Origin of the sequence: Legionella israelensis (assembly GCF_004571175.1) — a bacterium.
Lineage (GTDB): Bacteria > Pseudomonadota > Gammaproteobacteria > Legionellales > Legionellaceae > Legionella_D > Legionella_D israelensis.
The window spans coordinates 865,071-980,413 of sequence record NZ_CP038273.1 but is presented as its reverse complement, the minus strand read 5'-3'; the positions used below and the strand labels follow the sequence as shown (position 1 = coordinate 980,413).

The following is a 115,343-nucleotide window of genomic DNA, read 5'->3' as shown; positions in this document are numbered from 1 at the left end:
GGGTGATGAACCATATCGCCCATGGAACCGGCAAAAGCCAGTGAAGCAATTAACCATCCAATAAGAGCGGTAATATAATGTTTTATTTTGAACTTATTCCTCATAAAAAGATTCCCTTCTTTTAAACACATTTATTATTCCATAAGATTTAAATTTGAGAGATTACATTAAACTATAAATTTAAAAAGGATATAAATATCACGGTTTAAAAATGAAGTGAAGAAAAACCAGAGGATTTGATAATGGAAAAATCAGCCTCATGAGTGGTTCTCAGAGGCTGTCTGTGATTGGAGGGCATTTAAAAACGTTAATGAAAAAATCAATATTTTGTGACTTCTATTTTTTTTGGAAAAGCCCCATAGGTTAATCCAAGCACAAAACCATAAATAATATGGAGAACGAGAGTAGCTATAATCACCTGAAGCCCTAAATTCATTCCAAAAAAACCATGGGCCATGACCGGCATATAGCCTATCATCATTAGAAACCAGGCGATAATTCCAAAATATATTCCACGTAACCAGTAACTTCCTTTTAAGGCAGGTACTAAGATGACAAAAATTCCTCCCCAAATGAAAGTGCCCACACCAAAGTGCAGTATCCAACCCACAAGTACGTTTTCTGTGCCAAAGAACTGGTTAAAATCCTGTATAACATTAAATTGTGGCATAAGCCCCATTTGTTCCTTAAGCATCATTAATACAGATAAAACCACTGTGGCAACAAAGCCTGCAATAAAACCTGCTAAATATTTATTCATTTATGCTTCCTTTCTGTTTAATGGACGTCCTTTTATATATGCCAATTTAGGGCCTGTCGACAATCAGTATTTTCGGCTGTAAATGGATCTGATTTGCTCAAATTTTAGCTTGAATTCGTTAAATAGAACTGGCTATTCGCCTCATTCAAGCTAAAATTTGAGCTAAATCATATCCATTTTCGCTTCGAAAATCTAATTGTCGACAGGCCCTAGTTTAGTTGAGATAAATAATAAAAATCAACAGCCTGGTTTATAAACGTTGCATAATTATTTTCATCTTTCTATTTTTGAATTAATTACTCATGTTACTCAGCTTCGTCTTTTTTGCCTCCAAGTCTTCTAAAAAATATTGTGCCGCGTAACATGAGTTTTTTTCAAAAAAATTCATTGGGAGAATATGATATGGAAATACAAAAAGGTGCATGCAGGATTGAACTTGTTAAAGATGACATTACAAAGCAATCGGATATGGATGCCATTGTCAATGCGGCTAATGCTGAGTTGACAATGGGGGGCGGTGTGGCCGGTGCGATTCACCGGAGCGCTGGTTCCGAACTCGAAAAGGAATGTCAGAATTTAGCGCCCATTAAGCCTGGCGAAGCGGTGATAACCCAAGCTTATAATTTACCTAACCAATATGTCATCCATTGTTTGGGGCCTGTTTATGGAGTAGATAAACCTGAGAAAGAACTTCTTGCGCATTGTTATTTGAATGCTATTGAGCTGGCAGAAAGCAAGAAGATAAAATCCCTTGCTTTTCCCTCCATTTCCACGGGTGCTTTTGGTTATCCTGTTGAAGAAGCCGCGAAGGTGGCCTTAAACGTCTTATCAAAAAAAGTAAATGAACTCAAGCATGTAAAATCGATACGATTTGTTCTATTTAGTGAAAACGACTTGCAGGTGTATAGGAAGGCATTAAAAGAAGTTTTTAACGAGTAATTTTTCTTACAGGCTTCGACTTTAGCCATTTCTAGAGATCGAATCCCCGCTACTTGATAGCGGGGTCCATGCGGAGCTTCGCTTAGATGCCGCGGTAATTCGTGTCATTCTATTTTATCAAGTCATCGATTTAAAGCGACTTTGATAAATATAACAATGCGCTTCTATGGTCTTTAATCTATTGCATTTCTTTACTTGAAAAATGGCTAAACTCCAGATAGGCAATACCTGCAATTTTATTTTTCTGGAGGGCATGAATTTTCATTTGACAATGATACTTTATCAAAGTTACAATGCGCTAATGTTACAATACGTTAATACATTATTATGAAATCATCTTTATCAAAAAAACAAGATGCCCTTCATCAGCTCATGCATGCTGTTAGTCTCTTAAACAATGAGAAAGAAGTTGAATCTTTTTTTATGGATCTATGCACTCCTGCAGAGCTTGAAGCAATGGCTGATCGTTGGCAGGTGGTTCCTCTCTTGCGAAAAAACATGTCTTATCGAGCCATTCATGAGGCAACCGGGGTCAGTGTGACCACCATTACCAGAGTTGCACGCTGTTTGAGCATGGGTAGCGGAGGGTATCAATTAATGATCGAACGTCTGGATGAATCATGAAAAACCGTTTGCGTTTAGCCTTACAAAAAAAAGGTCGACTGGCCGAAGAATCACTTAATTTGCTTGAGCGTTGCGGTTTGAAATTCCGCATGAAAGAGAATGCCTTGCTTGCGCATGTGGACAATTTCCCTATCGACTTATTGTTTGTGCGGGATGATGATATTCCTACCATGGTTTTTGATCATCTCTGTGACGGAGGTATTGTCGGTGAGAATGTTCTCTTTGAAGCAGCTCTGGCCTTACCTGGTAAATCCTACCGATCGCTTTTAGGTTTAAACAGTTGCCGTTGTCGATTGTCTCTCGCAGTTCCAGAAGGTTTTACCTATCAAGGAGCAGGAAGTCTCGATGGTAAACGAATAGCAACCAGTTACCCGCATCTGCTTGCCGCTTATTTACAGAAACAGAGAATTTGTGCTGAATCCATTGTTCTGGCCGGCTCTGTGGAGGTCGCCCCTCGCATGGGTATGGCAGATGCCATCTGTGATTTGGTATCGAGTGGTCAGACCTTGGAAGAGAATAAGCTTGTTGAAGTGGAAACGCTCCTTGAGAGTCAGGCGGTTCTCATCCAGGCAGACAACGAAAGATCCGCTTCCTTTTCAGCATTATTTGATATGCTGAAAAGACGAATAGAGGCTGTGCAACAGGCAGCTGAACGAAAATACATTCTTTTTCACGCACCAAAGCAAGAACTTGCCCGAATTTGCGAAAATCTTCCCGGAGCTGAATCCCCCACCATCATGTCTTTACCTGCTCATCCGGATAAAGTGGCTGTTCATGTGGTATCGAGTGAAGCAGTGTTCTGGAGTACCTTAGAAACCATAAGAGCTTTAGGCGCCAGTTCGATTTTGGTGTTGCCCATTGAAAAAATGTTGGAGTAAGTTTGATGTTAACCATAAAAAATTGGCTGTTTCTGTCAGCTGAAGAACGTAAAAGCGCTTTAGCGAGACCTGAGCAAAGCCGGGCATTCACCTCTCAGGTCAGCGTCATTATAAATGAAGTGAAAAACAGAGGCGATGAAGCTTTATTTGATTTTACCCGTGAATTTGATGGCGTCGAGCTGCTGAAGCTACGAGTATCTGAAAAAGAGATTCAGCAGGCTGAGATTGAGCCTGTAGCTATGCAATCCTTAATGACAGCTATAAGAACCATTACAAACTACCATGAAGCAGCGCGTCCTTTAAATCAAAGAATAAGCACAAGCAATGGCGTTGAAATTGAGCGGGTTTATAAACCTGTCTCCAACATCGGCATGTATGTGCCAGGGGGGAATTTCACACCTTTAGTTTCTTCCTTGTTGATGCAGGCTATTCCTGCCAAAGTAGCCGGTTGTCCTCAGCGTATTGTCTGTACGCCGCCCGACAGAAATGGCGCAGTGAATCCAGCTTTGCTTGTTGCTGCCAGACTTTGCGGCATTGACACCGTTTTCAAGGTGGGGGGAGCCCAGGCCATTGCGGCAATGGCTTATGGAACTGAATCCATCGCTAAAATGGATAAACTCTTTGGGCCTGGCAATGCATTTGTGACGGAGGCCAAAACGCAGGTAGCAGCCGACCCTGCCGGGGCCGCCATTGATATGCCGGCAGGGCCTTCTGAAGTCATGGTCATTGCAGAAGATGAGGCAAATCCCATCTTTGTAGCGGCCGATCTACTGGCACAGGCCGAACATGGTGAGGATTCACAGGCCATTTTGCTCTGTGAAAGTGCTCAGTTTGCAGCCCAGGTTAAGGAAGCTGTTACGGAACAAATAAAGACTTTAAGCAGGAAGACGATCATTCAGCAAGCTCTACAACACAGTCTGATTTTGGTCTGTCCCTTTGATGAGCAGGTCCGCATTATCAATACTTATGCGCCTGAACATCTGATCCTTCATCGCTCCGATGCCAGTGATTGGATACCATTCATCCATGCTGCGGGTACGATTTTTATCGGTGAATGGGCAGCGGAAACCCTGGGCGATTACGTCACTGGAAGCAATCATGTGCTTCCAACGAATGGTTACGCCCGTCAGCATGGAGGGCTTAGCACCATTGATTTCATGAAAGCAGTGAGCGTGCAATCCATTACTTCCGAAGGCATCCGAAGCATTGGCCAGGCCGCTATTACTCTGGCCTTAATGGAAGGTCTGGATGCTCATGCGAGCGCTGTGCGCTTGAGGTTAACTAGCTTGGGAGCATAAGCATGTCGATTATAGATTTAATACGTTCCGATTTGAAAGCAATTAAACCTTATGTGCCAGAGGAGGTTAAGAATTGTCGCTTGCATGCGAATGAGTTGCCATGGACGCCTGTGCCTTTTAATCAAATCTGTTTAAATCGTTATCCCGAGACAGGAGAGCAAAAAGGACTTCAGGCAAACCTTGCCGATATGTTTCAGGTGAATCCTGAGCAAATGCTTTTAACGCGCGGAAGTGATGACGCCATTGACCTTATCTTTCGTCTCTTTTTACAGGCAGGCGTCGATAGTGTTATGCAATGCCCGCCAACTTTTTCCATGTATGCCTTCTATGCTCGATTGCAGCGGGTAAAGCTTATTAATTGCCCATTGTATGAAAAAGAAGATTTTCGCTTATCCATTGACCGCTTGTTATCGGCCTGGCAACCAGATTGTAAGCTTATCATGTTATGCCGGCCCAATAATCCGACAGGAAGTATGGTGGAATTAACAAGCATCGTTGCTTTATGCAAGCAAATGAGCGGGCAGGCTATCGTTGTCGTTGATGAGGCTTATATTGATTTTGCTGAGGCTCCTTCAGCAAGCGGCTTGCTTTCATCCTGCGAAAACCTGATTGTCTTGCGTACGCTTTCTAAAGCTTATGGCCTGGCGGGACTTCGTCTTGGCGCCATCATCGCTCAGGCTGAGGTTATTGAAGTCCTGAAGTCCATCATGCCGCCATATACCCTATCAACTGTAGTTGTTGATCTCGCAAAGCGCGCATTGGCTGATAAAGGCTGGTTTCAAAAAAAGATTCGATTGATTATAGAGGAACGTGCCAGATTGATGAGACAGTTTGCACAGTGTGTATGGATCAGTAAGGTCTATTCAAGTCATGCTAATTTCATTCTTGTGGCCAGTGAACACGCCGCTTCATTAAAGGAATGGTTTGCCAAACAAGGCATTGCTGTGCGTCATTTCTCGGAAGATGCGTTGCATAATATGCTTCGCATCACCGTTGGGGATGAACGCGAGAATCAGCATTTGCTGAGCTGTTTACGTTCTTTCAGGGGGTAGTATGGAAAAGATTTTATTTATTGACAGAGATGGTACTCTTGTTGAGGAGCCGTCTGATTTTCAGGTGGATGCTCTAGATAAAATTCGCTTGTGCGCGCACGTGATCCCATCCCTATTATCCTTGAAAAAAGCCGGATATCGCCTGATCATGGTCAGTAATCAGGACGGTTTAGGAACACATCTTTTCCCCCAGCTTGCCTTTCAACAAGCACATGATTTTATTTTAAATTTGTTTTCCTCCCAGGGAATTAAATTTAGTGAAGTTTTTATTTGCCCTCACCAGCAGGAGGATAATTGCCATTGCCGTAAACCAGAAACTGGATTGCTGGATGCCTTTTTGCGAAGCACGCAGATTGATTATGACAATTCCTGGGTTATCGGTGATCGAGAAACCGATAAAAGGCTGGCAGAGAACCTTGGTGTTGCCTTTCTTCCTGTTAGACATGATCATGGTTGGCTGAAAGTGGCAGAAACCATTTTAAATCGTAAACGAAGGGCATGCCATAGGCGCAAAACTCAGGAAACCGATATTCAACTTTCATTGACTCTGGATAGTCAATGCCGCAATGAGATCAAAACTCCTATTGGCTTTTTTAGTCATATGCTGGAGCAGATTGCAAAACACGCTGGGTTTTGTTTATGCATTGAAGCCAGTGGCGATCTCGATGTAGATGAACATCATCTTATTGAAGATACTGCCATCGTGCTGGGAGAAGCCTTGAAGCAGGCACTAGGTGATAAGCTTGGCATCACTCGTTATGGTTTTACCCTACCTATGGACGAATCATTAGCCTCGGTTGCCATCGATTTAAGCGGACGTAGTCACTGTATCTTTGAAGGTCAGTTTACTCGTGAATCTGTTGGAGGTATGGCCGTTGAAATGGTACCGCATTTCTTTAACTCTTTAGCTCACAGTTTAGGAGCCAGCCTGCACATTACGGTTCGCGGGGAAAATCATCACCATATGATTGAGGCCTGCTTTAAAGCCTTAGGTCGCGCTTTGCGCCAAGCCATTCAGCAAGTCGAAGAAGCTGTTATCCCATCGACGAAGGGGGTTTTATGATTGCTGTTATTGATGTTTGTGGCAACAATCTGACTTCTTTAACCAATGCTATTCATCGTTTAGGTTTTAATTGCCTGTTAACGCATGATATTGAAGAAATCCGCAACGCAAGTCATGTGATTTTACCGGGTGTGGGAGCGGCTGAAACGGCAATGACAGCACTTTATTCTCATCATTTGGTTCCCTTACTGCAAACCTTGTCTCAACCGATGCTGGGAATCTGTCTCGGAATGCAGCTCTTGTTTGACAAGAGTGAAGAAGGCAATGTTGAAGGTTTAAAACGGATATCCGGTACGGTTCGCAAGCTTTATGCAACAGAAAATTATCCTGTACCGCACATGGGATGGAATCAATTGATTTGGACAAAAGATTCCCCGCTTTCTCATGACTTAGATAAAGAAGAACATGTGTATTTTGTACATGGTTATGCTTTGCTCGACAGTCCTTATACGGTTGCCCAATGTCATTACGGCCAAAACTTTAGCGCCATTGTGCAAAACCGAAATGTATATGGGATGCAATTTCATCCTGAAAAATCGGCGCAAACCGGACTGAAATTACTGAATAATTTTTTACAACTGGAGAAGGCATGTTAATCATTCCTGCTATTGATATTTATCAAGGACAATGCGTCAGACTCAGGCAAGGCCGGTTTAACGAAATGACCATTTACCCGGAAAGACCTGAAACATTGGCTGCCCGATACACAAAGCAAGGAATAAAGCGTTTACATCTGGTGGACCTTGAAGGTGCGAAGGCAGGAGAGATGAAGCAATTACCTTTGATGAGTACTATTGCCGCCTCAACCATCAAGGTTCAGGCAGGTGGGGGCATCCGTAGCCTTGCTACGGCAGAGGCTTGTCTTAAAACAGGCGTTGAGCAGCTTGTCATTGGCAGTATCGCTGTCACCGACAGGGATTTGACGTCCAAAATTATTCAAAAAATACAGCCGGAAAGGGTGATTTTAGCCTTGGATGTGAGAATAGAGGACAAGTTGCCGCAACTTTCTGTCCATGGATGGCAAACGTCTACCAAGCATCATTTATGGGATGTGGTCAGTGAATATCAACAATTGGGGATTACCCATATTTTATGTACGGACATTGCCTGTGACGGCATGATGAAAGGTCCTAATTTTAACTTATATGAAGAGGCAATTGAGCGATTTCCTGCTGTTCGCTGGCAGGCTTCTGGAGGTGTTCGTCACTGGCAAGATATCCAGGCGCTTGAAAAGCTGGGAGTAAATGCAGTCATTTTAGGACGACTGCTTTATGAGTCTGATTTTGATTTATCTGGAGCTATTGATGTTAGCGAAGCGAATTATTCCCTGTCTTGATGTTTATCGTGATAAAGTGGTAAAAGGCATACAATTTCGTCATCATCGGGTGGTGGGTGATATTTTATCCCTTGCCTCGACTTACTCAGAGCAAGGCGCTGACGAGCTGGTATTTTATGATATTACTGCAAGCAGTGATGAGCGCAGTGTTTGCTGTCAATGGATTGAAAAGGTGGCGGCAGCGATCCATATTCCTTTTACCGTTGCAGGCGGCATACGCTCGATTGAAACGGCAAAGCAAATCCTGAATGCTGGTGCGGATAAATTGTCTTTAAATAGTCCTGCGCTTGAAAATCCATCGCTTATTGATGAGTTAAGTCGTATATTTGGTAGCCAATGTGTCGTCATTGGCATTGACAGCCAATGGATAGAGGATGATTACTACGTCTATCAGTACACCGGTGATGAAAGAAAAAGCAAAAACACGAAACGCAGGACTGTGGATTGGGTGAAAGAAGTTCAGCAGAGAGGCGCTGGTGAAATCGTGCTCAATTGCATGCAGTCGGATGGTGTACGGAAGGGATATGACATTGAACAATTATCAAGGATACGTGAATTAACTTCTGTTCCTTTGGTGGCCTCAGGTGGTGCAGGCAAAATCGAAGATTTTATCCAGGTCTTTTCAAAAACAAGGGTGGATGCAGCTTTGGCTGCCAGTGTTTTTCATGAACAAATATTCACCATTCAAAAACTTAAACAGCAACTTGCAGTACATCAAATCGAGGTCAGGTCATGTATGAATTAATGAATAAGCTGGATTGGCAGAAAATGAATGGACTTATTCCGGCAGTCATTCAGGATGAGCATACAGGACGAGTGTTAATGCTGGGTTATATGAATCGCGAAGCTTTAGAGCTTACGCTAAAAACCGGTCAACTGACCTTTTACAGTCGCAGTAAACAGCGCTTGTGGCGTAAAGGTGAAACCTCAGGAAATACCGTTGAAGTTAAAAGCATTTCAACCGATTGTGACGCTGATAGCCTTCTCATTATGGCCAAGCCGGCTGGTCCATGTTGCCATCTGGGTGAAGAAAGTTGTTTTCAAGGCAGCAATACCCAGCCGCCACTGATTTTTTTACAGCAATTAATTCAACTCATTAAAAGTCGTTCAGAGCAAACGGTTGAAAATAGCTACACCAATCAATTGTTCTATGCTGGCGTTAAGCGTTGTGCGCAAAAAGTGGGTGAAGAAGCCGTGGAAACGGCCATTGCAGCCGTCAGTGAACCACCTGAGTTCTTTTTAAACGAGGCGGCTGATTTAATGTTTCATTTCCTGGTATTACTGCAAGCATGTGAAACAGATTTTTATGAGCTGATGGCGGTGTTACAGGCGAGACATCATTGATGAGGCCTGCAATTATTTTATCGGAAGGGGCCTGGGTTCTGTGCACTTATCTTTTAGTGAATGAGGATGGCAAAAAATTATAGGACAAAAAACAAGAGTTCCTGACAGTTGGTTCATTAGCTTTTATACTGGAGCTATCCTCAATAGCTTTTAAAAAAAATGAATACACATCAAGTTAAGCTCTACGCATACAATCCTGAATGGGTCATTAAATTTGAACGCTTAAAATCCTGGTTGAATCATGCGGCTTTAGAGTTTTTTGCAGATGTCCAGCATATCGGCTCAACATCTGTTCCAAACATGCCAGCTAAAGATATCGTTGATGTTCAATGCGCTATAAAATCTTTTTCCTTCATCCCTCAAATTCAAGAAAAACTAAAACCGCTTGGTTTCACAATGATGGAGGGCATTAAACAGGATCATGTTCCTTTCCATGAGATGGATTATTTTAGCCCTGAGTGGGAAAAAAGATTGTTTAAGGGTGTTCTTGAAGGGCAAAGCTATCATATACATCTAAGACTTATAAACAGCGCAAACTGGCAATTTGCATTGGCGTTTAAAAAACATATAAGCCATCATGAAAAAGCAAAATATGCTTATATTCAATTAAAAGAAAGGCTCGTCGATGCTCAGGTTGACGCCTATCATTATTGTTTGCTGAAAGACAGTTTTATCGATTTAATGTCATTGCAATTTGATACATAGAAGGGTGTTTTGATGTCTTCTGAAAAAAATTTTAATCCTTATCAACCTGAATATGTGTCTTTATTTGAGGCACTTTATGGTCAACATCTGATGTCATTGGGCGGTATCAATGCCATAGAAAATATGTTCTCCGATATCCACTTAGCTTGTTTAACAGCTCTTGATGTCGGTTTCGGCATTGGAGGTGTAGCTTTTTATTTGGCCAAAAAATACAAGATGCAGGTGTTTGGTGTGGAAATGTATTCGTGGATGGCCCAGTATGCCGAAGAGCATGCACCAGAGGAGCTTGCTGGCCAATTGCATTTTAAAAGGTATGAAGAAGAGGAGAAAATACCTTTTTCTGCAAAGAAGTTTGATCTTGTATACAGTAAAGGGGTTTTAAATCATGTTTCCAACAAAATACCATTATTTCAGCAAATACATTCCTGTCTTAAGGGTAAAGGTCATCTGGTGATAGCGGATTGGATATATCCAAAAGCGTATCATTGCATGAAAGGACCTTTGGTAAAGGAAACGGAGGACTCTTACCGCTTTGCCTTAAATGCCAGCGGGTTTGATTCCATAGAATTTCGTGATGACAGTGAGCAGTTTGAGGCATATGTTCTGTCTTTTTTAGACAATCTTGACCTTCAGCGGGTCTTTATCAGTGAACATTTTGGTGAAAAGGTATTTTTGAGCATCAGAAGCGATCATTTAAAATTGCTGGAGAATATTCGACATAAAGACAAGATAGCTGTGCGTATTCTCACCAAAAAATAAAATTGCTTTTATTTTCGGGTAAGTTAGACACAAATCTTCTAAAAAATACTATGCTGCGTAACATGAGCTCCTAAGTGCCCACATAGGTCGCTATGCTACGTTTTTTAGCAAATTTGATATGGAATCTGTTCGTTTATGTGGCCGTCAACATAGTAAATCGAGCTATGAAAGTGTCAGTTTTTCGTAGGACTTGGTTTTTTTTGCATGGCTTTTTTCTCATGCCGTCGTTCCTGCCATTGTTGTAATAACACATAAAAGGCGGGTACAAAGACAACGGCAAGGCAAGTGGAGGCTACCATTCCGCTACTCACAGCAATGCCGATAGAGCGTCTGGCATTAGCGCCAGCGCCTGTGGCAAAGACTAAGGGCATGACCCCCATGATAAAGGCAAAAGAAGTCATAAGAATAGGTCGGAAACGGGTTTTTGCACCTAAAACAGCAGCTTCAAGGATGGATTTTTTATGAATTTCGCGCTGTTCTCTGGCAACTTCCACAATTAAAATCGCGTTTTTGGCTGCCAAGGCAATTAAAAGCAAAATACCTATCTGTGTGTACATATTATTGGCGATACCGAGCAAGGATAAAACCAGTACGGTACCAATCAAAGCCAAAGGCACGCTGAAAAGAATAGAGACAGGCGTAACCCAGTTTTCATATTGCCCGGCCAAGATTAAATACACTAAAAACAGAGATAAAATAAAAATGTAATAACTCATGTTTCCAGCCAGTTTTTCCTGATAAGCAGTACTGGTCCACTCATAAGACATGCCTTTGGGTAGATAGGTTTTGGCTATTTTCTCCATGACTTGAATGGCCTGGCCTGAACTGTATCCTTTTCCAGATATGCCAGTGAGGTTGCTGGAAGGATAGAGATTGTAAAGAGATATAATAGATGGTCCCACGGTGGGTGTGATATCCGTCAATGTTCCGAGAGGCACCATTTCTCCGGATTGGTTTTTAACGTAGTAATTACGTACTTCCGCAATGTTCATACGAGAAGGCGCTTCAGCTTGCACATACACCTGAAACACTTTACCAAATTTGGTAAAAAGGTTTACATAGGATGAGCCAAGATAGGTCTGTAGTGCATCAAACGCATCACCAATATGAACACCAAGTGATTCAGCTTTAGTACGGTTAATAGGCGCTAAAACCTGAGGTACTGAAGCACGAAAGGAAGTCATCAGTCGTTGTAATTGCGGTAATGGACTTGCATAATGGATCAATTTATCAGTGACATCCTGTAATTTTTGATAATCGAAAGTCCCATCCTGCAACTCAATCTGCATTTGAAAGCCCCCGGATAACCCCAGACCCTGAATGGGAGGCGGAACCACCACCAAAACTTTGGCGTTTAAGGTTTCACCAGCCAGTTTATTGAGTTTTGTATAAAGAGAGAGCAAATCTTCCGATTTTCCCCTTTCGCTCCAGTCTTTAAACATAACATATAAAATACCGGCATTGGCCAGGCTGGCGTTGTTATCCAGCAAGGAAATGCCGCCAATGGAGATGACGTTTTCAATACCATCGACACGACTGACTTTTTTGCTGAGTTCATCGAGAACCGATTGTGTGCGATCCAGAGAAGCGCCATCGGGCAACATCACGTTCATGATGAGATATCCTTGATCCTCAAGAGGAATAAATCCTGTCGGTATACGGCTTAAGCCAAAAATCGCAAGCGCTACTAATAAAGCTCCAATGATGCAGGCAAAACCGCTACGATGCACAAGACGATCAATAAAACGGGTATAAGCCTCTTCCAGAGGATTGTATATTCTATCAAAGGCACGGAAAAAAATATTTTTCGGCTTATCAGGATCGATAGGTTTGAGCCATAAAGCGCATTGTGTAGGTTTTAGAGTCATGGCATTAATGGCACTGATGAGGGCCGTTGCAGCAATCACCAAGGCAAACTGCGCATACATTGCTCCGGTTAATCCCGGCATAAATCCTGCAGGAATAAAGACAGCCATAAGAACCAGAGTAATTCCGAGAATAGGACCAAACAGTTCCCGCATGGTTTCAATCGCCGATTGCTTGGGTGGAACACCTCTCTCAATATGTTGGGTTACCCCCTCGACAATCACTATCGCATCATCCACTACAATACCAATTGCTAACACGAGGGCAAATAAAGTTAATAAATTGATGGAAAAACCCATCATATACATGGCGATAAAAGCACCGATAATGGTCACAGGAACAGTGGTGGCCGGCACCAATGTTGCCCGGAAGTTCTGCAGGAAAACGACAATGACCAGCAATACTAAAATTCCTGCTTCAAAAAGCGTTTTATAGACTTCATCGACGGACGCTTTCACGAAAATGGTGGTATCAAATGGAATGGAATATTTCATGCCAGGAGGAAATTGTTTAGCCATTTTCTCAACGGTTTTTCGAACTTCCTGAGCTACTTCAAGTGCATTGGCGCCTGGAAGCTGGAAGATTCCAATGGCTGCAGTGGGCTTATTGTTAAGATTGGCAAATTGGCTGTAGCTGGTAGAACCAAGCTCAACACGACCTACGTCGCGAATACGAACGATCTTGGCGCTGCTGCCGACGTCTGCTTTTTGGTTTGGCTGTGTGGCTTCAGTTTTAATGATAACGTTGCCGAATTCGTCCGGATCAGCCAGTTGACCTGGAACATTCACAGATAATTGATAGGCTTGTGAGCCTTCCGTTGGAGGTGCGGCAATTTGGCCGGCAGAAACTTCCCTGTTTTGATTACGGATAGCATTCAGCACATCGCTGGGAGTCAGAGAGAAAGCCAACATTTTTTCAGGATCAAGCCATACCCGCATGGCGTAATTGCCTGAGCCAAAGATAACGACATTGCCCACACCTGGCAAACGAGACAGCTCATCCTGCATGTTTATGGTGGCATAGTTGTTAAGGAATAATCCATCATATTTGTTATTTTCAGAAGTTAGTGTAATGAATTGCAAAATGGCTGTGGATTTTTGTTGTACTACCACTCCTTGCTGCTGAACTGCAGTAGGTAATTGAGCCATCGCTGCCTGAACACGATTTTGTACCAAAACCTGGGCAAAATTGAGATCCGTTCCAATAGCGAAGGTCACGATGAGATTGTAATTACCAGTGCTGGTGCTGGTCGATTGCATATAAAGCATGTTTTCTACCCCATTGACTTGCTGCTCAATAGGAAGAGCGACCGAGTTAATCAGTGTTTTGGCATCAGCTCCTGGGTAGTTGGTAGTGACCTGAATGGTAGGAGGGACGATTTCCGGATATTGGGAAACGGGCAATACGGCTATGAAGATCAATCCTAGAAAAACGAGCAACAAAGCAATGACATTGGCTAATACCGGTCGTTCAATGAAAAATTTGGAGATCATTACTTATTCTCCTCTTTGGGGGGGTGAGGAGTGACTGGACTTCCTGGGGTTGCAAATTGCAATCCATTGATAATAACTTCATCTTTAGCCGTTAATCCCTTAAGAATGGCTTGTCTGCCATTTTCGATCTCGCCTGTTTGAACTCGTTTTTGCACCACAAGATTATTTTTATCAACCAGTAACAAATAGGGACCAATTTGATCATACTGTACGGCTGTATCAGGTACCGTTAATTGGAGAGAAGGTTTGCTTATTGCTATTCTGACTTTTACAAAAAGACCAGGAACCAGAATTAAATCTTTATTAGGTAGAAGGGCACGAAACTGCATGGTTCCAGTTGAGGCATTAAGACCGGTACTGATAAAATCAAGATGGCCTTTATGGGGAAAGCCCGTTTCATTTTGCAGAGCAACATAGACAGGAATTTTATTAATATCTTCGGGTTTAAAGCCATAAGCTCTCGCAGCCGCACGTAATTTAATCAGATCCAGTTCATTCAGATTGAAATACACATATATGGGATTAATTTGTTCGATGGTGGCCAGGGTTGTAGCAGCCCCATTACCCACTAAATTTCCCACATCCACAAGATGTCGACCGATCCGGCCATAAAACGGAGCCTTGACCTGGGTATAACTGTAATTAATGGTGGCTGTATCAAGATTGGCTTTGGCTTTTTCCACTTCTGCCTGTGCCTGATCACGTCTAGCCTGCCAAACTTCCACATTGTTCAAAGAAGTTGCATTTTCCTTATACATTCTTTGTTGGCGTGCATATTCTGCTTTAGCGTAGGCAAGACCAGCTTGTTGAGCTTCCAAGGAAGCCTGAGCCTCTTTGAGCTTGTCCTGATAAGGTTCAGGCTCAATCAAAAACAACGTTTTTCCCTTATCCACAAAGGTTCCATCGGTAAATTGTATGTCTTGCAGATACCCCTCCACACGTGCGACCAAATCGACTGAATTGTAGGCAACGGTATTGCCGGTCTGACTCACGTATTCTCTCATGTTAACGAGTTTGGGCTTTTCGATAATCACCACAGGAGGAGATACGACCGCTACGGTTTTTGGAGATCTGAATAAAAGATAATAGATGAGAAGAAGTGCCAATATAACAATAACAGCAATTTTCATGGATCTTACGGTTCTGTTTTGATTCATAAGTATCACCAGTTGGGCAGATAAAGTTGTTTAAGGCATTGTTGGGCTGTTACTGGCGGCAGATGATTTTGCGCTTGCAGTAAATTACCCCAGTTAGTACGCCCAGCCATTTCATGTTTGATTTTTTCGGGAACAATATCTTTTCCTATTCGAAGTTGCCATCCGCCTCCAAGGGCGCGATACAGTCCTACGATAGCTTGTGAAATATCGCCTTTGGCATTGGTTAATGAGGTTTGTACCTGCAATTGCTGGCGCTCAGCATCAAGCACTGTGGTATAAATGGATTCACCTTCCTTATAGCGGATTAATGCCAATTTTACGGATTGAACAGCGGAACGGTTTGCCGTGGTCAAAGAACGTACGGCTTTTTTTGCTTCGATGTATTGGGTAATGCTGTCTTGCACTTCTTGTTGTGCTTGTAGTACCAGATTGCGATACTTTAATAAGGACTGCTGGAAAGCAGCGTCCTGCATGCGCACAGCATTGGTAATTTGTCCATAATTGAGTATGGGCCATGTGAAGGAAGGGCCGGCAGTTATCGTGCGATTTGACCAGTCAAAAATATCACTGATGGAATTCTTACCAATGTTATTTGAGGTGAAGACAAAAGAGCCTGATAAGGAAAAAGTGGGAAAAAGATTGGCCTTTGCTCCTCCGATGGCAGCAGATTGTGCAATTGCTTCCTGTCTGGCTTGATGAATATCCGGTCGTTGTGCAATCGTTTCTCTGGGAATTCCAATTTCTATCTGAGATGGCGCTTTAGGAATGCCGCGGCTTTTTTTGATGAATGCATCCACCTCATTGGGAACAAGACCAAGCAATACAGCCAGTTTATCCTTCTGTTGTTGCAGACTGCTTATTTGTGAAGGCAATTGTGCCTCAGTCTGGGCAAGTTCAGTTTGTGCCTGTTGCACGTCTAACTGACTTGTTTGTCCTGCATTGTAGCGAGATTTGGCGATTTTAAGACTCATTCTCTGTAATTCGATATTTTTTTTAGTAACCGCTATCAGTTCCTGAAAGGTGCGAATGGATATATAAGCACTGGCAATGTCAGCCGTGAGAGTGACCAGAGCATTATCATAGGCAGCTACGGAAGCCAGAAAACCGGCATTATTTGATTGAATGGCTCGTCGATATTTTCCCCAGAAATCGATTTCCCAGCTTGAAGAAAATCCTAACGACGCTGTGCTGAAGCTTGATGGTAAAATATTTTGTAAAGAGCCCCCACCAATACGGTGATAAGTGTAATCACCGCCTAAGGCCTGTTGTTGAGGATAAAGCTGTCCTACGGATTGCGCCAGTTGTGCTCTGGTTTGTAACACCCTTACGGCTGCCGCATACAGGGTTAAATTATTTTCATAGCCGGCATATATCAAGTAGCTGAGTGTTGGGTCATAAAAGATGTTCCACCAATTGACCGTTTGGGGGCAAGCCTCCCGGACGGTGGCATTTTTATGCTTAGATGTTTGCATCCAGTGTTTAGCGATTTTCAGGTGGGGTTCTTTATAATTTGGCCCAACCATACAGCTGCTAAGCAGGAAACAGGATAGGAATATCAAATATTTTAACATGGATGTTTATAATCCCTTATGAAGTCTATCCAAAAAATGGAGTGCTTTAATCCTATTCTTTTGCTTTAATATACTGAAATAATAATAAAAAAAGAAGACCAGGTTGCCCATTGCCTGTATTAGGTTTTGTTCACTTATCTTTTGCCGGCTGTAAATTCGGCTGATTTGTGCAAATTATTTGGTATAAATCAGGGAAGGCTACAGCCATTGTTCATTCATTGAGGTGAGAGTATGAAATATCAATATCATCATGTGGGAATACCGGTAACTGAGCCTCGTCCTAAAGAGCGTTATAGTTCGGTTATGGATATGTATACTTCAGGCGGTGAGTTACCTGGACGTATTCAATATCATCGCTTCGGCCCAAATTGTCCTTTGCATAAACTTATTCAGACTCAACCGCATGTGGCTTATAAGGTAGACAATTTGGATGAGGCCATTCGCGGCAAAAATGTTCTTCTTAAGCCTTATTTTCCGCTTAAGAATTTTAAAGTGGCCATGATTGAGGAACATGGAGCGGTGATTGAATTCATTGAAACGACATTAACAGAGGAAGAGATCTGGGATGAGAATCGGCATCAGGGTTCCACACTATATCCTGACAAATAACAGGATTTTTTATATCTTGGTGATTTAGCAAAAATTCCCCTTAAACAGCTTTCACTCTGTTTTAATTCACTAGAGCACTAAATGATTTAAATACTCGACTTTAGCCATTTTTCAGGTAAAGGAAAGCAATAGATTAAAAACCATAGAAGCGCACCGTTATATTTTATCAAAGTCGCTGTAAATCGATGACTTGAGAAAAATTGAACGGCACGAATTGCCGCGGCATCGACCGCGGTATTGCGAAGCTCCGTATGGATACCGCTATCAAGTAGCGGGGATTCGATTCCTAAAAAATGGCTAAAGTCGAGTTAAAAATATACAAGTTAAATTTGATGATTGATGAATCGAATATATTAACTTCGTCCCCGTTCTGTGGCTTATAAAAAATTAATTTTTTTAACCTTCTATAATTTAGGTATAACCTAAAAAAAGGGGGCCGCCATGAAGAAGGAATTACTTGATAAATTAAAAAAAATTAATCCCTTAAACGAGGAGGGTGTTCCAAAAAATCAGGGTAATTGTCAGTGGTGCGCTATAGAAGCTGCGCGTGTATTGCTTGAAGGTGTCGAACCTCGTGAGATCCCAAATTTTGAAGAAGGTCTTGAGCCAATAGAAGAACGTATACATCCCAAGTATGGCAGTGAATCCATTCATGAGGAAGATCCTGAGAATTTTTTTAAAGAATTACGAAAATTAAATGAAGGTGAGCTGATGTTGGTTAGCCTGGAATCAGATGATTTAGATCATGCCTATATTATTTATAGAGATGAAAATAAAGACTTTTACCTTATTGATCCTGATAGGCAGGTTTTTGTTGAGTTAGATGAACGTGATGATTTTCTACAAGCTGTGAAAGGATGGGATGGTGTTGAGGAGGTTAACTATTTGAATGGTGATATCGATTCTGATTTTAGGGATGAAGTCAGCGTTGATGTATGTGTGTTAAATTCAAATGCCCTTGAGGAGGATCCTTTACCTGAATATGGAAGTGAGCCACCCGAAAGGGCATTTGGTCTTTAAGGGGGCATCGAAAGAAGTGCCAAAAGACGAAAAAAAATCCTGGACTATTTCGATTAGCATTTCATTACTGTTACTTATGATCCTGATAATGATATGGTACATGATTAATAATCGCTATACCGCTTCTTTAAACCAGGTCAGTAATTATAAGGAGTTAAATGAAAAAATAGCTGCTTATAGAAAAGAATATCTGAAAAACACCTCATTGGAAATGATTATCATCCCGACTGGAATCTTTGTACAATCCTTTGAGTTTATGACTTCAAATACCGTTCAAATCAGTGGCTATGTTTGGCAGAAAATAGCAAAAAAAGATTTAGCTCAAGGTGTTTTGCCTGGCGTTATTTTTCCAGAAGCAAAGTCCGTGGCTTTGATGGAGCAAGCCTATGAAGTGGATTTTGATAAATATAAGCTTATGGCCTGGCGTTTTTCCGGCGCTACTTTATTGCAAAATTTCAATTATTCAAAGTATCCGTTTGATGTTCAGGATATTTGGATTCGAATGTGGCCAAAAGATTTTACTAAAGATGTTTTACTGGTGCCTGATTTTTCCTCGTATAAAAGAACAAAATCAGACTCTATTTTTGGTTTGGAGAAAGATATTGTAAAATGAATTAGTTTCGACTTAATCTGACATAACCACTTGAAAAGGTGAGAGTTTCCGGTTTTGATAGAAGTGCAAACTTTAACAAAACCAAAAGGAAAACTCTCATGATAGATAATAACGTTAAAATTATTAAACACAAAGTTGGCTTACTAAATTTAGCTGAAGAATTAGGCAATGTATCGAAAGCCTGTAAGGTAATGGGTTTATCACGAGACACCTTCTATCGTTATAAATCAGCGGTAGAATCTGGTGGGGTAGATGCCTTATTTGATAAGTCACGAAGGCAACCTAATCACAAGAACCGTGTTGACGATTCTATAGAGCAAGCGGTAAAAGAGTACGCCATAGAATATCCAGCTCATGGTCAACTACGCACCAGTAATGAGTTGCGTAAGAAAGGGATTTTTGTATCCCCTAGTGGCGTTCGCAGCGTCTGGCTTAGGCATAATTTAGCTAACTTTAAAGACCGTTTGAAGGCACTTGAAGCCAAAGTAGCATCAGAGGGCATTATTCTCACAGAAGCACAAATTGCAGCTTTGGAGAAGAAGAAGTTTGATGATGAGGCTTGCGGCGAAATTGAAACAGCACATCCTGGCTATCTTGGTTCCCAAGATACATTCTATGTGGGAACTATCAAAGGAGTTGGCCGCATTTATCAGCAGACTTTTGTTGATACTTATAGCAAAGTGGCATTTGCCAAGCTCTATACAACAAAAACGCCTATTACATCAGCAGATCTCCTTAACGACAAGGTCTTGCCGTTCTTTGAGCAGCAGCAGTTACCTATGCTGCGTGTTTTAACTGACCGGGGTACAGAGTATTGTGGGAAAGTAGAACAGCATGACTATCAGCTTTATTTAGCTATTAACAACATTGATCACACGAAAACTAAAGCACAATCACCGCAAACAAACGGTATTTGTGAGCGTTTCCACAAAACGATTTTGCAGGAGTTTTATCAAATCACATTCCGTAAGAAAGTTTACGATGACATGGATGAACTGCAAAAAGATCTGGACGTATGGCTTCATTATTATAATAATGAGCGCACCCATCAAGGCAAAATGTGCTGTGGACGTACTCCAATGCAAACATTGATTGATGGCAAACAAATCTGGAAGGAAAAATTGATAGGCTGAATTTGACCTGACAGACACTTCTGAAAAACCGGTAACTGTCAGATCAAGTTTGAACTACTACACTTTAACCCATTGCATTGCCTTAAGACTACCTGACCATGCAGATAATATGGGCGTGTCAATGCATTTCAGCGCTACATAATTCTGATAGTTATTTGTAACGGTGCGCAATCAAAAACCACTTGAATTGAACACAGTTATGATCTGTATTTGGTATGTTGCTTTTGCTTCATTCCTGTAATTAAACCCAACTTTCAAAAGGATTAGGATTTAAGCTTTCAATAGAGCCCAACAAACATACGCATTGATATCTGATCGAGTAAGCTGAATTAATATTTCACCATGGTCAAAACTAAACCCAGTTTAGAGCCCTATTTTTTTGAAATGTTCATGGATTTTATGTTTTGCAGCGTACTTTCAGTAAGATGCTCATAGAATTTAGAATGCGTAACAGGCCCAAATCCCCGTCCTCGGTGCTCATCCATAATTTTAAGAAAGGTTTTGTAATCTTCTCCTGAATATGTTTCCCTGGATTCTTCTGGTTTTTTGCTTTCCTCTGTAACATTTTTATCTAATTGATCTTTTATTTGCCCTATGATTGTTGACCATGTTTTAGTGTTTCCATATTGGTTAAAACGCCATAACGCTTGCTCCTCTCTTAGGTAAGCGAAGTCCCTGTGTTTACCTTCAATAAGCTCAACCAGTTTTAATAAAGTTTTATTGGAATTAATTTTTGGTAGAATGAAATTTATACAATTTTTTGCCTCTGCTTTTTTTTGTGCCAGATTTAAATCTTTTGCTTGGCCAATGGCTTTTAACTGACTTAAGATGATATCTGCTCCATATTTATCCCAGTCAATGATTGTATCCTCAGAAAATATGGCCCGCCCCCATTGAACAAATTCTAAATCGGCTCCTTTAAAATTTGTACCAGATAAATCAGCCTCAGAAAAATTGGCATTGAACAATTTGCAATTAGTTAGGCTGGCGTTTGCTAGATTGGCTTTTATAAACGTGCTGCTGCGCAGGTGGAAGCCATCTATTGAGAGGTATTGCAGATTATAACCATTGAAATTTTGTTGGGGTTTAACACGAGAATAATTTTCAATTTTTTCATGGCTGTATAAATCCATCAACGTTGGATCTGTTAAGAAAGAGTTATTATTAAGTAGAGAAACCAATTCTTCTAAAGCAGGTCGTTTTAAAGGATCGATAGGATCAATTTTAGCCTCCGTTTTTAGTAGCTCAATAATCTTTTGCCTCATACCCTTGTGTTTTAATAAGAACTCAGGTATTTCAACTTTGGTCGTTTCTTCATATTTTTCTGGAAACTGGGCAATATAAGCAGTTAATATTTTTTGTACATTATTTTTTAATATTTCATCATCGTTATAAATTTCATCTAACTCCTTTTGATATTTTTTATTGAAAACTTTATTGAGCTTGTCCGTATTTTCGACATTTTCTTCTTCAAGGTGCTTTTTATGTTCCTCCCAGGCTTTAGCAGCGGGTTGGAATTTTGGTAATTCACGAGCAAGAAAAAAAAGCATTGGTAAATTTTTGAGTTCAGAAAAAAAAGTCACGAATGTTTGTTTTTTATCGGTGATTTTTTTTTCATGATCTTTAATAATACTTATTCTTCTCTCTTCATTAATGTCAGGATTATTTAATTTTTTTTCAAGTGAAATGAGTTCTTTATAAAGATTGCTTAACTTATCTTGAAAGGGTGGAGTGTTAAGGTTTGAAAACTCAGGCAGAAAATTATCAAAAACCTCTTTATATCCTGAGTTTTCATGTCTATCGATAAACTGATGCAGTTCTGATTGTTGTATAGGATATTGTATAAAAAGTTCTTTATATTCAGATAGATACTCAACAACTGATGTTGACAATTGTTTTTTAAAATCTTCAACTTCTTGATTGATTTTTATTAGTGATTGAGAAAGTTCCGCAAGAATTTCATTTTTTTTCTCAATAATGGCCTGCGGATTACTTGCATTATCCTCTTTAAATTGCTTTGTAAGCTGTAATTCATCAAGTTCAATAGCAGATCCGGATACATTTATGACTGCTGTTGCTATCTGTTTATTATTTTCTTCATCATACACAGCAATGCTAAATTCTTTGTCTCTGCTTTTTAAAGCACCCAGAATGACATCCTGGAGCGATTCAAAACTCAAGGATATCATTTGATCATCGACTTTGTATTTCATGTATTTTACCTTTTAAATATAATTTGTGCTCTATGTATTATTTTAGGAAAAAATAATTAAGAAAGTATTATTTAGCGGGTTTTGTTCTGCACAGAGTGGGTAAATATAGTTATCTTTTGGATAATATGGGCGTGTCAAAAGAATATCTGAGGTTCGGAAGACATGTTGCCGCGCAGTGCTTTCTATTTCTCAGGAAAAAATATCAACTGCATTTGTCCCAGAACACACTCGTTTCCCATGTAATAGCTCAAACCCTCTTTTTCGTGGGTTCCTTCAAAAATCTTGAGTGTCACGCCATTAGATATTTTTTCAAGCAGCAGCTTTTTTTCGGCTGCCTCATACAGGCTGTCATAATAATTGCCAGCCAGTCCGGAATTTTCTGTTTCTCGACGATTTCCGATATTTCTGCCTCGGTGAATTGGTCGCTTTCGTCTGCGAGGTCGTTGAACGCGCGTAACGAATGATCCGGTGGCACGAAGCGGTCTTTGATCCCTGTGGCAAGATACACCTGTACACCTTTACCCCGGGCGTTTTCCAGATAGGTACTCGGACTTCTTTTCGCACATTCTTTAGCGGCCGGGGTTCCGGGTAACGGCGCGCCACCACAGCAGCGTTCAATATCATGTTAATAATCATGAGTGGCATGCCGCGTAGTCGCATACCAGGCTACGAGGTGGTAGACTGGTACCCAGGCCACGGCAGCCGTCCACAACTCTGGGTACCGCCCCACCATATTCAGTGTCATCATCCCGCCGCCGGAAAAGCCTACCAGATACACACGGCTCTCATCTATCCGGGCATTTTTTTAGCATATTCGAGCGCATCCAGCACATCTTGTATTGCCAACTCAGATGCTCCAGCTTCGGGGTTGTCGAAATCGCCTCTGAAATTTGGATGGATAAACACCCAGTCATTCTCAACCGCCCAGACGCCGTAGGGAATGCTGAAATGTTGCATATAATTTGCGCTCCAACTGTGCAACACCAGCAATAGCGGTTTTTTTCGGAGCGAGCCGGAATCATAGAACAGAGCCGGTTGCAAACTACCGTCTGCAGAGGATTTGATCGAGATAGACTGAACCTTCGGCGCTGCTTTTTTCCAAGCCTTAGCTTTCGGCATATCTGCCAGTGGGGATTTGGCCAGCTTCATAAATGTCGTGTAGTCCTTGACCAGTTTCACCGGCAGCTCATCACTCTGAGCCGGATTGAAGGCGGAAAACATACCAAAAGCAACTATGAAAAACGTTGTTCGCCATAAAAAACAATTGATCAAAATAGTCTCCTCTGCATGCTCAAAAAACGATCTGCCTGATAAGCGGAATTCTTCTCAGTACCCAAACCACAACAAAAGAGAAGAAAAAAATCAGCGCGGCAAAAAGAAGAATACCCAGTGCTGCATGCGTCTGCATCGGCTCAAACTGCCAGCCGAGCATGCCATCTCTTAGGATTTCCAGCACCATAGCATGGACCAAATAAATGCCCAACACGTCGGCACTCGTTTCCTGCAAAATACGCTCCTTTCTGGTTTCTCCCGTATAAGTGCCAGTTGCAAGGCTTTTGACCAGCAAAAACACCCCTGCCGACATCAGCAGGACGTTGAAAATGGAATATTCGTAGAAAACACTTTGAAATTCGCCTTGATGCCGAAGTGTCAGTGTGTACGTACCCCAGGCGGTCACACTAAAACCTATGAGAAACAGCACAAATGCCAGAATCATATATTTTGGGGGCAACCGTACGTTTTTCCAAAGAAAGCCCAGCACGAAATACCCCGACAATGCGACTACAGACTTTACGATTCCCGTCCAATTGCTCAGATCGACCTGCCAAAGATTGGCCTGCCTGAAATAGGCCATCGCTGGCGGCTTGCTTATCCTTCATTTTCCTGGTGTTGTATAGAAAATTTCAGGTAATTTTTAATGGCGTTAAAGTCAATATGCTCGGTAATTAATCCTATGTAGTTGTCTGGTCGGATGAATAGTTGCATGCTGTGTTCTGCATCGAATTTATTTTTAAAATGTTTATTTTTATCGAAAATAAACTCAATGTGCTCATATGCATCAATACTTATTTCATTATGCGAAATGACATATGCATCCATCGTAATATCTTGAATTGTAATCAATTGTTTATTGAGTTCTTCTAAAATATTTTTATCATCAAAATCCAAATAAACAATCAACTTGAATTTATAACCTCTAAGAATATCAAACAATCTGATTGGGAAATTTAACCCTTTTCTACTGAGATTAAGTACATCTGGAGTCCTGTCTCCTGCTTGTATCTTTCTTTTATTTTTCGAGAGGCTATTAAACGATAATGTACTATTACGATAATTTATTAATGTTTGTGAGTCATATAACAATGCTTCTTCAGGTGTTTCTTTTACGTTTTTATCAATACGAGACTTTGTATGATTTACAACGTTCAGACCGACGGGATAACGCTCTTCATGATATGTCTCTAACAGTTTATCAGGGGCTTTATTTTGAATAACTAAAGCGATTTTCCAAGCCAGGTTGTATGCATCCTGCATTCCTGTATTCATTCCTTGCCCTCCAACGGGTGGATGGATATGTGCGGCATCGCCTGCTAAAAAAACACGTTTAATGGAATATCGTTCTGCAATCCTGTGACTTATTTTATAAATTGATGACCAGCGCATATCAGAAAAAGTCACGCCTTCTGGTAAGCCTTTTTGTGTTACAGCATAGAATTCTTCGAGACCTGGCGGGTTTTTCATTTCAACAGAATCTTCCGGAATTACTGTAGATACTCTGAATCGATTCTTGCCCCTGTAGGGTATAAAAATTAAATACCGTCTCTCCCCATCGAATTCATAAAAAAATTTATAACTGCAGTTATGAGGCAAGTCCCAATTGACTTTTACATCTGCAAGCATAAATGTTTCTTTAAGCTGATCACCGCTGAACTCGATTCCTAATTGCTTTCGAATGACACTATGAGCACCTTCACAAGCGATTAGATATTTTGCATCTACCTGAAGCGTCTTATTCTGTTTTAAATCTGTAATATCAACACGAATGCCATTTGAAAGCGTTGAAAAAGATTCTAATTGAAATGCTCTATAAACCTTCCCTCCTAAGTGATTAAATTCTGAATTTAAATGCTTTTCAGTTAAATATTGTGGGATAGACATAAATCCAAAAGGAAGGGATCTTAATTCCGTTTTAATTTTTTGTTGCAGCACGCCGTTTTTATAAATTCGTTGTTCGTCAAACCAAAGTCCTTGCTTAATGTAATTATTGGCTATGTTTAAACTTTCATAGAGCTCGAGGGTTCTAGGCTGTATCCCAAGTGCTTTACAATAGGTTTGAGGCTTAGCCAGTTTATCAATGATTAAACAATCAATGTTCTGGCGTTTTAATAAATAAGCACACATTAATCCAACAGGACCTGCTCCCGAAATAATAACGTCGTATTTCTTTTTCATGGTTATTCCTTAATAACAAACATAATCAATTAAAATATTTAAATCGGATTGTTATCTTCTACCTTGTTCTAATATAAACCATTTCTCAAATTGCGAAACCATATTGGTCAAACTATAATCAATATAGTTCTTTATTATCCTCTGCGAATAGATTATGCCCCCTGAAGAGCCAAATGAAATTTTATTTGAAATAAATGACGAAGAATATAATGAGCTATTTAATGAAGATGACATTAGTTTTAAACGATTACCTTCTCAAATCCTAAGGCAAGATATTTCTCAAATAAATTTTTCAAGCATTAAACAAGGATCGATAGGCGACTGTTATTTTCTTGCTGCATTAGGGACGATCTTACAGCGTGATCCTCAATTAATTGATGACATAATCACCATCAGGAATGATGGTCGTGTTGATGTCCGATTTCATCATGCCGATAATCCGGAACAAGTTTTCACATATAGAATAACTCCAAGTAAAGTCAGGTTTGATCAAAATACCCAAAATAGCTTATTCGGCTTTTTTAGTAAATCGGATTATGGCAGCCGCCACACTAACAGCATTATTTATATTTTGGAAAAAGCATATGCGCTGCACCGTAAAATAAGATATCGACCAACTCTTTCTGAAGATGAAAATACACTTTTAAGCTTACATGAGCGTTATAATGGCGATGAGGAATTGGCATGTGTTAAATTCATGACCATCAAGAAACAACAGAATGAGAATGTTACTTACGAAAAAGCGCTTGAAATGCTGGAAGGTGCAATAAAAAAAATTGAAGAATATTCAACCTATAAAGGCGCTTTAAATGGTGGATTTCCAGATGATGTGTACACTGATTTATTAGGCTGCTCAGCTACAAGGCTAAATGTAGTTTTTCTTGACTATGAGTATTTGCTAACGGAATTTCCAGCAGAGGCATTGATGTATATGGGAAGTGGAACGTTATCAGAAGAGCTGTCCTTCGTGCTTGAAGGAATGTTTGAAAGCATTGATACAGATGAATGCCAGGAATTTTTAGAAAAATTGCAGGAAAATCCTTCTTTTTTCATACAGTCTCTTCAACTTTTTAATGATTTAAAACATCGGCCCTCGCCACGAGAATCCGTGCATGAAGAATTAAAAACTTTTTTTGCTAATGCTTTTGAGGGTGTTTCTCCAAGCACACTTGATAAAATTTTTGATTTTATAGATGAAGAAATACCTTATAAACGCGGATCATCAAGGTATACAAGTAAAGAAATTGATTTATTTAATTTAGTTGAGCATAAAATTCAGGAAGGTGAACTGGTAAGTTTAAGTACTCATAAAATGGTAGGCAGAGGCGAAGACACACAAGAGCGAATATACGCTGGTGAGCCCAAATTTCGTGGTATGGCAGGCAGACATGCATATCAGGTATTAGACTGTTATGAAAGAGACGGTAGAAAGCTTTTTTTAGTGCGAAATCCATGGTCAGAATATGTTCGAAATTATACTTTACGGGAAGATGGTCAAACCCTTTCTACTTCCAAAGATACCCATCATTCAAGAGCAATATGGGAGAGCGAGCCTCTGATATCACAGACACAAACAGGCATTGAGGAAGATTCTGTAAAAAAATACAAAAAGAGTGGTGGTGTCTTTGAGTTAGAATTAAACGACGTATATAAACGATGTAATAGCGTTTATTTTACAGAAAATTTTAATGATCTTATAGAAGAAAGCACACTTACTAAAAAAAGCAGTTAGAAATTGAAGCTCGCTCTAAACCGATTTTAGGATCGAGTTCGAAAAGCAATTAATTGATTTTCCAGCATAGGATATCATATCAAAGTGTATTCAACTTTGGAGCGAATCTTGTTTAGTACCTCGTGTAAACGACTAATGACTATATTTATTAGTCTAACCATTACTGCAAATGTGTTTGCAAACAAAAAAAATGCTGGCAATGATTTCGAGGACATATTCGATGCATGGACAAAAGCATTCAATCAGAAAAAATAGGTTATGTCCGTAAACTGCTGTAAATTCAGGTTGACTTTTTAGGAGTGGAGTCATCGCTAAAATTCGGTACTATTGAGTTGTGAAAAACAATAACTATCGAAGGAGATTAGCGATGACGGATTACAATATTACAGTTGGAAAGGAATTGCTTCCAGAACTTTTATCAAGCCAGGATGGGCTCGCAAAGCTTGTTGAAGGTGTATTGAATCAGGTATTGGAGGCACAGGTGTCAGAAAGTCTGGGAGCAGACAAGCATGAACGTTCAGGTGAACGTATAGGCTATCGTAACGGTTACCGTCCAAGACAACTATACACTCGTGTGGGACCAGTCACTCTTCAAGTGCCGCAGACACGTGATGGCTCTTTTTCTACCGATATTTTTAAGCGCTATCAACGCAGTGAGCAGGCTTTTGTATTGGCTCTGATGGAAATGGTTGTTAATGGCGTATCAACCAGAAAAGTTAATAACATTACTGAAGAACTTTGCGGTGCTAGTTTTTCAAAGTCAACCGTCAGTCAACTGTGTTCTGGTCTTGATGCAAGAGTCAGAGCCTTCAACGAGCGTCGGTTTGATGGTGACAACTACCCATTTATCATGGTTGATGCGATGTTTATCAAGTGTCGTGATGGTGACAGAGTCGTGTCTCGAGCAGCCTTGACCATCTCGGGTATCAGAAGTGATGGCTACCGTGAAATACTGGGCCTTCGCATTGGTGACACTGAGAGCTATGCTACATGGGATGAAGCGTTTAAATGGCTAAAATCTCGTGGGCTAAAAGGCGTGATGTATGTTGTGTCAGACCAGCATGCAGGGCTTGTGGAAGCGGCTAGAAAGCACTTTCAAGGTGCAACCTGGCAACGATGCCAAGTTCACTTGATGCGCAACATCCTCGGGCACTGCTCTGTCAGACACCGCAAAGATGTTGCTGAAAAGGCAAAGCTTGTTTTTCAGGCACCTGATATGGAAGAAGCCAGGCGTAGACGCGATGATTTTATTGATGCCTTTGAGAAAAAAGCACCAAAATCAGTTACCTGCCTTGAGGAGGCTTTTGACGATGCCATGGTAGTTATGGCGTTGCCGGAGAAATACAGGAAGCGACTTCGCACCACCAACATGCAAGAGCGAATTAACGAGGAAATCAGGCGCCGAGAACGAGTGATAAGGATATTTCCTAATGATGATTCTGCATGGCGGCTGATTGGCGCTTTATTAGCTGAACAAAACGAGCAGTGGCAATCAAGGCGTTATCTTAATATGGACGAATTTAATGACTGGCTGGCTGAGAATGAAGCCGGAAAGTCTAATGTTGTAGGGATGAATGCTTTGACTAAATAACGTACTAACTTGATAGGCTGAATTAATGGGAATTTACAGCACTTTTTGGACTTGACCAAAAAATATCCAGAGGTATGTGAACTATTTTCCAAGAAAATCAAAGCAGATTATCAAGGTGTACCGAGAAAAAATTATTCAACGATTTGTAAGGGTTTTCAGAAAATCTTTCAAGAAACGGATATGACATATCAGAATCAGTTTAAAATACATGAAGTATATCAATCCAATAATCTGGCTGCAGTTAGAATCACCTGGTATTTGAGTGTATATAAAAAAGGGGTACATCAATATTCGATACAAGAAGAGGGACTAGATATCTTTCAGAAAGACGATAATAACAAGTGGAAGATAGTCAATTACATTGCCTACCCTGTCCTTAATTAATTGTACTGACAATTATTAAAATAAATTGTAAACCTCCCTTTTTTTGTAGTAGTTCAAACTTGATCTGACAGTTACCGGTTTTTCAGAAGTGTCTGTCAGGTCAAATTCAGCCTATCAATTTTTCCTTCCAGATTTGTTTGCCATCAATCAATGTTTGCATTGGAGTACGTCCACAGCACATTTTGCCTTGATGGGTGCGCTCATTATTATAATAATGAAGCCATACGTCCAGATCTTTTTGCAGTTCATCCATGTCATCGTAAACTTTCTTACGGAATGTGATTTGATAAAACTCCTGCAAAATCGTTTTGTGGAAACGCTCACAAATACCGTTTGTTTGCGGTGATTGTGCTTTAGTTTTCGTGTGATCAATGTTGTTAATAGCTAAATAAAGCTGATAGTCATGCTGTTCTACTTTCCCACAATACTCTGTACCCCGGTCAGTTAAAACACGCAGCATAGGTAACTGCTGCTGCTCAAAGAACGGCAAGACCTTGTCGTTAAGGAGATCTGCTGATGTAATAGGCGTTTTTGTTGTATAGAGCTTGGCAAATGCCACTTTGCTATAAGTATCAACAAAAGTCTGCTGATAAATGCGGCCAACTCCTTTGATAGTTCCCACATAGAATGTATCTTGGGAACCAAGATAGCCAGGATGTGCTGTTTCAATTTCGCCGCAAGCCTCATCATCAAACTTCTTCTTCTCCAAAGCTGCAATTTGTGCTTCTGTGAGAATAATGCCCTCTGATGCTACTTTGGCTTCAAGTGCCTTCAAACGGTCTTTAAAGTTAGCTAAATTATGCCTAAGCCAGACGCTGCGAACGCCACTAGGGGATACAAAAATCCCTTTCTTACGCAACTCATTACTGGTGCGTAGTTGACCATGAGCTGGATATTCTATGGCGTACTCTTTTACCGCTTGCTCTATAGAATCGTCAACACGGTTCTTGTGATTAGGTTGCCTTCGTGACTTATCAAATAAGGCATCTACCCCACCAGATTCTACCGCTGATTTATAACGATAGAAGGTGTCTCGTGATAAACCCATTACCTTACAGGCTTTCGATACATTGCCTAATTCTTCAGCTAAATTTAGTAAGCCAACTTTGTGTTTAATAATTTTAACGTTATTATCTATCATGAGAGTTTTCCTTTTGGTTTTGTTAAAGTTTGCACTTCTATCAAAACCGGAAACTCTCACCTTTTCAAGTGGTTATGTCAGATTAAGTCGAAACTAATTCACTTTTTTAGTGCCAGTTATAATTAGAGTTTTCCGACCTGTTTTTAATCAATCTGTAATCCAAAGGTGACATATCACCGAGTGATTCATGTGGTCTTTCTTCGTTATATTCTTTCATCCAATTTCTGGTAATATCACGTACCTCATTGAGACTTCTAAATAGATAAAAATCCAATATTTCATTCCGATAAGTTCTATTGAACCGCTCCACAAATGAATTTTGAGTTGGCTTTCCCGGCTGAATAAACTCAAGAATAACACCATGCTTTTCTGCCCAATCCGCTAACGCAAGGGAAATAAACTCAGGTCCATTATCAAGTCGCAACCTTGCAGGATATCCTCGATTGGCGGCAATATGGTCAAGTACCCGAATAACCCTTAGAGCAGGCAAGCTCAAATCAATTTCAATTGCCAAAGCTTCCCGATTAAAATCATCTACCACATTAAAAGTCCTGAATCTTCTGCCGCAATTGAGGGCATCACTCATAAAATCAGCTGACCATGTATGGTTAAGGGAATCAGGCACAGCAAGAGGTTCCGGGTGACGGGAAGCTAATCTGCGTTTTCCTTTTCGCCTTATATTTAACTTCAACTCACAATAAACACGGTATACTCTTTTATGATTCCAGGAGAAACCTGCCTGCCGCAATTTGATAAACAACTTCCTGAAACCATAACGCGGATAGTGTTCGGTTATGGTCACCAATTCTTTTATCACCGCTTCATCCTTATCCATCGCCGGCTGATAGTAGTAAGCTGTACGACTTAAGCGTAATACCGAGCAGCTTCGCCTGAGACTCAGACCATGTTCCTGCACCAGATAATCAGCCATTTCCCTCTTTTCAGCCGGCTTCAAAGCTTTTTTTCTATAACATCCTTCAGTGCACGGTTTTCCAGAGACAAATCAGCAAACATCCGTTTCAGCTTTGCATTTTCTTCCTCAAGTTGCTTCATGCGTTTAATATCTGAGGCTTCCATCCCACCGTATTTTGCTTTCCAGTTGTAATAGGTGGCATCGGATATCCCATGTTCCCGGCATACATCCTTTACCAATCGTCCTACTTCAACTGATTTTAATATGTTTAAAATTTGATTTTCTGTAAAGCGACTGCGTTTCATCGTTCCTCCTCTTTTTTGCTTATTATGCCGGAGAAACTCTAATTGAAAATGGTGCTATTTTAAGGGAGGGTTACACAACCTGTTAATTCGGTTCATTAAACACCCACACAGCCACTTCTTATTTTAAAAACAAGGTAAAATGCAGAGAACTTATATTAGCCATTTTTAATGGTAGAGTCACTAGCTTACTTAGACTTAGGGAAGAATAATTTGAATTCTTAATTCAATATTATTGCCTCACTATAATCCATTTGCTATTATTTACCTCTTAACAAGGACGACCCTGTTATTTTTTACTCATCGAGGACGACCTCATTTTTTTAAGAGGTGTCCTATGTCTTGGTTTATTCTCATTCTTGCCGGTTTACTTGAAATCTGTTGGGCTATTTTACTCAAATACACAAATGGCTTTAATAGTCTATTGTTATCCACCTGTACTTTAATGATTCTACTTTTCAGTATTATCCTTTTGGCCATTGCAATGAAAGAACTTCCCGTAGGGACAGCCTATACCGTGTGGACGGGAATTGGAGTTATTGGCACAGTCATAATAGGCATTTTATTCTTCGGCGAGTCTGCTTCTTTAAGTAAATTGTGCTGTTTTGGACTGATTATTTCGGGAATTTTGGGAATTAAAATGATTTCCTGAATAGAGGATGACACAAGAATAAAAACAAGAGTTTAAAGAGAAGTTAATATGATAATCTCAAGAATAATAATTATTGTTTTATTCAATTGCTAACGCAGTGGGTCATTTATTATAATAATTCTTCTCTGACAGCGATAAATCAAGATGCTGTGAGCGTTCTGTTAAATAGAGAAGTGACCTGCCCACAATCGATGCAAAATTTTAAGCGTTTAATTCAGAACAATAATTTACAGATTAAAACAAGCATGGTTGCCAACCGTGGAAAAAACAATCCTTATTTGGGGCGTTTTAGTTTTTTTGAATCTATTACGGGAACATTGCCAGACGGTTTCAAATTAATCCTGGAGAATTTTATCTTGGCTATTTTACGAAACTCGATCAAGATGAAATCAAATTAGATCAACTACCTGATAAAAATTTCAAAGCAGCGATGTGAGCTTTTGAAACTAATTCCAGCTAGACCTGATTATGATTGGCTTAACACGTTTATTAGTCGACTCCATCAAGCACAGGGAAGCCAGTCAAAAGCCATATTATTAGTACCTATTTAACAAACAGCGAAAAATATAATCCGAATCATTTCCAACAGATCCTGACGGAGTATAAAAACAATATCAAAATTAAGATAAAATCGAATCAGGGGCTTCAAGAGACTTTTAACCAACTATTAGAAGCGAGACGCGGTGTTTTAGTGAATGAATTATCGAAAAACCCTTTGGGACAAATTCTGGAGCCTGGATTTGGAGTGATTTTTCCTATTCCCCGCTCACTGACTAATGCCCATGATATGGACTGATACGTTCACAAAACCCATTTGCAAAGTATTTCCTGTCTTCTCAAAAATCCTGCCAGTAAGGTGGGGGATATATCAGGGAGATAAAAATCCTGTGCGCGGATTTCGCCAACAAAATTAATCAAATCTATATTTTTGATTTGTGTGTTTAAAAGTTCCTCCACTTTTGCGATATCATTTCGAAAAATGGCAGCAAAAAGCTTTTTTAGCGTGGTATTTTTAATGGAGCGAAAGATGTCTCTCCGATGTTCTGAATAAGCTTTTTCCAGAATTGCTTTTCTTGTTCTTCGTTCGAATCTTTGGAGGGAAGGGCATGAATTCGAATACCTGGGAAGAGGTTATAACAGTAATGCTTCCAAAAGGTGCTGTCCAGTACGTCTGAATATCTTGTTTCTAAAAGAGTGATCTGATGGATGGGCTTTTTAAGAAGGCAGCCTCAAGAAAAATTTTACGTTGCAGTTCTCGCGGCAGTTGAGAAAAACGCTCGAACTGTTCAACAGACATCATAACCTCTCGTATCTTTTTTAATCTGGTGCAATGCTAGCAAACAAGCCTTAAGATAAAGTTAAAACATCTGAATTTTTGAACAAATATAGTACATCAAGGTTTCCTTTAATACGCATATATTGTCGGAAAACCGCCACAGCAATAAATTAACACTAACAATAATTGTTTATAATTTAATCCAAATGAATTATTATTATGCATTTTGCGAATAGATAATTACATTTAAATCAATTAATTAAAAAAGCCAACATCCAAACGTTGGCTAAAGAGCTTTGGAGAAAACGCTGTGCCTGAATTAAAAAGTAATGCTTATAGAGATTTGAAAGAGCAGTTCGATTATTTTTTTGCTTCCATTAAACAGCATAAGAAGAAAGACAGAAAAACCATGGTTCTGGAAGCACAGGAATTTTTTAACGATTTTAGTGAGTCTCTTTTGGATTATTCACGCCAGTTATTCGTAAATCTTCCTAAAGAAGAAATCATTAATGCTAATGATGAAAATTTTAGTCGAATAAGTGATTATTACAATAACTTATCAATTTTTACGGTTATATCCACTGCACAACAGGAAGATCCTGCAAAAAGAGTTTTCTATTTTGATATGTGGATTCAACTGATGAATTACTGTTATCGCAAAGGAGATCTGACAAGCGCTTATGCGATTTATACGGGATTAAATTCCAATAATCTTGCTGATTGTATTGACATGAAGAAAATTAGCACACAAAGCCGTTTAATTTTTAAAGAGTTTCAGTCGGAATATCTCGGGATAATGAATGGCTTGGAAACTATTAAAGTACAAAACGATTGGAAAGCAAGATTTAAAGGCACTTATATCCCTCTCATCATTCCTTTAAACCAACTTCGAGAAAATCGTAAAGTCGTTTATCAATACTATAAAGATGAATTTGAATCGATGCAAAGAAAACTGAATCGTTTGGATCAAAAAATTGCGCGAATGAATAATCGCATTAAAAGAGGGCATTGGAAACAGAAATATAAGGAAAAAAATTTTTTAGCAGAGACGATATTTGAATATACAAGCCTTCTTGCAACATATGATCAAATGCTGGAAGGACGAGAAAAGAAAGCGATTGCAAAAGCATTTCAAGATGACTATTGTGTAATGCACTTGTCTGAGTATTTAGAAGCCGCTTTAGCTGAAAATAAAGCAGCTCTTAAAGAAGAACCTGATTTCGATCACATCATAGAAATGTTAGAGGAAGTTGCTAATTTACGGAAACCATATCTAGTTGATGACCCAGATGGTTGGGTGTTTGATAATTTGATGTTTGATTTTGTTAAAGACGCTTTTTCTAGCAGTAAGACCAAAAAACACATCGGGAAAGCTGCCTCAAAGGTTTTTGAAAATATCGCCTATCCTTCTCCGGTAAATATCGCAGAAGAAGACTTTACGTTTAGTACGACGTCCGAAGAAACACAAACCAAAGAATACTATGAATTAACTCATAGGGGTCTGGAGTTAGTGGGAAAACTTGGTGAGATGATAGAAAGCTATGACTCAAATGAGATGGATGAGGACAGTCATCATTCAAGACATCTACGGAAACATGGATTTTTTAAAGGAAATGATCACAAGAGAAGTAATGATAATCACAATAAATTAAGCGATGATAATCCTCATTCATGTTGTATGACAGTTAATTAGCGGGGATTTTAATTAAACATCTTTTAGTGCTGCGGAATCATGGAAGACTGAAATCCGTGGCTACTGTTCGTGATTTTGCAGTCAGCCATCTCTCCAGGTTAAATTTACTTAGATAACTTGCAATAAATGAGAAAAAAGACTAACGTTGTCGATGCTTCTACTATCTTGTCAGTCACCCTCGATTTTTTGTGCTTCACTAACTCATACAATTGAGTATGCTGGGCTGTGAGGCTCGTAATTCAAGGCTTTTTGACTCAAGTTAGTGAAAAACATCAAGGATCGAAATCACTTACATGAAAATAATTTGGGGGACATATGCTAAGACAAGGGTGTGTAGTACTCTCGGTGTTCTTCTGTTTAAATGCTTTTGCTGTACAAAACACGGCTGTTTTGAATGAAAAAAGCTCCTTTCAGGGTATCAATGTAATAAGCAATAACCGCATTACAATTAAACCCGGATATCATATTAAATTATTATCAAGGTCTAGCTTTCAAGTCATGGCTCGCGATAATACGTCGGTTGGTGGAAAGTTTGAATGTAATTGCCAACTTTCTGGAAGTGGCGGCTGTGACATTGTGGTTAGCCCAACAAGTGTATCATGTGCCACATCGACTTGCAGTAAAAGCTGCTACATTGTGGTGACCATTCCCAGCAAAGTGATTCAGTCTAAACCCATGATGAAGCTACGGTAAATGAGGCAAATGGCAAAGGCTATATCGTTTGCTTTTGCCAGAGGCAACATGCATACAAGATTCATTTTCAATAAGGATGTTAAGCCATGCCATTTAACCAAAATGAAAAAAACATCGACCTAAATAATAACAGTCAAAACCAGGACATAAGTGAAAGCCACGCCTCTAATTACAGTCTGTCTGCTCTCACTCATTATGGTTATTACGGTATAGGGTATAGCTATGAACTTTATTTTAATCCGACAAAGTTTATTTTAAATTACCTTTATCCGATTGCTTCCCGGGAAGGGGTTGCTGTTGCGCCAGCCTTTTCTCCTTTTTTGGTGAGCCTGGGCTACGCGCCCCAAATTGTGGTTCTTGGCCCTCACGATAAAACAGCATTGTTGCGTCTTTTTCAATATGGTGAAGAAGAGAATGACACGGCTGCCAGAGAACCATTGGATCGTGTTCGCCATGCCTTGGGAACCGTGACGATTGCAAATATGCAAGGTGAAAAGGCCTATGAACAAAGGAAAAAGATTAAACAGCATCTTCATAATGATATCGAAACATATACCGAAACATATCGTATTTTTTTAAATTTATTTAAAAATTGGGATTTTCATTACACTTATCAGGAAAACATTCGTTTTGCCGTTACCAATGTGGTAGCTAAAGTTGTTTTTGGGATCCCTCTGGTAGATATAGCGTATATGAAAACCCTTCAAGAAATGAGTTATGCTCTTGCTCATTACGAGCCTACCGATGCCAGGTTCAAAGAAGCCAGTCAACACATGCAAATGATCGGTGATAATATAGTGAAACAGTATGGCAAAGATATTATCAAAGCCAATAAATTTATCGCTGATCAATTACAAGATGATTCTTCAGTAGAAAAGTTATTAGAAATTAAAGCAGGTTCATCTATCCTGGTGGAAGGAAATTTGTCCAACACCATTATGATAGCACTTGAGCGCATCATGGATGATGAAATCATAAAAAATCGTTTGCGTAAAGAATTCAAATCCTTTGATTTTGCTACGCCTTCGGAAAAAACATTCGAAGAGATCAATAAAAATGTATATCTTCATCAGATATACATGGAAGCCCTGCGCTTTGTCCAGTCAAGTGTGATGATTGCAAGAAAATCAAGCCATATAACCGAATGGGATATTAAAAATAAAGAAGGTGAGAGCCGACATTTCAGCATCAATGCCGGCTCTTACTTTTTTGCCCCTGTCCGAGCTATGGGACATGATCCTAATCTATGGAAAAACCCTGAGCAATTCGATCCTGCTCGATTTGAGGGCACGAAACTCAATGAATTTTCCCTGAACAATATTTTCCCATTTACGACAGGAAAAAGAATGTGCCCAGCGGCTTCTCGCTTTGCCAAACTGGTGTTTAAAACAGCGATTGTAGTAACTGTTTTACGTAATGAATTTACACTATCGGCTAAAATGCAACCTATTCCCGCTGATTCCATCCACCCCATCCTTGAACCACCCATGCGGTTAGAAAGCTATAAGGAAGCTCATGCAACAGACATTGACCCATTAGAAATCCAATGTTTGGGCCGTGGCTTATGTTAAATCATAACACTCAAGGAAATCTCACCTATCTCAGATTATAAGGATTATGGAACCAACAGCCGCCCCTATATCTTTTGAGTAATCGTTTACTTTATAGAAGATTCAATATAATAACTAACAGAGGAAAATATCATGAAAGCATTAACACCGTATCTGTTTTTTAATGGGAATTGCCGAGAGGCTATGAACTTTTATCAAGCTTGCTTGTAAATATGGCCAAATAACTGCTGAAGAAGCTCGCAAACAAGCCAAGAATGTATTAGGTCAGATAGCAAAAGGGGATAACCCCATTGCAGAAAAGAAAGCAAACAGAATAAAATCTCTAACGCTACAAGATGTATTTAACGATTATCTTAAAGCGAGGAAGGATCTTAAACCCCTTACTGTGAAAGATTACAAGGGCGTGTTAAAACAAGTTATGTCAGATTGGTTGAACAAACCGATAATTAACATCACTCGAGAAATGATAGCAAAACGTCATGCCAATCATGGCAAAATGCATTCAAAAGCTCGTGCTAATTATGGCATGCGGGTGCTAAAAGCATTATTTAACTTTGCTGAACAAGAATACCAATTGGATCATGGCCAGCCTATAATCGCGTTAAATCCTGTTGAGTATTTATCTCATACTCGAAGTTGGTTTAAAATCGAACGTAGAAATACCTTGATTAAAAGTCATCAATTAGAAGCCTGGCATAATGGATTGACTCGCCTTGGAGACATGGAAGATTACCCTCAATCACTGATGTGGAAAGATTATTTCCTTCTGGTTTTATTCACGGGATTAAGACGAATGGAGGCTGCTTCGTTGCCTTGGAAGAATGTCGATTTTAAAGCGAAGACATTTATTTTACATAATACTAAGAATCGGGAAAATCACACATTGCCAATGTCTGATTTTTTATATGATTTATTCTGGCGTAGGCATCAATTCAAAATCAATGAATTTGTATTTCCTGCATCCAGCAAAACTGGTCATATTGTTGAACCAAGAAAAGCAATGTTGAAAGTTGCCAAATTATCAGGTGTTCCTTTTACAGTCCATGATCTGCAACCATAGCTGAAAGTCTTGATTTGCCGGCCTATGCTGTGAAACGTTTGCTTAATCATAAAATGACAAATGACGTGAAATGTTGAAACAGAGGAAGAAATAGAAGAGATTTGTTAGAAAGCAATTATATGTTTGCTGTGCGCCAACAACGAACACCAGCTCAAAAATAATAGGTAAAAAATCTTATTTTCATTTGCAAATTTAGATAATAAAGTACGATAATAACATTAACAAAACCCGTCAAGGCTATTCTCATCTGAACATCCTCCGCTGCGCGCCATGGAAGGCTGAAAGCCGAGGCGCGTAGTCCGCGATAGGCTGCGATTTTTTTAAACAGCCCGAAGGGATGTTAAAAAAATCTTTCTGCAGCCGTTAAGTCATTGGTGAAGGCGTACGCTTTGCTCGTTCAGAGCAAACGTGCCGTAAACAGGACGCTCGCGGCCCAAACACTTCGCGCGTTGGCGAGTCGATTTTGGTGACTTGGATGTCCCAAAATCTTTCATGAGGTAGCGCGACTCTTGAAACCGACGGGTTACTTTTTTTGACTACCAAGAGTTATTTATACGGGCTCGTATTTCGCTTTAATGAAAAAACTATTATTGGATAAAGGATAATGCAAGCGCTCTCTGTTCGTGAACAGAGAGCATACCTGCTAGAGAAGTTACTCATCCACATCAAACAATTGATCAGCACCAATCAAGGGTATAATGCGGTATAAGACCTCCTCCATAACTTGGGGTTCTGCTGCAGAGATAAATTTCGCTTTTCTATCTTTCCATGAGAGCGTTTGAATTAGGCTGGCGGCAACAACACTTGGTTTATCAAGGTTCTCTATGGTAACTTCTGTACTTCCACCTCGAATACTTGTGCTGATTGGACAGCAAATAAGTAATCCCGTCGCTTTATTATATTCTTTTGATGATAAGACTAAAGCAGGTCGATATTTTCCAATTTCTTTGCCTTTTGTAGGTTCAAAGTCAAGCCAAATGATATCGTTTCTTTCCGGCATGTATTTTTTTATCATTACTGCTCAACCTCATTTGGCTGAGGTGTAGCAAGTAAATCTGCATGGGCCGTTTCAGGTGATAAACCTTTAATTAGGTCTGATTCTTTAAATGGGAAGTGCTTTTTCTTTTTCGATTTTGTAACGGTAAAGCCATCTTTGGTGATTTCAATATCCACATCAGTTCCTTCTTTAAGATGAGGGATTTCACGCATAGCGCCACCTACACGAAGAGCTAAACTATTGCCCCATTTTTGTATTTTTGCATGTATTTTCATATGCGCTTGAAACTTTTCTTTTGTATTCATAGGTATTTCCAACTGTATCTACAATGTATATATTAAAGTATATACTATGTATCACCTTGTTTGCAAATAGAGTTCAGCTAATTTTATTTTAAAAAAAGAGCTAATTGGTAAATTTAATAGTCAATTATCTGAAAAATCAAATATCTTATCCCGAATTATCCAGATTATTTTTTATGTGTAAATTTATTAAATAATGGCGTTTCGCCGGACTCACACCGGCTCGTCAGTTATGCTTCTCTTAAAAATTATCAAACTGCGGATCTTGGGGCAAGCGATAATGGCGATTATTTTGTCCTTTCTTATTTGGTGCGTTAGGACAAATGATCTTATAGGGCTTGATATATAAGGGGTAGAAAAGATAGGTATTGCTGCGTCACTGCACAAAATGCAGTGACGCAGGATTATTTGAAATTGACTAAACTAAAAATAAGTCAATAGATTTAATAATGGAATATAAAAGATGGTTGGCAGATTAAAAAAAAGCTTTAAAAGCATACTATAAAAGGCTTTCTCAAAGAAAAAAAGGGTGTTGATAATGTTGAGGCTTTGCTTGGAATTGCTGTTGATATTGCACAAAAAAACCCTCGTGCTTATCCTGATTGTGCCGATTATAAGTTGTTTAATTTCAAAGATTAAATATAAGAAGATGGTCTGAAACTGCTGATAATTCTTTCTATTGCTGTGATGCGCTTGCATTATATGGTAATTCGCCCCCATTTTTAACCAATTAATCTTCTATACACACTGCTATAATAATACATACAATGCAAGATGATGAAAATTTATAAATGGAACATAAGTATGCAATAGTGGGTCTAGGTTATGTTGGATTAGAATTGGCCATTGCCTTTGACCTTTCCCCTAAATTAGTACCACTTCCTTGATGAGATTCGAAATCTTATGCTACCTGTTTCGCATATTCAACTGGTGACATATAATTGAGTGAGCTATGCGGGCGAACATAGTTATAGTGCTCACGCCATAGAGCAATCTCATATTTTGCTTCATCCAGTGTCCGGAACCAGTGCAGGTTTAGGCATTCATTTCTAAACTTGCCATTCAAGCTTTCCACAAAAGCGTTTTGTGTTGGCTTTCCTGGTTGAATAAAACCAAGGTTCACACCACTTTCTTTGCTCCAAAAGAACATTGCTTTGCTAGTAAATTCGGTCCCATTGTCGCAAATCACTTTATTTGGCTTAGAACGTTGCTCAATTAATTGATCTAGAAAACGTGCAACTTGCCGGCCACTGATTGATGTGGAAACCAGCTGACCAACCATCTCACGGGAAAAATCGTCGACAACATTTAATACACGAAATCGTCTTCCATTACTCAGTTGATCAGATACAAAATCCATTGACCAACGTTGATTAGGTGCTGTGGGTAATTCTATTGGCTGTCTAGGTCGGGTAAGCTTTTTACGCTTCTTCGTTCGTACTTGTAATCCCTCCTCGGTATATAACCGATAAGTATGTTTCTTATTAATGACCAAGCCCTCTGCTTTGAGTAAACCATGAAGTAACAAATAACCATAAGCAGGGTATTGCGTTGCCAATGCCCTGAGTCTTGCTCTGACTACATCATCCGCCCGTGATCTGGGTTGATACCGAAACATCGTTCGACTCAATCCCGTTAGCCTACAAGCCACACGCTCACTGAGTTTAAAACGTAATATAAGGTGTTGAGCAATTGGCTTTCTTTCCGCGGGCGTTACCACTTTTTTGACAGCACATCCTTCATTGCTTCTACTTCAAGAAGTTTGTCAGCTAATAACTTCTTAAGTTTATTGTTCTCAGATTCAAGTTCACGTAGCCGCTTAGCCTCATTAATTTCAAGCCCTGCGTACTTACTTCGCCAATTGTAAAATGTCCCTGAGGAAATGCTGTATTCACGACAGATATCAGCCACTTTGGTTCCAGCTTCGTGAGATTTAATGGCTTTGATGATTTGTTCTTCTGTATAACGTCTTTTCATTTTGAGTTCTCCAATCTTGCAATTTTAATGGAAATCTCATCAATGTCATGGTCTTATTTTTGGGGGAAAGGTCAGAGAGAAGAGATAGTAAGAATGGAATTACAGAAGGCTTTCATCGAAAGATGAAACTGATTCAAAGAAGAGCTTATGGGTTTAGAAATTTTGAAAATTACAGGTTAAGGGTTAGAGTATTGTGCGGATGATTGGAGTGCCCCCTAAAATGGGGAAGAGCCGCCATTCCTCAATGTGATTGTTCGGCTCAATCTGTCTACATTACGTCTACATGAAGAAATCAGAATTTTGAATGAGGGAAGGTAAGTTATTGATTTTAATGGTGGCCAGAGGCAGAATCGAACTGCCGACACGAGGATTTTCAGTCCTCTGCTCTACCGACTGAGCTATCTGGCCGTGGGTTGCTATTAAACTCCGAGATGGGTTTTGAGTCAAGAGAAGAACTTAAATTTTTTTTCGATTTGCTTGTTTTTGGTAGGCCAGTGCAATTTTTGCGCCTAATAGTGCGTTATTTTTAATCAGCTCGATGTTGGCCTTGAGCGTTTGTCCAGCTGTAAGCTCATTAAGTCGTTTTAATAAAAAAGGAGTAATGGCTTTACCGCTCACATGTCTGGCATCTTCATAAGCCTGTTGAATGAGCGGTGTAATTTTTTTGTCCGGGATTTCTGCAGATAGGGGGATAGGATTTGCAATGAGCAGACCATTTTTTAGCGACAATTGATGATGAGTGTGCATTAGTTTTGCAATATCCTCGGCAGTGTCAAGGCGATGCACGAGAGGAATGCCACTGGAGCGACTGTAAAATGCAGGAAATTCATTGGTTTTAAAACCAATAACAGCGACGCCATAGGTTTCCAAGATTTCAAGAGTTTTGGGAAGATCCAGAATGGATTTCGCACCTGAGCAAACCACAGTAACCGGCGTTGAGGACAATTCAATGAGATCAGCAGAGATGTCAAAGCTCTCAGTTACCTGAGGATGAACGCCTCCGATGCCTCCTGTCACGAACAAGGAAAGATTGGCCAGATGAGCACAGTACATTGTTGCGGCGACGGTAGTGCTTGCTGTGAGCTTCTGGCTCAATACATAGGCTATGTCACGGCGAGAAGCTTTAATGATATCGTTGCTTTGAGCTAAATGTTCAATAAGTGATTTATCAAGTCCTATATGAATTTTCCCCTGATGAAGAGCAATGGTGGCTGGTGTTACATTTTTTTCCCGAAGGATGTGTTCGACCGCCTGTGCAGTGGCAAGGCTGTCGGGGTAAGGCATACCGTGCGAGATGATAGTGGATTCAAGAGCCACAACAGGACGGTGCAGGCTTATGGCTTCTGCCACTTCTTCATTAAATTGCAAATATTCCGCAAACATACAAGTTTTATTCCCGGGGAGAAAAACCGACTGGTTTTTCGGACCCATTACCAAAAAAATATTTCTCCATTTCTTCATGCAGAAATGCTCTCGCCTGAGGATCGATCAAATTCAGTCGATATTCATTGATGAGCATGGTTTGGTGGGCAAGCCACATGTCCCAGGCTTTTTGGGAAATGTTCTTAAATATTTTTTCCCCTAAAGGGCCGGGAAAAGGCTGTTTTTTCATTGCCTCGGCTTCTTTTTGTAATTTGTAGCAAAAAATTATCTGACTCATTATTTCAACGGTTGGTTTAAGTATGGTGCCTGGAATTATGCGTGATTCTTTCTGAGAGTCCAACCTTTTTTTAAGACTTATCTCCAGCATCACTTCTCTTATCAACTCATGAGTTATCAACCATGTTAATCCGCTCGTGTTTTAATCTGTACTTGCATGATATGCCGGGATAATAACTGCTCCTGCTCTTTACTTAATCCACCAAATTGCACAGCGGTTCGATAGTGGTTTTCACTTTGATATTGAGAATAGACAACCGTGGCGTCGACAATGATGGGAACCATTTTGGGCTTCGTATAGATAATGATTTTCATCGGTGTCTTTTCCTGAATTTTTTCTTTTGTTTTGAATGCCATGCCCCCTAAACTGATGTTAACTTTATGCATTTGTGCCTTATCGCTCATTAATATTTGCCGGCTCAGATAGTCTATTTTGGCATTCAACAAATTAAGATAATGAGCAAGTGTCGGTTCATTGATGGAAAGCGATTGAGTCAACTCTGCTAACTCAAGGTCAATGTCATGAAAGTATTTGGCAGCTTCCATGTAACGCAGTCCATTTTCTCCAAGTAATTGCTTACTGATGGATTGTTCAGTATAAGGTTCATTGGGCTTTAGGATTCGGTAATCAAAATAAATATGATCATCTACTCTGAAATGTTGGCGGCGCTCGTGAACTGGCATAATCACTCCATAAAATCCATTTTATGAAATTATTCAGTTCCATCATCAAATGATGGACTGGATATATTAATAATAGACTATTGTCTAAAATATTGCTGATCTGCACTAACCTACATCCCTTAAATGCGGCTACTAAAATGCTTTTTTACAGTAAAAAGAAGAAGGAAAACTTGTCAAATACCCGCTATAATGCTGGCAAAAAGGGTAGGAGTTATGCTTTAATTACTTACAGTTTTCAATGTTTTTGTTGGATTGAGATCATGACCTTCGTTGTTACTGAGAGTTGTATTAAATGTAAATATACAGACTGCGTGGAAGTATGTCCGGTCGACTGTTTTTATGAAGGCCCTAATTTTCTGGTGATTCATCCGGAAGAATGTATTGACTGTGCCTTATGCGAGCCTGAATGTCCAGTCGAAGCGATTGTATCGGAAGATGATTTATCTGATGAACAGCGTGAGTTTCTGGAATTGAATGCTGAACTTGCCCAAAAATGGCCAAATATAACCTCTAAAAAAAACGCTCCTTCCGATGCCAAGGATTGGGAAGATGTGGCCGACAAACGTCAATATCTTGAAAAAGAGTGGAAATAAACACTGATCTTGTCCAATCATGTCGTCGGATATTGAGTGACAAAGGACGGCTATCGACGGCTTTGCCTGGTTTTGTCTCCCGTACAGCACAATCTGAACTTGCCGCTGCCATTGCTCAAACGATAGAGCAACACTCGGTTTTGGTTGCAGAAGCAGGAACAGGTACAGGGAAAACCTTTGCTTATCTCATACCAGGCCTTCTCAGCGGCAAGAAAGTGTTAATATCTACAGCAACAAAAACGCTGCAGGATCAGCTTTTTCAAAAAGATCTGCCCATGCTGGTTAAAGCGTTAGGACTTTCTGTCCGCATGCAGAATCTTAAAGGAAGGGCCAATTATATCTGTCGATATAGGGTAGCCTTATATTCGGCTGAAGCCTCCTTTCAAAACCCTCAATGTATTCATGATATCCTTCATGTCAAAGAAAAATTGCCACAACTTAAAGAAGGCGATCGAAGCGAATTGCCCGAACTTAAGGAGGATTCCAAAGCCTGGCCTTACGTGACGTCTACAACGGAGAATTGTCTTGGCAGCGAATGCCCGCAACATTCTGAGTGTTTTTTGATGAAGGCAAGAAAACGAGCCATGGATGCAGATATAGTGGTGATCAATCATCATCTGTTTTTTGCGGACTCTCGCTTGAAAAAACAAGGATTTGCAGAGCTTTTGCCCGGCTTTGATGTTGTTATTTTTGATGAGGCTCATCAGTTACCTGATGTTGCTACTGGTTTTTACGGAGAGCGTGTAGGTACTCGCCAGTTTCGCGAACTTATGGATGATGTTTTAAAAGAATGGCCAGTTTTGGATTTGGCCAATCAGCCGCTTAAGCAGCTAAGTTTGCAGGCGGAACGAATGTTTGATCAGATGCTGTCCGTTTTATCAACGCGAGAAGAGCGAGTCAGCTGGCAGAAGATTCGTTCTCATCATGGATTTATGGCATTATGGGAAGATTGGTTGACTCTAAAAAATGAGCTCAGCATTTGTTTACAGGATGAACAAGTCAAAGAGATCACGGGAATAAAACGTTGCAGGGAAAGGCTGGAGGCTATAGAAAAAGTCCTGTCCTCTTTTGAAAATGAAGACAGTCATTGTATTCGCTGGCTTGAACGTTTTAAACATACTTTGGTCTTTCATTCCACACCGTATGAAATTGCAAATGAATTCGGTCAATTATTAAAACGGCAGAACAGTGCTTATATCTTTACTTCAGCCACTTTAACCATGGCTGGTGCTTTTGACAGTTTTACCAAGCCTTTGGGGCTGGGAGACGTTGAAACACTGTCATTACCCAGTCCTTTTAATTTTCGACAGCAGGCCTTGTTATATTTGCCGCGAACGCTGCCAGACCCTAAAGATGGCCGCTATCATGATTTGCTTTTACAGAAGGTTCTCCCTGTAATTGATGCCTTGGGTGGTCGTTGTTTTTTTCTTTTTACCAGCCATCGGGCGCTAAAACAGGTTGCTCAACGAATGGCCAATCATTTAAAATATCCGCTTTTGGTACAAGGAGATGAGGCCAAGCCTATTCTGCTGGCTCGTTTTCGTCAGTTAGGTAATGCTGTTTTGTTGGGCACAGCAACGTTTTGGGAAGGGGTGGACGTGAAAGGAGAAGCATTATCCTGCGTCATTATTGATAAATTACCTTTTGCAAGCCCTGTGGATCCGGTAGTACAAGGCAAAATGGCCTATTTGAAAGCGCGAGGATTATCCGCTTTTGATGAACTGTCTTTACCCAGTGCGGTGATTGCATTAAAACAGGGAGTGGGGCGGTTAATCCGGGATGTAGAGGATAAAGGTCTATTGATCATCGCTGACCCGCGCTTGACCGGACGGGAATATGGAAGACTTATACTGGCCAGTTTACCTAAGTTGCCTGTCACCCGTGATGAAGAGAAGGTTTTTTCTTTTATAAATGAACTGGCATTAAAAGATTTAAAAAATGAATGTATTAGCTATTGACACCTCAACTGAAATCGCAAGCTTGGCGCTAAAAGTGAACCATGAACAATTCACTCTTGAAGAAGGGCAGCAAAAAACACATGCAAAGTTGTTATTGCCGTTAATTGATCGACTTTTGACACAAGCCGATGTACGGGTGAATCAACTGGATGCCATTGTCTTTGGTCGTGGGCCGGGAAGTTTTACAGGGCTTCGAGTGGCCTGTAGCATAGCGAAAGGTTTGGCCTATGCGCATGACATTCGTCTGGTTCCTGTAAGTACGCTTGCCGCTATCGCTTTTGAAGCACGTCAGCAAAGTTCGCAGGATACGACAGTTTTAGCCGTATTGGATGCTCGTATGAGAGAGATATATTGGAGTGTTTATACGTCTTCCTGTTTTCAAACCATCGAGCATGTTTCGCCTGCCTCCGATATTCAATTGCCGCAGTTATATTCATTTATTCTGGCCGGTGTTGGTTTTGAGCATTATATTGAGGCAATGCCTGAATCGATAAGAGAGCAAATCTCAGAGCAAAGACTCGTTTATCCCAAGGCATCCGCTATGATTGAGCTGGCTGAAACGGGGCAATTTGCAGCGGTCTCTGTTAATGAAGCAAGACCGGTTTACATCAGAAACAAAGTAACACAAGGGGATGCACGTGGATAAAAAATTATTGGATATACTTGTTTGTCCTTTATGCAAAGGGCAGTTACTTTTAAAGGATAAAGAACTGATTTGTCGATTTGACCGGCTAGCGTATCCGATTCGTGACGGTATACCTGTGATGCTTGAAACAGAAGCTCGTCTAATTCCACTTGAGGAAAAGGATAAATTATGAGGACTCCTTTTCATGTCGTTATTCCAGCACGTTATCAATCGTCTCGTTTCCCCGGTAAGTTGCTCATGGATTTAAATGGGGTATCGGTCATCGAGCGGGTTTATCGACAAGCCTTGTTAGCGCAACCGGCCTCAATCATTGTTGCTACCGATCACCCACAGATTGTTGAGCATGTCAGAACTTTTAATGCAGAAGTGATGATGACTGATGCAAGTCATCAAAGCGGTACCGATCGCATTGCTGAAGTTGTGGCCAAAGGCGATTATGGCTCTGAGGATATCATTGTTAATGTTCAGGGAGATGAGCCCTTTATTGCTCCTGAATTAATACAACAGGTTGCCAGAAGGCTTTCCTTGAGCAAAGCTCCTGTTGCCACCCTTTGCTGGCCTATCACTTCAGATGACTTGATGCAAAATCCAAACGTAGTCAAAGTGATACGTAATAAAGTAAATCAGGCTTTATATTTTTCCCGTGCCGGCATCCCGCACCACCGTGACTCCTCGTCATCTTATACTGGCGCCTATCGTCACATTGGTTTATATGCCTATCGTGCTGCGTTTTTGTTAGATTTTGTGAACTGGCCGGTTTGTGAGCTGGAAGCTTATGAGGCGCTGGAGCAGTTACGCATTCTCTGGCAAGGCCATCCAATGGATGTAGAGGAAGCCTGCGTTGAACCTTTACAGGATATTAATACGAAAGAGGATTTGTTGCGTGCAAAACAACTGTTAACAGCGATTTAATTTTTGAAACTAGTACCTCATCCTGTAAGTATTCTGATCATTAGGCTAGGCGATATTGGTGTCTGACAAGGCGCGAGGAAGGCGAATATTGAGCATATTCAACTGACGAGCAACGCAATTCAGACACCAATAGCATCAGGATAACGATCAGAATACTTACAGGATGAGGTACTAGAGAACTTTTTAGTGACGTTTTCTTGCAAGATGGAAATATGGCTGTTTCCCGAAAGAGTCGAGCGCTTACGTGCTAACTCATCGATTTGCTGAATGGTCTTTCCATGCTAAAGTCTTCTTTTTCTTCAGGCAGCATCTTTTTATATAATTCAGCGAGTCTGCTGACGTTTTTTTCCAATAGCCTGCGTCCCTTATGTTCACTGTTTCCCTCGTGATCCGTCAGGATGTGTTTGATTTGTTGCTCCACATGCTCTGACAGGGAAGAAAAAGCCATTTTATAGGTTATTTGATGTTGTTGAAGTTCAAGGTTGAGTTGAGCGATGAATTTTTCTGTCTCATTAACAGACTCAAAGCGTTGTTCATTGGTTAAAAACATCATCTTTTTTTTAAATCCGATTTTTGGGTAAGCTTTACGGAGGTCATGAAATTTGGAAAGCATGTTCCTATAATTTTGTCGAGCCAGGAAAGCTTGTATGACGACATCGGCTATGGCTGCGCCAAGATTAAACTGTTGCGGTATTTTTGCGCATGCTTCTTTGTATTTTTGCATTACTTCAGGATTACTGAGTAAAGTTTTGAGTCGCAGGTATTGTTTTTCATTAAAATTTGTATTTTTTGGGTTTAACTCAGCATATTGCAGCAAATGAAGTAATTCCCGGACATTCTCATCCTCTGACAAAGCATGTAGGCAGCTAATCACGCCTTTAGCGTAATCTTCTTTATGAGAAGCACAATCATAAACAATCAGTTTTTGGGCCGACAAAGCCTCTCCATGGCTTTGATCGCCACGAACACCGCATAATTCACCGCTTAATGCATTTAAAGCCATCATTTGGCGATGAGTCAGCCGCTTTCCAAAAAATAAGCGATATGTTCTGGCGTTTTTCTCACCGTTATCATGTAACATTTCTTCTTTACCTGTTTCAAGATCAATGAAGAGGACTTTACCAAAACCTGACTGGATTAATTCAGGTAAAACGGAGCTTAAAGCCTCTCTTTTTTTATCTTTATTTTTGCCGATGGCTACTATATCTTGATTCTTGGAAGAATTTTGATTAAACCACTGATGTATTGAAAGAAAACGTTTACAACTGTTTTCAGGATAATCATAACTGTATTGAAAGCTCAGTTCAGTACTTTGATGATAATCTTCAATGGATGAATTGGATCTGAGAGGAAGATTCAGTTCTTGCCAGTAATGTGCTCTAAAGCTTAAATCATTATGTTTTCGTGCCTCGGTCAAATTAACCAGTTCTTCCGAAATCAGGATACCTTTTTCGTCACTGCGGATGCGCAGTCCACTATATATACTCTGAACATCCTGGTATTTCTTAAAACTTTTTTTCAGATTATCGGACTCCAGATAGACACTTCCAAAGCTGGAATATTCCGACAAAAGTAAAATGGGTGTATGAGGTTCAAGCGGAATACGGGTGGTGGTCATCACTGGACCTTCAATATAATAGTCCAGCGTAAAAGACCCTTCTTTGCTAAGGGCATCATAGTCTTCCCGTGATAAAACGGTCACGCCGAATTCTTTATCACTACCAAGATCCTGAATGATTTTTTTACCTTCCTGGTGTGTGACCAGAAAAATATCGTCGGAATAGCCTCTCTCTGCCAGGGATTTTTTAAGCTGATGAACGGCTTTTAATCCAAACAGATAATCGCCAAACCCATCGCTGAGACCTTCTACATAAAATAGGATAGCCATGCTTAATGGTGAACTCAAATAATAAATATTGTCTTTTGTTTAAGCATAGCAGAGGAAGGACCAGTAAAGAAAGACAGGAGTGTCTATGAGAATGAAAATAAAAAATAATGTGGCTTCAACGAAAAATTTCGTAAACCATCAGCCCCTATCATCAAGAACGATTAAACTTTAATATAGAGAAACTGAGCCGTTACAAAAACTCTATGCAACCGGAGCACACTCTACCAATGTTTGATGTATTTCATGGCCTTTTTCTGCCAGCATACGTTCTGTGCTGGAAGCACCGAGTGTAACGAAAAAGTGGGGGCCGTGACTGAATTTTTCAGAACACAGGGACTTTAACTTCCATAAAGGCTTTATAAGATTAATACGTATCCACTGTACAAGCTTAAGCCGTTTACCTTCTGAATAGATTTCCATGTGATCATTGTCTAACTGTTCTTCTACCCTTTCTTGCAAATGCTCATGATATTTTTTGTCGTCTGATTTCGCGGCGTACATGGGTATAATCAATTCATTATTATGCCAAGTTACTTGAAGCTCCTTCGTGATGTAGGAAGCATTTAAATCCTGGAAGTCTTGTCGAAGTTTAGTTAATGTTTTCAGTCTTGGGTCAAGGCGGTTAAGCGCAGCCTCAGATAATAAAGTTCTATTGAGAGTAAAATCATCCTGAATTTTTTCCAGTTCTTCTTTTATTTCACCAGATGTCCGTTTAAGAGCAACTGGAAGGTATTTTTGCGTGATGCGGCTGATTTCACCGTTTAATAATTCAATAATATTAAGCGATTCCTGGTAACTTTTAGTCTTTATTCGCCGCTCGATTTCTGTTGCTTTAACACTTGTAATCATTCGTTGTGAAATAGCCTTTTCCACAGTGTCACGTTTATTCTTAAATGTTTTGATCCACTTAGAACATTCATTTCCTGATATCTCTTGCAGTGTAATGAAATGCTTATTTAAATCTGTAGCCTTATTAATGCATTCATCAATTGAGCTTTGCAAATCCTCTCGAAAAGGGTTGGCAGGATGTAAAGAAGGCATATCAAATTCGGCATACTCCTGTACGTTTCGGTTTATAGGAGAATAAGTTTTTAGCAGTTGATTTTTAACCTCTTTTATAAATTGATTGAGTGTGGCAATGCTTTCATTTGCAGCAGTTTCATAAACAGATAGTGATTCCTGCTTTGAAAAATCCACAATCAAGAGGGCTGCATTTTTCAGTTTTTCTATTTCTTCATCATGAGTTTCATTGTTGATGGCAGCTAAAGCCGATTGGGCTTCAAGCAACTTTTTGTCAACTGCATCCTTTAAATTTTTTCGTGCGTTGATATACTGCTTTTGCAGTTGTTTCTGGGCTTCCTTCACGGTTTTTTCCTTATCTTTAACTCTTTGCATAAAGCCGTTTAGTTTTTCTTTATGGTCACTTAGCACTTGAATGTTTAATGAAAGACATTCCAACCTGTCATTTGAAGACATTTCGGAAGTAGGTTTTTGTATTTTACTGGAATCAAGCACTGGAATTTCTTCCTGAAGCACTTGTAATTCACTTAGTAATTTTTTTGCGCTTTTTACCTCTTTATCTGAGACTAATCCTGTGTTATTGAATAATGCAAGACTATCCTCATAATTCTTGATCCAAACTTGTAGAGTATTTGTAATTTCCTCACTATTTTCTTTTATTTTCTTTTGAAGCTCAAGCTCTTCTGCTTTTTTCTTAAAATAAGATACTGACTCATTCACAGGCAAAGATTGAATAATGGAAAGGGCATGATACACAGATGCTATTTTTTCTTTTAGTTGTTGTTTTTCTTTTTGTTGTTTTTCTTCAGATCTTTGTTGCTGATATTTCTCTACTTTTGTTTTTACAGTTGTTCCCAGACTGGCAAAAGCAGAGAAAAGTCCTGAAACTTCTTCTTTTTTATTGTTTTCTTCGCTTTCAATGGACGATTCAAGTGGCCGTATAGAACTTTGCTCTGGCTGGATGGTGGAAGGTGCCTGAGTGTTTGGAAATAGTGCTCTCGTTAAAACAGGAGCTTCCTTTGTGTTAAGTGGCTTAAAGGTCTGGGGCAATACCAGGTTGGTTTTAATGTTTAAATGATTCAGCAATCGAGTGCCTAACTCCTCCACCGAATTTTTATCAAGCCCCAATATTTTTTTATTTAAAAGAGATTGAATGATTTCAATCTCATCTTTTAATTTTTGGATAAAGAATTGACTCTCTGCAGATTCCTGATCAACCAACTGGATGTCAGAAAAACCCTTTAAGTATTTCTCTATTGTATCCTGTAACTTAATTTGACTGTCAATAAAATAATGATACAGCTCATCCAGATCATCGAGTTCTGGGGCGATGATTTGCAGCCTTTGTTCGATAAGCTCCTTGAGTTCGGTATGTTCATATTCGAGTTTAGGTAGCTCCTTGAGGTTTTCTTTCAAATCTTTTTTTAATTGTTCATAGTAGCCGCTTTGTTCTTGCCAACGGCTTATTTTTCTGTTGGTACTTTCAATGATGGCATTAAGGCGTTGAATCTTTTGATGATGGATTTCCAGCAAAGTTTTAAGCTGATGATCCTGAGCCAAATAACTTTCTATCTCAAGAACCTTATAGAATGGCTTTTTATCGGAGTATCGCCTGAAACATTCAATACGGGGGACAATTTCATTTGCAAAATAGTCCTTTAACTCTTTTTCCCTTTTTTCTTCAGCCATTTAAACACCTGTCAAATAGAGTACTCATTGAGGGGAAATATACCATTGTAAAGTTAAGGAAAGCTTAAAGAAATGTAACATATCTGTAAAGAAATTTTTTTTGCAAAAATTTAGAGTATGTTCTCATTTCATTAAGGTCATTTTATTTAACACTTAATTTTTTATGTAGATAAAATAAAGCCGCAGGTAAAAGCATCAGCAAAATACCACAAGTAAAGGCCAGTCTGAAATGAGAAGCACCACCAATTTCAAGGCTTTCTTCAGGGGGGATAAAGCCTACGATCAAGGTAATGATGCATCCAATCAAGCCCAGCAAGCAGGTTAAATAATAGCCGGTATGTCCACCCGGAATAGCAAAGGGCCTATTTTTGTATGGAAATTTAAGTTTAAGATGCATGGCGGCGATAAACATCATCACGTACATCATGATGTATAGCTCGGTACTTAAATCGGTAAACAACCAGTATATTTCATTAATGGTGGGTAATAATAAGAATACACTGCAGAACAAGGTAACCAGTACAGCCTGTAAGAGAAGAATGCGTGAGGCCACACCGTGTTTATTGAGCTTATATAACCAATGAGGTAAAAAACCGTGATCGGCGGCAAGTAATAATCCTTTCGCCGGCGAAATTATCCAGTTCACCATGGAGCCAACGCTTCCAATCAACAGTAGAATGACAACGAGCGGCATGATTTTACCCAGATGATAGGCTTTAAAAAAGTTGGCAAAAGCTTTCATGACCCCATCGACAAGGCTTATCTGATGATGAGGCAGCACAAAGGCGATAGCCAGAGAACCAAAAATCATGGTCGTGAGAATCAGTAATACAGAAAAAAACATGGCTCTGGGAAAATTTTTCTTTGGATTTTTGACGTTGCGAACATGCACAGCGGCAAGTTCCATTCCCAGAAACGAGGTCATGATGGCGGTTAAAGACACCCATGACTGACTGTCTCCCCAGCGCGGAAGGAGCTTATGATAGCTGAAATCTACGGCAATGGGATTTCCCTTAATCAACCATATGATGGCCAATAAAATGATAAAAGCCATGGGGATGATCATGCCCACGATGGCGCAAAAGCTGGCAAAGGAAGCGGAGGCATGAATCCCTGAAAGCCCAAGATAAGTTAAAGACCAGAAAACCACAAGAATAACGGTAATAAGAAAAAATTTGTTCTGCGCCAGGGCAGGGTCAATCAAATAGGCAAAGGTGCCTGCGATAAAGGAAAGGATGGTGGGGTACCATACTATGGTATTAATCCACTGCAACCAGATGGTAAAAAAAGCCCAGTTGGCTCCAAAGGCACTTCGAACCCAACTATAAATGCCGCCTTCTTCTTCATGCCAGGTGGAAGATAATTCTGCGGCTACTAAGGCCACAGGGATTAAAAAAACAAGGGCTGAAAAAATGAAAAAGAAAATAAGTGTAGAACCGAAAAGCGCTGTGGCAGGAAGGTTTCTGATACTGTCAATGGCGCCGGTAATAAGTAAGGTCAGCGCAAGAACAGAGATTTTTTCAGTCGACAAAGGCTTCATTGATTTAGCTAAATGAAAAAAATATGGCCATTATAACGTGAAATAGGTAAGCAGGAAAAGCAGCAGGATTATAATTTTACAGTCATTTCAGATATTTTTCACGGAGATTAAGGATCCGGATGGCCGAGGAAAGTCGGCATCCATTATTCATTAAAGAGTGGATACCGGCTTTCGCCGGTAGTTCGACGCAAGCCTTCCTGTAAAGACAGTGATACTCAGTATAATCGTTACAGACTTTGTGAAGTTTTCGAATTGCCGACGAAAGTCGGCATCCATTATCTGTTAAAGAACAAGTAGATACCGGTTTTCGCCGGAGTTCGATGCATTTTTTAAGAGGAAGATACTAGGCTCTGTGCACTTATCTTTTACCGGCTGCAAATCACCCAAATTTAAGTACACAGAGCCTAAATCGTTGAGTGCTTTAGCACTCATACTCCATGAACGGTAATAACTATATTTCGTGAAGGCGCCTCATTACGGTGCTCGCAAAGATAAATGCCCTGCCATTGCCCAAGTCCAGGTTTTCCCTGAATAAGAGGAATATTCAGCGATGCACCAAGGAGCACGTTTTTTATATGGGCAGGCATGTCATCCTCACCTTCCAGGATATGCCGATAAAGGCGGTTATCTTCCGGAACAGAGCGATTAAAATAAGCCTCCAGATCAAATCGTACGTCTTCACAGGTGTTTTCATTGATACATAAGGAGGCGGAAGTGTGCTGAATAAATAAATGGATAATGCCTGTCTCGATGGCAGGCATTGATTTTAAAGCTTGTATGACGTCATGGGTGATCAGATGAAAGCCACGAGGTTTCGCAGGCAAACGGTGAAGCACCTGCCAATATTTAACCTCAGCCACTCTGATATCCTCCACGACAGGCCGGTGATTCAGAAACCGTGCCAGAGATTTTTTGCCATTCTTCCGGCGTATAGAGGCATAGGCTTAAGGCATGCATTCCTCTTTCAAATTCTTCACTTAAAAGTTGATTAATTTGACGATGTCTTTGAAGACGTGTTTTTTGCCTGAATTGTTCCGAAACCATGGTGATTTTATAATGGGTTTCAGCGCCTTCTGGCACATGGTGATGAGAGGATTCATCCTTTACTTCGAGAGTTTCTGGATGCAATTCTTTTTGCAGACATTCATAAATACGTTCTTTTCGGTTCATCATAAAAAAATGCAGACATTGAACATACTATAAATTATACACCTGTTTTTATCTCTCAAACCACCGCCTTTAATGATGTTTCCGTATTATCCATCACATGTAGCCCTCTTGCTTGCAACCAGGAATTCAACACATATCAATTTTATGACCATTCAGAACAAGGTTGTTATGAGGAATGTGATTGAGTGATTCCTGGTTGCAAGCAAGAGGCTACATACTCCGTGAGTTTACGCCGAATTGAGGTTAGAATATAAAAATGAACAAAAACAAGTGAAAAAATGAATGATTTAAAACGGTTTTTTTTATTTCTTTCAATACACTGGCTCTTGGGGAGCCTGTTGTTTCTTTTTGTCTTTGGTCGTCAGTTTTCATTTGATACACTCATGGGAAATCCCCTGACCTCTAGTTTTAACGGTACCCATATCTATCTATCGTCATTATTAGCTACCATTATTTTATTCCTTATCTATAAAAATAAATTGGCTAAGCAGCCTTATCCTTATTTTATGTTTGGTTTTTATATAGGAAATCTGTCATTAGTTATTTTATTTGTTATTGATGCGATATTACAAAACAACCTGCTTTGGCAATGGCCTTATTTTTTACAAATTTTGTATGTTCCATTTCTTCAATTAATCGTTGCGTATATATTTGCATTCCCCTTTCTTTCATTACTTCCTGCCTGGGGAGCGGCTTATTGTCTTTATAAATGGGAAATACATGGGTCATAATATGACTAATATGGTCACTTATATCAACATTTTGTCCTTCTTTAATTATTATTATTCATTTTGTTGTTTTTTTATTTGGAAAGTGCATTTAAAAATTTTTTTCAATAAAATCAATTATCTGATGAAAAAATATAAAAAAACGGTATGCTGTTTCCTTGAAGGTGGAAAAGAAAAATGAGGTTGGCATCTGCTTTGCATTATATGTAAGTGTGTTTAAATATTTGTTATATGGAGAGAGTAATGAAACAACAAAAAGGCTTTACCTTAATTGAATTGATGATCGTGGTCGCCATTGTCGGCATTCTGGCAGCAGTGGCGATTCCTGCTTATCAGGATTACACCATAAGAGCGCGGGTGACGGAAGGTTTGAACCTGGCTTCCGCTGCTAAACTGGCTGTATCTGAGACGGCGATGTCTAATAATAATTTAGCAAACGTCACTCAAGCTACTTCAGGTTATGAGCCTCCGCAGCCGACAGCTAATGTGCAAAGTATTGCGATAGCTGATGGTGGCGACATAACAATTACCTATACTCCAGCAGCCGGCGGGGGTACAATTGTTTTAGAGCCAACCCAGGATCCAAATAGTGGTGAAGTTCAATGGACTTGTACAGGAGGTAACTTAGATGCTAAGTATCGTCCTGCCAATTGTCGATAACTATAACCCAGTATCAAAACCGCCCAATTGGGCGGTTTTTTTATTCCTTTTCCATATACCGCGACATCGACCGCGGTATCTGTACGAAGCCCTGTTAGACCCCGCTATCAAGTAGCGGGGATTCGATGTAAAAAAAATAACTTTGGAAAAATACAACACGAAATACCACGGCACCGACCGCGGCATCTGTACGAAGCCCTGTTAGACCAAGCAGCGGGGATGCGGTTTAATCAAACCTCGACGAATTACCGCGGCATCGACCGCGGTATCTACATGAAGCTCTGTTTAGACCCCGCTATCAAGTAGCGGGGATTCGATGTAAAAAAAATAACTTTGGAAAAATACAACACGAAATACCACGGCATCGACCGCGGCATCTGTACGAAGCCCTGTTAGACCAAGCAGCGGGGATGCGGTTTAATCAAACCTCGACGAATTACCGCGGCATCGACCGCGGTATCTACACGAAGCTCTGTTTAGACCCCGCTATCAAGTAGCGGGGATTCGATGTAAAAAAAATAACTTTGGAAAAATACAACACGAAATACCACGGCATCGACCGCGGCATCTGTACGAAGCCCTGTTAGACCAAGCAGCGGGGATGCGGTTTAATCAAACCTCGACGAATTACCGCGGCATCGACTGCGGTATCTACATGAAGCTCTGTTTAGACCCCGTTATCAGGTAGCGGGGATTCGATTGTCTAAAGTGCGGTAAAAAATCACATATTAAAAGCCGGCAACTTTTTAGCCACCAGCTCATTTTTCAATCGTACATAATCAGGTAAGCCATTGGCATAAGGAGGATAAGCTTCACCTTGAATGAGAGGAGCAAGATAACGCCTACAGGCAGCAGTGATACTAAAGCCATCGTTAGCGATGAATTCCTTGGGCATGGCTTTTTCCTGATTGGCCACATCGGCAAGAGGAACATGACCAATGGACCATTGATAGGGTTCATCCCGCTCACGGATGATGACAGGCATAATGGCATTGTTGCCTTTGACAGCCAGTTCAACAGCAGCCTGTCCCAGACTGTATGCTTGCTCGACATCCACTTTTGAAGCAATATGGCGTGCTGCTCTTTGTAAATAATCTGCCACCGCCCAATGATACTTAAATCCTAAATGCTGCTTTATCATCTGGGCAATGAAGGGTGCAACCCCACCTAATTGGGTATGGCCAAAAGCATCGCGCAGACCGGCATCACTGAGAAATTGTCCTTCCTCATTTCTGATGCCTTCTGAAACGACAATTACGCAGTACCCATAATGTTGAACGCATTCTTTAACTTTGTTTAGAAAGTTTTGCTGGTTAAATCTTACTTCAGGCAATAAGATGATATGGGGTGGTTCATCGGCTTTCTCGCTGGCCAGTCCACTGGCGGCAGCGATCCATCCTGCATGCCGTCCCATGACTTCCAGGATAAAAACCTTGGTGGAGGACTCGGCCATGGAGGCAACATCAAAACCAGCTTCCTTTGTCGACACAGCAACGTATTTGGCGACAGACCCAAATCCTGGACAGGCATCTGTAAAAGGCAGATCATTATCTACCGTTTTGGGAATGCCAATACAGGTGATGGGATAGCCACTTTTTTCACCCAGTTGAGACACTTTATGAGCTGTATCCTGAGAATCTCCACCGCCATTATAGAAAAAATAACCAATGTTGTGCGCCTTAAACACCTCCAGCAGTCTTTCATATTCACGACCTTCATTTTTTAATTTATAACGGCATGAACCAAAGGCTCCTGCAGGAGTGTGCATCAGCCTGGCAATGTCAGCATCGCTTTCAAGTGAGGTATCGATGAGTTCTTCACGAAGAGCTCCTATGATGCCGTTTCTTGCGGCATAGACTTTACCTATCATATCAGAGTGTTGGCGGGCGGTCTGGATGACGCCGCAGGCCGTTGCATTGATAACGGCGGTCACGCCCCCGGATTGAGCATATATTGCATTTTTAATGTTCATGGGTTCTCCTGCTGTGAAATGATAGGTTTTTAAGATTCGCTGTAATAATTTTCATATTCATCAATAACGGCGTCAATACGCTGGACTAATTCAGCGAAAAGTGAGCGTAAATCTTCTGAATTTTTGACCTGCTGGGTCATGATTTCAAATTCCCTTACTTTTTTCTGCAACATAGGAACGCCACAGAAACTGCAGGCCCCATGTAATTTGTGTGCGGCACTGGCAAGACCACGAATGTTTTTGTCGCGCATCAACTGAATCAATTCAAGCCGGTCTTTTTTTAATTCTTCTACAAAACGGGCGAGAAAATCTTCAGCGAGCTTCTGGTTACCGGACAGTTTCTGCACGCATAAGGACCAGTCGATGGCTGCGTGTTGAGCCTTGTCCATCAAACGAAGTAAATGACTGATGAGTTGTTTTTCCTCAACAGGCTTATGCAGGCAATGATCAATACCGGCGTTTTTTAATTTATCGCGGTTAATATCGGTACTGCTGGCGCTTAATAAAAGAATAGGCGTATGACGATTGAGTAAAGATTCATGTCGAATTTTTTTGGCAGCTTCAAGTCCGTTGAGCTTTGGCATTTGCAGATCGAGGAGTATGACCTGGAAACGTTTTTCATTACAGATTACGACTGCTTGCTCACCATCACTTACTGATTCCATATTTGCATTTTCACCGAGCAGGGAGTTTAACAACATACGGTTGACCGGATTATCTTCCGCTATCAGGATATCAGGATGAGAAAATCTCAGTTGTTCTCTCAAATTTTCAACTTCCTGAGGCACTGAAGGGGGGACTGATGGTTGATGCATTAGGGATTCAATAATGTCATGAAGTTTCTGAATGCTAATGGGTTGGTATAAAAAAGCTTGTGCGCCGAAGGATTTGACATCCGCAATTGGCCATTTTGAAACAAGAATGTAAGTTTTATTCGGGTGAGCTTTGAGAAGATCGGCAATCTGCGCTTCATATCCCTGTTTGACGTTAATAAAGGCGAAATCGCAATTTTTATTATGCTCTAAGGCTTTGGCTAATTTGTCAAGGGCATTGACAGTAGCGCATTGTATGCCCCAGTGGCCTAAGCCATTGGTAATGGATTCCAGTTGCAGTCTGTTTTCGTCAAAGCATAACACTTTAAGATGAGCAAAACGATAATTCTGATTTTTTTCAACTTCATAGGATGAGAGTTTCTCCACACGAATATGAACGGAGAAGGTTGAGCCTTTATGTAATTCACTACTCAGACTGATGCGTCCTTTCATTTCTTCAGCCAGTTTCTTGCAAATGACAAGGCCAAGGCCGGAGCCGCCGTAGCGACGGGTAATGCTGGTATCGGCCTGATTGAAGGCTGTAAATAATTTACTCTGATCCTCTTTTGAAATCCCGATGCCGGTATCGGATACAGAGATGCGAAGCAGGTAATCATTTGCCATCTCCTGCTCAACCTCGGTTCGGATAAGAACGTATCCTTTATCGGTGAATTTTATGGCGTTGTTCACCAGATTGGATATGATTTGTTTAATGCGTAATGGATCACCGAGAACCGTTCTTGGAACCTCGAGAGAGGTAATTGGAATCAAGTCAATGCCTTTTTTGTGAGCATTGGGAGCAGAGAGAACAAGAACTTCATCAATGCAGGCCCGTATGTCAAGAGGTATACAGTCGAGATGGAGTTTACCGGCATCCATTTTTGAATAATCAAGAATGTCGTTGATGATTTGTAATAGATCCTGAGCAGAAGTTTTGATCGTTTTAACATAATCGAGCTGTAAGGGATCCAGTTTACTTTCCAGCAATACGTTAGTAAAACCAATCACCCCATTCATAGGGGTACGGATTTCATGGCTCATGTTGGCAATGAATTCTGATTTTTGCCGGTTTTTTTCTTCTGATTTTTTCTTCTCCATCGATAATTCGATGTTTTTTTCTTCCAGCAATTCAAGGCTTTGTTGCAGGTCAGCCGTGGCCACTTCAATATGATGATTCAGATCACGTATGGTGTCGAGATATTGTTTCTGCAAATGGGCACAGCCCTCCTCAATAACACCCAGCTCCCCTGCGCTTGAAACCCGAATTTCTGTCTCAAATTCATTCCTTAAAATCTGTTTCATGCTCCTGCGTAATCGGCTGATAGGCATATAAATGCGTTTTGACAAAAAATAATGCGTGGCCAAGCCAATCAGTAATCCAAACAGCGTAATAAAAATCGTAACAATCATCATTTGATAGCGCTTGATCAACATGGATTGGGTATCAATATTGATAGACAGCCATCCCAAAATATCATCTGGCTGTAAAATAAAATTCTGGGTTGAAGGTCTCAGTATATCCGTGGAATATAAGTTATATTTTGGGATAGTGATGGGGGCGAAAAAATTAATGGTGGTGGAATTCAGTTGCTTGCTTTCTATAAAATCACCGGTAAAGGCTGGAGGAGTAAAGGGTTTTTTCAGAGAATGTTTTCCTCCGCGATAAGCGAGCAGACGTCCATTGGCATCGTAGAAAGCAACGGCTTTCACTTCCTGATTGATGGTAGAAGCGTTAATGAGCCCTTGCAGAGTCCGATGGTTATCCTGCTGTAAGGCATACTGAGCAGCTGGCATTAATTGGCGAATGTAAGCTTCGCCGAGACGTGACATGTGTTGTTTTAAATCTTTGCTGAATTGACCGTTATAAAATAAGGCAAACAATAAAGCGACGAGAAGCACAGGAATAAGTGTTGTAATCCTGAGCTGGTATTTAATACCAAGGCTTTTCAATCATTTCTCCTGAATAGTTGTTCAGTAAGGTTAACAGAATTTAAATTCTGCATGAAAAAATCAGAGCAGCAAATATGGCTACCAATCTTCGTGACGCTGGGCGGATTGGATGGTTGCTGCTTTGCTTGGCCTGCAAACTGGGCTATTATAAACAAGTGCGCGATTTTGTCCGCGTTGCTTTGTTACTGTCAGATAATTATTTTGCTTTTTTATCAGAGCACGTACAGAAAAATCAAGTGAATTTACATCTGTTATTAATTAAATGGAATGTTTTTTATGGCCATCAGAACTCGTTTTGCTCCTAGTCCTACTGGTTTTTTGCACGTGGGTGGTGTTCGCACTGCTTTATTTTCCTGGCTTTATGCCCGTCGTCATCAAGGTAAATTTATTCTGCGGATAGAGGATACGGATAGGGAACGTTCTACTCAGGAATCGGTACAGGCTATTCTTGATGGTATGGCCTGGCTTAAGATGGATTTTGATGAAGGCCCTTATTTTCAAACCCAGCGTTATGAGCGCTATCTGGAAGTTGTGCAGCGCTTGTTGGAGGAAGGTAAAGCTTATCGTTGTGAATGTACCCGTGAACGATTGGAAGCTTTAAGAGAAACGCAACTGGCGGCTAAGGAAAAGCCCAGGTATGATGGCCGCTGTCGTGATAAAAATCTTCCTGAAAGCGATATTCCCCAAGTGATTCGTTTTAAAAATCCCTTAGCGGGAATGGTATCGTTTACCGATGAGGTCTATGGCGATATTCATGTAAGTAATGAGGAACTCGATGATCTGATTATTTTACGCTCTGACGGACATCCTACCTATAATTTTGCCGTGGTGATTGATGACTTGGATATGCAGATCACGCATGTTATTCGTGGTGATGATCATATCAACAATACACCTCGTCAAATCAATTTATTTAAAGCCTTAAATGCTCCGGTTCCTGTATTTGCCCATTTACCGATGATTTTAGGAGAAGACGGTAAAAGACTTTCCAAACGTCATGGGGCGGTAAGTGTTTTGCAATTTAAAGAGGATGGGATTCTGCCGCATGCTTTATTGAACTATCTTGTACGTTTAGGCTGGTCATATAAGGATCAGGAAATTTTCAGCGTTGAAGAGATGATCGCGAAATTTGACCTGAAAAAGATCAGCCGGGGCGCCTCCAGTTTTAATTATGAAAAATTATACTGGCTTAATCAGCATTACCAAAGAACAGATCCCCCCGAAGAAGTGGCCAAAGCTTTGCAGTGGCATTTTGACATGAAGGGCGTTGATATTCGGCAGGGTCCCTTTTTAAAAGATTTGGTTCCTATTCAGGCTGAACGGTGCAAGACACTGGAAGAGATATGTAAAGCGAGCATGTATTTCTTTCAGGATGAGGTTGAGTATGATGAAAATGCAGTGAAAAAATATTTACGGCCGGTGATTTATGAACCTTTGAAAGAGCTCTATGAACGATTACAACAGCTTTCTGACTGGCAACGTGATTTGATACAGGAAGTCATCAATGATGTCAGTGCGAAATTCGATCTCAACATGGCCAAAGTGGCGCAACCGCTCAGGGTTGCAGTTACCGGCAGCAGCACTTCGCCTTCGATTGATATGACCTTAACGCTCTTAGGCAGGGAACGTGTTTTGACACGTTTACAGGAGGCACTGGGAAGAATCAAAGCGCGAGCCGCCGCGCAGTAAAAGCTCAGGCTTATATTGACGGCAGATAATAGGGGAGCGCTTACGCCACACAGGCGGAATTAAATCCTGTTTTTTGCGTGACAGTTTTTGTATTTTCGCTGGCTGCCACAGGGACAGGGTTGATTGCGATTTATTTTCTCTTCCTTTTTCTGTTTAATTTGTTGAGAATGTTTGCCGTCAATATAAAACCAGGCATCATCAATACGGGCAAATTCACTGATTTCATGGATGGATTTTATCTTATCAGCTTCCATGTATTTTGCCACAAATTCTACGTAGCCTTTCTTTGGTTGAGGCGTTTCGGCAGATAAAACCTGTAGATTTAACCAACAAACATGTTGCGCTCGTTTCTGCATGGCTTCTTTATCAAATCCAACTAAAGCCTTCCCTTTCATGGTACGTTCTATATAGTCCATATTGGCAAAATAATAGGCTGAATAACGTGAACGCATTAGCGTTTCTGGATTTTCTGCCTTTTTAATGTTCTTATGGTATGGCGCACAGCAATGCTCATAATCGCTTGGTGAACCGCAAGGACATGATTTCATTATCTATATCGACTCTGTAACGAACCCTTTTTCATGGTAAAATGAGTGATTAAGCCGTTTAAATGGCATGTAATTTTTAACGAAAACGCAAAAAAACTCAATAGACTTCTTAAGGTAATTCAAATGATAACATTGTATCAGTTCCCTCGTGTTTGGGGTTTGCCGAATGCCAGCCCGTTTTGCATGAAGCTGGAAACTTTTCTGCGTATGACTGAAATCGAATACGGCATAAAATGGATCAATAATCCAGCTAAGGCTCCAAAAGGTAAACTTCCTTTTGTCAAAATGGAAGATAAGATCATGGGGGATAGTGAATTAATTATCGATCATTTACTTCATGCTCATCCTCATTTAAAACTTATAAATGAGGAGCAACAGGCAAGAGCTCGTTTTATTGATATTTGTCTGAGTGAACGTCTTTATTGGATTATTCTTTATTCGCGCTGGAAAAATGATGAAGCCTGGGCAATGGTTAAGAAAGCTTTTTTTGGTCATTTACCGCCCCTTGCAAAATGGTTTGTTCCCAAGTTGGTACGAAAATACATGTTAAAATCACTTTATTATCAAGGAATGGGAAGACATTCCTATGAAGAGATAACGGAATTTGGAAAGAAAACCATAGATGGACTTGTTGAAATACTGGATGGTAAGAAATATCTGTTTGGTGAGAAACCTTCATGGGTAGATGCTTCTTTATTTGGGTTTATGGCAAATATCATCTGGTCTCCGCTGGATGACCCTATAAAAAAGCATGCATTAAGTTATGATGTCTTAAAAGAATACTGTATACGTATGTGGCAGAAATATTTTCCGGAAATGAAGCTGCCTTCATAAGATATTAGCTTCAAAGCGACCAATCCTTCCGGTTGGTGAGCTCACAAGTTTTGGCACAGAAATTAGGTGTAAGGTCAGCTCCTAAATTTATCGGGGTTGACCTTTTACAAATGTCGACTATCTCGATTTTAGCCATTTTTTAGGGGGGCGAATCCCCGCTACTTGATAGCGGGCCCATACGGAGTTTCGCGTGGATACCGCGGTCGATGCCGCGGTAATTCGCACCATTCTATTTTTCTCAAGTCATCGATTTACAGCGACTTTGATAAATATACAAGAGTCGCGCTACCTCATGAAAGATTTTGGGACATCCAAGTCCCCAAAATCGACTCGCCAACGCGCGAAGTGTTTGGGCCGCGAGCGTCCTGTTTACGGCACGTTTGCTCTGAACGAGCAAAGCGTACGCCTTCACCAATGACTTAACGGCTGCAGAAAGATTTTTTTAACATCCCTTCGGGCTGTTTAAAAAAATCGCAGCCTATCGCGGACTACGCGCCTCGGCTTTCAGCCTTCCATGGCGCGCAGCGATGGTACGCTTCTATGGTCTTTAATCTATTGCATTTCTTTACTTGAAAAATGGCTAAAGTCCAGGACTATATATTACAATTTTTCAATCATTGATTTATGGTTCAGCAACTTTTCTCTGGCCAGTTGCGACTGCTCCAGTTTATTTCTTTCTTTGACAATCACATCTGCTGGCGCTTTATCCACAAAATGGGGGTTGTGAAGCTTTGATTCTGCCTGGGCAATGTCTTTATCCAGTTTTGATAATTCTTTATTTAACCTGGAAAGTTCACTGCTCTTGTCAATTAGTCCTGCCATGGGAATTAACAGTTCTATTTCTCCAACTACAGCTGTGGCAGAAAGAGGAGCTTCTTCGCGCGCACTGAGATAGTGCACATAAGTTAATTTGCCTAGACTGGTTAAAATTTTCTGATATTTTTGTATTCTTTCATGCAATTCGGGCGTAATGTTTCGAATATTTAAAGGAATTAATTTGGCAGGTGAAATAGACATCTCGCTGCGAATGGTGCGAATGGCCTGAATGATCGACTTAATCCACTCAAGTTCATTTTCAATGTCTTTATTGATAAATTCTTCCCGAATCTGAGGGAAGTTGCTTAACATGATGCTTTCGCCACTTTCACTGGTAAATTTTGAGGTTTTTCTCCATATTTCCTCGGTGATAAAGGGCATGAGCGGATGAAGCAGTTTAAGAATCTGATCAAGCACATGAATCAGAGTCCTTCGCGTGCCGCGTTTCATTGAGCCGAGCGCTTGTTCATCTTGTAACACGGGCTTTGACAGTTCCAGATACCAGTCACAGTATTCATGCCATACGAAATCGTAGAGCAAATTGGCCAGCAGATCGAAACGATAGGTCTCAAAGTAGTGCTGGCACAGGCCAATAGTCTCTTGCAGACGGGATAGGATCCATTGATCTTGCGGACTGTATTGAAAGGCGCCATCTCCAAGATCAATTTGCTCTTCATCGGTGTTGAGTAGGACATAACGCGCAGCATTCCAGAGCTTGTTACAGAAATTACGATACCCTTCAACACGACCCAAATCGAAACGAATGTTACGACCGGTACTTGCCAGTGAACAGAACGTAAAACGCAAGGCATCCGTGCCATAGGACGGAATCCCTTCCGGGAATTCTTTTCGCGTGGCTTTGGCTATTTTGTCGCGTAATGAAGGTAACATCAGGTGTGAGGTGCGTTTTTTAACCAGTTTTTCCAAATCAATGCCATCAATAATGTCCAATGGATCAAGGACATTACCCTTGGATTTAGACATTTTTTGACCTTCGTTGTCACGTATAAGGCCGTGAACGTAGACTTCTTTAAAAGGAATTTTTCCTGTAAATTTAAGCCCCATCATGATCATGCGGGCAACCCAGAAAAAAATGATATCAAAACCCGTGACCAGCACGGTTGTAGGATAAAATTTTTCCAGTTCCTCAGTCTGCTCCGGCCAGCCTAGAGTTGAAAAAGGCCATAGAGCTGACGAAAACCAGGTATCGAGCACATCTTCATCTTGTTTGAGTGTAATGTCCGGACTTAATTTGTATTTAAAACGAACATCATTTTCACTGTAGCCTACATAGATGTTGCCATGGTTATCATACCAGGCGGGAATTCGATGCCCCCACCATAGTTGCCGGCTGATGCACCAGTCTTCGATGTTATCCATCCACTGAAAATAGGTTTTAGACCAGTTTTCGGGGATAAAACGGATTTCTTTATTTTTCACTGCCTCAATGGCGGGTTTTGCCAGAGGTTTGGTTTTTACATACCATTGATCGGTCAATAAAGGTTCAATGACCACATTTGATTTTTCACCACGAGGCACTTTTAATTTGTGCGGTTCAGTCTTAAGTAGAAATCCCTGTTCGCTGAGATCCTGAATAATCTGCTCGCGAGCGACGAACCGATCCATGCCCTGATATTTGAGAGGAGCATTTTTATTGATAGCGGCTTTTTTAGTGAAAATATTGATCATTGCCAAATCATGGCGTTTACCTATTTCATGATCATTAAAATCATGTGCAGGGGTGATTTTTATACAACCGCTGCCAAAATCCTGTTCGACATATTCATCAGCGATAACCGGAATGCTTCGATCACACAAAGGAAGCATGACTTTTTTTCCTATCAGATGCCGGTAACGCTCATCCTCAGGGTGTACGGCAACGGCTACATCTCCCAACATGGTTTCTGGACGTGTAGTGGCTACGGTTAAATATTCTTCGGAATCAACAATCGGATAACGAATATGCCACAAAAACCCCTCTTCTTCTTCAGAAAGTACTTCCAGATCGGAAACCGCAGTACCCAGTTTCGGATCCCAGTTGACCAGGCGTGTGCCGCGATAAATAAGACCTTCATCGTAAAGCTGAATAAACACTTTTTGTACGGCCGCAGACAGACCGTTATCCATGGTGAAGCGCTCTCTTGACCAGTCTACTGAGGCACCAATTCTTCTCATTTGTTTCGTGATGGTATTCCCTGATTCCTCTTTCCATTGCCAGATGCGTTGCAGAAATTGCTCACGAGTAAAGTCTTTCCGTGACAAACCTTCTTTATCCAGTTCTCTTTCAACCACCAATTGTGTGGAAATGCCGGCATGGTCAGTGCCTGGCTGCCATAAGGTGTCATAACCCTGCATACGATGATAGCGTGTTAAAGCATCCATTAAGGTTTGCTGAAAACCATGCCCCATGTGTAAACTGCCGGTAACGTTTGGCGGTGGCAGCATAATACAAAAGGGCTGGCCTTCACCTTGGGGTTGAAAATAATGATGTTTTTCCCAGTAGGTGTAGCATTTTTCTTCAATTGCTTCAGGAGAATATATCTTATCCATCATTTGACCTGCATGGTTAAAAGCAGCAAATTTTATCACAGAAGCACTTATTTTAGCTATTTTTAAGCTACTATTTTGTCTTCTGTTGATTTGGGCCTGTGATCCTGAGCAATATAGGTGTACATGGTAGGCACCACAAATAAGGTAAAGGCCGTACCGATAAGCAGACCTGTGGAAATCACAAGTCCGATATCAAAACGGCTAACCGCACCGGCACCAGATGCAATGAGCAGGGGAACTACGCCAAAAACCATGGCAGCAGTGGTCATTAATATAGGCCTTAATCGAATAGCAGCAGCTTCTTCAACTGCTGCTCGTTTATCAAAGTTCCTCTCTCGCTGTAGTTGATTAGCGAAATCGACGATGAGAATCCCATGTTTACTGATAAGACCAATCAGGGTAATTAATCCTACTTGCGTGTAAATATTAATACTGGCTAAGCCGAGATTAAGCGGGATGAGCGCTCCGCAAATGGACATGGGAACAGAAATTAATATGATAAGCGGGTCACGGAAACTTTCATATTGAGCTGCCAGTACCAGAAAGATAACAATAACGGCAAATAGAAAGGCAAATACTAGTGCAGTTCCTTCTTGGATAAATTGTCGAGATTGGCCGGCATAATCATGAGTAAACCCTTTGGGAAGAATATTCTCAGCCTGTTGCTGTAGATATTGAAGACCCTCACCCAGTGTCCTTCCTGGCATCATGACACCCTGAATGGTAGCTGAATTGAGCTGCTGAAAATGAGACACGGTATTCGGCTGAGTTTTGGTTACCGGTTCCACTACGGTCGATAAGGGAATCATCGTGCCTTTATCTGAGCGCACATAAATTTGTCCTAATTGTTGGGGGCTCAAACGAAAGCGACGATCCAGTTGCGGAATCACCTGATAGCTGCGACCTTGCAAGTTAAAATAATTTATATAATTGCCAGATAATGCGCTGGTTAGACTGCTGCCGATGGACTGCATGTCAAGGCCAAGATCAGATGCTTTTGAACGGTTAATGTTCATGATAATTTCAGGCTGATTAAATTTAAGGCTGTTGTCAAGATAGATAAAAAGTCCGCTCTCCTTTGCTTTTGCCAGCAATTTATTGGAGATATCTAATAAAGACTGAAAGTCATTTGTGGTTTTTATAACAAATTGAATAGGCGTCCCGCTCCCTCCGCCGGGTAAGGGTGGAGGAATGACAGCAAAGGATTTGAGACCGGCTATATTATCCAGTTTGTTTTGCAGAATTTCTTTTAATTCAAACTGGCTGCGCTCCCTTTTATCCCACGGTTTAAGCACCATCCCTGAAACCGGTGAACTCATGTTTACGGTAAAATAGTGCTCGGTTTCAGGAAAACTCTTATATATGGCTTGGAAAGGTTTGGTAAAAGCTTCAATGTAATTAAGGGTAGCGTATTGAGGAGCAGTCGAAACCACGAAAAAAAATCCCTGATCTTCTTCCGGCGCTGTTTCATCCGGGGTATGAATGTATAAGTATGGTAGAACCAACAAAACCACAGCAGCGAAAACAAGGATCACTGCACGAGTATCGAGAAGACTGTGCAGGATTTTCTGATAGCGGATTTTCAGCCGATTAAACTGGCGATCAAGAAACAGGACAAAACGGCCGCTATTGACTTCTGAAGTTAAAATTCTTGAACACATCATAGGAGAAAGGGTAAGGGCGATGATTCCCGAGATGATAACGGCAGAGGCGAGCGTAAAGGCAAATTCTTTAAATAGTGCACCGGTTAAGCCTCCCAGAAATCCTATGGGAGAATAAACCGCAGCTAAAGTGATGGTCATGGCAATAATAGGTGTGGCGATTTCCCGGGCACCAAGGATAGCTGCTTCAAAAGGTGATCTTCCCTCTTCAATGTGGCGATGGACGTTTTCAACCACAACGATAGCATCGTCCACCACCAAGCCAATAGCAAGAACAAAGGCCAGTAATGTCAGAAGATTAATGGAATAACCGAGAAATAACATGAAGGTGCACACCCCGATTAAGGACAGGGGAATGGTTACAATAGGAATGGACACCGAGCGCAATGAACCTAAAAAAAGAAAAATTACGACAATAACAATGATTGCTGCTTCTGCTATGGTTTCTACGACTTCTTTGATGGAAGCGCGGATAAAGTCTGTGGCATCATAGACAATCGTTCCAATCAGTGAAGGAGGAAACTCCTTCTGAATGATTGGCATGGCTTTTCTGGCATCGCTGATCACCGTTAAGGGATTGGCTGTCGGCGTAGGTGTCAATGCAATGAATACCGCTTTTTTACCATCAAAAGTAACGGAAGTATCATAATCCTGCGAACCAAGTTCAACATGACCCACATCTTTTAATCGAATGATAGAATTTTTATCGCTTCGGATGATGAGTTTGCGAAATTCTTCAGCGTTATTTAGATCCGTTTTGGCCGAGATATTGATAGCAACGTATTCTCCTTTTGTATTACCCGCAGCGGTTAAAAAATTATTTCGGGCAAGAACATTGGATACATCGGCGGGAGTCACGCTCAATGCTGCCATTTTAACAGGGTCAAGAAAAACCCGCATGGAGTAGGTCGCTCCACCCATGATTTCAGCCTTGGCTATTCCGTCAACGGTTTCAAGCTGAGGTTGAACGACACGAGTGGCATAATCAGTGATTTGTTGAGGCGTCATGTCCTCACTGTCCAGACTGATGTACATCAATGGCGTTGAAACGTCGGAGCTTTTAACGATGACCGGTTGCTGAGCTTCAGGAGGGAGCTGGTTCAGTGTTTGCTGCACCTTGCTCATGACATCGGTAAAAGCCACCTGTGGGTCAAAGTTTAACTTAATGTTCAAAGTGATGGTGCTTAGTCCTTGTACACTGGAAGAGGTGATATAATCAATCCCCTCAGCACTCGCAACAGAACTTTCCAGTGGGGTTGTGATAAAGCCGGCAATGAGATTTGCATCAGCACCAGGATAACTTGTGGTGACTGTAATGACGGTATTGTCCAGTCTTGGGAACTGACGAATCTGCATGTTGTTAATGGAATTCAGCCCGAAAAGGAAGATCAGCAAGCTGATTACCATTGCAAGTACGGGACGTTTGATAAAAATATCAGTAAAATTCATGAAGCTACCTGTTGTTTATCACTCTGAATTGGAAGGAGATCGTTGTTCATTGGCCAAGTTTATCCGGATCTTTGATATCTTCCAGTTTTACATCATTATTAATGGTTACTCGTGTACCGTTTTGCAATTTCAATTCGCCAGAACTGACCACAAGCTGCCCAGCTTTAATGCCTTTCTTAATGACCGTATAATTTCCACGCTGCTCGCCGGTACTTACAAAAACGCGTCGTACGGTTAAGATATCTTTTCCTTGTTTGTCTTTCTTGCCTTTTTCGATGACGAAAACGGAATTTCCATAAAGACTGTAGGAAATCGCTGTTGACGGTAGAACCACGGTGTTTGGCACAGGAGGTTGACTGACATCAATGGATGCAAACATTCCTGGCAGAAAAATAAATTGATCCACATTGTTTTTGTCATTGAGTTCACTGTTACAAACCACTGTCTTTAAGCGGCTGTTTTCTTCTGTTTCGATTTTAATTAAAGAGGATTGTTCTATGGCATTAAAGGCAGAAGCTGGACAATTAGGAACGGTGGCCTGAACAAGAATATTATGTGTGTTAGGGTCCACTTTTGAATTGATAGCTGTTATTTTGCCTTTAAACTGCATCCCTGAGAATCCGTCTACAGCAAAACTAATGGGCTGGTTAATGTGTATTTTTTTGAACAACTGTTCGGGAAGATAAAATTCAAGGTATAAAGGGTCCATGGATTGTAAGCTGACAATCATAGTTTGTCCCGGGTTGATAAATTGTCCAAGATTGACCTGGCGTATTCCAAGTCGCCCTGTGAAAGGCGCCTTGATGTGCTTTTGATTGATTTCCGCCTGGGTTTTTTCCACGTTGGCCTGCGCCTGTTCAAGATTTGCACGGGCCTCATCCACGCTGGAACTTGGCGTGGCGCCTCGCTTGTATAGATCGCTTTGCCGTTTGAAACTGATTTCTTTTAAGGTCAGTTCCGCGCGATTAAATTTTAAGGTGGCCTGTTCGACACTATCATCAATATCAATTAACGGCTCTCCTTTTTTGACATATTCTCCTGAGTTAAAATGAATTTTCACCACATTTCCTGATACTTCGGCATTGACATCAACACCATTGATGGCCAGAAAATTACCCACAGCATCAATTTCCGGATGCCAATTTATGGTTTTGGCTTCTACAGAGGAAACAGTAACTGCCGGAGGCTCGTAAGTAGCAAAATAGCGTTTTATCATGTATGCTTTAAACATGTTAAAGCCTATAAGCCCACCAAAAACGATAAACAAGGCTATCAACATGATAGTCATACGCTTTTTCATTGAACATCCTCTTCTTGATTTGGGCGGAAATAACTTCTGAGAATAGCATAGAAACCTGTTTACTTGAATAAATATAATTGTGATTACAAGGCAAGATTATGCTCTTTTTGATAGTAGATTTTTTCATAAAGAGATTAAAACTGGCCATTTCCAAGCAGGTGGAAATCTACTTCTTTATGTAGTTCGTCACTTCGTACTCAAGATGAATTTCCATTTGTACAAAAAAAAACAAAAAAGCATAATACAATCAAGTATGATTTTGCTCTGATTGTTAATGCGGGACATGTAAATCCCTTTCATTTTTGCATACAAAAAAAACCTGTTGACTAAATTAAAGTCTTTGTTACCATTTGGTTTCCATAACTAACAGGGCGAACTATGAAATTAAAAACCTTTTTATTGATATGCTGTTTTTCTTTGGCTTCAAATCTTTTTGCGGCTAATTTGCACAAGCATCCCAAGGCTGATGATCCTGCTTCCAAGCCAGCTGAAAAAAAATTAATGTCGCCGGGATATTGTGAAATTGAAATCATTAACGACAGTTACGATAATGTATCGGTTCACGGAACTTTTGATGATGGAACGTATGTGGATTTCACTGTGTATCGCTATGAGGCTCCACATTACATCAGCCTGTATTATTATGGTTATTGTCATCCTGACATGTATCTTGACATCTATACGCCTTATGCAAAGATTTATTCAGGATACACGCGGGTTAACTCAACGGTAAGAATCGTTCCTTATCTTAAAAATCAAGCCAAGGCCAGTATTTCTGCTCGATAAAGGCTGATGTTGGAAAGATTCAATTGATTGCCCGGGATCGTTTCCCGGGCCTTATTTTTTAGAAGAATTGCTATGAAACATATGTTACTGATGTTAAGTGCCTTGCCTTTTTTGGCAGCATGCCATGTTGAAGAAAGTTTTTATGAACCCCCAATTTCTGGCGTACAAATTGAACACCATCATCGCCACCGTTTTGCTGATGATGCCTATGTCAGAAGAGGTCGTGTTCATCGGCACCGTGATGAAAGCAGAGTGATTATCCGAAATCCTTCTTCGCAACCCAGAGTCCAGGTTGAGTCGCCACGCAACAAGCATGGCCATGCTTCTCAACAAGGAGCCGAAATTAAGGTTCCAGCGCGTCGATCTGTAAGACCTGTTACTCCGAAAAATACACATGGACATTCTTCTGCAAGAGCAGAAGTTGAAGAGGATATGCAAAAAAACGTTCATGGTCATGACTGAACTGATTCTCTGTGCTACTCTTTTATCATTTGATGATTTAATGGGTAAGGGAATTTATTTCCCAGGAAAAAATAGAGCCTGTTGACAATTGCTCTAGCCCCTACATACCGCGGAATGTCCGCGGTATCCAGAGATCTCATGGATGCTGCGAATAAACAGCAGCAGTAGGCATTTGAGCGAGATCACGAAAACGAAATGTCAACAGGGCTTAATAATTAAGAGGAATAAAAGATGTTAAACGTCATCAGAAGTCTGTTCTTTATTGTCGTTGCCGTTACCTTGCTGAGTTGTGCAGCTTCACCCACCTCTGAAAGCACAGGTGAATATTTAGACAGTTCTGCCGTGACGGCAAAAGTTAAGGCCAATTTGCTGGATCAGCTGGGTACCAAAGCTTTCGCGATCAAAGTTAAAACTTATAAAGATGAAGTACAGCTTAGCGGTTTTGTCGATAATCAAAAAATCAAACAAAAAGCGGGATTGATTGCCGGTAAAGTGCCCAATGTAAAACGGGTAATCAATAATATTATTGTGAAAGGATAAGCTGGTTCTGGCCGTTTCAATCTCAGTTATCGATGATTATAAAAATTGAACATTGTGCCAAATTATTTCATTTATTGATAAGGAAAGTTTATGTTTGACGGAAATTATACAATAGAAGGCTTTGATGGACCCTTATGGCAGGCCATCGAAGAAGAAAAACGTCGTCAGGAAGAGCATATAGAATTAATTGCATCTGAAAATTATGCCAGCCCGAGAGTTTTACAAGCTCAAGGCTCGGTACTGACTAACAAGTATGCCGAAGGTTACCCGGGAAAGCGGTATTATGGCGGCTGTGAATACGTCGATGTTGCTGAAGAGCTGGCCATTGCAAGGGCGAAAGAATTGTTTGGCGCAGATTATGTCAATGTTCAGCCTCATTCCGGTTCGCAGGCCAATGCTGAAGTGATGATGGCTTTGCTTTCTCCGGGCGATACCATTCTTGGAATGGCTTTACCTCATGGGGGGCATTTAACCCATGGTTCAAAGGTTAATTTTTCCGGAAAACTTTATCAGGCCTTTGAATATGGATTGGATGTAAATACGGGTCTCATTGACTATAACGAATTGGAAAAACTCGCCGTTGAGCACAAGCCAAAATTAATTATCGCTGGATTTTCAGCTTATTCTCAAATTTTAGACTGGGAAAGATTCCGGGAAATTGCCGATAAAGTCGGTGCTTATTTACTGGCGGACATGGCTCATGTCGCTGGCCTCGTGGCGGCTGGCCTTTATCCTTCTCCCATTCCTTATGCCGATGTGGTGACGACCACAACACATAAAACCCTTCGCGGTCCTCGCGGAGGAATGATTCTGGCCAAAGCCAACGAAGCTCTTGAGAAAAAATTAAATTCTGCTGTTTTTCCTGGAATGCAGGGTGGGCCGCTGATGCACGTTATTGCCGCGAAGGCCGTTGCTTTCGCCGAGGCTTTGCAGCCTGAATTTAAAGCCTATCAGAAGCAGGTTATCACGAATGCTAAAGTCATGAGTGAAATATTGCAGTCAAGAGGCTATTCCATTGTTTCCGGTGGCACAGAAAACCATCTGATTCTACTTAACCTGATAGACAAGGACATTACCGGCAAAGATGCTGATGCAGCTTTAGGTCGGGCTAATATCACTGTTAATAAAAACTCAGTTCCGAATGATCCTCGTTCGCCTTTTGTCACCAGCGGATTAAGATTGGGAACTCCAGCCATCACGACACGTGGATTTAAGGATGAGGAAATGAAGCAGTTAAGCAGTTGGATAGCTGATGTGCTTGATGATATCAATGATGAAGCCATGATTATACGAACCAAAGAGAAAGTATTGCAGCTTTGTCGTGAATATCCCGTTTACCGATAAACATTATGTATTGTCCATTTTGTCATGCTGAAGAAACAAAAGTGATTGATTCACGATTGGTGGCGGGCGGCGCTCAGGTACGCAGACGAAGACAGTGCCTTTCTTGCAATGAGCGTTTTACAACCTTTGAAACGGCAGAACTCATCATGCCGGTTGTGATTAAGCGAGATGGGCGCCGTGAGCCGTTTAATATTGAAAATCTTCGTGCGGGAATGCTGCGTGCTCTTGAGAAAAGGCCAGTGAGCATGGATGACCTGGAAGCGGCTATTATTAATATTACCCAGGAAATTCGGCGTAGCGGGGAGCGTGAAATTGATTCGCAATGGATTGGTGAGTTGGTAATGCAGGAGTTATATAAGCTCGATCATATTGCTTATGTGCGTTTTGCATCTGTCTATAAACGATTTAAAGACGTTAGCGATTTCAGACAGACCATTGATCAGATGAGCAGGAATGATGAAAAATAAGTCTGATTCTAAATGAATTAAATAGGCACAGCTTAATTTTGATTTAAGATAATCAAATAAGTTTATTAGAAATCACTCTCGAATTTCTGCTCCAGTGAATTCGAGGCAAAGAAAAATTATGTAAATTTAAATCATAGACATTAAGTTGAATTCTTGTGTTTAAGTCACGGGGATTTGAAATCTATAAAATTGTTCAAAATATATGCTTCTGAATTTATAATTATTCAGTACTCTAAGGTATAATTGATCTCGACTTTTTGAAATATGAATCCCCGTGACTTAACCGAAGGATCCATAAAAAGGCTGATCCTATTTATCAAAGTCTTGGAAAACGCTGGATTTTGATAAATATACTGTGATGGGCACCACGGTCGATGCTACGGTGATTCGTAAGTGGAAAAATTCATAAAGTTGAGATTGATAACAATAAATTGATTAGTTTGCAGTGATATCATTGCAAAGACATTTGTGAGGCATTTTGTGGAAAAACAGGCAATCCGTGGTAAAAGAAAGGCGCGTCGACTGGTCTTGCAGGCCTTATATCAATGGTTAATGGCAGGGGCTGAACTTTCGGAAATCGAAGCTCAGTTTCGTGTTGCCAATGACACACAAAAAGTGGATATGGATTATTTTTGCCGATTTTTATATGGAATTCCAAAACATCTGCATGAACTGGAAGAAGAATTCCGACCTTTTCTCGATAGAGACATCAAAGAGTTGAATCCTATTGAATTAACGGTTCTTCGCATGGGAACGTTTGAGTTACATTATTGTCCAGAGACGCCTTATAGGGTGGTTCTCGATGAGGCGATATTATTAACCAAAGAATTTGGTTCGCAGGATGGCTATCGATATGTAAATGGTGTTTTAAATCAGGTGGCCAGAAAATCACGTAAAGTGGAAATGAACTTAGGCCATGAATGAATTTTCAATCATTGATACTTATTTTAAATCTTTAACTCCTCCACGCGATGATGTCATTCTGGGTGTTGGTGATGATGCAGCTTGCCTAAAAGTGCCTTCGGGATTTAACCTTATTGTGACCTGCGATACTCTGGTGTCTGACGTTCATTTCCATTCTGACTGGAAACCTTATGATATCGCTTACAAAGCAGTCATGGTGAATGTAAGCGATATTGCTGCAATGGCTGCGATCCCTTGCTGGGCAAGCCTTGCTTTAACCATGCCAGATTGTGATCCTCAATGGTTGGATAATTTTTCTCATGGACTTAAAGATGCTTTGACAGCCTGTCATATTCAACTTATTGGCGGTGATATTACCCGGGGACCTTTGGTGATCACGATAACTCTTCACGGAACAGTTCCGGAAGGTTTGGAAATCAGGCGTAGTGGAGCACATGCAGGTGATCAGATTTTTGTCTCTGGCGAATTGGGGGCTGCTGCACTTGCAGTGAAGTTGCTGGGTAATGAAAAAGTGAATCCGCAAGTAAAGTCGCAGTTAATGCAGGTTTTAAAATATCCTCAGCCAAGAGTGGATTATGCAAATTGTTTACGACAATATGCAACGGCTGCGATAGATATTTCCGATGGCCTTAGTGCGGATTTACAGCATATTTGTCGCGCCAGTCGTTTGGGAGCCTGTCTTGATTTAGATAAGATTCCTATGCATCATCTGGTTAGTGAATTTTATGACAGGAACGCAGCTATTGATCTGGCACTCAGTGGTGGTGATGATTATCAACTATGTTTTACTGTGCCGAAAGAAAAATACACCGTCTTTATGGAAACTTTGCATGATATGAATTTACAAGCATATTGCATTGGTGTTATGGAGGAACAATCAGGTTTGAGGGTAAAATCATCCAATGGTAAACCCGTTGAATATCAAGCCAAGGGTTACTCCCATTTTTAGGAAAGGAGCACGCATGAATTCGATCAATTTATCCAATCGAGTCTGGCAAGATCCAGTATATTTTATTGCCTTTGGTTTTGGCAGCGGCTTAATGTCTTTTGCACCAGGTACATGGGGTACGGTTGCTGCAATGCCTTTATTTCTTTTAATGCATGATCTGCCAGTTTTTCTTTATCTGATTTTGGTGGCTTTGTTATTTGCCTTAGGTGTGTGGGTCAGTGATGTGGTGTCCAAAGATTTAGGGGTACATGATTATAAGGGCATTGTCTGGGACGAGGTGGTAGGTTATTTATTAACCATGTGTATGGCGCCTGCTGGATTTGGCTGGATGATCATAGGTTTTCTTTTGTTTCGTATTTTCGATATCTGGAAACCACAACCGATTTCTTATATTGATCAATACGTAGGTGGAGGTTTTGGCATCATGCTTGATGATTTGATTGCAGCGGTTCCTGCCTGGGTCGTGTTGCAAATTCTTGCCTGGAATTTTGCCGGATGAACGAGAGCCATAAAGAACTGGTAGGTATGGCTTTAACGGTAGGTATTATTGCCCTTGCCTTGTTTATTATTCACCGTTTTATCCCTTCATTGATCTGGGCGGCCATTATTGCTGTTTCCACCTATCCTCTCTATCGTAAGTGGCGGCGGTGGTTTGGTTCATATCATAATGCCGCCGCTTTACTGTTTACTCTTCTCTTTTCTTTATTGTTATTATTGCCTTTGAGTTGGCTTATCAACCTGTTAATTAAAGAATCGCAGTTGTTTATTAATTATCTGCAACAGATTAATCGTGAGGGAGGGGAAGCTCCGGCTTTTCTGAAGCAATTTCCCGTGATAGGACAGGAGCTGATACATTACTGGAATAACAATATCGGACAGCCGGGAAATATAAAACAGCTATTATCCAATATCCATTTGTCCCTGACACCAGCGAGCTATTATATTAAACAGGTAGGAGTGAATCTGGCAAACCGCGGATTCCAGCTTGGCTTTACTTTTTTGATACTGTTTTTCTTTTATCGGGATGGGGATTTATTATTCCAACAAATCAACCACATTGGGGAATATTGTCTTGGCGAACGCTGGTTTCGCTATGCAGAACGCCTGCCAAGAGCTTTGCGGGCTACTGTGAATGGCACTATCGTGGTGGGTATTGGTGTTGGTATTCTGATGGGTATCTGTTATGTTCTTCTTGATTTTCCTGCTCCGACATTAACTGGGTTTATTACTGCAATAGCGGCTATGATTCCCTTTGTTGTCCCAATTGTTTTTGCCATTGTGGCTTTAATCATGTTTTCAGCGGGGCATTTGATCCCGGCTATTATTGTGGTGGCCTGGGGGACGGTGGTGATGTTTGTGGCTGATCATTTTGTCAAACCGGTTCTTATCGGCGGAGCCATTCAACTTCCTTTTCTTGCCGTGCTGTTTGGTATTCTGGGTGGCGTTGAAACGCTTGGTATTCTCGGTTTATTCGTTGGCCCAATCATTATGGTCTTATTCATCACCTTGTGGAAAGAACCGCAAGCTGATAATACAGTGATCAATGTGAGTTCGACATAAGAAAGCAGTGTGTTTACTTGTTTATGAACCACAATAGCAACATAAAAGGCCTTTTATGTTGAATTGGCATTAACTCGACTTTAGCCATTTTTTAGGGGTTGAACCCCTGCTTGATAGCGGTATCCATACGGAGTTTCGCGTGGATACCGCTATCGTTGCCGCGGTAATTCGTGCCATTCTATTTTTCTCAAGCCATCGATTTACAGCGACTTGATAAATATAACGCTGTGCTTCTATGGTCTTTAATCTATTACATTCCTTACTTGAAAAATGGCTAAAGTCCAGATTAATTAAAGGCAGGAATCAAAAGCAAAATTCATGCTGAAATTGATCGTATGAAGCTGGAAACGTTCATCACGTACGAAAAATCTGTTCTGTTCACTGATGTTGTTCGTGGTAATGAAACGATAATCCAGATTAGCCGAGGTAAAATCATCAAGAAAATAGCTGGCACCAAGAATAATCTGACCTGCTGCCGTACTTTTGGTTTCTTTAAGCCGCGGACCTATTTCCGTACCGTTATAATAAAAGCTGATCCGATCCTGAATGCTTACATAACCAATGCCAAGGCCTACATAAGGAATCAGGTTGCTATCTGAATTTGGCCTTAAGAAATCATAATAGCCGTTAATCATTCCAGTGATGACATTCGTTCTTCCATCGACCGCTAATCCAGGCGTGGTTTTTTTCGAATTTAAACGTGGTATTTTGACAGGACCTATCGTTAGATCATCATAAGAATTGGTGTTGAATAAGATTTCCAGTTCCAGACGATAGCAGTCAAACAGACGATAGCCGAGCTGGCCGCCGCCACCACCGCCAATCCGATAGCCAATTTCACTTTGAAGCTGGCCCGCGGGGAAAATGGGAAAAGCTGGCGCTCCTGGGACAACGGGAATTAATGCCGGATGAAGAAGCACAGGTGGTGTCAATACAGTAAACGAGACATCGGGTGTATAACTGACTTCACCGAGAAAACCGGCATACCAGCCTTCTACGGGCTTGTAAGCAAAAACCTGCCCGGACAATAGTGAGAGGGCCAGGCCCAAACGAATCAATGGCTTCATGAATCTTCCTTATTTTATGGATGCTTGACTAGGAGTAAACGTTAACATGCTGCGCATGCGAATCATTTATAACTGCTTTCATCAAATCGATAAATGACCCCAACGCTTGCAATATGTGCCTGGAATACTTTTCCTAATGTATCTGCCTGTTCGGTGGCAGCAAAACGATAGGCCACATTCACGGCATAATTTTCGGCGAAGTTATACGTCAAACCGGCTGTAGCTTGATAAGCAAAGACATTGTCGCTGGCTTTAAAATGAGTGAAGCCCAATTGACCTACACCCTTTAAAATCGCCTTGACATGTGCATAGCCGAGTCCTACACCCAGAAAAGGCTCAACACAAGGAACGATTTCTGGAAAATCATAATAAATATTTGCCATCAGCAAGGAGGCCGATGATGAGCCTTCGCTGCCGAATTGCCGAATATTATTGACATTAAAATGTTTAAGATCAGCATGAAGATAAGTGTATTCACCTTCGTAACGTAGCGGATTGCTTTTGAAACCAAAACGGACACCGGCATTAAAACCATTTTGGTAAGATGTTCCATCTCTTAAAATGCCGAAGGTGGTATCACTGACGTTATCAGGTAAATAGGTATAACCGCCAAAAACACTGCTATACCATCCATCAACAGGGGTAGCCGCCATGGAAATACCCGTTGCTAATAAGGCAGCAGAAAATAGTGAAGCTCTCATAATGTCCCTTTCTTATTATTGTGATTTAAATACTGTTTTTCAGAGCCTAACATGTTAGCGTTTTATGCGTATTTTGCAAGACACAGATGCTTTTTAACTTATGTTATGCTTTTGCATCTTTCGTTAAACACGTGATGTTTAAATGCTCCGATTTTCTCCAGTAAACTCCGTCATTTTTCAGGGATAGAATCCCCGCTACTTGATAGCGGGGTCCATAAGGAGCTTCGCATAGACCGCGGTCGATGCCGCGGTAATTCGTGCCATTCTATTTTCTCAAGTCATCGATTTAAAGCGACTTTGATAAATATAACGGGCGCTTCTATGGTCTTTAATCTATTGCTTTCCTTTACTTGAAAAATGGCTAAAGTCCAGTAAGATGAAAGATCACACATCAAAACAAGGAGTGTATCTATGCCTCGGAAAAAGCCAGAGACAATTCAGGAAAGAGTCTTATCGAACATTGCGGATTCACTCATTGCCTTTCTTACCGACGAATCTGAAAATGGACGGGAAAAAATTTTAAATGCAATAAAACTCGCAGGTCGGGATTATAAGGGAGAAGAATACAATTGGCTTTTTACCTACTGGCGTAAGAGAAAGGAAATTGCCACGCATACTGAACGGGACATTGATGACTCTTTAAGTATTATTCCAAGATTGCAGGCATTAGCAAAAGTTTTTTTAGACCCCACCGGTGGATGGAAATCAACGTCTTATAACACCACTTTACTGTTTTATTTTTTAGGTGCTCTGGAAAATAATACCAATCCTACAACTGATCCATTCTTTAACAGCATTGTTTACGATCTTGCTGAGCCGTTTAAGCGCAAATTGCAAGACAGTCTTCATGAGCATTTAATTACACAGAAAATAGCACAGGAAAAAGCGCGTGAATTGGAGAGCATTTCCGATAAAGCAAAAAAAGAAGCATTGAATTTTGTCCATATTTTCTCAAATCATGAAAAAGCCAGAGAATACGCAATGCAAAAACCACAGCAGATTTCTTTTGCTCTGTTTTTTGAAAAGGGTAAATGGCAGTTGGCCTGGTATGATGTTTTAGGGGATGATTATTCTCTGGAAATCAACAAAGAGTTGAATAAACAATTATCATTGTATGATGAAAAGGACATTATTTACGATGATGCCATTAAATTTGAATGCATTAAATTGCGCGATGCTTTCATTGAAAAAAGAAAACTATTCATTAATCCCTCTGCATCAGAGTTAAGCAATATAAAATCCACTTTTGTTCTAAAAGGGCAAAAGGAAAATTATGAGCTTTATTGGTATGACAACGAGGGAGATTGCCGGCAAATTGACTTGGCACCTTATCCGTCCTTCCTTGAATATCTGAATTCACAAGATAAAATGGATGAAAATAATTTACCTCAACTTCAAGCGCTTTTGCGGAAACTGAATCCCGCGGTTTCAACAGGTATCAGTAAAGCCAGGCAGACCCTGGAAAAATTTTTTAAAAATCAGAAAATTGAGGGTGTAAACAGCTTTAAGCTCTTGGTGAATCCCGCAGTGCATGCTCTCGATAATCTAATATCTACCTTTGTCATCTATAAAAACAGAAAAGGCATAAGACTTGAGTGGTATGATGCGTTTGGCAATGGACGTGAAATAAGCCTTGAGCCTTATGATAAGCTGATATCATGGCTCAAAGCCCATGAAGACATAGCTGAAGAAGATTACCCTGAATTAAAACAACAATTACTGTGTATTGATACCTCTCAACGTATTAATCGGGATGAGTTTAAAAAACAGCTTGAGGAATGTTTACTTAAAGGACGGCCGCAAGTTGTAAAAGAGGAAAAAAACACTTCCAGGCTAAAAGATACCCTATCATTTGATCTTAAAGATTTTCAGGCGCAGCTTGAGGGGTGTTTTAATAAAAAGAGGAACGAGCTTAAAGAAAATGCAGCCACTTTGGAAAAAAATAATAGACACAAAAATGAAGAGAAATTGCCAGGAAAACTCGATTTGAGTAAATTTGATGCAGTTACCTGTCTATTTGGTCATAAGAAAAAGCCGGTAGAGAAAACCAGTCTGAAAAACGAAGAAACTTCAGCCTTAAATCAAAAATAAAGTTCGTATGATTCTAACTTCCCGTGGCTTTGGAGTAAGCCGCGGGGATGGAGTGACAATAGTCTCTTCTCTGTTAAAAAAAGGATTCATTACTTTGAAAAGCACCGGAAGTAATGGGGTAACGCCAGTCTTTGCCAAAAGCTCTTGGGCTAATCCTGATGCCCGGGGGGGCTTGACGGCGCTTGTATTCATTGCGAACAATTAAGCGGATAACACGTTTTACCAACTCTGTGGAATGACCCTGTTGAATGAGGTCTTCTGCACTTAAATTCATTTCCATAAATCCATGAATGAGCTCATCTAAAACAGTATACTCCGGCAATGTATCCTGATCGGTCTGATTAGCCGCAAGTTCCGCAGAAGGGGGGCGAGTAAGTATTCGCTCAGGGATGATTTCTTCCTTGCGGTTCACATATTTCGCCAACTCATAAACCTGAGTTTTCAAGACATCTTTTAAAACAGCGAAGCCACCAGCCATATCACCATAAAGCGTGGTATAACCTACAGCGATTTCGCTTTTATTGGATGTGGTCAAGACCATTTTTCCAGTTTTGTTGGACATGGCCATGAGCAAAATAGCACGTATGCGAGCTTGCATATTTTCTTCAGTAATATCCGGTGCGTAACCGGTGAACTCTGGAGCCAGGGTGCTTAGAAGACTGTTAAAGGCTGGTTCAATGGATAAAGTACTGTGAGAAACATTCAGATTATCTAATAGTTTCATGGCATCATACGTGCTGATGTCAGCCGTATAGCGAGAAGGCATCATGAGGGTATGAACGTTTTCTGTTCCCAGCGCATCTACAGCAATGGCCAGCGTCAGCGCTGAATCGATGCCTCCGGATAAGCCCAACAGCACACCAGGAAAGTTATTTTTTAATACATAATCTTTTGTACCGAAAACTAATGCATTATAGATTAGCTCATAGTGATCCTGTAAAGGGGTAATTTCTCCATGAATACCTTTATCTGAAAGCTGTACAGTTTGTAGTATTTCTCGAAATGCCGGTGCTCTGGCGTAAATTTCTCCTTTTTCATCCATAACCAAAGACTGGCCATCAAAAAGTAATTCGTCCTGGCCGCTGATTTGATTCACATAGATGATCGTTAATCCTTTTTGCGCGTGAGCTTTTAACAGGTCAGTACGAGTCTGGTATTTGTTGTAATCGAAAGGCGAGGCATTAATGCAAATCAGCGCTTGAGCACCGGCTTCTTTCACCTGTTCAACCGGACCAGGTTGCCAGAGATCTTCACATATACAAAGACCCATTTTATAGCCATTCACTGTGATAATACATGGTTTGGGTTCCCCCTTGATGAAATAGCGAACTTCATCAAAAATACCGTAGTTAGGCAGGTGCTGTTTATGGTAAGTTTGAATGTTTTGCCCCTGATAAAAAACAGAAGCGGCATTAAACCGTTGTTGGTGCGTTAGATGAGGATGTCCGATGATGACATGACAGTTTTTTACGCTATTTGCAATTTGATTCAGCGCATCATCAATTTGCAAATAGAAATCATTGCGCAATAGCAAATCTTCGGGTGGATATCCGCTTAAAACCAATTCAGGAAATATAATTAAATCCTGCTCTTCCTGATGTTCCTTGATAATATCAATAATTTTTTTGGCATTATTCTTGATTGCCCCTACTTTTGGGTTGATTTGAGCCATAAGAATGGAAAGTTTTTGCATGGTGATATTGTATTCCGCTATTAATGTTGACTATGTAGCAAGCTTGCTTTTTTTCTAAAAGTCCTTCAACCAATTTTTATTTCTCGTGGAGTCTTTCACGTAAGTGCTCAACCCTTGCCGTTTGTACTATCAACATAGGGTTGAGCACTACTTACTTCATTGTATTTCTGTTTATTTGCATGGAAAAGCTTTAGATAATATATGGTGAATCATACATAATTATTGAACATAAATCTCGATTAAAAGGAATTTTTCGGGGCAAACGCATCTAATTATTGATCAAAAAAGCCTTCTTTTGCCTACCTGCTGTGCTTTATGCATAGTATCCATACGGATCTCATATCAAGCATGGAATGTAGGCTTAGTGATTTTATATTGCGCTATCAGATGCGTTTAGCCTGGGAATTTTTGAAAAGATCGTTGGTAATGGACACGTAATTTAAAATAGCTTGTTTTTTGGCGGAGAGAGAGGGATTTGAACCCTCGATACGGCATTACCGTATTCACGCTTTCGAGGCGCGCGCTTTCAACCACTCAGCCATCTCTCCTGAATTAAAATAATGGATCTTGACATGGGATGAATGCTTTTTGCAAATATGAATTTCAACACTGATAAAAAATAAAAATCAAGTCTGTTTTTCACAAAAATTTCTGATATAGTGATTATGCTTCCTGCAAAATTAAAATCAATTATCCTTGTGGATAAGTTTACTTATCAATCACTCTGATTTTCACCGATTTTCCTGAGACATTTCTAAAACATCAGAGCCAGTAAGGTTTTGCACTTTATTTTAATTCAAATAAGCATTCCTTGTTATCCACAAAATCGGTGGATAACTCTGTGAATACTTCGTGAAATGAATGTTACTACAAGCTTTTTCTAAATTGCTTTATAATTTCACAAATCGACATTCAAAGTCAGAAACCAGGCATTATATTTCTTTGGGCTCCGGCCAAGACTCCATGCGAAGGATTCTAATGTCATGCAATTTGCCGTCCTTTTTCATTTTCTCCATTGTTTGAGCGTCTTCTTTCGTTACCCTGGCTTTCACGACCTCACCATTCGGCAATTTAAAATGAACGATATGGCGCTCGGCGGCAGGAGCGTCTACTAAAGGCGCAGCCATTGCCCCTGAGCTTATTGTAGCTGCCAGAAAAAAAGTTAAAACGATACTTTTCATTGTCTATTCCTTTTGTTTGTTGCCTAAAAAAAGTATAGTACGGTTTCTATTTATTTCATCATTACGAAATATAAGAACTTATGGGTAAGAGAAATGGCTCTTATATAGAAGCAAAAGTGTTAAAGATTTAAATTTGAGACATTTTCATCGTTAAAACTCCGTTCTTTTGGGGGTTGATAATGTTTTATATTTTCACACCATTTATCAATTAACTGGCAATAGGGGTCTTTACTGTTATAGCTTGTGCGTGGCTGTTGCCAAAGAGGAGTGGAGTTATTGTTTTGCTTTTCATTTAAACCAAAAAAGTTAAATCCTTTTTTCAGTTTATCCTGGATTGAAAAAGCGGGGGCATTTTTAAAGGTTTCCTGATGCTCAAGGAAAACTTTGGCAAGTTCCCCGAGAGTTCGTGTCGAGGAGACCGCTTCGAGAAAACTGCACGCTGTTTTCGTATGATTCCCTCCAAACCATTCTATATATCTTTGTAATTCAGCCATAATTTGGTTTTTGATGCGAGAAAAAGAAAAAATACGATAGACATCTTGAATTTCTTCAACAGAGAGTTTGCCTTGCACCAGGAATTGACATGTTTGCCAAAAATAATCGCCACCTAATCCTCCAAAAAAATCATTATATTCCTTGTCGTCAACAGTTTGGGATCGCCAGGGTTCTTTACAACTAGCAAACAGCCGTAACAATTCAGGATGCTCCACAAGCGTCAATATTTGATTGTAATTATAACTTTGTTTCTTTTTGCCATTTTCAATGCAAACAGCTTTTTTTCCCTGGGACCACATCTCCTTTATTGTAAGATGGTCTTTAAGTAGAATGGCCGTTTTTACGCCGATTTTTGCGCCATTTTTAAGGAGAAGATCTACAATCTCATCATGGTGATAGTACGCTGCAATAAAAAGCGGCGAGATTCCTTGTTTAATGAGCACGCTATCCGAAAGATGATCTTTGTCAACCAGTAATAAAGCCGATCCAATAATGTTGTCTAGTAAATCAATATATTGCGCTAAACCTATTGCGCGATTAAAAGTATTGAGTATATCTTGATCATCATGATTGGAAGTGGTAAGTTGATTTATCTTGGCCTTGTTTTGAAGTAAGTAGTTCACAATTTCGATGTGACCATGTCTACAGGCAATAAAAAGAGGCGTTATTCCCCGACGAACTAAATTCACATCAGCGCCATTGTCAATTGCCTCTTGAACCTTAGTTAAAAAACCAGACTTACAAGATTTTAATAATAGCTCATCATAATGCATTACTATCAACCTATTTGTATAAAAATAGAAGCATTATTCCATGAAAAACTTAAGGTTTTATTAGCCGCTAAAATAATATCTTTGTAAAATTCAGTAGTTCTGTTTGGGAGCATCACCTATATCGTGTTCGCTCTCTTTATTGAACAAGCAGTTTTTTGCACCAAAGAATAGAAGTCCGGTGCCAAACATCGCCCCTCCCGTAATAGTCATGGTTTTTGCTCCAACGGCCAATAATGCTGCCACTATTACAGGAACGGCAGCACCGCCTGTTGCACCTGCTGCTACTGCAATAAGCGCTGCTCCACCTATAATTGCGGCGGCCAAACCAACTCCCGTAAGCCCTCCAAACATACAAGTTACAAGGTTGATAGATTGATTTACAGAAGACGGTTGGTTTGTTTTTATAGGTTCATAATAGCTACTTTCAGTATCATTTTTGCAGTCTGAATATTCACCATTTAAATCTTCATCATCTACATCTCTTGAGGAATTTTCCACGCTATAAGACTCTATATATTCATCATACTCATTGTCCGAAAAAACAGAGTAATCAAATGAACCATAACCGAAGTCTACATCACTGGAATTTTCTATGCTTAGATTTGAATCCAAAAGCTTCTGAGTAAAAGAGGCAAAAAAATCCATACCTATTTCATTATCATAGTCTTCATCTTTTATCTGACCAAGCAGTTCGAAATGCGCTAACCGTAATTCCAAAATCCGTTCCCTATATGTATTTTTATCCAGTTCAGTCAGCTCTTGCAGTTCTTCAGGAAGAGAAAAAGAGCTATCTAAGTCTTTTACCCAATCTGGATGGTTCATTGCATATTGCATAAATGCAATACTAATCGGTCCACAGGACACAAGTATTGAGCCTGTTCCATGCTCAATTTCTTTTTCAAATTCTGGATTTTGAACGACATGAGAGGATACAACCAAATTCATACCGGCAATTTTATTGTCTTCTTTTAACCCTAATCTCTTATGAGCAAATTCCTCAGGTGATAACGTGTCGTGTTTATAACCTGTTGGATTAAATAAGAAAAGAGTGCATGATCCGTCTGAATTTTTACGGATTATTCCGCACATATAATGGGCTGAGCCTAATTCTGGTTTGAAAATAAAAGGAAAAAATGTTTTGCCTGAATCAATTAATGCTTGTTTACAGTATTCTAAATAGGATTCAATATCATAAGCCCCATCAAAAAATACATAAGGAGCGTGCATTTGATGTTTTTTTTCTGTGCTAATCTTTTGAAATGAACGCCAAACCAGCCATTGGACATCGTCATTATGGTACCAACAATCAAAAGTGCGGCTATCTTCACCATCGCGATTAGCAAATCTTTCTTGTGCGTTATTCATGGTAATGTTATGAGAAAATGTTTTAGTTCAATGAATTATTAAATTAACATTATTAAAATTAGTAAACTATTAAGACTCTGGCGCAAAAATGACATAGCAGCAGGATGCAAGGCTGCTCACGCCTATTTGTGAAGGCCATTTATCTACTTAGAACTCAATACAGCGTTACCATCCTCTTTGCGTGCAAGTATATTAAGTTTGGATTCTTTACTGGCACGAGTGATCTTCGCTTTTTTAGCGTTGATTGTTGGCTATTTACTTAGCAATTACAATATTTATCAAGAGTCGCGCTACCTCATGAAAGATTTTGGGATATCCAAGTCACCAAAATCGACTCGCCAACGCGCGAAGTGTTTGGGCCGCGAGCGTCCTGTTTACGGCACGTTTGCTCTGAACGAGCAAAGCGTACGCCTTCACCAATGACTTAACGGCTGCAGAAAGATTTTTTTAACATCCCTTCGGGCTGTTTAAAAAAATCGCAGTCTATCGCGGACTACGCGCCTCGGCTTTCAGCCTTCCATGGCGCGCAGCGACAGTCTTTTTTTTGTTAGCCATTCCTTTATTTATGGCATTTTGGATAGTAGCTAAAATAAAAAACGCTGGTTGAATGAGCTCTGATGCATACGTTTGTTTTTCAAGCACCGGAATTTTATAAGGAGTGTGGTTTTATACCCTAACATTCAAGTGTGCAATACACTGATCACGAATTACTATCTAATGGGGGCTTTTTCCTCAATTCCTTGAGCTGACCTAATTTGGATTTTTCATCCAACATTTTTTGCTTGGATCGTCTCGAGCGTCGCTTTTTTTGCCGCTTTATCTTTTCAACTCTTTGCTGCGCTTTCGTTTTTTCATTGCTTATCAGAGCCTGCAATTTCTCACAAAGTCTAAATCTTGCAAAGTACCGATTATCTTCGCGGCTTCTGGACTCCTGGCATTTTATTTCCAGACCAGAAGGTATATGCTTCATGTAAACCGTTGAAGTCGTTTTATGTAGCTTCTGTCCTCCTTTACCACTACCCAGGATGAATTTTTCGACGAGATCAACCTCATGGATCTGGAGTTTTTCCATCTTTTCGGCCAGTTTATCCCATTTATCTTTGCTAATCATGAATTTACTTTATTATCGCGTGAAAAATTTGCCTCTGCACCATTATAATAGCCAATTATAATTTAAAAAATTACTATCCTCTTAATAATTATGAAAATTCTCATTTCTGGTGCTGGCATTGCAGGGCTTTCTTTGGCTTACTGGTTAAAGAAGTATGGCATGGAACCAACAATTGTTGAGCGTGCCTCTGACTTATTGGTTGGTGGCTATAAATTAGACATACGTGGCAGTGCTCTTGAGGTTATCCGTCGCATGGATCTATATGATAAATTGAGACGAAAAAATACCAACATGCAAGACGCCCTTTTGGTGGACAAGCATGGAAAAATAATTGAAAAAATGGATGGGGAAGCTTTTGGACATCGTAGTGGTGATGATCTTGAAGTAGTGCGAGAAGGAATATGTCGCACTTTCTATGAGCATTTAACAGGTGTGGATATATGGTTTGACGATGTCATCGAAGCAGTAGAGCAAACTAACTCAGGCGTTATGGTGAGCTTTAAGAATCACGATAAACAACAGTTTGACCTGCTCATAGGTGCCGATGGCCTGCATTCCAAAGTGCGTCAACTGGTTTTTGGAAAAGAGAAACAATGGTTACACGATTTGGGAGTCTATTTATGCGTTTACGATGCGCCGAATTATCTCAATTTAAATCGCCAGGAAATGCAATTCACCGAGATTGGTCGAGTTGCACAGGTATGGAGTACCGGCGATAACCAAGTCATGAAAGTCTGTTTTGGTTTTGTCAGTAGTGATAAACAGATACCTCTTAAAGATCGTGAGGCTCATTTCATAAGACTAAAGCAAGCCTTTGAAGGGATTGGCTGGGTAGCACCAAAGATGCTTGATTACCAACCTCAAGCCGATGATTATTATTTTGATAAAGCGGCACAAGTAAAAATGGATAGCCTTAGCAAAGGTCGTGTTGCTTTAGTTGGGGACGCTGGTTATTGTGCATCACCCATGTCCGGGCAAGGTACCAGTCTGGCGATTATCGGAGCTTATATCCTTGCGGGTGAACTTGCTTCTGCTAAACAAGATTATACGCGCGCCTTTAAAGCCTATGAAGAGATTATGCGACCATTCATTGCTGCCAACCAGCGCCTCGGCCAACAGGCCGCCAACATGATGAACAGTAAAGATCTTATCAGCCAATTTATCGGCAAAGTCATCCAGAAAGCTCTGAAATATGCACCAGGAAAGTTGGTACAATGGATTATCAACCTATCCAGCAAACGAATCCAAAGAGTAGCCAATTCAATCCAAATTAAAGACTATCCATAAATCAAGGGTAAAAATAACCGGTATTGACTCCTACTTCATAGATGATTGTCAGCAGAATAATATATTCGAGGCAATATCTAGCTAACTCAGTCTCATCTCCGCTGTTTATAAGATGTTAATTTTTTAGTCTATATTTAAAATTATAAGCCAGTTTATTCTGTAATAGAATGAAAGAGTCCTATGGAAATCTAATGAGAGGCCTTCTGAGAGGCCCCGATTTAAAAGTGAGGCAACACAGGACTTTGAAAAGATTCTGAAAGCAATTTTAGACCCGCAACGTTCCATTGATATTGCCTTTAATTATCGTGATGAATTAGAAATTATCGTGGACAATCATCCTTTTAATTTGACACAAATTCTGAAAAATGTTGATTTTGAACATCTCGTATTTCCTCAAAAAATTTATACTGACTATGCGGAATTTTTACGGGGAAAATACTGTTTATAAACCCCATTTAGATTCAATTATTAAAGCTTGGTAATATTGTAAGAGCCTGTGTGTTTTTCGACATCCAACCACATGAGAAAAAATACCAGTTAAAAACCTCCAGTATCGTTCAAATACCATTGAATGAACGATTTGAATTGATTCTGAAAGTCATAGATAACATTAAAGCTAAGAAATTAAGTGAAAAGCTGTTATTTGTTCCTGGTTTTACTTCAGAGAGCATTAGAAGTCAGTGCATTGCCGGGATGAGGAGATTTTGTAACCTGAAGCAGGAGGGTAAAAATATAATTGTTACTGATGAGGATGTGAAAAAACTTAAAGACTTAGCAAGAAAATTTGTCTCTGAAAGTATCTTACTTAACGGAAGTGTTTCCCATTTTTTCTATGACGGAGTCCATTTAGAAGCAGCTCTTGAACAAAATACTTATTAATGAAAATGCTTATACTCTCGCAGCTCTCTTCCGTGAAATCATCGACGCATGTCTATCAGCATGAAGTTTGCTGTCGTCCTGAATATATAAATGCGTACAAATAGAAAATAAAAATGCAGCCGGTATGATGTGGGAATTTTTTTATGAAAACAGTCTGAGTGTTAACAAAAGGTCGTGATTTACTGTGGATATTTTAAGTATGAGCTTTTGAAAAATAAGAAATAGGTGATTTATAATTCCTATAGCTGTCTATAATTGGATTTTCAAAAATTATCATGAGAGGATGAGAAAAATGATAACTAATCCTCTGAATAAAATCCTTTTCTTAATACTTGCAGTTTCTTTTTGCCTCAATGCATATGGATTTGATGAAGAAACGATAAAGAATAGTCAATTAGCCGTAAAAATGGCTGATAACGCTATATCATATTACAACCAGCATGGTTTTAAAAAGACAGTAGCCAAGATTAATAATAATGAACCGCCTTTCAAAGTGAATGAGTACACTTATACCACATTAATGAATGATCACGGCATAATGCTGGCCCATCCAGCTAAACCCTATTTGCGCAATATCAATTTACTTAAATTTTACCACACTGATCCACAAGGAAAGAAATTTATCGAAAAGATTCTGTACGTTGCAAAAAAAGGAGGTAAGTGGGTACATTACCATTACCGTAAGCCTGAGAGTAAAAACCATCGCAAAACTCACCCAAAATATATTCATCCACGTATCTTATACATTAAACCTATTCCAGGAACTCATTTATTTTTTACAGTTGGCTTTTTGACAACTGCCATACACTAAATACATTATTGGATTCAGCGACAGTCGAGTAAGCCGATAGTATGTAAATTCTGCGTGTAAATGACAAAAGTCATTTTTATCTGGGGCAGCATGGTGTGCTGGAGGTTAGAGTCCTGGTTAGATTGTAAGCGCTGGAGCCGACAACTTGTTCATTCGTGGCCTTTGCTATCTCCTTTGCTCTTCGACAAACTTCCGGGCACCCACCACTTGCGACCCAGCCGGGCTGCTTCCTCGGTTGACATGCCACGTGTCTTCCACATCGAAATCAGGATGGAGCCAGCAATCAACAGAGCGGTGATCAGCAGTGCGACCTCGATAGGGATGATTTTTTTCCCGAACCAAGCATTGAGGATCATTTTGATACCCACCATCAGTAACACCAGGGAAAGACCATACTTGAGATAGTGGAAGCGGTGAATAATTCCGGCCAACGCGAAGTAGAGCGCGCGTAGCCCGAGGATGGCGAAGACGTTCGAGGTATAGACAATGAAAGGATCTGTGGTTATGGAGAAGATAGCCGGAATGGAATCCAGCGCGAAAACGATGTCGGTTAGTTCCACTAGTACCAGCACCAGGAATAACGGGGTTATCCACAGGACACCATCGCGGCGCCACACGAAAAAGTGACTGCTTTCAAAACCTGGCGTGACACGAAAATGCCGATGCATGAAAGCCACGATGCGGTTGTTCTTCACGTCTGGCTCCTTGCCAATAGTGACCAGCATTTTGATACCAGTAAGTATAAGGAATACTCCGAAGAGGTAGATCACCCAGTGGAATGCCTCGATGATGGTAGCACCGACCAGAATAAGTGTAGCGCGCATCACAAGCGCGCTTATAATGCCCCAGAACAGAACCCGGTGCTGGTACTGCGATGGCACCGCGAAATGCGTGAAGATCAGCACAAAGACGAAGATGTTGTCAACACTAAGACTCTTCTCAATGAGATAGCCGGTGAGGAACTGATAGCCGGGTGTAGCGCCCTTGAAAACGAACATCCCGGCGGCGAAGATAAGAGCGAGGATGGCGTAGGCCAGGCTCAGCAGCAGGGCATGCTTGACGCTGATGCGCTTGTCGTCGCGATGTATCACACCCAGATCGAAGGCTAGCAGCAGGAGTATGAAGAGATTAAATCCAATCCATGGCCAAACATTGTCCATTCGATACTTCCTTATTTCCGATCGCAGATATAAACTCTGGATTAATTGTACTTGAGTCAGGCCTGTGTTCAAAGCAGCAGAATTCCTTTCTCCATTCCACTGAGGATGAGTGCGCTCTGATAGGAACCGAATTCAGCGAATTTTCTATTCAAGCCCAGTTAATATAACTGTAGCTAAAACTGTCCAAATAATAGCAGAGAAAATTAGTCACAAACTAAGTCCATCTTAGGCTATAATCGATATTCGTAACTTCATTGGATGGGTATAGTATCATTTAAGATTTAATAGCAGATAATGTCATTTGATCAATGGCATATTTCAAGCCATATAAAAATGTTTCAGATAATAAACTTTTCCTAAGACTGGGGTATTTTGTTTTTTCTATGATGAATCTGCCTCCCTTACTTGATAGAATAGATTATAGAAATGCAAGAGGAGTGTTTTCTCTGCTCCAGAGGATAAGAATCTAATAATAAAAAATATGAATATCACTCTTATTTGGTTCCGAAAGGATCTGCGCTTAACAGATAATCCTGCTTTTATATCCGCTTGCAATTATAGTGAGGCAGTTATCCCTCTTTATATTTTAGACAAGACGACAAATTCCTTAGGCGGTGCTCAACAATGGTGGATTCACTATAGTTTACAGTCATTAGCTGATTCTTTGCAAAAAGAAGGATTGAAGTTAGTGTTAAGACAGGGAAATCCGCTAGACATCATTGTGTCACTGACTGAATCATTACCTATACAAACCGTTTACTGGAATCATTGCTATGAGCCCTTAGCCATAAAACGGGATAAAAAAATTAAATCTGTTCTGCAGCAAAGCGGCATTGAGGTTAAAACAATCAATGGTAGTTTGCTTAATGAGCCATGGAAAATTAAAAATCAGCAAGGTGATTATTACAAAATTTTTACGTCTTTTTGGAAGCAATGCTTACAAGTTACCACAGTGCCTGAAAAAATAAGTCTCACGAATTCACCTAAAAGTTATGATGTTTTGTCAGATCGTCTGGAAGAATGGAATTTGCTGCCTGGAAAACCTAATTGGGCATCAGCTTTTGCAAAACATTGGCAGCCGGGTGAAGAAGGGGCGCATACAAAACTCAATGAATTTATTGAGCATCATCTCACAAATTATAAAATAGCTCGTGACAAGCCGGCGGAAAACGCCACATCCAAATTATCACCGCATCTACATTTTGGAGAAATCAGTCCTTGGGATGTTTGGCGAGCTGTAGAATCGGCAAAACTAGATACCTCTTGTAATTTATCTTCTGCAGAGCATTTTCTCTCTGAAATGGGTTGGCGAGAGTTTTCATATCATTTATTGTATCATTTTCCTGCACTGCCTTATGAGAATTACAAAACAGAATTTGATGCTTTTCCATGGCAAAAAGATGACGCTGCACTAACATGCTGGCAAAATGGGGTTACGGGTTATCCGATTATCGATGCGGGCATGCGGGAGTTATGGACTACAGGATATATGCATAATCGTGTTCGCATGATAGTGGCCTCTTTTCTTACAAAAGACTTACTCATCGATTGGCGCTTAGGCGCCGACTGGTTTTTCGATACACTGGTGGATGCGGATTTGGCAAGTAACAGCGCCAATTGGCAATGGGTTGCCGGGTGCGGGGTTGATGCAGCACCATATTTTCGTATTTTTAATCCCGTGCTGCAAAGTCAAAAATTTGATCCTGATGGCTCTTATATTCGTCGATGGGTTCCAGAACTTTCTCAATTGAAAAATTCATCCATACATGCCCCATGGATGGGTGATTCTGCCAGTCAAAGGTTTGTGGAAACTAAATATCCGAAACCTATCATTGATCATCAAAAAGCTAGAGATAGGGCATTGGACTACTATAAACATTTAAAAAAGGAAGTTTCCAAATGAAGCCTTCTTTTTTTATTTTTGGTTTTGGCTACACGGCGCGTGCTTTGGCTCAGAAGCTTGTATTGCAGGATATTAAAGTCGTTGGGACGACGCGTCAGCATAGCAAAAAGATTACTCATCCTACAGCCATTACACTTATCGATTTTGAAGCTCAAGATATAGAATTTTATCTTAGTCAATGCACACACGTATTAATTAGTATTCCTCCCATACAAAATGTTGGAGATCCCGTTTTATCAAATTATGCAGATTTGATTAAGCAATATGCTTCTAATATCGGATGGCTAGGTTATCTTTCTTCTACGGGTGTGTATGGTGATCATCTAGGTAATTGGGTCGATGAAAAGAGCATTTGTAAGCCACATACTTTATCTGGAGTTTTACGTTTAGAAGCAGAACAAGAATGGCTTTCCCATGCAAAAGAAAACCAACTGCCACTGCATATTTTTAGGCTTGCAGCTATTTATGGGCCAGGAAGAAATGCGCTTGAACGCATTCATTTAGGCAAGCAATACAGTATCTTTAAAGAAGGGCAGGTATTTTCTCGGATACATGTGGATGATATTGTGTCCGTGCTTCTTGCTTCAATAAACTCTATTCATCCCTTATCAATATACAACGTAGCGGATGATGAGCCAGAAGCGTCTCATATTGTTGATGCTTATGCGGCTAGTTTGCTTCAGCGTTTACCATTATCTTTAGTTCGGTTTGAAAAAGCCACGATGTCACCGATGGAAAGGCAATTTTATTCATGTAATCGTCGGGTGTCTAACTTGAAAATAAAAAATGAGCTTCATGTTGTTTTGCAGTATCCCAGTTTTCGTGAGGGATTAACTCAGATATGGAGAAATAATTTTGAATAACCGTAATTTGATTTAACTGCCCCCCGCCGGAATCCTGGTAAAAAAGGGATGCGTTCAAACTTTGTACTCATTGATATGCTTATATAAGTTTTCATCCATACCTTCTGGTTGATAAAAATTGAGATGTTCTCCATCTTTTCCATAACGAATATGGTGCTCTGCCAGTAGATTATCGGTATACATATCCCAGTAAGTCCCGTCAACAGAAGCGGTGGACCAACATTGCAGGCATAAGCAAAGCAAGCAGCAACAAATATTTTGGGTATAGTAAAGCTTTTTGATTTTTATAGTGTATATCTTAAGCCCTCATAAATTCCTTATGAAAAATAATCAATCCTTGTGACAGAGACATCTGAAACAAACATTACCCCTGAGTTTTTTTGAAACAATGTTTTTAAACCGAGAGCGATTGTAGATATTGCGCTTTCCGAAGCTACCGCTATAAACATAACTAGCGATGCTTTGTCGTTGAAAAATATTTTTCCCTCATGGAAACCGTGGTGCCCTTGGCCTGATATATTTCGGATCAAGGTGTATCCTTGAACCTTCGCTTCTTTCATCATCGAAACCACCATATGTTCATGTTCGCCATAAACAATCACTTCAATTTTTTTTACAGGATGAAGTTTGATGACTAAATCATTTTTATCCTGAACTTTGATTACACTCATAATTTCTCCAGTTAAAAAGCTAAATTCCATTCACCATCGGTGCTCAGTTTATAAGGTAAATTGTCGATCGGGTCGATCACCACCAAGTGTACCCAATCATTAAAAAATAAGGTTTTTAAAATGGTTTGCTTGTTAATAACATCTCTAACTATCATTCGATGTGCATACACAATCGTTAATAAGCGCTGTGGGGAATGATAAGCTGTTTTATCATCTAACATGACTGACTGTAGCGGTAATCCATGCATGAGATCACTGCCGTTACCTTGCATAACCCCAATTTTACCGATGACATTATGAGTAATTTTACTGCCGCTTCCATACAGGGTATTATCGATAGTTGAAAACAAATATTGAGTATTTATCCATTGTGCAACAACCATTGGGGCAGTTAATATAGTCTCTAACAAAGAACCGTCTTTATCTTGCTCCCAACGGTAGGAATGTAAAAAACAACGTCCCTTGAGGTTAGTATTTTCCGTTAAATATCGTGGAGCGATAATAAAAGCAGCATTTCTTGCAAGTCCCCACTCGGGTCTTGTTTCTGACCAGTCAATACTTCTACGCTCAATTGTTTCCGGTGTATTAAAACCATTTAAATTTTGTCCACGCTCGATATGATTTTTTGATTTCGCCTTTTCTAAATCGTTTATTAATTGATCTAAAAGCTCAGGATAATTGGATGGATTCCTATCATTATGATAAATATTCACCGAGTCGGTGGTGGTGTCATGTTCGGCGCCAAAAAAAATTGTATCGGACGGAATATGAATTCCTTTTTCCTGAAGTTTTTGACGAACAGCGTGTTTATTGAGGATTTGGGCCAGCAATTTTGCGTTGACACCTCCATGATTGGCACCGCAGGCTCCGCAGTCAAGTGCAGAGGCATAGGGGTTATTTTGAGTAGAACTTCCATGGCCACAAAGAACAATAATTTTTGCAAAATTTTCCGTTAGCCCCATTAGTCTTAAAATAATATCAGCGTAAACTATTTGTTCATTTAAAGTGATACCTTGCTTCAGGTCATGTGTATTAACATCGCAACAGGGTTCGGTTGCAATCGTTGAATTAATGATTTTTGACAATGCGTTTGTGAAATGAGATGAGGAGGTTATCGATTTCAAAAGCATGGTGATTCCGCACCAGACTCCTAATGATTCTGCCAGTGCAAAAGGAGTAGAAAAATTATATTTCAATTGCTGATAAATGATTTTTAGAGCATCATAAAAACGTTTGATTTTTTGATGCTCATCAATACATGAAGAAAGCGGCTTTTCTTCAATATTAAAACGCGGCTTTAATAAGACCGGGCAGGAGTCTTTAATTTTGCCACTGTGATAATCTTTAACCCGAATAGGCAATCCGAAAAATCCTGCAAACCCCAAAGTTTCATAATTCCCTTGTGATTCAATGGCTCTACGGTAAGGTTCAGAGCGAACATCAATACAAAAAACTAATTGTGCATCGGGCCTGTTATTTCTAGGTATTGCTTTTTCTAATTCAGGCAAAAGCGCTTGTAAGAGATTTTGCCTGTAATCATCTTCTTTTCTTTTCAATGTTTGGACGATCTGCTTGGCTAAAAAATTATTTTTTACTTTTTTTTTTGAGCCGCCTCAGGCCATAATAAACGAGTAATAATTAACCTAACGGCCAAAAAATCTGTTAAGTTTACTGGTTTTGATTCTGTATCAGTATCACTTTTCCTTTCACTTCGCCACTTAACAAATCCAGCCCAACCAGGTAAATGAAAAAAGGTTTCCTTGATAAACGATTCATGCTCGCCTTTAGTAACGTGTAAATCATCTAGGCAGCGTTTGATAGCAAGCTCTGCGCTTTCCGGTAAAGCTGACAACCAATCTTTCAGGTCTTTTTGATTCTGATGAAGCTGTTTGTCAAAAGGCGCCAGTTTCAAAAAACCGAAGTAAAATCCTTTTTCAGAATGTGGTAAATTGATAGTGCCCTGGCCAGCATCAAGAAAAGCGCCGCACCACTTAATCATTTGCAGATTAACTGCTTTCAATCGCTCGTTATCGGATGATTTCTTTAACAAAGCCTCACTGCATATAATTGCTTCCTCGAACGGCATTGACTCAAATCCATGCAGAGGATTACAGGCGATAAATGTTTCTAAAGGCCAAACGGGTGTAATGAATTGAGCACAATTTTGTACTAAGGCTTGAATTTCTATTTGGTTATTGTTTATTTTAAAGTCTATCGTTTCTTGTTGTCGAGACTCAGTGACTTTTATAGCTTCTTGAGTATTCATAAGAACTCCTTAAACGGATCAAAACTGATAAGTATTACGGATTGTGGTAATTGTTTTGGGGTGAGGCTGGCTTTGATTGAGCATCATCATGTAAAACCTATCCCATGCTCTTGATTCTTTAATTTTATTGACAAGACCAAAGTTGAATGCAAACCAGATAATCCCAAATAAAGCTAATGTCATTAAATGTATGATATTTAATTTTGTTATGGGTACTGTATTCAAATTAGGTAGGATGGATTCAATTAGATAAACGCTTCCTCCATATAAAATTCCCAAAAGAAACGTGATGGGTAAAACAAAAACATATTTTGTAAAGTTTCGAATACAATTTTGCATAGCGAGGCTAATCTGTGCGCCAGAAATAAAGGCAAAAACGAGTAGGAAGCTAGTTGGCTCTAAGGAAAAGGTAGGCTTATCAGTTACGAAAGCAAAGGCACTCATCGCTAATAGCCCACCTGCTGTAGATAATAAAATTAAGAATAAAATATTTGTTTTTGTAGAACTTACAGGTTTAGTTTGAGTGATGGCAGACCCTGAACTTAAAAAAAGATATGCTTTAAATAATCCATGCCAGCAAAGATGGGTAATTGCTGCGGAAAATAAACCTAGCGCGCATTGCATCATCATAAATCCCATTTGCGCCATAGTGGAGCAGGCCAGTATACGCTTAATATCGGTTTGAATTAATTTCCATATATTTCCCAGAACAGTAGAAATAGCGCCGAGAAGAAAAAGGATGGTCAATAAACTCTCATTAGTGGAAAATAAGGGTGCAAATTTAACAATTAGAATACCTCCCCCGTTTACAAGCCCTGCGTGCATGAGAGCAGATACTGGAGTTGGCGAGTTTAGCGAACTGATAAGCCAGCGATGAAAAGGCCATATAGCTGATTGCGTAAGAGCGGCGAGTAAAATGAGACTCAGAGCCAGTTTTAGGACCAATGAATGAATAATATTGGAGTTTATTAAAAACTCAATGGAGGTCGAATCATTTACTGAATACAGTAAAGTTATTGCCAGAATAAGACAAAACGAACCAAACATTAATGCTTTTAAAGCCAACCAGCCTGAATTTTTAGCCGCTTCCCATTCTCCTTTATGAATCATAAGCAGAACTAAAAAAACATTACTTACTCATGTTACGCACAATCGACTTTAACGAGCCATATTTTTTAACTCCTGCATAGCAATTTGGTTAGCCCTGAGTATTAATTTGTACTTGATGGCAAAGTGATTCAATTTTGTCTTTATTTTCATCATTTCCAGTTTGCAGTATGCAATGATTGCGGCAAAGATATGGTTGGATTGTGTTTTAACCGTACGGGTTGGAGACTTGTTCAGGCTTGCATTTTGTTTAATTGACTTGTGATACTCTTCAATCCGCCACCGTTTCTGGTACACTTCATAAAGACGTTCGGCACTGCTGGTCATGTCATTAGAAACGAGATAGAGAACCCCTGTAGAACCATTTTCGTTTTTGAAAATTTTCTTCAAAAGCCTCACTGGGAAGTCTAATCCCTTGAGATAGACTGTGTGGGCTATGTCCTCTTCAAGCTCTAATTCTCTGACTTTTGTGTACCGTCCGTTGTTGGCGTCGTTTTTGGATAAAGCTAAGGTTCGATTAGATTTAATCCCAATAATAAACGATTTTTGAAGGTCATTATGGATGTAAGCCATATTGGCCTTCGAGCCAAACCAATTGTCCGCAAGTACAAAGTCAAACAACACATGATTACTAACCGCTTGTGCGATAAGCTTGCGAAAAAGTTCATTTTTAGTCGTGGATGACTTTCTGCGAGCTTGCCTTGTTTCAATGTCACAAAAAGCAACGTCTTTTTTGATAACTTCATAACCAACAGGAACACTGAAGTCACCATACCGAACCATGCAGGTCAGGATATTAATCCCTTTGACCACATCACCTTTAGCATGGGAATAATGCCAACAATTAATTTCATTCTCATCCGTGTAAGGCTTCTCCTCAATCGAGTCATCCAATAAAAGAACACCGTCTGATGCTTCACTCTCCCTGACTGACTTCTTGACATAATTCCAGAGCGCTTTGGAACCAAAATCTTGTAGTCGTAAAAATCGTGTCACCTTGTCGTGAGCAAATTCACCATCCAACATCTCCGATAAACCTGTAGCTGTTGCATATTTATTCTGGCAAATCAAATAGTCACTATAAATATCAAGCATATCCATTAAATCTTCCTCCCTAAAAATCAGGGATGAAATTTTAATTAAATTTCAGGGAGCAGCAAGGTTTAGTGCGTAACATGAGTTACTTAATGACCATCCAATCCAGAAAAGAAAAATATTATCCACCATTACCCAAGACATAGCGCTTAAAGTAATTGCTGAAAGAGTAAAAAAATAACGGCGATAAAACCGATCACCTGCCATATACCGGATTGAAAATCGATGAACTATAAAACTTACAAATAAAATTAGTGTGCAAAGTAAACTATTTGGGGTTGTTAAATGAAGAAAAAAGAAATAAAAAGAAGAGGTTCCTAAGCCTTTAATGAAAAGCAGTAAACTTGAAATAAAACCTAGACCTATCAAAAAACTTGCAAGCCTTGCTGCATCCTCTTTTTTCTCTTTAAACAATAAATGAATAAGAAAAGTTGTGCAGGGAGCGCCGATAATCAGAATTAGTAATATAAATGAAATAATTCCCACACTATTCACCATTAGAATAATTTATATTAGAATCGAAATATATTAGCATTTATGATATAAGTAAAATTAAAAATATTTATCAATATTATTAGGATTTCTAATGAGTTTAGATACGGTCACCTTACAGTGCTTTTTAGCAGTAGCAGAAACTCAAAGCTTTACGAAAGCAGCCCTTCGTATAGGACGAACCCAATCGGCCGTAAGTCAGCAAATAGCAAAACTCGAAAATATGCTCGATAAAGCTTTATTTAATCGTGGTCGTGAACTCTCATTAACAACCGATGGTGAGTTATTTTTAGGATATGCCACACGAATCTATGAATTGCATCGCGAATCATTAGATCGTTTTAAAGCTCCCGAGTTGCATGGAGAATTAAGGTTTGGATTGCCTGAAGATTTTGCAAGCATGATGCTATCTGATGTTTTGCTCGAATTTACAAGACTTCATCCCCGTGTGATGTTAAACGTTCAATGCGATCTAACGCTAAATTTAATTGAACGCTATAAAAAAGGTGAATTTGATTTAATTCTTATTAAAATAAACCAGGATTATGAGCTCACTGATATAGTCACGGTATGGAATGAGCCTGTCGAATGGGTTGGGAAAAAAGATCTTTTACCTGCTTTAGACAAAAATACGATAATTCCGTTAGTTCTTTCTCCCTCACCATGTGTATACAGAGGTGATGTAATAGACTCATTGGATAAACATAGGATGGATTGGCGTCTCGTCTATATTAGTCCCAGTTATGCGGGAAAAATGGCTGCCGTTCGGGCTGGTTTGGGAATTACCGCTATCCAACGCAGCTTAATTCCAAATGATCTTGACCGACTTGATTTTAGCTTCCTGCCTTCTTTAAATGATATCCAGGTCTCTTTATTAAAGAAGCGTGACAATAATAAAGCAGTGGAATCGCTTGAATATTTTATATTAAAAAAATTAAAGCACTAGTATTTCCAATGAAGAGATGAAGGAATGAATAAACAAGAAATTGGATCAATAAAAGAAGTCTTGGATCACTCAACGATAATGTCCATTTTGATAATCAGCCTGCTTGCCAGCTTGTTATCATTAACGATTCCCGTTGCAGCACAGACATTAATTAACTTAATCGCCTTTGGGAAGCTACTTCGACCTGTACTGACGCTAAGCGTCATCGTATTTATTTTTATGTTGGCTTTAGGTGCTTTGAATGTATGGCAAATTATTATAGCTGAGGTTATTCAGCAAAAATTAATGGTCAAAATCAGCCTAAATCTTACAAATCAGTATAATCATTTATCCTTAAGTAACTTTTCTGCTCATTACGGACCTGAGTTGGTAAACCGGTTTTTCGAAATCGTTACGATAAAAAAATCACTGGCTAACTTACTGATTTACGGAATTAATCTTTCTCTGCAAGTTTTTTTTGGTTTAATTCTTTTACTTATCTATCATCCTTTATTTCTTGTATTTGATGCTATTGTCATTTTAGGGGTGCTAATAGTGATTTTTGTTCCTTATCGCAAAGCAATAGAAAGCGCTAAAAAAGAATGCATCGAAAAACATAACGTAGGGGCGTGGTTAGAGGAAATTTTAATCAATCGATTTTTATTTCGCTTTAATCTTTATCACCGTTTTGTAACTCAACAAACCGACAAACGATTGGTTTCTTTTTTAAAAGCAAGAAATCTGCATTTTAAACAATTGGTGAAGCACCAAATCGGATTTAATTTTTTATCTGCGTTAGTAAGCAGTCTATTATTAGGAGTTGGAGGCTATTTAGTCATCAATGATCAGTTAAGTTTGGGTCAACTTGCTGCTGCTGAAATTGTACTCGGTGCTTTAATTTATAGCTTTAAACGCTTTGGTGCGCTATTAGAAAATTATTACGATATGATTGCTTCTGAAAACAAAATTGAATCGGTTATTAATCTGCCCATTGAAAAATTTGATACGAAACTCCATGAAATCTATGAGCCGATCCAAAGTATTGAAATCCGAAATCAGGCTAAAACTAATGCTCAGACAAATGCCGACAGCCCTTTATTAGTTTTTTCCAATAATCCGGATCGTTGTCAAAATTTTACAAGAGAACTTCTTGGATTCAGGGAGGAAACTGAATATCAATTTTATATTAACGATACATCCTGCTCCCAAAGTCATCGAATTGCAATTCGTCAAATGAGTATGCTAATAGCTCAGCCCGAATGGTTTGCTGGTACGATTTATGACAATTTGCTGTTGGGTCATAAAAACATTACCAATAAAAGGATTATGGAAGAACTAAAGTACTTTAATCTTCTTGAGAAAATAATGGATCAGCCGAATGGCTTAAAGACTATTGTTTATGAATGGAAGACAATTTTCTCACACTACGAATTAACTCAGCTGATGTGCATTCGCGCAATACTTTTTGAGCCGCAATTGCTTGTTATTGATCGTGCTTTTGATGTTTTTAATGATGAACAATTGGATATGATAATGTCTCGTTTTCAGGAATTAAAAAAAACCATTTTAATCATTGTTAGCCAAAAGAAAAATTTCAAATACATAACTAATCGTTTGGTGATTCAATCATGAAATTATATGCTGCGAACATGATTGGAAAATTACCAAAACCTAAAAATATAATAAAAATTCTTTTTATTTTGCTCATCTTATTTGTCGGATTTTTAGGCTTTACCCCTTGGCAGCAGTTTGCTTTGGGCAATGGTCAGGTCATTGCATTTTCTCCTACTGAAAGACAGCATACTGTGAACTCACCTATCACTGGCCGTATTAAAAAATGGTACGTCGATGAGGGTATGAATGTAAAACCAGGTGATCCAATCGTTGATATTACCGATATTGATCCTGAACTGTTGCGCCGTTTAGAAATGGAAAAAAAAGCCATACTGCTTCGTATTGAAGTCGCCGAAAAAGCTGTAGCTGCTGCACAAGCCCATCTTGAAAGGCAGAAAAAATTGTTTGAGGAAGGCATTAATTCAAAACGTCAATATGAATTAGCTCAAATTGAATACTCTAAACATCAAAATCAATTAGCGCAAGCTAAGATTGATAAAGTGAAGATTGATATTCAGATCGCTCGGCAGAAATCACAACGTGTTGATGCGCATGCAGCTGGTACGATATTTAAACGGCTCACCGGGGAGCACAGTGTTTTAGTAAAAAAAGGAGATGTTTTAGCTGAAATTATACCTGATACACAATCTCGTGCCGTGGCTCTTTGGATTGATGGCAACGATATTCCTTTCGTCAGACTAACTCAAAAAGCACGTTTGCAATTTGAGGGTTGGCCTGCTATCCAGTTTCGCGGATGGCCAGAAATTGCTGTTGGGACATTTGGAGGAAGAGTTTCTTTTATTGACCCAACAGATAATGGACAGGGTTATTTTCGTGTGGTTATTTTACCTGATGAGCCATGGCCCAAACCAAGATTTTTAAGACAAGGAGTAAGAGTACATGGGTGGATCCAATTAGGAGTAGTCCCTTTATGGTATGAGCTATGGCGTCAATTTAATGGTTTTCCACCAGAGAGCGCTTTTCAAAAAAAGGCTGTATAATGCATATTTCATTGTATTTTATAAAAAAGATCTCTCTCTTATTTTTTATCGTTTACTCTTTATTTTTTTCCCGAAATTGTTTTTCTCATCAATCTAACGAATTAAAACTTGAAGACGTTTTATCCAGTGTAAATTGCTATTATCCCCAGATAAAAATCGCCTTTTTAAAAATCAATAAAGCACATGGCGATTATATTACTGCTTTAGGGCAGTTTGATCCTTCATTGAATGCGCTCGCTCGCTCTCAACCCGTTGGCGGATATATTAATAACTATGGAGACACAGAGCTTAATATTCCCACATTTTATAATGGTTTGAAATTTTTTGCAGGTTATAGAAATGGTCAAGGAGACTGGCCAATTTATTATCAAAATTATTTAACAAATTCCGGAGGGGAATACAGAGCGGGTTTATCATTTCCTCTTTTGCGTGACCGCTTGATCGATAAAGAGCGTACAGAATTATTAACCAAAGCAGAAACCATTTGCATAAAAAAAATCGACGCGGAAATGACCAAAATCAATATTTACCAAGAAACAGTAAAAGCTTATTGGCAATGGGTCGAAGCCGGTTTACAACTAAAAATGTATAATGAACTGTTACAATTAGCCAGATTGCGTCAGGAAGCAATTGAAAAAAGAGCAAATGAGGGTGATTTGCCAAAACTTGCCATTGCAGAAAATATGCAACAAATTGTGCAACGCGAACAATTACGTAATCAAGGACAAATGGCCTTTCAACAAGCTGCCATTCAATTATCTCTTTATTACCGGAATAAAGAAGGGAAACCGGAAATACCTTTTGAAAGTAAATTGCCAACTTTCTTACCGAAACGATCATTAATTCAGCCACAGATTTTTTCACAATTAAAAAAACATCCGGCAATCAAAAGGCTACAAGTTTATAAAAAAATAGTAAAACTTAAATTAGGCTTGGCACAAAATGAATTGCTTCCGAATTTAGATGCCACAGTATCTACTTTTAAACAGTATGGCAGCGGAGGGGATCCTTTGTTAATTCCTCAGGCAGCAATGGTTGGTGTTACATTTAAGCTACCCTTATACCGAAATGAAGCCAAAGGAAAAGTGATTAGTGCTCAAAGTGAATTGCAACAAATTGAGACAGAAGTTAAATTTTTATATGAACGGTTAAAGAATGAACTTTCAAGATTATTTATTGGAATAAAGCTTTATCAGCAACAAGTACATCTTCTTGAAAAAGAATTGATATTAGCGCGCCAGCTTCAAATTGCGGAAACCAAAAAATTCCATGCAGGGGACAGCACTCTATTTTTAGTGAATCAGAGAGAGCAGGCTGCAGCCCAAGTAGAGTTGAATTGGAATAATGCCAAAATAAAATTACTTGTAATGAACGATTTAGTGCGTTTCTTTTCACAACCGTTTATCAAAAAAGGTTAAACGTAAACTACCAGTAATTGTCCTTCCTGAGACGTAGGTAACAGTTTTGCATTTGGGGGGAATCTGAGATGCCTTGGAAGGAGTAATCTTGCAGATGAAAAATTAAAATTTCTTGCTCGACTGCTCGACCAATGATCGTGGACAAAATCTGGTGATGATTATTTTTTATTAAACTTATTTTTTTTCCGCCGATAACAAAGAAAATGAAACAAAAATAAGGAAATTATCGTGTGGGAAAAAATCATAATTATCATTGGATGTTCATTGATTAGTTTTTCCCTATCTTTAAATACCTGGGCTGTCCCTCAACAAATTTACACAAATCAAAATTATCTCGAAGCCATACGTACAAGAGATGAATTAAATATTCAATCCATCGATGATGTTTTCCAATTTATTTTTAATCAATTACCGGATGAAGTTACAGTATATCCTACTGAAAATTATTATTATTATTCGTTTTATCATAATGGCATTGAGCTATCGGGTAATATCCGCTTAGATGCATTAGACAGAGATAAGGGCATTGTTCACTTTGCTTATTTTTCTACTTATAACCGCTGGAATGAAGAACTGATTAATAAATATAAAAAATTTGCTGCTAAAGATAATTTACAAGTCAAAAAAATAAGTGATTTACGTTACCAACTGACTTTAGATAAAAAATCAGTCATTTTTAATTTAAATGATCTACGTAATATCACCCCTCCTGCTTCAAAAATTCGAAAAGATGAGCAATTTATAGGTCCAGTGTTTGATGAGTCGGGTATTCAGTTTTATTTGGTTTACAATCCGAAAGTAAAACGTTTCTATTACATCCTCAACGAACATGAAACAGTACCTGATACCTTTACTCCCTCTCGAATCAGTAATGATATCCTCATCGGTACACGCACAGGATTTTCATTTTATCGCGACAATTATAAGAATCGTTTAATTTTAATTGGCGTATATGCTGGCAACTCAATGGTTAATAATTATTTTGATGGCCCGTTTGATCAGTTACCTGATAACTTTATTAAAGGGGATCAATTAAAAAATGCATTTATTGATCAACGCCCTGAACTAAAAGGAGAAATTGATCGATTCGGCAATACAGATAATGGTGCAAGCCGTGTGCTGATTACTCCGTACATTCATTATTCCTATGAACAGCAATTAAGCGTTTATAAAGACTGTACACAAAAAGCAGGTAAAAATATTAATGCTTATTATTCATGTTTTGAGCAAGAAGAACCTGATTTGACTGATTATGGGGAAGAATGATGATAAATCATATAACATCGATAACCCTTATGTTTACTTTAATGATTTCATTACCAGGATTTACACAAAAAGCCATTCAGCCTGGAGAAGCTTATAACACACGCTTTTCAGGAGTTAAAAAAGATAGTGAAAAAGGTAAAAACATTATTGATATTGATGGAAAGGTAGGCAGTATTATCGATCTGCGTTATCCCAAAGTTCCGCCCAATGGTTTACATTGGATCAATGAACCGCAACGGTTGTCCATAACCGCTAAAGACGCTGGACAAGTGTTTGGCATTGCCATTGATGATAATGATCCTGCTAATATTTATCTCACGGCGACTTCTAAATTTGGTTTACACCGTAATGACGATAACAGTGACTGGATGAAAGGTATGTGGGGTAAACATGGTGGTCCAGGAACAGTCTATCGCTTACAAGCAAAAAATAATTACCAGCCGGAGGTCTTTACTGAAATCAAATTGGATGAACGCAGCAATACGGGTGCTGCTTTAGGTAATATTGCTTATGATGTGAAAAACAAGCAACTTTTTGTCTCTGATTTGGAAACTGGAATGATTCATCGCATCGATGCAGAAACAGGTGAATTACTTGACCATTATGATCATGGTAAAGACGGGCGTAGCGAATTTTTAGATAAACCAACAGGAGAATTTTTAAAATTAGCTGAAATAGTTTTTAATCCATCCTCAAAAGCAAACATTAGAAACTGTAGAGCCAAATTTGACGTTACCCCAGAATGTTGGAATTTAGCTTCTGCCGGGCGGAGAGTATGGGGACTTGGAGTTTACACAGATCCCAACGGTGCGACACGCTTATATTATTCGGTCTGGACCGGGGGAAATGACGATCAAAACAGCATCTGGTCAATTGGAATTGATCAAAATGGTGAATTTGATTTCAATGATGTACATCGCGAATTTATATTGCCCATAAAGCATCTCAACAATAATTTAGCAATATCAGACATTGCTTTTTCAGACAAAGGAGAAATGTTGGTTGTGGAAAATGGTGAGCTGCGAAACTTAAGGGTTATGTCCGTAAACTGCTGTAAATTCAGGTTGACTTTTTAGGAGTGGAGTCATCGCTAAAATTCGGTACTATTGAGTTGTGAAAAACAATAACTATCGAAGGAGATTAGCGATGACGGATTACAATATTACAGTTGGAAAGGAATTGCTTCCAGAACTTTTATCAAGCCAGGATGGGCTCGCAAAGCTTGTTGAAGGTGTATTGAATCAGGTATTGGAGGCACAGGTGTCAGAAAGTCTGGGAGCAGACAAGCATGAACGTTCAGGTGAACGTATAGGCTATCGTAACGGTTACCGTCCAAGACAACTATACACTCGTGTGGGACCAGTCACTCTTCAAGTGCCGCAGACACGTGATGGCTCTTTTTCTACCGATATTTTTAAGCGCTATCAACGCAGTGAGCAGGCTTTTGTATTGGCTCTGATGGAAATGGTTGTTAATGGCGTATCAACCAGAAAAGTTAATAACATTACTGAAGAACTTTGCGGTGCTAGTTTTTCAAAGTCAACCGTCAGTCAACTGTGTTCTGGTCTTGATGCAAGAGTCAGAGCCTTCAACGAGCGTCGGTTTGATGGTGACAACTACCCATTTATCATGGTTGATGCGATGTTTATCAAGTGTCGTGATGGTGACAGAGTCGTGTCTCGAGCAGCCTTGACCATCTCGGGTATCAGAAGTGATGGCTACCGTGAAATACTGGGCCTTCGCATTGGTGACACTGAGAGCTATGCTACATGGGATGAAGCGTTTAAATGGCTAAAATCTCGTGGGCTAAAAGGCGTGATGTATGTTGTGTCAGACCAGCATGCAGGGCTTGTGGAAGCGGCTAGAAAGCACTTTCAAGGTGCAACCTGGCAACGATGCCAAGTTCACTTGATGCGCAACATCCTCGGGCACTGCTCTGTCAGACACCGCAAAGATGTTGCTGAAAAGGCAAAGCTTGTTTTTCAGGCACCTGATATGGAAGAAGCCAGGCGTAGACGCGATGATTTTATTGATGCCTTTGAGAAAAAAGCACCAAAATCAGTTACCTGCCTTGAGGAGGCTTTTGACGATGCCATGGTAGTTATGGCGTTGCCGGAGAAATACAGGAAGCGACTTCGCACCACCAACATGCAAGAGCGAATTAACGAGGAAATCAGGCGCCGAGAACGAGTGATAAGGATATTTCCTAATGATGATTCTGCATGGCGGCTGATTGGCGCTTTATTAGCTGAACAAAACGAGCAGTGGCAATCAAGGCGTTATCTTAATATGGACGAATTTAATGACTGGCTGGCTGAGAATGAAGCCGGAAAGTCTAATGTTGTAGGGATGAATGCTTTGACTAAATAACGTACTAACTTGATAGGCTGAATTAATGGGAATTTACAGCACTTTTTGGACTTGACCAACTTAAGCCTGGATAATCCTGAGCCTTTTTCAAAACCCTTCGATTCCAGCTTATTGCTTTATAAAATGGATGATAAAAAAATTTGGGATCTCCAAGGGCGCTATGAGGTTGGCAATATATCAAAGCAAAATGATCCTGAAGCTCAGGAATATAACAGTGCGGCAGGCGGTGTCGATTTTGGTTATGGTTACAACCGAGATTATATCATCGACTTAGCGAAAAAAGAGGAATTCGTATGGGTGACGGGGGATGCACTTTGTTCACCAGAAGGTCCGTGTTATGACATTAATACTGAGAATTATACTGATGAAGATGAGGTTCATGGTATACAAGGCATGCCGAAATCCTCTTATACCAGCGTCAATTCCGATGAGAGTTTTTTAACTCAAACATATATGATTGATACCGATATTAATGTGATGGCAAATGGTAATAAGTCATTGTCTGAAGCCAAGAAAAACGACGCAACAAAAATTGGTGATATTGAAATTGCAAAGGCTGATTCACCGCACACATTGATACCTTTGCCACTATCACCTTCCCATTCACGAATAAGTTCACATCATCGCTGGGGGTCACATTTAAAACAGTATTCACATTATCGCAATGCTTCTCATGACTTATTGTATTCCCATAATCGTTTTGGATCACATCATCGCTTAGATTCACATTATCGCTTTTGGTCCCATGATCGCCTATATTCACATCGCAAATACAGCTCTCATTATCGTCATCTGTCACATCGTAAATTTGGATCACATCATAGAAAAGCCTCTCATTTGAAAATGGGTTCTCATTCAAGAAAAGTGTCCCATGTAAAATGGGGTTCACACAGCAGAAAAGCCTCACATCTTAAAGTAGGCTCACACGATAGAAAAGCCTCTCATCTTAAAGAGGGTTCACACGATAGAAAAGCCTCACATCTTAAAGTAGGTTCTCATAATAAAAAAGCCTCTCATCTTAAAGAGGGTTCACACGATAGAAAAGCCTCACATCTTAAAGTAGGTTCTCATAATAAAAAAGCCTCTCATCTTAAAGAGGGTTCACACGATAGAAAAGCCTCACATCTTAAAGTAGGTTCTCATAATAAAAAAGCCTCTCATCTTAAAGAGGGTTCACACGATAGAAAAGCCTCACATCTTAAAGTAGGTTCTCATAATAAAAAAGCCTCTCATCTTAAAGAGGGTTCACACGATAGAAAAGCCTCACATCTTAAAGTAGGTTCTCATAATAAAAAAGCCTCTCATCTTAAAGAGGGTTCACACGATAGAAAAGCCTCACATCTTAAAGTAGGTTCTCACAATAGAAAAGCCTCACATCTTAAAATAGGTTCGCACAATAAAAAAGCCTCACATCTTAAAGTAGGCTCACACGATAGAAAAGCCTCACATCTTAAAATCATATCATTACCCATAAGTATGTCCAAAAGCGCGTGTAAATACTTCACGCGCTTTAATATATTCATAAAGGGTTCGTAAACCTTTCCACATCACAATAGGACCGGGCTCACCGTCATGCTTTCGTCCGAGAAAACCTCCTAATTGGGCAATCATTCTCAGAGTATCTTTCAGGGTTGGGGGTTCATTTGGAGGGGGTTTTTCATAGATCATAACATAGGCGGTTTGCCATTCTATGGGCTCAAATAGACATTCACTGCTTAATGATGGGGAAGCACGACCAACCATGGTCATGAACAAAATACGCCAAGCAACAATAAGATACAGAGCGAGGCAAGGGTCAAATCGTTGCTTGTTGCTTAACTGCAATTTTTCAATAGCGCATCCGCTTTTCAATACCTTGAAAAAAATTTCGATCTGCCAGCGACATAAGTACCATTGAATTACTTGTAACGCTGCTTCCAAGTTGGATATAGGTACACTGGTTAAAAGTGTCCACTCGATTGCTTTCTCTCCAGGCGGTGGGTTTGTCTCTGTGGCAATGATTGTTGTTATTTTAACGGGGGTAAAACCTTCTTTTGCTTTATCCCGAGGAGGGAGCAAAGTCACTTCTTTTGCATAAATATCTTGTGCTACTTCTCGTTTTTTTCTATTTCCAAATGAGGACGTAGTAAATGTTATTTTTCCAATACTGGAAGAGGCTTTTACGCTTGTTTTTAATTTATTGCGTTTTTTAGGTTGATTCTCATCCAAAATAGAACGATCGAATGTTGCTCTAATCACCCAATCGGCAGTTCCTTTAGCGAAAGCTGTATTCGCTTCATGATAGATATCATAAATATCACCTTCTCTATCAGCAATATAAACAAATTGAGTATCGGGCATTGCCTTAGCAAGTTTTGTGGCTTTTTTATAACCTCTGACCCACCGGTAACTTTCCTTGTCTTTTATTGCTTTTGAATCACGTTCAGCTCTTCGTTCTTCTGAGCTTCGATGCGTAAATTTTTCCCGTGACCACTGTTCATAGTCAACTACTCCTAAACATTCGCGGTTGGGCGTTACCGCAAGAGTGGGATGAAGAAAAAGACCCCGCACGTTATCTTGTTGAATAGGGCCAATATCTTCACGTTCTTTTTGACCGCTATAGTTAAGCGTTGTTGTGTCTTGAAGCAATAAGATAATCGGATGTTCTTTAATTCGCTTAAGGGTGGCTATGCGATGAGGTTTTATAATTTTTTTTGCGGTAACCGTATTATTCTCAAAAAATCGATAGGCTGCTTTGGTTTCCGACCAACCTTTACAACTTTCAGGTATACTTGATGTTGGTTTATCACTAAACCTTTTTAATAACTCTTTTGCTCGTTTATTTAAACGTTGATCGCCGATATTCACGGAACCATACTCATGGTCGATCCAATCCATGGATAATACTGCCTTTAAAAAGGCAGCATTATCTCAAAAGTAAGGAAAAATTAATATAGCATTACTTATGGGTAACGATATGCTTAAAATAGGTTCTCATAATAAAAAAGCCTCTCATCTTAAAGAGGGTTCACACGATAGAAAAGCATCGCATCTTAAAATAGGTTCTCATAATAAAAAAGCCTCACATCTTAAAGTAGGCTCACACGATAGAAAAGCCTCACATCTTAAAGAGGGTTCCCACGATAGAAAAGCCTCACATCTTAAAATAGGTTCTCATAATAAAAAAGCATCGCACTTAAAAATGGGCTCTCACAGCAGGAGTGAATCATTTTTGAAAAAAAATAGTTTTTAAAATGACGACAAAATCGCTTGGTGTTAACAGAGACTGTAGATAAAATTGTGTAACTGTCTAGCATAACAGTCTTGATGGCTAAGGTGAATTAGTTTCGACTTAATCTGACATAACCACTTGAAAAGGTGAGAGTTTCCGGTTTTGATAGAAGTGCAAACTTTAACAAAACCAAAAGGAAAACTCTCATGATAGATAATAACGTTAAAATTATTAAACACAAAGTTGGCTTACTAAATTTAGCTGAAGAATTAGGCAATGTATCGAAAGCCTGTAAGGTAATGGGTTTATCACGAGACACCTTCTATCGTTATAAATCAGCGGTAGAATCTGGTGGGGTAGATGCCTTATTTGATAAGTCACGAAGGCAACCTAATCACAAGAACCGTGTTGACGATTCTATAGAGCAAGCGGTAAAAGAGTACGCCATAGAATATCCAGCTCATGGTCAACTACGCACCAGTAATGAGTTGCGTAAGAAAGGGATTTTTGTATCCCCTAGTGGCGTTCGCAGCGTCTGGCTTAGGCATAATTTAGCTAACTTTAAAGACCGTTTGAAGGCACTTGAAGCCAAAGTAG

The 115,343-nt window shown here is 39.9% G+C and carries 101 protein-coding genes, 2 tRNA genes and 4 pseudogenes (2 of these 107 cut by a window edge); 60 read left to right on the top strand and 47 right to left on the bottom strand.

All coding sequences use genetic code 11. The features are described from left to right. Together E4T55_RS04340 and E4T55_RS04335 are read right to left on the bottom strand one after the other, a co-directional pair. Window positions 1-104 carry the 5' portion of a hypothetical protein gene (locus tag E4T55_RS04340; protein WP_131780747.1) on the bottom strand. The gene continues 736 nt to the left of window position 1, outside the view, so 104 of the gene's 840 nt are visible here — the first part of the coding sequence; its start codon is at window positions 102-104; the stop codon falls past the left edge of the window. 215 nt (window positions 105-319) lie between these two features. Beyond that, complete coding sequence (locus E4T55_RS04335) at window positions 320-760, bottom strand: DUF6789 family protein (protein ID WP_058501117.1); 441 nt, start codon at window positions 758-760, stop codon at window positions 320-322. 402 nt (window positions 761-1,162) lie between these two features. Between E4T55_RS04335 and E4T55_RS04330 the strand changes: the two genes are divergently transcribed. The 12 genes from E4T55_RS04330 (at window position 1,163) to E4T55_RS04275 (ending at window position 10,758) form a co-directional block, all read left to right on the top strand. Further along, window positions 1,163-1,699: a macro domain-containing protein gene (locus E4T55_RS04330; protein WP_058501134.1), complete on the top strand. Its 537-nt coding sequence runs from the start codon at window positions 1,163-1,165 to the stop codon at window positions 1,697-1,699. Window positions 1,700-2,026: 327 nt separating this feature from the next. Next, window positions 2,027-2,323, top strand: a complete 297-nt coding sequence (locus E4T55_RS04325) for a YerC/YecD family TrpR-related protein (RefSeq protein WP_058501118.1) — start codon at window positions 2,027-2,029, stop codon at window positions 2,321-2,323. Further along, window positions 2,320-3,201: an ATP phosphoribosyltransferase gene (gene hisG / locus E4T55_RS04320; RefSeq protein WP_058501119.1), complete on the top strand. Its 882-nt coding sequence runs from the start codon at window positions 2,320-2,322 to the stop codon at window positions 3,199-3,201. The genes E4T55_RS04325 and hisG overlap by 4 nt, the downstream gene beginning before the upstream one ends. 5 nt (window positions 3,202-3,206) lie before the next feature. Beyond that, a complete protein-coding gene (gene hisD / locus E4T55_RS04315; RefSeq protein ID WP_058501120.1) occupies window positions 3,207-4,499 on the top strand; it encodes a histidinol dehydrogenase in 1,293 nt (430 codons plus the stop codon). A 2-nt stretch (window positions 4,500-4,501) separates the two neighbouring features. Further along, entirely contained in the window at window positions 4,502-5,551 is a 1,050-nt protein-coding gene (gene hisC / locus E4T55_RS04310; protein ID WP_058501121.1) for a histidinol-phosphate transaminase, read from the top strand. Between the two features lies 1 nt (window position 5,552). Then, a complete protein-coding gene (gene hisB, locus E4T55_RS04305) occupies window positions 5,553-6,614 on the top strand; it encodes a bifunctional histidinol-phosphatase/imidazoleglycerol-phosphate dehydratase HisB (RefSeq protein WP_058501122.1) in 1,062 nt (353 codons plus the stop codon). Continuing rightward, window positions 6,611-7,210, top strand: coding sequence for an imidazole glycerol phosphate synthase subunit HisH (gene hisH / locus E4T55_RS04300; RefSeq protein ID WP_058501123.1), 600 nt, complete (start codon window positions 6,611-6,613; stop codon window positions 7,208-7,210). The genes hisB and hisH overlap by 4 nt, the downstream gene beginning before the upstream one ends. Then, on the top strand, window positions 7,204-7,950 hold the full coding sequence (gene hisA / locus E4T55_RS04295; RefSeq protein ID WP_058501124.1) for a 1-(5-phosphoribosyl)-5-[(5-phosphoribosylamino)methylideneamino]imidazole-4-carboxamide isomerase: 747 nt from the start codon (window positions 7,204-7,206) through the stop codon (window positions 7,948-7,950). The genes hisH and hisA overlap by 7 nt, the downstream gene beginning before the upstream one ends. Beyond that, entirely contained in the window at window positions 7,919-8,695 is a 777-nt protein-coding gene (gene hisF / locus E4T55_RS04290) for an imidazole glycerol phosphate synthase subunit HisF (protein WP_058501125.1), read from the top strand. The genes hisA and hisF overlap by 32 nt, the downstream gene beginning before the upstream one ends. Then, complete coding sequence (hisIE, locus tag E4T55_RS04285; RefSeq protein ID WP_418287822.1) at window positions 8,695-9,294, top strand: bifunctional phosphoribosyl-AMP cyclohydrolase/phosphoribosyl-ATP diphosphatase HisIE; 600 nt, start codon at window positions 8,695-8,697, stop codon at window positions 9,292-9,294. The genes hisF and hisIE overlap by 1 nt, the downstream gene beginning before the upstream one ends. A gap of 159 nt (window positions 9,295-9,453) precedes the next feature. Next, a complete protein-coding gene (locus E4T55_RS04280) occupies window positions 9,454-9,999 on the top strand; it encodes a GrpB family protein (protein ID WP_058501126.1) in 546 nt (181 codons plus the stop codon). A gap of 12 nt (window positions 10,000-10,011) precedes the next feature. Continuing rightward, window positions 10,012-10,758, top strand: a complete 747-nt coding sequence (locus tag E4T55_RS04275) for a class I SAM-dependent methyltransferase (protein ID WP_058501127.1) — start codon at window positions 10,012-10,014, stop codon at window positions 10,756-10,758. 173 nt (window positions 10,759-10,931) lie between these two features. Here E4T55_RS04275 and E4T55_RS04270 read toward each other — a convergent pair whose 3' ends face one another. Genes E4T55_RS04270 through E4T55_RS04260 form a run of 3 tightly spaced genes read right to left on the bottom strand, consistent with a single transcriptional unit; the run spans window position 10,932 to window position 16,845 of the window. After that, the gene (locus E4T55_RS04270; protein ID WP_058501128.1) at window positions 10,932-14,117 is read right to left on the bottom strand and encodes an efflux RND transporter permease subunit; all 3,186 of its coding nucleotides are present in this window, start codon (window positions 14,115-14,117) and stop codon (window positions 10,932-10,934) included. Further along, window positions 14,117-15,274 carry an efflux RND transporter periplasmic adaptor subunit gene (locus E4T55_RS04265; protein WP_058501129.1) on the bottom strand — a complete coding sequence of 386 codons (1,158 nt, stop codon included), beginning with the start codon at window positions 15,272-15,274 and terminating at the stop codon, window positions 14,117-14,119. The genes E4T55_RS04270 and E4T55_RS04265 overlap by 1 nt, the downstream gene beginning before the upstream one ends. A 5-nt stretch (window positions 15,275-15,279) precedes the next feature. Beyond that, window positions 15,280-16,845, bottom strand: a complete 1,566-nt coding sequence (locus tag E4T55_RS04260) for an efflux transporter outer membrane subunit (RefSeq protein WP_058501130.1) — start codon at window positions 16,843-16,845, stop codon at window positions 15,280-15,282. A 231-nt stretch (window positions 16,846-17,076) separates the two neighbouring features. On the opposite strand from E4T55_RS04260, the gene E4T55_RS04255 reads away from it, so the two are divergent. From E4T55_RS04255 to E4T55_RS04240, 4 genes and pseudogenes are all read left to right on the top strand, one after another. Then, entirely contained in the window at window positions 17,077-17,454 is a 378-nt protein-coding gene (locus tag E4T55_RS04255; RefSeq protein WP_058501131.1) for a hypothetical protein, read from the top strand. A 441-nt stretch (window positions 17,455-17,895) separates the two neighbouring features. After that, window positions 17,896-18,474, top strand: coding sequence for a hypothetical protein (locus E4T55_RS04250; protein WP_058501132.1), 579 nt, complete (start codon window positions 17,896-17,898; stop codon window positions 18,472-18,474). Between the two features lie 100 nt (window positions 18,475-18,574). Beyond that, window positions 18,575-19,087 (top strand): ligand-gated ion channel, encoded by a 513-nt coding sequence (locus E4T55_RS04245; protein WP_058501133.1) that lies wholly within the window; start codon window positions 18,575-18,577, stop codon window positions 19,085-19,087. Between the two features lie 98 nt (window positions 19,088-19,185). Further along, a pseudogene (locus E4T55_RS04240) lies at window positions 19,186-20,208 on the top strand (IS481 family transposase); the annotation flags it as partial. A 383-nt stretch (window positions 20,209-20,591) separates the two neighbouring features. Here the strand turns inward: E4T55_RS04240 and E4T55_RS04235 are convergent. The 6 genes from E4T55_RS04235 to E4T55_RS04210 form a co-directional block, all read right to left on the bottom strand. Beyond that, on the bottom strand, window positions 20,592-22,433 hold the full coding sequence (locus E4T55_RS04235) for a pentapeptide repeat-containing protein (protein WP_058501892.1): 1,842 nt from the start codon (window positions 22,431-22,433) through the stop codon (window positions 20,592-20,594). A gap of 289 nt (window positions 22,434-22,722) precedes the next feature. Beyond that, window positions 22,723-22,941, bottom strand: coding sequence for a hypothetical protein (locus E4T55_RS04230; RefSeq protein ID WP_058501891.1), 219 nt, complete (start codon window positions 22,939-22,941; stop codon window positions 22,723-22,725). Window positions 22,942-23,058: 117 nt separating this feature from the next. Continuing rightward, window positions 23,059-23,178, bottom strand: a complete 120-nt coding sequence (locus E4T55_RS15600; RefSeq protein WP_418287824.1) for a hypothetical protein — start codon at window positions 23,176-23,178, stop codon at window positions 23,059-23,061. 44 nt (window positions 23,179-23,222) lie between these two features. After that, the gene (locus E4T55_RS04220) at window positions 23,223-23,705 is read right to left on the bottom strand and encodes an alpha/beta hydrolase family protein (RefSeq protein WP_058501890.1); all 483 of its coding nucleotides are present in this window, start codon (window positions 23,703-23,705) and stop codon (window positions 23,223-23,225) included. Between the two features lie 19 nt (window positions 23,706-23,724). Beyond that, window positions 23,725-24,288, bottom strand: a complete 564-nt coding sequence (locus E4T55_RS04215) for an acyltransferase family protein (RefSeq protein WP_131780774.1) — start codon at window positions 24,286-24,288, stop codon at window positions 23,725-23,727. Between the two features lie 14 nt (window positions 24,289-24,302). Continuing rightward, window positions 24,303-25,886: an FAD-dependent monooxygenase gene (locus E4T55_RS04210; protein ID WP_058501887.1), complete on the bottom strand. Its 1,584-nt coding sequence runs from the start codon at window positions 25,884-25,886 to the stop codon at window positions 24,303-24,305. Window positions 25,887-26,040: 154 nt separating this feature from the next. Here E4T55_RS04210 and E4T55_RS04205 point away from each other — a divergent pair, with 154 nt between their 5' ends. From E4T55_RS04205 to E4T55_RS04195, 3 genes are all read left to right on the top strand, one after another. Next, complete coding sequence (locus tag E4T55_RS04205; protein ID WP_058501886.1) at window positions 26,041-27,618, top strand: C2 family cysteine protease; 1,578 nt, start codon at window positions 26,041-26,043, stop codon at window positions 27,616-27,618. A 367-nt stretch (window positions 27,619-27,985) separates the two neighbouring features. Further along, complete coding sequence (locus tag E4T55_RS04200; protein WP_115325208.1) at window positions 27,986-29,209, top strand: IS256 family transposase; 1,224 nt, start codon at window positions 27,986-27,988, stop codon at window positions 29,207-29,209. A 180-nt stretch (window positions 29,210-29,389) separates the two neighbouring features. Then, window positions 29,390-29,593, top strand: a complete 204-nt coding sequence (locus E4T55_RS04195; RefSeq protein WP_131780805.1) for a Cif family virulence factor — start codon at window positions 29,390-29,392, stop codon at window positions 29,591-29,593. A gap of 15 nt (window positions 29,594-29,608) precedes the next feature. Here the strand turns inward: E4T55_RS04195 and E4T55_RS04190 are convergent. Together E4T55_RS04190 and E4T55_RS04185 are read right to left on the bottom strand one after the other, a co-directional pair. After that, window positions 29,609-30,734, bottom strand: a pseudogene (locus tag E4T55_RS04190) (IS481 family transposase). 106 nt (window positions 30,735-30,840) lie between these two features. After that, window positions 30,841-31,952, bottom strand: a protein-coding gene (locus E4T55_RS04185) for an IS3 family transposase (protein ID WP_245183899.1) whose coding sequence is annotated in 2 segments (ribosomal slippage) — window positions 30,841-31,700 and window positions 31,700-31,952 — 1,113 coding nt in all. Because the reading frame shifts where the segments join, the coding sequence is not laid out codon by codon here. 334 nt (window positions 31,953-32,286) lie between these two features. Here E4T55_RS04185 and E4T55_RS04180 point away from each other — a divergent pair. The 6 genes from E4T55_RS04180 to E4T55_RS04155 all read left to right on the top strand — a co-directional run bounded on the left by E4T55_RS04180 (window position 32,287) and on the right by E4T55_RS04155 (window position 38,894). Next, window positions 32,287-32,601 (top strand): DMT family transporter, encoded by a 315-nt coding sequence (locus tag E4T55_RS04180; protein ID WP_058502211.1) that lies wholly within the window; start codon window positions 32,287-32,289, stop codon window positions 32,599-32,601. A gap of 149 nt (window positions 32,602-32,750) precedes the next feature. Further along, window positions 32,751-32,999: a hypothetical protein gene (locus E4T55_RS04175; RefSeq protein WP_135121915.1), complete on the top strand. Its 249-nt coding sequence runs from the start codon at window positions 32,751-32,753 to the stop codon at window positions 32,997-32,999. A gap of 1,188 nt (window positions 33,000-34,187) precedes the next feature. Beyond that, a complete protein-coding gene (locus tag E4T55_RS04170; RefSeq protein WP_058502209.1) occupies window positions 34,188-35,570 on the top strand; it encodes a RasGEF domain-containing protein in 1,383 nt (460 codons plus the stop codon). A gap of 315 nt (window positions 35,571-35,885) precedes the next feature. Then, window positions 35,886-36,263 carry a hypothetical protein gene (locus tag E4T55_RS04165; RefSeq protein ID WP_131780771.1) on the top strand — a complete coding sequence of 126 codons (378 nt, stop codon included), beginning with the start codon at window positions 35,886-35,888 and terminating at the stop codon, window positions 36,261-36,263. Between the two features lie 86 nt (window positions 36,264-36,349). Continuing rightward, window positions 36,350-37,834 (top strand): cytochrome P450, encoded by a 1,485-nt coding sequence (locus tag E4T55_RS04160; protein WP_058502207.1) that lies wholly within the window; start codon window positions 36,350-36,352, stop codon window positions 37,832-37,834. 403 nt (window positions 37,835-38,237) lie between these two features. After that, window positions 38,238-38,894, top strand: coding sequence for a tyrosine-type recombinase/integrase (locus tag E4T55_RS04155; protein WP_316409777.1), 657 nt, complete (start codon window positions 38,238-38,240; stop codon window positions 38,892-38,894). A 652-nt stretch (window positions 38,895-39,546) separates the two neighbouring features. On the opposite strand, the gene E4T55_RS04150 is transcribed toward E4T55_RS04155, so the two are convergent. The 3 genes from E4T55_RS04150 to E4T55_RS04140 form a co-directional block, all read right to left on the bottom strand. Next, window positions 39,547-39,909, bottom strand: coding sequence for a type II toxin-antitoxin system PemK/MazF family toxin (locus E4T55_RS04150; protein WP_202967201.1), 363 nt, complete (start codon window positions 39,907-39,909; stop codon window positions 39,547-39,549). Then, entirely contained in the window at window positions 39,909-40,196 is a 288-nt protein-coding gene (locus tag E4T55_RS04145; RefSeq protein ID WP_058502440.1) for an AbrB/MazE/SpoVT family DNA-binding domain-containing protein, read from the bottom strand. Before E4T55_RS04145 ends, E4T55_RS04150 begins: the two co-directional genes overlap by 1 nt. 898 nt (window positions 40,197-41,094) lie before the next feature. Continuing rightward, window positions 41,095-42,170, bottom strand: a protein-coding gene (locus E4T55_RS04140; protein WP_244946871.1) for an IS3 family transposase whose coding sequence is annotated in 2 segments (ribosomal slippage) — window positions 41,095-41,921 and window positions 41,921-42,170 — 1,077 coding nt in all. Because the reading frame shifts where the segments join, the coding sequence is not laid out codon by codon here. 86 nt (window positions 42,171-42,256) lie between these two features. Here E4T55_RS04140 and E4T55_RS04135 point away from each other — a divergent pair. Further along, a pseudogene (locus E4T55_RS04135) lies at window positions 42,257-42,373 on the top strand (transposase); the annotation flags it as partial. Between the two features lie 129 nt (window positions 42,374-42,502). Here E4T55_RS04135 and E4T55_RS04130 read toward each other — a convergent pair. From E4T55_RS04130 to E4T55_RS04115, 4 genes are all read right to left on the bottom strand, one after another. Further along, window positions 42,503-42,578: transfer RNA gene (locus E4T55_RS04130), tRNA-Phe, on the bottom strand. 48 nt (window positions 42,579-42,626) lie between these two features. Further along, entirely contained in the window at window positions 42,627-43,553 is a 927-nt protein-coding gene (locus E4T55_RS04125; RefSeq protein WP_058502235.1) for a pseudouridine-5'-phosphate glycosidase, read from the bottom strand. Window positions 43,554-43,560: 7 nt separating this feature from the next. Further along, the gene (locus E4T55_RS04120) at window positions 43,561-43,830 is read right to left on the bottom strand and encodes an oxidative damage protection protein (RefSeq protein ID WP_058502252.1); all 270 of its coding nucleotides are present in this window, start codon (window positions 43,828-43,830) and stop codon (window positions 43,561-43,563) included. A gap of 125 nt (window positions 43,831-43,955) precedes the next feature. Further along, entirely contained in the window at window positions 43,956-44,513 is a 558-nt protein-coding gene (locus E4T55_RS04115; protein WP_058502236.1) for a PilZ domain-containing protein, read from the bottom strand. Between the two features lie 260 nt (window positions 44,514-44,773). On the opposite strand from E4T55_RS04115, the gene fdxA reads away from it, so the two are divergent. The 5 genes from fdxA to kdsB are packed head-to-tail and all read left to right on the top strand — an operon-like array spanning window position 44,774 to window position 48,622. Then, window positions 44,774-45,106 carry a ferredoxin FdxA gene (fdxA, locus tag E4T55_RS04110; RefSeq protein ID WP_058502253.1) on the top strand — a complete coding sequence of 111 codons (333 nt, stop codon included), beginning with the start codon at window positions 44,774-44,776 and terminating at the stop codon, window positions 45,104-45,106. Then, window positions 45,097-47,064, top strand: a complete 1,968-nt coding sequence (yoaA, locus tag E4T55_RS04105; RefSeq protein WP_058502237.1) for a DNA repair helicase YoaA — start codon at window positions 45,097-45,099, stop codon at window positions 47,062-47,064. Before fdxA ends, yoaA begins: the two co-directional genes overlap by 10 nt. Further along, the gene (gene tsaB / locus E4T55_RS04100; RefSeq protein ID WP_058502238.1) at window positions 47,045-47,710 is read left to right on the top strand and encodes a tRNA (adenosine(37)-N6)-threonylcarbamoyltransferase complex dimerization subunit type 1 TsaB; all 666 of its coding nucleotides are present in this window, start codon (window positions 47,045-47,047) and stop codon (window positions 47,708-47,710) included. Before yoaA ends, tsaB begins: the two co-directional genes overlap by 20 nt. Then, window positions 47,703-47,882, top strand: a complete 180-nt coding sequence (locus tag E4T55_RS04095) for a Trm112 family protein (protein ID WP_058502239.1) — start codon at window positions 47,703-47,705, stop codon at window positions 47,880-47,882. Before tsaB ends, E4T55_RS04095 begins: the two co-directional genes overlap by 8 nt. Continuing rightward, window positions 47,879-48,622, top strand: a complete 744-nt coding sequence (gene kdsB / locus E4T55_RS04090; RefSeq protein WP_058502240.1) for a 3-deoxy-manno-octulosonate cytidylyltransferase — start codon at window positions 47,879-47,881, stop codon at window positions 48,620-48,622. Before E4T55_RS04095 ends, kdsB begins: the two co-directional genes overlap by 4 nt. A 247-nt stretch (window positions 48,623-48,869) precedes the next feature. Here the strand turns inward: kdsB and E4T55_RS04085 are convergent, their stop codons facing one another. The 5 genes from E4T55_RS04085 to E4T55_RS04065 form a co-directional block, all read right to left on the bottom strand. Then, window positions 48,870-50,510 (bottom strand): hypothetical protein, encoded by a 1,641-nt coding sequence (locus E4T55_RS04085; protein WP_058502241.1) that lies wholly within the window; start codon window positions 50,508-50,510, stop codon window positions 48,870-48,872. A 201-nt stretch (window positions 50,511-50,711) separates the two neighbouring features. Beyond that, the gene (locus E4T55_RS04080) at window positions 50,712-53,219 is read right to left on the bottom strand and encodes a coiled-coil domain-containing protein (protein WP_058502242.1); all 2,508 of its coding nucleotides are present in this window, start codon (window positions 53,217-53,219) and stop codon (window positions 50,712-50,714) included. Between the two features lie 142 nt (window positions 53,220-53,361). Continuing rightward, window positions 53,362-54,759 carry an APC family permease gene (locus E4T55_RS04075; protein WP_058502243.1) on the bottom strand — a complete coding sequence of 466 codons (1,398 nt, stop codon included), beginning with the start codon at window positions 54,757-54,759 and terminating at the stop codon, window positions 53,362-53,364. A gap of 428 nt (window positions 54,760-55,187) precedes the next feature. Then, entirely contained in the window at window positions 55,188-55,619 is a 432-nt protein-coding gene (locus E4T55_RS04070; protein ID WP_058502244.1) for a secondary thiamine-phosphate synthase enzyme YjbQ, read from the bottom strand. After that, the gene (locus E4T55_RS04065; RefSeq protein ID WP_316409773.1) at window positions 55,612-55,932 is read right to left on the bottom strand and encodes a BolA family protein; all 321 of its coding nucleotides are present in this window, start codon (window positions 55,930-55,932) and stop codon (window positions 55,612-55,614) included. Before E4T55_RS04065 ends, E4T55_RS04070 begins: the two co-directional genes overlap by 8 nt. A gap of 275 nt (window positions 55,933-56,207) precedes the next feature. On the opposite strand from E4T55_RS04065, the gene E4T55_RS04060 reads away from it, so the two are divergent. Then, entirely contained in the window at window positions 56,208-56,660 is a 453-nt protein-coding gene (locus E4T55_RS04060; protein WP_058502245.1) for a hypothetical protein, read from the top strand. A 240-nt stretch (window positions 56,661-56,900) separates the two neighbouring features. Beyond that, window positions 56,901-57,317 (top strand): pilin, encoded by a 417-nt coding sequence (locus tag E4T55_RS04055; protein WP_172460993.1) that lies wholly within the window; start codon window positions 56,901-56,903, stop codon window positions 57,315-57,317. Between the two features lie 721 nt (window positions 57,318-58,038). Here the strand turns inward: E4T55_RS04055 and E4T55_RS04050 are convergent. Both E4T55_RS04050 and letS read right to left on the bottom strand, forming a co-directional pair. Beyond that, window positions 58,039-59,289, bottom strand: a complete 1,251-nt coding sequence (locus E4T55_RS04050; RefSeq protein WP_058502247.1) for a 6-phosphofructokinase — start codon at window positions 59,287-59,289, stop codon at window positions 58,039-58,041. Between the two features lie 29 nt (window positions 59,290-59,318). Continuing rightward, window positions 59,319-62,051, bottom strand: a complete 2,733-nt coding sequence (letS, locus tag E4T55_RS04045; RefSeq protein ID WP_135121914.1) for a two-component system sensor histidine kinase LetS — start codon at window positions 62,049-62,051, stop codon at window positions 59,319-59,321. A gap of 276 nt (window positions 62,052-62,327) precedes the next feature. Here letS and gltX point away from each other — a divergent pair, with 276 nt between their 5' ends. Further along, window positions 62,328-63,740 (top strand): glutamate--tRNA ligase, encoded by a 1,413-nt coding sequence (gene gltX / locus E4T55_RS04040; protein WP_058502249.1) that lies wholly within the window; start codon window positions 62,328-62,330, stop codon window positions 63,738-63,740. A gap of 59 nt (window positions 63,741-63,799) precedes the next feature. Here gltX and E4T55_RS04035 read toward each other — a convergent pair whose 3' ends face one another. Further along, window positions 63,800-64,288, bottom strand: a complete 489-nt coding sequence (locus tag E4T55_RS04035) for a YchJ family protein (RefSeq protein WP_058502250.1) — start codon at window positions 64,286-64,288, stop codon at window positions 63,800-63,802. A 123-nt stretch (window positions 64,289-64,411) separates the two neighbouring features. Here E4T55_RS04035 and E4T55_RS04030 point away from each other — a divergent pair, with 123 nt between their 5' ends. Next, entirely contained in the window at window positions 64,412-65,122 is a 711-nt protein-coding gene (locus E4T55_RS04030) for a glutathione S-transferase C-terminal domain-containing protein (protein WP_058502251.1), read from the top strand. 600 nt (window positions 65,123-65,722) lie between these two features. On the opposite strand, the gene E4T55_RS04025 is transcribed toward E4T55_RS04030, so the two are convergent. The 3 genes from E4T55_RS04025 to E4T55_RS04015 all read right to left on the bottom strand — a co-directional run bounded on the left by E4T55_RS04025 (window position 65,723) and on the right by E4T55_RS04015 (window position 72,898). Next, entirely contained in the window at window positions 65,723-68,488 is a 2,766-nt protein-coding gene (locus tag E4T55_RS04025) for a valine--tRNA ligase (RefSeq protein ID WP_058500908.1), read from the bottom strand. 62 nt (window positions 68,489-68,550) lie between these two features. Further along, window positions 68,551-71,598, bottom strand: coding sequence for an efflux RND transporter permease subunit (locus E4T55_RS04020; RefSeq protein WP_058500905.1), 3,048 nt, complete (start codon window positions 71,596-71,598; stop codon window positions 68,551-68,553). A 46-nt stretch (window positions 71,599-71,644) separates the two neighbouring features. Beyond that, window positions 71,645-72,898, bottom strand: coding sequence for an efflux RND transporter periplasmic adaptor subunit (locus E4T55_RS04015; RefSeq protein WP_058500904.1), 1,254 nt, complete (start codon window positions 72,896-72,898; stop codon window positions 71,645-71,647). 378 nt (window positions 72,899-73,276) lie between these two features. Here E4T55_RS04015 and E4T55_RS04010 point away from each other — a divergent pair, with 378 nt between their 5' ends. The 9 genes from E4T55_RS04010 to E4T55_RS03970 all read left to right on the top strand — a co-directional run bounded on the left by E4T55_RS04010 (window position 73,277) and on the right by E4T55_RS03970 (window position 79,930). Then, a complete protein-coding gene (locus E4T55_RS04010) occupies window positions 73,277-73,684 on the top strand; it encodes a hypothetical protein (RefSeq protein WP_058500903.1) in 408 nt (135 codons plus the stop codon). Between the two features lie 72 nt (window positions 73,685-73,756). Beyond that, window positions 73,757-74,146 carry a hypothetical protein gene (locus E4T55_RS04005; RefSeq protein WP_058500902.1) on the top strand — a complete coding sequence of 130 codons (390 nt, stop codon included), beginning with the start codon at window positions 73,757-73,759 and terminating at the stop codon, window positions 74,144-74,146. Window positions 74,147-74,377: 231 nt separating this feature from the next. Further along, window positions 74,378-74,686 carry a BON domain-containing protein gene (locus tag E4T55_RS04000; protein ID WP_058500901.1) on the top strand — a complete coding sequence of 103 codons (309 nt, stop codon included), beginning with the start codon at window positions 74,378-74,380 and terminating at the stop codon, window positions 74,684-74,686. Between the two features lie 90 nt (window positions 74,687-74,776). After that, window positions 74,777-76,030 (top strand): serine hydroxymethyltransferase, encoded by a 1,254-nt coding sequence (gene glyA, locus E4T55_RS03995; RefSeq protein WP_058500900.1) that lies wholly within the window; start codon window positions 74,777-74,779, stop codon window positions 76,028-76,030. A 5-nt stretch (window positions 76,031-76,035) separates the two neighbouring features. After that, window positions 76,036-76,497, top strand: coding sequence for a transcriptional regulator NrdR (gene nrdR / locus E4T55_RS03990; protein WP_058500899.1), 462 nt, complete (start codon window positions 76,036-76,038; stop codon window positions 76,495-76,497). Window positions 76,498-76,977: 480 nt separating this feature from the next. Then, entirely contained in the window at window positions 76,978-77,421 is a 444-nt protein-coding gene (gene nusB, locus E4T55_RS03985; protein ID WP_058500907.1) for a transcription antitermination factor NusB, read from the top strand. Continuing rightward, window positions 77,414-78,370: a thiamine-phosphate kinase gene (gene thiL / locus E4T55_RS03980; RefSeq protein WP_058500898.1), complete on the top strand. Its 957-nt coding sequence runs from the start codon at window positions 77,414-77,416 to the stop codon at window positions 78,368-78,370. Before nusB ends, thiL begins: the two co-directional genes overlap by 8 nt. A gap of 13 nt (window positions 78,371-78,383) precedes the next feature. After that, on the top strand, window positions 78,384-78,869 hold the full coding sequence (locus tag E4T55_RS03975) for a phosphatidylglycerophosphatase A family protein (protein ID WP_058500897.1): 486 nt from the start codon (window positions 78,384-78,386) through the stop codon (window positions 78,867-78,869). After that, window positions 78,866-79,930, top strand: coding sequence for an AI-2E family transporter (locus E4T55_RS03970; protein WP_058500896.1), 1,065 nt, complete (start codon window positions 78,866-78,868; stop codon window positions 79,928-79,930). Before E4T55_RS03975 ends, E4T55_RS03970 begins: the two co-directional genes overlap by 4 nt. Window positions 79,931-80,220: 290 nt before the next feature. Here the strand turns inward: E4T55_RS03970 and E4T55_RS03965 are convergent, their stop codons facing one another. After that, window positions 80,221-80,997, bottom strand: a complete 777-nt coding sequence (locus E4T55_RS03965) for an outer membrane protein (protein WP_058500895.1) — start codon at window positions 80,995-80,997, stop codon at window positions 80,221-80,223. Window positions 80,998-81,059: 62 nt separating this feature from the next. After that, on the bottom strand, window positions 81,060-81,698 hold the full coding sequence (locus E4T55_RS03960) for an outer membrane protein (protein WP_058500894.1): 639 nt from the start codon (window positions 81,696-81,698) through the stop codon (window positions 81,060-81,062). A 411-nt stretch (window positions 81,699-82,109) separates the two neighbouring features. Here E4T55_RS03960 and E4T55_RS03955 point away from each other — a divergent pair, with 411 nt between their 5' ends. Beyond that, complete coding sequence (locus tag E4T55_RS03955; protein WP_058500893.1) at window positions 82,110-83,789, top strand: hypothetical protein; 1,680 nt, start codon at window positions 82,110-82,112, stop codon at window positions 83,787-83,789. 73 nt (window positions 83,790-83,862) lie between these two features. On the opposite strand, the gene E4T55_RS03950 is transcribed toward E4T55_RS03955, so the two are convergent. The 6 genes from E4T55_RS03950 to E4T55_RS03925 all read right to left on the bottom strand — a co-directional run bounded on the left by E4T55_RS03950 (window position 83,863) and on the right by E4T55_RS03925 (window position 90,407). Continuing rightward, window positions 83,863-85,482, bottom strand: a complete 1,620-nt coding sequence (locus tag E4T55_RS03950; protein ID WP_058500892.1) for an NAD+ synthase — start codon at window positions 85,480-85,482, stop codon at window positions 83,863-83,865. Window positions 85,483-85,939: 457 nt separating this feature from the next. Continuing rightward, window positions 85,940-86,030: transfer RNA gene (locus E4T55_RS03945), tRNA-Ser, on the bottom strand. A 384-nt stretch (window positions 86,031-86,414) separates the two neighbouring features. Continuing rightward, entirely contained in the window at window positions 86,415-86,663 is a 249-nt protein-coding gene (locus E4T55_RS03940; protein WP_058500891.1) for a hypothetical protein, read from the bottom strand. Window positions 86,664-86,782: 119 nt separating this feature from the next. Then, window positions 86,783-87,931, bottom strand: a complete 1,149-nt coding sequence (locus tag E4T55_RS03935; protein ID WP_058500890.1) for an ankyrin repeat domain-containing protein — start codon at window positions 87,929-87,931, stop codon at window positions 86,783-86,785. Window positions 87,932-88,021: 90 nt separating this feature from the next. Then, complete coding sequence (locus E4T55_RS03930; RefSeq protein WP_058500889.1) at window positions 88,022-89,296, bottom strand: hypothetical protein; 1,275 nt, start codon at window positions 89,294-89,296, stop codon at window positions 88,022-88,024. Between the two features lie 700 nt (window positions 89,297-89,996). After that, on the bottom strand, window positions 89,997-90,407 hold the full coding sequence (locus E4T55_RS03925) for a peptide chain release factor family protein (RefSeq protein ID WP_058500888.1): 411 nt from the start codon (window positions 90,405-90,407) through the stop codon (window positions 89,997-89,999). A 90-nt stretch (window positions 90,408-90,497) separates the two neighbouring features. Between E4T55_RS03925 and E4T55_RS03920 the strand changes: the two genes are divergently transcribed. The 3 genes from E4T55_RS03920 to E4T55_RS03910 all read left to right on the top strand — a co-directional run bounded on the left by E4T55_RS03920 (window position 90,498) and on the right by E4T55_RS03910 (window position 93,384). Further along, window positions 90,498-91,694, top strand: a complete 1,197-nt coding sequence (locus E4T55_RS03920) for an FAD-dependent monooxygenase (RefSeq protein WP_065235968.1) — start codon at window positions 90,498-90,500, stop codon at window positions 91,692-91,694. A 498-nt stretch (window positions 91,695-92,192) separates the two neighbouring features. Beyond that, window positions 92,193-92,573: a hypothetical protein gene (locus E4T55_RS03915; protein ID WP_058500887.1), complete on the top strand. Its 381-nt coding sequence runs from the start codon at window positions 92,193-92,195 to the stop codon at window positions 92,571-92,573. 292 nt (window positions 92,574-92,865) lie between these two features. Then, window positions 92,866-93,384 carry a cache domain-containing protein gene (locus tag E4T55_RS03910; RefSeq protein ID WP_058500886.1) on the top strand — a complete coding sequence of 173 codons (519 nt, stop codon included), beginning with the start codon at window positions 92,866-92,868 and terminating at the stop codon, window positions 93,382-93,384. 149 nt (window positions 93,385-93,533) lie between these two features. On the opposite strand, the gene E4T55_RS03905 is transcribed toward E4T55_RS03910, so the two are convergent. Then, window positions 93,534-94,544 (bottom strand): TerC family protein, encoded by a 1,011-nt coding sequence (locus E4T55_RS03905; RefSeq protein WP_058500885.1) that lies wholly within the window; start codon window positions 94,542-94,544, stop codon window positions 93,534-93,536. Window positions 94,545-95,025: 481 nt separating this feature from the next. On the opposite strand from E4T55_RS03905, the gene E4T55_RS03900 reads away from it, so the two are divergent. Both E4T55_RS03900 and E4T55_RS03895 read left to right on the top strand, forming a co-directional pair. Then, window positions 95,026-96,447 carry a cryptochrome/photolyase family protein gene (locus tag E4T55_RS03900; protein ID WP_058500884.1) on the top strand — a complete coding sequence of 474 codons (1,422 nt, stop codon included), beginning with the start codon at window positions 95,026-95,028 and terminating at the stop codon, window positions 96,445-96,447. Continuing rightward, window positions 96,444-97,310: an SDR family oxidoreductase gene (locus tag E4T55_RS03895; RefSeq protein ID WP_058500883.1), complete on the top strand. Its 867-nt coding sequence runs from the start codon at window positions 96,444-96,446 to the stop codon at window positions 97,308-97,310. The genes E4T55_RS03900 and E4T55_RS03895 overlap by 4 nt, the downstream gene beginning before the upstream one ends. Before the next feature lie 317 nt (window positions 97,311-97,627). Here the strand turns inward: E4T55_RS03895 and E4T55_RS03885 are convergent, their stop codons facing one another. From E4T55_RS03885 to E4T55_RS03865, 6 genes are read right to left on the bottom strand one after another with little or no spacing between them, the layout of a single operon-like run. Continuing rightward, window positions 97,628-97,981 carry a DUF190 domain-containing protein gene (locus E4T55_RS03885; RefSeq protein WP_058500906.1) on the bottom strand — a complete coding sequence of 118 codons (354 nt, stop codon included), beginning with the start codon at window positions 97,979-97,981 and terminating at the stop codon, window positions 97,628-97,630. An 11-nt stretch (window positions 97,982-97,992) separates the two neighbouring features. Next, window positions 97,993-99,537 carry a putative inorganic carbon transporter subunit DabA gene (locus E4T55_RS03880; RefSeq protein ID WP_223168279.1) on the bottom strand — a complete coding sequence of 515 codons (1,545 nt, stop codon included), beginning with the start codon at window positions 99,535-99,537 and terminating at the stop codon, window positions 97,993-97,995. A 35-nt stretch (window positions 99,538-99,572) separates the two neighbouring features. After that, complete coding sequence (locus E4T55_RS15530; protein ID WP_223168278.1) at window positions 99,573-100,247, bottom strand: putative inorganic carbon transporter subunit DabA; 675 nt, start codon at window positions 100,245-100,247, stop codon at window positions 99,573-99,575. An 18-nt stretch (window positions 100,248-100,265) separates the two neighbouring features. Further along, a complete protein-coding gene (locus tag E4T55_RS03875) occupies window positions 100,266-101,357 on the bottom strand; it encodes a proton-conducting transporter transmembrane domain-containing protein (RefSeq protein WP_058500882.1) in 1,092 nt (363 codons plus the stop codon). A 48-nt stretch (window positions 101,358-101,405) separates the two neighbouring features. Further along, window positions 101,406-102,455, bottom strand: coding sequence for an IS701 family transposase (locus E4T55_RS03870; protein ID WP_115325247.1), 1,050 nt, complete (start codon window positions 102,453-102,455; stop codon window positions 101,406-101,408). Between the two features lie 45 nt (window positions 102,456-102,500). Beyond that, on the bottom strand, window positions 102,501-102,935 hold the full coding sequence (locus E4T55_RS03865; RefSeq protein ID WP_058501104.1) for a hypothetical protein: 435 nt from the start codon (window positions 102,933-102,935) through the stop codon (window positions 102,501-102,503). A gap of 100 nt (window positions 102,936-103,035) precedes the next feature. On the opposite strand from E4T55_RS03865, the gene E4T55_RS03860 reads away from it, so the two are divergent. The 8 genes from E4T55_RS03860 to E4T55_RS03825 all read left to right on the top strand — a co-directional run bounded on the left by E4T55_RS03860 (window position 103,036) and on the right by E4T55_RS03825 (window position 113,071). Next, window positions 103,036-103,887 (top strand): LysR substrate-binding domain-containing protein, encoded by an 852-nt coding sequence (locus tag E4T55_RS03860; protein ID WP_058501105.1) that lies wholly within the window; start codon window positions 103,036-103,038, stop codon window positions 103,885-103,887. A gap of 24 nt (window positions 103,888-103,911) precedes the next feature. Then, the gene (locus E4T55_RS03855) at window positions 103,912-105,498 is read left to right on the top strand and encodes an ABC transporter transmembrane domain-containing protein (RefSeq protein ID WP_115325278.1); all 1,587 of its coding nucleotides are present in this window, start codon (window positions 103,912-103,914) and stop codon (window positions 105,496-105,498) included. Further along, on the top strand, window positions 105,495-106,481 hold the full coding sequence (locus E4T55_RS03850) for an HlyD family secretion protein (RefSeq protein WP_058501106.1): 987 nt from the start codon (window positions 105,495-105,497) through the stop codon (window positions 106,479-106,481). Before E4T55_RS03855 ends, E4T55_RS03850 begins: the two co-directional genes overlap by 4 nt. After that, the gene (locus E4T55_RS03845; protein ID WP_058501107.1) at window positions 106,481-107,899 is read left to right on the top strand and encodes a TolC family protein; all 1,419 of its coding nucleotides are present in this window, start codon (window positions 106,481-106,483) and stop codon (window positions 107,897-107,899) included. Before E4T55_RS03850 ends, E4T55_RS03845 begins: the two co-directional genes overlap by 1 nt. A gap of 228 nt (window positions 107,900-108,127) precedes the next feature. After that, window positions 108,128-109,165 (top strand): hypothetical protein, encoded by a 1,038-nt coding sequence (locus E4T55_RS03840; RefSeq protein ID WP_058501108.1) that lies wholly within the window; start codon window positions 108,128-108,130, stop codon window positions 109,163-109,165. Beyond that, a complete protein-coding gene (locus E4T55_RS03835; RefSeq protein WP_135121913.1) occupies window positions 109,162-110,241 on the top strand; it encodes a YncE family protein in 1,080 nt (359 codons plus the stop codon). Before E4T55_RS03840 ends, E4T55_RS03835 begins: the two co-directional genes overlap by 4 nt. 70 nt (window positions 110,242-110,311) lie before the next feature. Continuing rightward, entirely contained in the window at window positions 110,312-111,535 is a 1,224-nt protein-coding gene (locus tag E4T55_RS03830) for an IS256 family transposase (RefSeq protein WP_115325208.1), read from the top strand. A gap of 51 nt (window positions 111,536-111,586) precedes the next feature. Beyond that, entirely contained in the window at window positions 111,587-113,071 is a 1,485-nt protein-coding gene (locus tag E4T55_RS03825; RefSeq protein WP_115325277.1) for a hypothetical protein, read from the top strand. Here the strand turns inward: E4T55_RS03825 and E4T55_RS03820 are convergent. Then, on the bottom strand, window positions 113,000-114,412 hold the full coding sequence (locus E4T55_RS03820) for an IS4 family transposase (protein ID WP_058500493.1): 1,413 nt from the start codon (window positions 114,410-114,412) through the stop codon (window positions 113,000-113,002). The genes E4T55_RS03825 and E4T55_RS03820 overlap by 72 nt on opposite strands. A 79-nt stretch (window positions 114,413-114,491) precedes the next feature. Here E4T55_RS03820 and E4T55_RS03815 point away from each other — a divergent pair, with 79 nt between their 5' ends. Together E4T55_RS03815 and E4T55_RS03810 are read left to right on the top strand one after the other, a co-directional pair. Continuing rightward, a complete protein-coding gene (locus E4T55_RS03815; RefSeq protein WP_131780806.1) occupies window positions 114,492-114,767 on the top strand; it encodes a hypothetical protein in 276 nt (91 codons plus the stop codon). 185 nt (window positions 114,768-114,952) lie between these two features. Then, window positions 114,953-115,343 (top strand): annotated as a pseudogene (locus E4T55_RS03810) (IS481 family transposase) (it continues 711 nt past the right edge of the window).

What these genes read in the sequence shown, in the direction of transcription:
- E4T55_RS04335 (WP_058501117.1), bottom strand. Translation starts at nt 760, where the DNA reads ATGAATAAATATTTAGCAGGTTTTATTGCAGGCTTTGTTGCCACAGTG.
- E4T55_RS04330 (WP_058501134.1), top strand. Translation starts at nt 1,163, where the DNA reads ATGGAAATACAAAAAGGTGCATGCAGGATTGAACTTGTTAAAGATGAC.
- E4T55_RS04325 (WP_058501118.1), top strand. Translation starts at nt 2,027, where the DNA reads ATGAAATCATCTTTATCAAAAAAACAAGATGCCCTTCATCAGCTCATG.
- hisG (WP_058501119.1), top strand. Translation starts at nt 2,320, where the DNA reads ATGAAAAACCGTTTGCGTTTAGCCTTACAAAAAAAAGGTCGACTGGCC.
- hisD (WP_058501120.1), top strand. Translation starts at nt 3,207, where the DNA reads ATGTTAACCATAAAAAATTGGCTGTTTCTGTCAGCTGAAGAACGTAAA.
- hisC (WP_058501121.1), top strand. Translation starts at nt 4,502, where the DNA reads ATGTCGATTATAGATTTAATACGTTCCGATTTGAAAGCAATTAAACCT.
- hisB (WP_058501122.1), top strand. Translation starts at nt 5,553, where the DNA reads ATGGAAAAGATTTTATTTATTGACAGAGATGGTACTCTTGTTGAGGAG.
- hisH (WP_058501123.1), top strand. Translation starts at nt 6,611, where the DNA reads ATGATTGCTGTTATTGATGTTTGTGGCAACAATCTGACTTCTTTAACC.
- hisA (WP_058501124.1), top strand. Translation starts at nt 7,204, where the DNA reads ATGTTAATCATTCCTGCTATTGATATTTATCAAGGACAATGCGTCAGA.
- hisF (WP_058501125.1), top strand. Translation starts at nt 7,919, where the DNA reads ATGTTAGCGAAGCGAATTATTCCCTGTCTTGATGTTTATCGTGATAAA.
- hisIE (WP_418287822.1), top strand. Translation starts at nt 8,695, where the DNA reads ATGAATAAGCTGGATTGGCAGAAAATGAATGGACTTATTCCGGCAGTC.
- E4T55_RS04280 (WP_058501126.1), top strand. Translation starts at nt 9,454, where the DNA reads ATGAATACACATCAAGTTAAGCTCTACGCATACAATCCTGAATGGGTC.
- E4T55_RS04275 (WP_058501127.1), top strand. Translation starts at nt 10,012, where the DNA reads ATGTCTTCTGAAAAAAATTTTAATCCTTATCAACCTGAATATGTGTCT.
- E4T55_RS04270 (WP_058501128.1), bottom strand. Translation starts at nt 14,117, where the DNA reads ATGATCTCCAAATTTTTCATTGAACGACCGGTATTAGCCAATGTCATT.
- E4T55_RS04265 (WP_058501129.1), bottom strand. Translation starts at nt 15,274, where the DNA reads ATGAATCAAAACAGAACCGTAAGATCCATGAAAATTGCTGTTATTGTT.
- E4T55_RS04260 (WP_058501130.1), bottom strand. Translation starts at nt 16,845, where the DNA reads ATGTTAAAATATTTGATATTCCTATCCTGTTTCCTGCTTAGCAGCTGT.
- E4T55_RS04255 (WP_058501131.1), top strand. Translation starts at nt 17,077, where the DNA reads ATGAAATATCAATATCATCATGTGGGAATACCGGTAACTGAGCCTCGT.
- E4T55_RS04250 (WP_058501132.1), top strand. Translation starts at nt 17,896, where the DNA reads ATGAAGAAGGAATTACTTGATAAATTAAAAAAAATTAATCCCTTAAAC.
- E4T55_RS04245 (WP_058501133.1), top strand. Translation starts at nt 18,575, where the DNA reads ATGATTAATAATCGCTATACCGCTTCTTTAAACCAGGTCAGTAATTAT.
- E4T55_RS04235 (WP_058501892.1), bottom strand. Translation starts at nt 22,433, where the DNA reads ATGAAATACAAAGTCGATGATCAAATGATATCCTTGAGTTTTGAATCG.
- E4T55_RS15600 (WP_418287824.1), bottom strand. Translation starts at nt 23,178, where the DNA reads ATGACACTGAATATGGTGGGGCGGTACCCAGAGTTGTGGACGGCTGCC.
- E4T55_RS04215 (WP_131780774.1), bottom strand. Translation starts at nt 24,288, where the DNA reads ATGGCCTATTTCAGGCAGGCCAATCTTTGGCAGGTCGATCTGAGCAAT.
- E4T55_RS04210 (WP_058501887.1), bottom strand. Translation starts at nt 25,886, where the DNA reads ATGAAAAAGAAATACGACGTTATTATTTCGGGAGCAGGTCCTGTTGGA.
- E4T55_RS04205 (WP_058501886.1), top strand. Translation starts at nt 26,041, where the DNA reads ATGCCCCCTGAAGAGCCAAATGAAATTTTATTTGAAATAAATGACGAA.
- E4T55_RS04200 (WP_115325208.1), top strand. Translation starts at nt 27,986, where the DNA reads ATGACGGATTACAATATTACAGTTGGAAAGGAATTGCTTCCAGAACTT.
- E4T55_RS04195 (WP_131780805.1), top strand. Translation starts at nt 29,390, where the DNA reads ATGACATATCAGAATCAGTTTAAAATACATGAAGTATATCAATCCAAT.
- E4T55_RS04180 (WP_058502211.1), top strand. Translation starts at nt 32,287, where the DNA reads ATGTCTTGGTTTATTCTCATTCTTGCCGGTTTACTTGAAATCTGTTGG.
- E4T55_RS04165 (WP_131780771.1), top strand. Translation starts at nt 35,886, where the DNA reads ATGCTAAGACAAGGGTGTGTAGTACTCTCGGTGTTCTTCTGTTTAAAT.
- E4T55_RS04160 (WP_058502207.1), top strand. Translation starts at nt 36,350, where the DNA reads ATGCCATTTAACCAAAATGAAAAAAACATCGACCTAAATAATAACAGT.
- E4T55_RS04150 (WP_202967201.1), bottom strand. Translation starts at nt 39,909, where the DNA reads ATGATAAAAAAATACATGCCGGAAAGAAACGATATCATTTGGCTTGAC.
- E4T55_RS04145 (WP_058502440.1), bottom strand. Translation starts at nt 40,196, where the DNA reads ATGAATACAAAAGAAAAGTTTCAAGCGCATATGAAAATACATGCAAAA.
- E4T55_RS04125 (WP_058502235.1), bottom strand. Translation starts at nt 43,553, where the DNA reads ATGTTTGCGGAATATTTGCAATTTAATGAAGAAGTGGCAGAAGCCATA.
- E4T55_RS04120 (WP_058502252.1), bottom strand. Translation starts at nt 43,830, where the DNA reads ATGAGTCAGATAATTTTTTGCTACAAATTACAAAAAGAAGCCGAGGCA.
- E4T55_RS04115 (WP_058502236.1), bottom strand. Translation starts at nt 44,513, where the DNA reads ATGCCAGTTCACGAGCGCCGCCAACATTTCAGAGTAGATGATCATATT.
- fdxA (WP_058502253.1), top strand. Translation starts at nt 44,774, where the DNA reads ATGACCTTCGTTGTTACTGAGAGTTGTATTAAATGTAAATATACAGAC.
- tsaB (WP_058502238.1), top strand. Translation starts at nt 47,045, where the DNA reads ATGAATGTATTAGCTATTGACACCTCAACTGAAATCGCAAGCTTGGCG.
- kdsB (WP_058502240.1), top strand. Translation starts at nt 47,879, where the DNA reads ATGAGGACTCCTTTTCATGTCGTTATTCCAGCACGTTATCAATCGTCT.
- E4T55_RS04085 (WP_058502241.1), bottom strand. Translation starts at nt 50,510, where the DNA reads ATGGCTATCCTATTTTATGTAGAAGGTCTCAGCGATGGGTTTGGCGAT.
- E4T55_RS04080 (WP_058502242.1), bottom strand. Translation starts at nt 53,219, where the DNA reads ATGGCTGAAGAAAAAAGGGAAAAAGAGTTAAAGGACTATTTTGCAAAT.
- E4T55_RS04075 (WP_058502243.1), bottom strand. Translation starts at nt 54,759, where the DNA reads ATGAAGCCTTTGTCGACTGAAAAAATCTCTGTTCTTGCGCTGACCTTA.
- E4T55_RS04065 (WP_316409773.1), bottom strand. Translation starts at nt 55,932, where the DNA reads ATGATGAACCGAAAAGAACGTATTTATGAATGTCTGCAAAAAGAATTG.
- E4T55_RS04060 (WP_058502245.1), top strand. Translation starts at nt 56,208, where the DNA reads ATGAATGATTTAAAACGGTTTTTTTTATTTCTTTCAATACACTGGCTC.
- E4T55_RS04055 (WP_172460993.1), top strand. Translation starts at nt 56,901, where the DNA reads ATGAAACAACAAAAAGGCTTTACCTTAATTGAATTGATGATCGTGGTC.
- E4T55_RS04050 (WP_058502247.1), bottom strand. Translation starts at nt 59,289, where the DNA reads ATGAACATTAAAAATGCAATATATGCTCAATCCGGGGGCGTGACCGCC.
- gltX (WP_058502249.1), top strand. Translation starts at nt 62,328, where the DNA reads ATGGCCATCAGAACTCGTTTTGCTCCTAGTCCTACTGGTTTTTTGCAC.
- E4T55_RS04035 (WP_058502250.1), bottom strand. Translation starts at nt 64,288, where the DNA reads ATGAAATCATGTCCTTGCGGTTCACCAAGCGATTATGAGCATTGCTGT.
- E4T55_RS04030 (WP_058502251.1), top strand. Translation starts at nt 64,412, where the DNA reads ATGATAACATTGTATCAGTTCCCTCGTGTTTGGGGTTTGCCGAATGCC.
- E4T55_RS04025 (WP_058500908.1), bottom strand. Translation starts at nt 68,488, where the DNA reads ATGGATAAGATATATTCTCCTGAAGCAATTGAAGAAAAATGCTACACC.
- E4T55_RS04020 (WP_058500905.1), bottom strand. Translation starts at nt 71,598, where the DNA reads ATGAATTTTACTGATATTTTTATCAAACGTCCCGTACTTGCAATGGTA.
- E4T55_RS04015 (WP_058500904.1), bottom strand. Translation starts at nt 72,898, where the DNA reads ATGAAAAAGCGTATGACTATCATGTTGATAGCCTTGTTTATCGTTTTT.
- E4T55_RS04010 (WP_058500903.1), top strand. Translation starts at nt 73,277, where the DNA reads ATGAAATTAAAAACCTTTTTATTGATATGCTGTTTTTCTTTGGCTTCA.
- E4T55_RS04005 (WP_058500902.1), top strand. Translation starts at nt 73,757, where the DNA reads ATGAAACATATGTTACTGATGTTAAGTGCCTTGCCTTTTTTGGCAGCA.
- E4T55_RS04000 (WP_058500901.1), top strand. Translation starts at nt 74,378, where the DNA reads ATGTTAAACGTCATCAGAAGTCTGTTCTTTATTGTCGTTGCCGTTACC.
- glyA (WP_058500900.1), top strand. Translation starts at nt 74,777, where the DNA reads ATGTTTGACGGAAATTATACAATAGAAGGCTTTGATGGACCCTTATGG.
- nrdR (WP_058500899.1), top strand. Translation starts at nt 76,036, where the DNA reads ATGTATTGTCCATTTTGTCATGCTGAAGAAACAAAAGTGATTGATTCA.
- thiL (WP_058500898.1), top strand. Translation starts at nt 77,414, where the DNA reads ATGAATGAATTTTCAATCATTGATACTTATTTTAAATCTTTAACTCCT.
- E4T55_RS03975 (WP_058500897.1), top strand. Translation starts at nt 78,384, where the DNA reads ATGAATTCGATCAATTTATCCAATCGAGTCTGGCAAGATCCAGTATAT.
- E4T55_RS03970 (WP_058500896.1), top strand. Translation starts at nt 78,866, where the DNA reads ATGAACGAGAGCCATAAAGAACTGGTAGGTATGGCTTTAACGGTAGGT.
- E4T55_RS03965 (WP_058500895.1), bottom strand. Translation starts at nt 80,997, where the DNA reads ATGAAGCCATTGATTCGTTTGGGCCTGGCCCTCTCACTATTGTCCGGG.
- E4T55_RS03960 (WP_058500894.1), bottom strand. Translation starts at nt 81,698, where the DNA reads ATGAGAGCTTCACTATTTTCTGCTGCCTTATTAGCAACGGGTATTTCC.
- E4T55_RS03955 (WP_058500893.1), top strand. Translation starts at nt 82,110, where the DNA reads ATGCCTCGGAAAAAGCCAGAGACAATTCAGGAAAGAGTCTTATCGAAC.
- E4T55_RS03950 (WP_058500892.1), bottom strand. Translation starts at nt 85,482, where the DNA reads ATGCAAAAACTTTCCATTCTTATGGCTCAAATCAACCCAAAAGTAGGG.
- E4T55_RS03940 (WP_058500891.1), bottom strand. Translation starts at nt 86,663, where the DNA reads ATGAAAAGTATCGTTTTAACTTTTTTTCTGGCAGCTACAATAAGCTCA.
- E4T55_RS03935 (WP_058500890.1), bottom strand. Translation starts at nt 87,931, where the DNA reads ATGCATTATGATGAGCTATTATTAAAATCTTGTAAGTCTGGTTTTTTA.
- E4T55_RS03930 (WP_058500889.1), bottom strand. Translation starts at nt 89,296, where the DNA reads ATGAATAACGCACAAGAAAGATTTGCTAATCGCGATGGTGAAGATAGC.
- E4T55_RS03925 (WP_058500888.1), bottom strand. Translation starts at nt 90,407, where the DNA reads ATGATTAGCAAAGATAAATGGGATAAACTGGCCGAAAAGATGGAAAAA.
- E4T55_RS03920 (WP_065235968.1), top strand. Translation starts at nt 90,498, where the DNA reads ATGAAAATTCTCATTTCTGGTGCTGGCATTGCAGGGCTTTCTTTGGCT.
- E4T55_RS03910 (WP_058500886.1), top strand. Translation starts at nt 92,866, where the DNA reads ATGATAACTAATCCTCTGAATAAAATCCTTTTCTTAATACTTGCAGTT.
- E4T55_RS03905 (WP_058500885.1), bottom strand. Translation starts at nt 94,544, where the DNA reads ATGGACAATGTTTGGCCATGGATTGGATTTAATCTCTTCATACTCCTG.
- E4T55_RS03900 (WP_058500884.1), top strand. Translation starts at nt 95,026, where the DNA reads ATGAATATCACTCTTATTTGGTTCCGAAAGGATCTGCGCTTAACAGAT.
- E4T55_RS03895 (WP_058500883.1), top strand. Translation starts at nt 96,444, where the DNA reads ATGAAGCCTTCTTTTTTTATTTTTGGTTTTGGCTACACGGCGCGTGCT.
- E4T55_RS03885 (WP_058500906.1), bottom strand. Translation starts at nt 97,981, where the DNA reads ATGAGTGTAATCAAAGTTCAGGATAAAAATGATTTAGTCATCAAACTT.
- E4T55_RS15530 (WP_223168278.1), bottom strand. Translation starts at nt 100,247, where the DNA reads ATGAATACTCAAGAAGCTATAAAAGTCACTGAGTCTCGACAACAAGAA.
- E4T55_RS03875 (WP_058500882.1), bottom strand. Translation starts at nt 101,357, where the DNA reads ATGATTCATAAAGGAGAATGGGAAGCGGCTAAAAATTCAGGCTGGTTG.
- E4T55_RS03870 (WP_115325247.1), bottom strand. Translation starts at nt 102,455, where the DNA reads ATGGATATGCTTGATATTTATAGTGACTATTTGATTTGCCAGAATAAA.
- E4T55_RS03860 (WP_058501105.1), top strand. Translation starts at nt 103,036, where the DNA reads ATGAGTTTAGATACGGTCACCTTACAGTGCTTTTTAGCAGTAGCAGAA.
- E4T55_RS03855 (WP_115325278.1), top strand. Translation starts at nt 103,912, where the DNA reads ATGAATAAACAAGAAATTGGATCAATAAAAGAAGTCTTGGATCACTCA.
- E4T55_RS03850 (WP_058501106.1), top strand. Translation starts at nt 105,495, where the DNA reads ATGAAATTATATGCTGCGAACATGATTGGAAAATTACCAAAACCTAAA.
- E4T55_RS03845 (WP_058501107.1), top strand. Translation starts at nt 106,481, where the DNA reads ATGCATATTTCATTGTATTTTATAAAAAAGATCTCTCTCTTATTTTTT.
- E4T55_RS03835 (WP_135121913.1), top strand. Translation starts at nt 109,162, where the DNA reads ATGATGATAAATCATATAACATCGATAACCCTTATGTTTACTTTAATG.
- E4T55_RS03830 (WP_115325208.1), top strand. Translation starts at nt 110,312, where the DNA reads ATGACGGATTACAATATTACAGTTGGAAAGGAATTGCTTCCAGAACTT.
- E4T55_RS03820 (WP_058500493.1), bottom strand. Translation starts at nt 114,412, where the DNA reads ATGGATTGGATCGACCATGAGTATGGTTCCGTGAATATCGGCGATCAA.
- E4T55_RS03815 (WP_131780806.1), top strand. Translation starts at nt 114,492, where the DNA reads ATGCTTAAAATAGGTTCTCATAATAAAAAAGCCTCTCATCTTAAAGAG.